This is a genomic window from Pseudomonas frederiksbergensis (genome assembly GCF_003732665.1).
GTDB classification, from domain to species: domain Bacteria; phylum Pseudomonadota; class Gammaproteobacteria; order Pseudomonadales; family Pseudomonadaceae; genus Aquipseudomonas; species Aquipseudomonas frederiksbergensis_G.
In genome coordinates, this window is record NZ_MOBP01000016.1 from 1 (window position 1) to 115343 (window position 115343).

The following is a 115343-nucleotide window of genomic DNA, read 5'->3' on the forward strand; positions in this document are numbered from 1 at the left end:
CTCCGGTTTAAAACGTAAAGGATGTCCCCGGTTTCTACCCGAGCAAGCCCGCTCCCACAGGGGATCTTTGTGAACACAACATTCATGTTCACTGGAGATCAACTGTGGGAGCGGGCTTGCTCGCGAAAGCGTCAGCCGCAACACCGCAGGACCTGAGCTAAACCCCAACCCTTGCCTGCAAACTCAAATGCGCCCGCTCCCCCGGCGCCAGGCTCAGGCTGTCGGTGCCGCCACTCGCCGCTTCCACGCAGACAAACTCCAACACCTCATTCCAGCTCACCCCCAGCAATGGCCGTGAACCCGGATGCCACACTACCGTGTCCGCATGGTCGCCGGTGTCGATGCACAATTCCCGCTGCCAGGCGTGGTCCTTTAGCTGCAATTCGCCGTCGTGCTGGAACACCCGCTGACAACCGCCATCGACCCGCAACTCGCCTTCCTGCTGACACACTTGGCGACTCAACTGATCGTAACCCTGCGCCCCGTCGAGCCCAGACAGCGCTATCTCACTGACATCGCCAATACGCCAGTAGGCATGCAACGCCTGGCTCAGTTGGCATGGCAGGGTGTCTTGATGCTCGGTGCTCAGGCGCAGGTCCATGCGCTCACCCAGATGTGCGTGCAGGTCAACGGTCCAGTCGCACAGTTGCAATTGCCAGTGCAAGCGCACGCCATCGTTTTCAGCGCTGCTGTCCAGCAACTTCCAGTCCAGCAATCGTGCCCAACCATGGGATGGCCAGGCGTTTTCGCTCGGGTGACGGCCAAACCACGGCCAGCACACCGGCACGCCGCCACGAATGGCGCCCACGTGCGGCCACTTCGCCGCGCACCACAACCAGGGCTTCTGCCCCGTCGGTTGAAAGTGCAACAACTGCGCGCCCTGGCGACTGAACACCGCCTGGCACAGCGGATGATCGATCACCAGCACGTCGCGCATCTGATAGCGCTCCCACGCAAACACCGGTCGTTCGCGCAAGGATTTGAAGAAGCGTTGTAGCGGATGCTCATGCATGTGCCGCAGTCCTGAAAATCATCTTGCCCGGGGTGCGCCGCCCCCAAAAAAAAGCGGATAGCCTTGGCCATCCGCAAATATGCGCACATAGAGAGGAGCTTATCGCAACAGCGTTAGAACACCGACTGAATTTTCAGACCGGCCACCAGCGCGTTGTCGACTTCATCCACACCGCCCGGGTGAGTGATGTATTGCAGGTTAGGACGCACGGTCAGCCAGTTGGTAACGTGGAAGCCGTAGTTGATTTCGTAGTTGTACTCGGTGCTGCGCAGCGGTGCGAACAGCGGATCCTGATAGTCGCTGACGCCATTGGAAGCGTTGACCAGCTCGGCGTTTTTCTTCACGTCGTCGTTGACATGGATACGGGCGGCGCCGATGCCAACGTCATCTTTCGGACGTGCGTCGAACGGGCCTTTGTACACGAACATCAGCGACTGGTAGTTGTCGACGATGTTGGTGTCCTTGTCGTGGAACGTGGCGTTGGCGGCGATGTTCAGACCACGGGACGCGTCACCGTTGTGGCTGGTGAGTTGTTGCTGCGCGACGAACCAGTAGCCGGACTTGCTGCTGTGGCTGCGATAGGCGTTACCGCTGGTGGCGGCATCATCACCGTTGACGTCTTCACGGACATCATCTGCCTTGGCCGTGCTTTTGTAGTAACCGACACGGTATTCGCCCGGCAGGTTGTTCGGGTTAGGCAACCAGACCAGTTCCACCGGGATAACGGTGCCCGCTGTACCGCTGCCGCTGAGTTTGAAGCCGTTGCCGTGCTCCAGTTGCGACGGGTTCTGGTTGTACGCACCGATCTGAGCGTAGAACTCAGGCGAGATGTTGTACTTCACGCGCAGTGCAGCCTGGCTGACGGGCCAGTTGTACCAGATGTTGGTTGCCCAGTTACCCACTTGGGAACCGCAGAACGCCAGGTTCTGGAACTCGCAAGGGAAGGTGTTGAAGTCTTCGCCTTCGCCGAAGTAACCGGCCTTGACGTCCAGTTTGCCGTCGAGGAACTGGTGTTTGATCCACAACTGAGTCAGACGGACCATGTGGCCACGACCGTAGACTTCTTGCGAAGAACTCAAGGTGCCGGCACGCGGGTCGCCAACACGGTCGTTGGAAATGTTTTCACCGTTACGGTTGGTGAACTGGACCTTGGCCTGGGTGTTGTCCCAGCCCAGCAGTTTTTGCAGGTCCAACGCGACGCCCAGGCCAAACTGGTCGGAGTAACGCGCTGTCTTGTCGTTGTTGTAGCCGCCGTGAAGGTTACCGCCCACTTCACCGACGTAGTCCATCTTGATGTCGATACCCTGCTCGATCAGCTTGGTCCGCTCACCACCCCAATCCCCGGTCATCCACTGGGAATCAGCGCTGAACGCGTCAGCCGCATGAACGCTACCGACCAGGGTCATCGCCGCCGCAACAGCTGATAATTGGCAGATAAGCTGAGCGTTGTTCTTCTTCTTCATCCCTACATCCTCGTTTTATTGTTATTAACTGTTTTTATCTAACGCGGTTTACATCGATTGCGATGAGCGACAGGCCGCTCACTGCGTATCCCCCCTGTAGGAGCCAGGCTTGCCGGCGAAGGCGTCCTTGAAATCGCCTTCGCCGGCAAGCCTGGCTCCTACAGTTTTTGATCTTTATCGGCCTTTGAATTGCGCGATGTTGCCAACCGATGCTTCGGTCTTCGCCACGCCCGCAACCCCCAAACGCTCCCCGGTCTTGGCATCGAACAACAGCACTTTCGACGGATCGAATTGCAGGGTCAGGGTCTCGCCCACGCCCGGTGCAATGTCCGGCGCCAAACGGCAGCAGACCTTGGTTTCGTTCAGGTTGACGAACACCAGGGTGTCCGGCCCGGTAGGCTCGGTGACCTGGACTTCAGCGCGGATGGTCGGCAAACCATTCGGCTCGCCGTTCGCCAGTACGATCTGTTCCGGGCGCAGGCCGAGGATCACTTCGCGATCTTCCAGACCTGCGTCCTGCATGCCCATCGGCAACTCGCACCGGGCCTGGCCGCTGTCGAGCAATGCGATCAGGCGACCGTCCTTGCGCTGCAAGCGCAACGGGATGAAGTTCATCGGCGGCGAACCGATGAAGCTCGCCACGAACAGGTTGGCCGGGTTGGTGTAGATGTCTTTCGGCGTGCCGAACTGCTGGATGATCCCGTCCTTCATCACCGCCACTTTGTCGCCCAGGGTCATGGCTTCGATCTGGTCGTGGGTCACGTAGACCGTGGTGGTTTTAAGGCGCTGGTGCATCAGTTTCATTTCGGTGCGCATCTCGACCCGCAGTTTGGCGTCGAGGTTGGACAGCGGTTCGTCGAACAGATAAATCTTCGGCCGCCGCGCCAGGGCACGACCCATGGCCACGCGCTGTTGCTGGCCACCGGAGAGCTGGCCGGGCTTGCGGTTGAGCAGGTGTTCGATCTGCAGCAGCTTGGCTACCCGCGCCACTTCCGTTTCGATATCGGCGGCGGGCATTTTGCGGATCTTCAAGCCGAAGGCGATGTTCTCGCGCACGCTCATGGTCGGGTACAGCGCGTAGGACTGGAACACCATGGCGATGTCGCGGTCTTTCGGGCTCATGCCGCTGACGTCCTGGTCACCGATCATTATCGCGCCGCCGGAGATGGTTTCCAGGCCGGCGATGCAGTTCATGAGGGTCGACTTGCCGCAACCCGAAGGTCCGACCAGGATCAGGAACTCACCGGCCTTGATCGACAGATCGATGTTCTTGAGGGTGTCCGGCAGGCCGGGGCCATAGGTCTTGTTTACATTGCGAAGTTCGAGCGTAGCCATGATTACCCCTTGACTGCGCCGGCCGTCAGCCCGCGCACGAAATACTTGCCTGCGACCACATAGACCAGCAGGGTCGGCAGCCCGGCGATCATCGCCGCCGCCATATCAACGTTATATTCCTTAGCCCCGGTACTGGTGTTGACCAGGTTGTTCAGCGCCACCGTGATCGGTTGCGAATCACCGCTGGAGAACACCACGCCGAACAGGAAGTCGTTCCAGATCTGGGTGAACTGCCAGATCAGGCAGACCATGATGATCGGGGTGGACATCGGCAGGATGATCAGCCGGAAGATGGTGAAGAAACCTGCGCCATCGAGCCGCGCCGCTTTCACCAGCGCATCCGGCACGCTGACGTAGTAGTTACGGAAAAACAGCGTGGTGAACGCCAGGCCGTAGACCACGTGCACGAACACCAAACCGGTGGTGGTGCTGGCCAGGCCCATTTTGCCGAGGGTGAACGAGGCCGGCAGCAGCACGGTCTGGAACGGCAGGAAGCAACCGAACAGCAGCAGGCCGAAGAACAACTGCGAACCACGGAAGCGCCACATCGACAGCACATAGCCGTTCAACGCACCGATAGCCGTGGAAATCAAAACCGCCGGGACGGTGATCTTGATCGAGTTCCAGAAGTACCCGTCAACCGTGCCCCAGGCCTTGACCCAGCCAATGCCGCTGACCACGGTCGGCCAGCTCAGCAGGTTGCCGGAGTTGATGTCTTCCGGGGTCTTGAAACTGGTCAACAGCATGACCACCAGCGGTATCAGGTACAGGAACACCGCGAGGATCAGCACGGCGTAGATCGCGATGCGACTCAGGCTGATGGAAGGTTTGGCAGCGAAACTAGTCATGACGCTTGGTCCTCAGCTCGGAGTACAGGTAAGGCACGATGATTGCGAGAATCGCACCGAGCATCAGAATCGCACTGGCCGAGCCCATGCCCATCTGGCCGCGACTGAAGGTGAAGGAATACATGAACATCGCCGGCAGGTCGGAGGAATAACCCGGGCCACCAGCCGTCATGGCCGCGACCAGGTCGAAGCTCTTGATCGCGATGTGCGCGAGGATCATCACGGCGCTGAAGAACACCGGACGCAGGCTCGGCAACACCACTTTGAGGTAGATGCGCGGCATGCTCGCGCCGTCGATCTGGGCGGCACGGATGATCGATTGATCAACGCCACGCAAACCGGCGAGGAACATCGCCATGATAAAGCCCGAGGCTTGCCAGACGGCAGCGATCACCAGGCAGTACACCACGCGATCCGGGTCAATCAGCCAGTCCAGGCGGAAGCCTTCCCAGCCCCAGTCACGCAACAATTTGTCCAGGCCCATGCCCGGGTTGAGCAGCCATTTCCAGGCCGTACCGGTCACGATCATCGAGAGCGCCATCGGGTACAGGTAAATGGTGCGGATGAAACCTTCGCGACGAATGCGCTGGTCGAGGAACACCGCCAGCAGCACACCGATCACCAGGGTGATGCCGATGAACATGCCGCCGAATACCGCCAGGTTCTTGCTCGCTACCCACCAGCGGTCGTTGTCGAACAGCCGCTGGTATTGCGCCAGGCCGGCCCATTTGTAGGTGGGCAGGAAGGTCGACGTGGTGAACGACAGAACGAACGTCCAGAGGATATAGCCATAGAAGCCCACCAGAACGATGAACATGCTCGGCGCCAGCACCAGTTTAGGGAGCCAGCGTTGCAATGCATCGAACGGCGAGGCCTTGCTGAACACAGCAACAGAACTCATGGGAAGATCCAGTACGTAGAAAAAGGATTACAAGCGCATTCCCTGTGTGGGAGCGGGCTTGCTCGCGAAAGCGGAGTGTCAGGCAACTCTGTATGAACTGACACGACGCCTTCGCGAGCAAGCCCGCTCCCACAAGGGGGAGCTGCGGCTCTAACGGTTATTTGGCCGACTTGACCGCCGCGCCGAGTTTCTTGGCAGCATCGGCTGGATCAGCCTTCGGATCGTTGATGTAGTTGGTCACCACATCAAAGAACGCGCCCTGTACCGCCAGCGTGGTCGCCATGTTGTGCGCCATGCTCGGTTGCAGGCCGCCGGACTTGGCGTCCGCCAGGAAATCCTTGGCCGCGGTCTGGGCGCAGGAGTCGAAACCGTTTTCTGCCATTTTGTTCAGCATGTCGATGCGAACCGGGATCGAGCCTTTGTTGATGCTGAAGACTTTCTGGAAGTTCTCACCCAGAACGACCTTGGCAATGTCCTGCTGGGCAGCGGACGTGCCTTTGTCTTTCTGCTTGAACACCGCCAGGGAGTCGATGTTGTAAGTGAAGGCCTTGTCGGTGCCCGGGAAGGCTACGCACTCGTAGTCCTTGCCGGCGACTTTCTTGGCCGCGGTCCATTCGCTCTTGGCCCAGTCACCCATGATCTGCATGCCGGCCTTGCCGTTGATGACCTTGGCCGCTTCCAGGTTCCAGTCCTGGCCTTTGCCGTCAACGTCCATGTAGGTCGCGACTTTCTTCAGTTCGGTCAGCGACTTGACCATTTCAGGACCGGTCAGCGCAGCGTTGTCCAGGTCGACCAGGGCTTTCTTGTAGCCGTCGGCGCCCATGACCGAAAGGACCACCGCTTCGAACACGGTGCTGTCCTGCCAAGGCTGGCCGCCGTGGGCAAGGGCAATGAAGCCCGCTTTCTTGAGCTTGTCGCCAGCGGCGTAGAATTCTTCGAGGGTGGTCGGGGCTTTTTCGATCCCGGCTTTCTTGAACACTTCCGGGTTGATCCACAGCCAGTTCACACGGTGAATGTTCACCGGTACGGCCACGTAATCACCGTCGTACTTCACGGTATCGGAGACTTTCTTGTCGAGCAGGCTGTCCCACTTCTCCGACTTGGCAGTCTCTTTCAAGACGTCGGTGTCGAGCAGACCGGTGGACGCCCATTCCTGGATGTCCGGACCTTTGATCTGCGCTACACCAGGCGGGTTACCGGCAACGGCGCGGCTTTTCAGTACGGTCATGGCGGTCGCACCGCCACCACCGGCGACTGCGCCGTCCTTCCAGGTGAAACCGTCTTTTTCAACTTGGGCTTTGAGGACATCGACAGCGGCTTTTTCGCCACCGGAGGTCCACCAGTGAACGACTTCTACCGAACCTTTGGCATCGGCGGCAAGTGCACTGAGGGGGAATGCAGAGATTGGAAGCAATGAGGCAAGAGAAATGACAGTAGCGAGGCGAGAAATCGCATTCATCTAGAATTACCTTTCTTGTTGTTATGCATGCAAGTCTGGTGCTTGCGCTGCATGGGATTTTAAACAGGAGTTATCCCCTCGCAGGTAACGAAGGGACGCTTGAATGTCACCACATGGTTACACAGGAGCGCTCTGGGACAACTGCCCCAAGGCAGTGGCCATGCTCGGCGCCAATGGCAGGCGCGGGATCAGCAGCGCTTGCCAGGCGTGATACAGATCCGGTTTACCGCCCCAGATATCGGCGCTCGGGCGGTTTTGCGGATTGAGTTCATGGTGCCAACTGCCATCGCAACGGTCGATGAAATGACTGTCACAGAATTCCCAGAACAGTCGATACCAGGTTTCGTATTGCTCATCGCCGGTTCGTTTGAGCAACGCACTGGCGGCGGCGCTGGCTTCGCAATGGGTCCAGTGCAGGCGGTGGCGAACCACGGCGCGGTTGTCCCAATCCAGGGTGTAGACAATCCCCGGCAAACCATCGATAGCCCAGCCATGACGACAATTGTGATCGAACAGTTTTTGCGCATCCGTCGCCAGCCAACCGGGCGTGAGCATCCCGGCCTGGACCCGTGCGGCTTCGAGGTGCAACAGCAGCCGCGCCCATTCGAAACCGTGACCCGGCGTCGTGCCGTAAGGGCGGAAACCGTCGGCCGGGTTGTCGTGGTTGTACTCGCGCAGCGGCTGCCAATCGCGGTCGAAATGCTCGACCACCAGGTAATCGTTGGCGGCGGCGTGACCGTGGATGACGCGCTCGACGATGCGTTGGGCCCGGACGAGCCAGCGGTGGTCATCGGTGACATCCGCCAGCGCGAGGAAGGCTTCGGTGGCGTGCATGTTGCTGTTGGCGCCGCGATAGGCTTCTTCCTCACTCCAGTCGCGATTGAAGGATTCGCGCATGGCGCCCTCCTCCTCGCTCCAGAAATGCGTGTCGATGATGTGGATCGCATCGTCGAGCAACGCTTGGGCGCCGGGGCGTTGCGCGACCACCGCAGAACTGGCAGCGAGGGCGACGAAGGCATGCAGATAGGCGGCTTTACCGGTGTTGTCGTCGCGATGATGGGCCGTGGCGAACCAGCCGCCGTGTTCAGCATCCTTCAACGGGCCGCTGAGGGCCTGGACCCCGTGATCCACCAGCTCGGCAAACCCTGGCAGGCCCTGGATATGGGCCATGGCGAAGCTATGGGTCATGCGCGCGGTGTTCATGGTTTCGGCGCGGGCGTTTGCCGGGAGCTGGCCTCTTTCATCGAGATTGCCGAAGCCTTCGGGCAGCTTCGAAGCCTTGGCGAACGCCAGCAGGCGCAAGCCTTCGGCGGCGAGCCATTGCTGGTGGGCATGCGCGTTCAGCCAACTGCTGAAGGCCGGTTGAAAGGTGTCCATGGAGTACCTTTTTTGTTGTTATGACTGGAGGGCAGTCTAAACAACGGTCGAGGCGGGGCAGGTAACGAAGGGGGCGGGTTTTGTCACTGGGTTGTGACATTGACCTTGAAGGATGTGTTGAACAGTCTGACGCTTTCGCGAGCAAGCCCGCTCCCACAGGTGACCGTATTCCAATGTGGGAGCGGGCTTGCTCGCGAAGAACGATAACGCGGTCTTTAATCGAGCGACCGAGGAAGCTGCAACGTCACCCGCAACCCACCCTCACGCAAATTCTGCAAACTCACCTCGCCGCCATGGCTATGGGCAATGTTGCGCGCAATCCCCAACCCCAACCCATAACCCTGCTGCTGCCCGGCCAGGCGAAAGTGCGGTTCGAACACCTGCTCCATCCGCTGCTCCGGCACCCCCGGCCCCTCATCGTCCACATGCAGGATGAACGCGCTCTGGTCATCGTCGATGTGCAAATGGGCGTTCTGCCCGTACTTCAAGGCGTTGTCGATCAGGTTGCCGATGCAGCGCTTGAGCGCCAGGGGTTTGCCTGGATACGCGGCAAATGCCCGGCCCTGCTGAGTCACGCGGCCATTGCCGTTGGGCGCCAGGTACGGTTCCACCAGACAATCGAGTACGTGATTGAGGTCCACCGGCTCGATGTTTTCGTGGATATCGGTGTCTTTTACGCATTGCAGCGCGCCTTTGACCAGCAGCTCCAGCTCATCCAGGTCGCGGCCGAACTTGGCTTGTAGCGTTTCGTCTTCGAGCAATTCGACCCGCAGCCGCAGCCGGGTGATCGGCGTGCGCAGGTCGTGGGAAATGGCGCTGAACAACTGGCTGCGCTCAGTCAGGTAACGGCTGATCCGTTCGCGCATCGCGTTGAAGGCGCGACCCACCTCGACCACTTCACTGCCGCCGCCCTCGGGCACCGGCTCGACTTCAGCGCCGAGGGACATGTCCCGTGCCGCCCGGGCCAAACGCTTGAGCGGACGACTTTGCCAGTGCACCAGCAGGCCGATAAACAACAGCAAAAAGCCGCTGGTGAGCACGATAAACCACACTTGCTGCGCCGGCAGGCCCTGCTCTTCAAGACTGGTGTAGGGCTCGGGCAGCAGCGAGGCGATGTACAGCCATTCACCCGGCGCCATCTGGATTTGCGTGACCAGCACCGGCGGGTTCACCGGTTCCAGGGTCAACGCGTAATGCGCCCAGGAGCGCGGCAATTCATCGAGCTTCAACCCGCTGTTGAAGATCCGCAGGTCTTCGGGGCTGACAAAGGTCACCGAGATGTCGGTGTCGTGGCCCAGGGACTCGCGCAACACTTCGTCCACAGCCTTGAGCACCGCCGCTTTGCGCGGGGTGATCGGCAGCACTTCCATCCCCAGGGGTTTGTCGTTGAGGGTCACCACGAACCGGGTGCCGCCCATGCTGCGCAACTGATCGAGCACCAACGGCCGGAATGCGACGGGCAACGAGCGGAAATAACTGACACTGGCGGTCATCGAATGGGCCAGGCTGCGGGCGCTGGTGACCAGGCCTTCGAGCTGGGTAGCGCGCAGTTGTGAAACCCAGATCACGCTCGACAGCGCCTGGGCGAACAACACTACCAACAGGGTCAGCAGCAACATCCGCCCAAGCAACGAACGGGGCACCGGCACCTTGGCAGCGAGGCGACGCAACCACTCAGTGGCCATTGCTGGCAACCACATTGGCAGCCAGTTGGTAGCCACTGCCCCGCACGGTACGGATCAGTCGCGGCGGCTTTTCGGTGTCCCGCAGGCGCTGACGCAAACGGCTGACGGCCATGTCGACGATGCGATCCAGCGGCATCAAGTCGCGGCCACGGGTGGCGTTGCCGATGGTGTCGCGGTCGAGGATTTCCTGGGGGTGATCGAGGAACAGTTTCAGCAAGGCGAAGTCGGCGCCGGAGAGAATCACTTCTTCGCCATCGATGTGGAACAGCCGATGGCTGACCATGTCCAGGCGCCAGTCGTCGAAGGCCAGCACTTCACTGCCGGAACGTTCCTGACCGAATTGGGCACGGCGCAGCAAGGCCTTGATCCGCGCTTGCAGTTCGCGGGGGCTGAAGGGTTTGCCGAGGTAATCGTCGGCACCGAGTTCCAGACCAATCACCCGGTCGGCCTCGTCGGAGCTGGCGGTGAGCATGATGATCGGCACCTGGGCCTGGCGCGGGTGTTGGCGAATCCAGCGGCAGAGGCTGAAACCGTCTTCGTCCGGCAGCATCACATCGAGGATCACCAGATCGCTCGGCGCGTCGTTCATGGCCTGGCGAAAGCCTGCGCCGTCCGGCGTCGTGCGCACCTGAAAACCTGCACGGGTCAGGTAGGTGTCCAGCAACTCGCGTATCTCTTGATCGTCATCGACCAACAAAATCGACTTGTTGACTGAGCTCACAGGGGCGGCATCCTTGTTGTTTGAATTGGGCGGATTATGCCTGATCGTTCGATCGTTCCCACGCTCTGCGTGGGAATGCCTCAAGGGACGCTCCGCGTCCAGTGACGCGGAGCGTCACGGGCTGCATTACCACGCAGAGCGTGGGAACGATCATTATCGTGCGTAGATCGTTGGTGTCTGTGCGGGCCTCTTCGCGGGCAAGCCTCGCTCCTACAGGATGGGTGTTGATCGAAAGAACACCGACAACCTGTAGGAGCGAGGCTTGCCCGCGAAGGGCGCGACACGGTCTCAAGCCTGGTCGAGCGCCACACCCGCGCCCACCAACCCCGAATACGGCGCTGTCACCAACCACACCGGGATGCCTTTGAAGTAATCGCTCATGCAACCCTTGTCGGCGAAGCAGCGGGCGAAACCGCTTTCAACAAAGAAATCGGCAAACCGTGGAATCACCCCGCCGACGATGTACACACCGCCGCGCCCACCAGTGGTCAGCACGTTGTTGCCGGCCACGCGGCCGAGCCAGCAACTGAACTGCTCCAGCACTTCCAGGGCAATCGGGTCCCCCGCCAGACCGGCAGCGGTAATCGCTTCCGGGGTGTCGAGCACCGGCTCGTGGCCATCCACTGCGCAGATGGCCCGGTAAACCCGAGGCAAGCCGCCGCCGCTCAACGCCGTCTCGGCGCTGACATGCCCGATTTCATTGAAGATGTGCTGCCACAGCTGGGTTTCCCGTGGGCTGCTCAGCGGCAAATCGACGTGACCACCCTCCCCCGGCAACGCCGCATAACGGCCTTCTGCGAGATGGAGCAGTGTACCGACGCCCAATCCGGTGCCAGGCCCGATCACCACTGCCGGCCGCAACGGTTCCGGCGTTCCTTCGCAGACCACGCGGAATTCGTCCGGCTGCAAACGGGTCATGCCCAGGGCCATGGCCGAGAAGTCGTTGACCAGCATTAACTGATCCACCTGCAAGGTCTGGCAAAACGCCTTGCGACTCAGGCGCCAGTGATTGTTGGTGAACTTGAATTCGTCGCCGCCCACGGGACCGGCCACCGACAGGCACACCGAACCGATGTCCCCCGGTTTCAAGCCCAGGCCACTGAGGTAGACGCCAATGGCCTCCTCCGGGCTGGCATGATCCGCTGTCGCCAGCACCTGGATCGACTCCAGTTGCTGGTTTTTCCACAACGCGAAACGTGCGTTGGTCCCACCGATGTCACCGACCAAAGCCAGTTTCAATTAAGCGTCTCCAGGGCAGAAGTGAAGGCGCTGGCGCCCTGCTCTGCGGAGCTGAAGGCCATGCGCATGAAACCAAACAGTTCGCGCCCGCTGCCGATGTTGTTGCCCAACAAACCTTTGGCCGGGGTGCGCGCTGCGAATTCTTCGGCGTCCACCTTAAGCTCCAGGGTGCCTTTGACGCCATCGACGCGGATGATATCGCCCTCTTGCACCCGCGCCAAAGCGCCGCCCACAAATGCTTCGGGGCTGACATGAATAGCCGCCGGGATTTTCCCCGAGGCGCCGGACATCCGACCATCAGTGACCAGCGCGACTTTGAAGCCGCGATCCTGCAGCACGCCAAGGAACGGCGTCATCTTGTGCAGTTCCGGCATGCCGTTGGAACGCGGGCCCTGGAAGCGCATCACCGCGACAAAATCCTTCTCCAGCAAACCGGCCTTGAACGCGTCGGCCAAATCCTGCTGATCCTGGAACACCATCGCTGGCGCTTCGACAATCTGATTTTCCAGAGCGACGGCGGAGACTTTCATCACCCCGCGACCGAGGTTGCCTTCCATCACCCGCAAGCCGCCCTCTTGCGAGAACGCACGGGCCACCGGACGCAGGATGGTTTCGTCGAGGCTCTCGATCGGGCCTTCGCGCCAGACCAGTTCGCCGTTATCGAGGAACGGTTCCACGGTGTAACGGCTCAGGCCATGGCCGAGCACGGTGTTGACGTTTTCGTGGAGCAACCCGGCTTCCAGCAGTTCGCGGATCAGGAACGACATGCCGCCGGCAGCCTGGAAGTGGTTGATGTCGGCTTTGCCGTTCGGGTAGACGTGGCTCAGGGTCGGCACCACCTCGGAGAGGTCGGCCATGTCCTGCCAGGTCAGTTGAATGCCCGCGGCCATGGCGATGGCCGGCATGTGCAAGGTGTGGTTGGTCGAGCCGCCGGTGGCGTGCAGGGCCACGATGGAGTTGACCAGCGAGCGCTCGTCAACGATTTCGCCGATCGGCATGAAGTCACCGTTCTGCTTGGTCAGGCGCGTGACCTGATGCGCGGCCTCGCGGGTCAGGGCCTCGCGCAACGGGGTGTTCGGGTTGACGAAAGACGCGCCCGGCAAGTGCAGGCCCATGACTTCCATCAGCAACTGGTTGGTGTTGGCGGTGCCGTAGAAGGTGCAGGTGCCGGGGCTGTGGTAGGAATTCATTTCCGATTCCAGCAGCTCTTCGCGGCTGGCCTTGCCTTCGGCATAGCGCTGACGCACATCGGCTTTCTGCTTGTTGGAAATGCCCGAGACCATCGGCCCGCCCGGCACGAAGATCGTCGGCAGATGACCGAAACGCAACGCGCCCATCATCAGGCCCGGGACGATCTTGTCGCAGATGCCGAGCATCAGCGCGCCGTCGAACATGTTGTGGGACAGCGCCACGGCGGTGGACATCGCGATCACTTCACGGCTCGGCAGGCTCAGTTCCATGCCGGGCTCGCCCTGGGTCACGCCATCGCACATCGCCGGGGTGCCGCCGGCGAACTGGCCGACCGAGCCGATCTCGCGCAGGGCTTTTTTGATTTGTTCAGGAAAGACTTCGTACGGCTGATGCGCCGAGAGCATGTCGTTATATGAAGAAACAATTGCGATGTTCGCGGAATTCATCATCCGCAGGCTGTTCTTGTCGTCGGTGCCGCAACCGGCCACGCCGTGGGCGAAGTTGGCGCATTGCAGCTTGCCGCGCATCGGACCGTCAGTGGCGGCGCCGCGAATCAGCGCAAGGTAAGCCTCACGAGTAGCTCGGCTACGGGCGATAAGCCGTTCGGTGACCTCAAGGACGCGGGGATGCATGTGTAGAACTCCAGGCTAACGGATGTGGCGACCTGATTGTCTATGCTGATCAAGGGCCGTTGTCGATGGGGTGACGGGCGGCTTTCTTGATCGATCGGACCAGTTGATTCAGGTCACTCGTTGTAGATTGAACAAAATATTGCCATTAAAAAGGCTTGTTTTCTATTTTTATGCGAATAATCTTGTAATTCCAACAACAAATCGACGGCGGCCCAGTTAAATGACTCTTCGAATCGCAATCAATGGTTTTGGCCGTATTGGCCGTAATGTCCTGCGCGCACTGTATACCCAAGGCTACCGCCAGGATTTGCAGATCGTCGCGATCAATGACCTGGGTGACAGCTCGATCAACGCTCATCTGCTCAAGTACGACACCGTTCACGGCACATTCGACGCTGATGTCCAGCACGATAATGAAAGCCTGACCGTCAACGGCGACCGCATTTCCGTCAGCGCCATCCGCAACCCGGCCGAACTGCCATGGGCTGCGGAAAAAATCGACGTGGTATTCGAATGCACCGGTCTGTTCACCGACCGTGCCAAAGCCGCCGCACATATTACGGCTGGCGCGCGCAAAGTGATTATCTCGGCCCCGGCCAAAGGCGCCGACGCCACCGTGGTTTATGGGGTCAACCACGACATTCTGCGCCAATCGCACCAGATTATTTCCAACGCCTCGTGCACCACCAACTGCCTGGCCCCAGTGGCCCAGGTGCTGCACCGCGAGCTGGGGATCGAAAGCGGTCTGATGACCACGATCCATGCCTACACCAACGACCAGAACCTGACCGACGTCTACCACACCGACCCGTACCGCGCCCGTTCGGCCACCCAGAACATGATCCCGAGCAAGACCGGCGCCGCCGAAGCGGTCGGCCTGGTGCTGCCGGAACTGGCGGGCAAACTGACCGGCATGGCCGTGCGTGTGCCGGTGATCAACGTATCGCTGGTGGACCTGACCGTGCAGCTCAAGCGCGAAGCGTCGGCCGATGAAGTGAACGCGCTGCTGAAAGAAGCCGCGCAACACTCGAAGATTCTTGGCTACAACACCCTGCCGCTGGTCTCCAGCGACTTCAACCACAACCCGCTGTCGTCGATCTTCGACGCCAACCACACCAAGTCCAGCGGCAAGCTGCTCAAGGTCCTGGCCTGGTACGACAACGAATGGGGCTTCTCCAACCGCATGCTCGATAACTGCCTGGCGCTGTGCAACGCCGAATAAACGCAATTCATTGTGGGAGCGGGCTTGCTCGCGAAGAAGGTGTGCCAGTCGCCGATGATGTTGACTGATACACCGCTTTCGCGAGCAAGCCCGCTCCCACAGGTTTTGGCGTGCATTACAGATCGTGCACAAATCAACACTTGACCACTCAGGCGGATGATAAGCATTATCATTCGCTCGAAATGGATCAGGTCCTCCCGTGAGTCAATCGCGCTTCAATCACGTCTTCATCGCCCAGCGGGTTTCCCTGCTGCGCACGCTGGAGCGGATGGTCAACAATCACAGCACCGCCGAAGACCTGCTGCAGGAAACCTACCTGCGCGTGACCCGGGCGCTCAGTGAGCGGGCCATTGATCACCTCGAACCCTTCGTCTTCCAGACCGCCCGCAACCTGGCGCTGGACCATTTACGTGCGCGACGTATCCAGTCGCGCACGATGCTCGATGACGTCCCGCTGGACGTGGTGGAAAGCGTCGCCGCCCCCGCCAGCAGTGCCGAAGACGCCGCCCATGCCGAACAATTGCTGGAGCGTTTGAACGTGAGCCTCAGTGAACTCAGCCATCGCCAGCAACAAATCTTCATCCTCAGTCGCCTGCACGGCCACAGCTACCTGGAAATCGCCGAACAACTCGGAGTGTCGTTGAGCACCGTGCAGAAGGAACTGAAGCTGATCATGGCTATCTGCATCGGTGTTGCAGAAAAACACGACGGCAGTGGTAGGCTTTAAGCATCGATCTGCAAGCTAAACACCGAACTGGCTTGAGCTTGCCGCTTGTAGCTTGAAACTTGAATCTGTTTCCGAGGAAACACCGTGACGGACACCCACCGCTCCTCAGCGCCCACCCCGGCGCGAGACCCCGCCAGCGCGATGGACCAGGCTTTGGACTGGTTGATCGTCATGGGCAGTCCGAGCGAAGAACAAACCCGGCAGTTTCACGACTGGCTCGCAGCCGATCCGTTGCATGCCGAAGCGTTCGCCAAGGCCCAGGCGATCTGGGACGGGCCGCTGGTGACGCAATGCGCACAAAGCCTCGCCGCCCAACCACCGAAAATCAGCGTGCTGTCGCGCCTGCGTCCGCACTGGAAACCCCTGGCCACGGCGGCGGTGTTGATCGTCGGTCTGTTCAGCTTCAGCAATCTGCCGATGCGCCTGCAGGCCGATCACCTGACCGTGGTCGGTGAACGCCAGCGTCTGCAATTGGAGGACGGCTCGAAAGTCCTGCTCAATACCAACTCGGCCTTCTCCAGCACCATCAACGATCAGCAGCGCGTGGCCCGCTTGTATCAGGGCGAGGCGTTTTTCGAGGTGCCGGCCAACCGTGGCCAGGCCCTGGAAATCGATGCCGGGCCGGTCAAGGCCAGCGTGCGCGATACCGCGTTTGCCGTGCGTTACCTCGACGGCGTGGCGCAGGTTCGGGTGCAGCGTGGCGATGTGGATTTGCGCGCCACCCGTGACGATGCGCGGGTGCGTCTCACGGCCGGGGAAAGCATCCGCATCGGCCCCAACGGTTTCGACCGCCCGGCCAAGCTCGATGCCGCCACCGACCTGGCCTGGGTCCAGGGCCGGCTGGTGTTCGAGAACTGCCCGCTGAGCCAGGTGCTGGCGGAGCTGCGGCGCTACTACCCGGGCTGGATTATCAACAACAACGAACAGTTGGCCGACGTCGCCGTCACTGGCAATTACCGGCTCGACCAGCCTCTGGACGTGGTCCGCTCCCTCGCTCACATCACCTCGGCGCGCCTTCAAGAATTCCCCGCCTTGGTGATCTTGAACTAAATGAGAATTATTTTTACTCGATAGCTGAAGCTCGTTCGTCTCGTTATAGCCAATGCAATTGATTCGCATCTGAAGATGCCAATCTGCACCTATAAAGATTCGTGCGACACGGAGCGCTATCGATGTCCTCTCGCCATACCCGCCAGTCCTCTTCACCTTCCCGCGTGTTGTCGCTGCTGACCGCCGCCATCCTGATGGCCGGTGCTGCGCCGCTGATGGCGGCCACTGCCGCTGAACAGCCGAGCCGCAACATGGGCGATTATTCGTTCGCCATTCCACAGCAGTCGCTGGTGTCGGCACTGAATGCCTTTACCGCCGTGACCGGTTGGCAGGTCGGCTTGCCCGCCGAACTGGCCCAAGGCGTCGCTTCGCCGGGTGTGCGCGGTTCGTTACCGCCGGAGAAAGCCCTCGATCGCCTGTTGGTGGGGACCAACCTCGGCTATCGCAAACTGGGCAATAACAACATCGTGCTGGAGAAACGCAGCAGCAGCGGCGCGCTCAATCTACAACAAGTGACGATCAGCGCCACCCGCCAGGAACAGAGCATCGACAGCGTGCCGGCCACCGTCACGGTCCAGACCCGCGAAGAGCTGGACCGCAACAACGTCAACAACATCAAGGATCTGGTGCGCTACGAACCGGGTGTTTCGGTGGGCGGCGCCGGCAAGCGTGCCGGGCTGACCGGCTACAACATTCGCGGCATCGACGGCGACCGCGTGCTGACTCAAGTCGACGGTGTGCAAGTGCCCGACAGTTTCTTCAACGGCCCCTACGCCCAGACCAACCGCAACTACGTCGACCCGGAAATCGTCAAACGCGTCGAGATTCTCCGTGGCCCGGCGTCGGTGCTCTACGGCAGCAACGCCATCGGCGGCGCCGTCAGCTACTACACCCTCGACCCGGACGACATCATCAAGCCCGGCAAGGACGTTGGCGCCCGTTTGAAAACCGGCTACAGCTCGGCGGATGACAGTTGGCTGACCTCCGGCACCGTCGCCGGCCGCACCGGCGAGTTCGACGGCTTGCTGCACCTGAGCCAGCGCAATGGCCATGAAACCGACTCCTACGGCGAAACCGGCGGCACCGGTCTGAACCGCACCGAGGCCAACCCCGAGGACGTGCGCACCACCAACGTGCTGGCCAAACTGGGCTGGAACTACGCCGACGATGCACGTCTGGGCCTGACCTACGAGAAATACAAGGACGACCGCGACACCAACCAACTGAGCGCTGTCGGTGGCCCATTCAACGCCGGACGCGGTTTTGGTTTCTACAAATCCCGCACCGGCAACGACACGGTCAGTCGCGAACGTTTCGGCATTGAGCACAGTTTCGGCCTGGATTCCGCGCTGGCGGACAACATCAAGTGGTCGCTGAACTACCAGATCGCCAAGACCGACCAGAGCACCGAAGAAATCTACGCGCCGTCGCGCACCGTGCTGCGTGAACGCAACACCAATTACAAGGATCGCCAATGGGTGTTCGATGCCCAGGCTGACAAGTCCTTCGCCATTGCTGACACCGATCACACTGTCACCTACGGCACCACCATCAAACAGGACAAGGTCACCGGCCTGCGCACCGGCAGCGGCACCTGCCTGACCGTGGCCGGCGCCTGCCGGGTGATCGGTGCGCCTAGCGCCGCCGACACGTTGAAACCTGCGAGTGACTTCCCGGACCCGACCATCAACAGCTACAGCCTGTTCGCTCAGGATCAGATCAGCTGGGGCAACTGGACCTTCCTGCCCGGCGCTCGCTACGACTACACCCAGCTCAAACCGCACATCACCGACGAGTTCCTGGCCACCGCCGACCAGAGCGGCAACGGCGTGGTGAGCGACAAGACCAAGACCTGGCATCGCTTGTCGCCGAAATTCGGCACCACCTATAGCTTCAACGACAACTACACCTGGTACGGCCAGTACGCCGAAGGTTTCCGCACGCCGACCGCCAAGGCGTTGTACGGTCGCTTCGAAAACCTGGCCGGTGGTTACCAGGTCGCGCCGAATCCGGACCTCGACCCGGAAAAGAGCAAGAGTTATGAAACCGGCCTGCGTGGCCAGTTCGAGGCGGGCAGCTTCGATGTGGCGGTGTTCTACAACAAATACCGCGACTTCATCGACGAGAATGCGATCACTCCCGGTTACACCGAGACCACGTTCCAGAGCAACAACATCAAGCACGCCACCATCAAAGGTGTGGAGCTCAAAGGTCGCCTGAACCTCGACACCTTCGGCGCGCCGACCGGCCTCTACACCCAAGGCTCGGCGTCGTACCTGTATGGCCGCAACGATGACAGCGGCCAGCCGCTGAACAGCATCAACCCGCTGACCGGCGTGTTTGGCCTCGGTTACGACCAGGACAATTACGGCGCCCTGTTGAGCTGGACCCTGGTCAAGCGCAAGGACCGCGTCGACAGCACCAGCTTCAAGACCCCGGACGGCACCAGCACCCAGTTCAAGACTCCGGGTTATGGCGTGCTCGACCTGGCCGGTTTCTACAAGGTCACGGACGATGTGACCGTCAACGCCGGCCTCTACAACCTGACCGACAAGAAGTACTGGCAGTGGGATGACGTGCGCGGCTACGACAGCGTCGGCGAAGCCTCGGTCACGCAACCGGCCAACCTCGATCGCCTGACCCAGCCGGGTCGCAACTTCGCGATCAACCTGGTCTGGGACATCTGACCCTGAACACCTCATTGCGCGGCTTTATTAACGTCGCGCAGTGAGGTTTTTTTACGCTCGGGCGTCTTCTTGTTCGTCTCGTTACCAAGCGCCTAAATTTTCTCAAGGACTACTCATGACCTCCCCGGACACTGCTCAACGCCCCGCCCTGCGTTCGCAACGTTTGAACCAGATCACCAACGAGCCGCACACCAAGCTCGATGCCCTGGTCAAAGCCCACGCACCGTTCGAAACCCAGGCCAACTTCGCCCGTTTCGTGGTGGCGCAGTATTTGTTCCAGTCGGAACTGGTGTCGCTGTACAACGATGCCGAACTCACGGCCATCGTCCCGGACCTGCCGGCGCGCTGCCGGGCTGAAGCGGCCAAGGCTGACTTAGCGGATCTGGACACCGAGGTTCCAGCACCGGTGGCTGGCGCGGTAAAGAATCCAACCAAAGCGGCGGCCCTGGGTTGGTTGTTCGTCTCCGAAGGCTCGAAACTCGGCGCTGCGTTTTTGATCAAGCGCGCCGTAGGATTGGGTTTGAGCGAAACCTTCGGCGCCCGTCACCTCGGTGAACCGGACGGTGGTCGTGCGGAAGGCTGGAAAAGCTTCGTCAAGACCCTCGACTCGCTGGAGTTCAGCGCCGAGGAAGAAGCGCAAATCGAGCAAGCGGCGGTCGATGCGTTCAACCGCTTCACCGTGCTACTGGAACAGGCCTACACCCCGGAACTCGCCTGACAACGCAACCCCCTGTAGGAGCGAGGCTTGCCCGCGAAGGCGGTGTGTCAGTCGACATCAATAGCGCCTGATACACCGCTTTCGCGGGCAAGCCTCGCTCCTACAGGGTATAAACGTCGACCTTATGACCCGCAAACAACCCGTCTCCTCCAAACTCGCCCGCGTCCTGTTCGCCCTGCTGGCCTACTTCAGCCTGGGCATCGGCCTGATTGCGATTGTCGTGCCGGGCCTGCCGACCACCGAGTTCATCCTCCTCGCCGCGTGGGCCGCGACCAAGAGTTCGCCGCGCCTGAGTGCCTGGCTGGAAAACCACCGCTTGTTCGGACCGATCCTGTGCAACTGGCGCAACGGCAAAATCATCGCCCGTCGGGCCAAGGTCAGCGCCACGGTCAGCATGTTGCTGTGCGCCGGGTTGATGCTGGCGATGCTTGAACATGGCTGGCCGATTTACCTGGCGATTGCGGGGATGAGTTTGGGTAATTTGTGGATCTGGTCGCGGCCGGAATCCTTGCCACAACCTTCCTGATTACCGAGTCGTCTGCATTCGCGAGCAGGCTCGCTCCCACAGGGGAATGCATTCCAAATGTGGGAGCGAGCCTGCTCGCGAAAGGGCCAGCCCAAACACCACAAAATCCAGCGCAAACGTTTACGCCGACCACTCATCGGCTTTTCCTCATGCAACTCACCCCCACGCCGATGGTTCAGGAATGGCGCTGAATGGACTTGGCAAGCGGGAGTACTCCCGTCTCTTGGCCAACACCTCATCCATTTGCGAGTTCGCCCTATGTTCGACTCTCTGTCCATCCGCCTGAAAATCGTCCTGCTGTCTGGCCTGTGCCTGCTTGGCGTTGTCGCCTTGATCGTCGGCATGAACATCTACCAGACCAATCAGAACGACGAACTGGTCAACGCCTCCAGCAGCAAAATGCTCACCGCCAGTGTGCAGAACCTGCTTCAGGCCAAAGCCGCCGAGCAAGCCGTGCGGGTGCAGAAGACCTTCGGTGAAAGCCTGTTGGTGGTGACGGCCCTGGCCGACCAGATCAAGGACATGCGCACCATGGCCGCCAAGCGTTCCCTGGACGCTGGCGCCCTGCGCGAAGAGTTGAACCAGAGCCTGAAAACCGCTTTCGAGCGCAACAGCAAAGTGCTGGGGATCTGGCTGGCGTTCGAGCCCAACGGCCTCGATGGCAAGGACAGTGAGTTCGCCAATGACGCAGCGCGCCAGTCCAACGAATCCGGGCGTTTCGCCAGTTACTGGAGCCGTGCGGGCGGGGTCGGGCTGAACACGATCATGGTCGAAGACGACATGACCAAAACCACCCTGAGCCTCAGCGGCACACCCTACAACAGTTGGTACACCTGCCCTCGGGACAACAAGCGCACCTGCCTGCTCGACCCGTACTCCGACACCGTCGGCGGCAAGGAGGTGCTGATGACCACCATTTCCGTGCCATTGCTGGTGGACGGCAAAGCCATCGGCGTGGTCGGCGTGGACATCGCCCTCGACTCGCTGCAAGCGGCAGCGGTGGATTCCCAGCGTGACCTGTTCAACGGCGCCGGGCATATGCTGATCGTCTCCGGCAGCGGTGTGCTCGCCGGTTACAGCGTTGACGCGAGCAAGGTTGGTAAAAGCATCGGCGACACCTTGGGCGCTGATGGCAAGGAAGCGCTGCAACTGGTGGGCAACGGCACACCGAAGATTCTCGAACAAGGTGACCTGATCCGTGCCGTGTACCCGGTCAGCCCGATCCCTGATTCCAAGGCGTGGGGCGTGGTGATCGACCTGCCCAAATCCGTGCTGCTGGCCGATTCGGTGAAGCTGCAAGCGGTGCTGGATGACGCGCAACAAAGCGGCACCATCAAGGCGTTGCTGGTGGCGATTGCGGCGGGCCTCGTCGGTCTGCTGCTGATCTGGCTCACCGCGTCTGGCGTGACCCGGCCGATCAACAGCGTGGCTGAAATGCTCAAGGCGATTGCCAGCGGCGACGGCGACCTGACCCAACGTTTGCAGTACAGCAAGAAAGACGAACTCGGCGAACTGGTGAGCTGGTTCAACCGTTTCCTCGACAAGCTGCAACCGACCATCGCCCAGATCAAACAAAGCATCACCGACGCCCGTGGCACCGCCGACCAGTCTTCGGAAATCGCCCGCCAGACCAGCGAAGGCATGCAGGTGCAGTTCCGCGAAATCGATCAGGTCGCCACCGCGTCCAACGAAATGAGCGCCACCGCCCACGATGTGGCCAACAGCGCGTCGAACGCAGCGAACGCGGCCAAGGGCGCCGACCAATCGGCTCGTGATGGCATGCAGATCATCGAGCGCAGCACCCGGGACATCAACTTGCTGGCCGATGAAGTCAGCAAGGCTGTGACCGAAGTCGAAGCCCTGGCGGTGAACAGCGAGCAGATCGGCTCGGTGCTGGAAGTGATCCGCAGCATCGCCGAACAGACCAACCTGCTGGCCCTCAACGCCGCGATTGAAGCGGCCCGCGCCGGGGAAAGCGGCCGTGGTTTTGCGGTGGTCGCCGATGAAGTGCGCAACCTGGCCAAACGCACCCAGGATTCGGTGGAAGAAATCCGCCTCGTCATCGAACGCATCCAGACCGCCACCCGTGGCGTGGTCGCCACCATGCATTCGAGCCAAACCCAGGCCCACAGCAACGCCGGGCAGATCCAGCAAGCCGTCCAGGCCCTGGGCAAGATCAGCGATGCAGTGACGGTGATCAGCGACATGAACCTGCAAATCGCCAGCGCCGCCGAACAGCAAAGCGCCGTGGCCGAAGAGGTCAACCGCAACGTCTCGGCGATCCGCACCGTCACCGAAACCCTGACCGGGCAAGCGACCGAGTCGGCGCAGATCAGCAGCCAACTCAATGCTTTGGCCACCCATCAGATGAAATTGATGGATCAGTTCCGGGTTTAAAGTCCCACCGCAAATCCCCCCTGTGGGAGCGGGCTTGCTCGCGAAGAGGCCGTGTCAGTCGACGTTAATGTTGAATGACACACCGCATTCGCGAGCAAGCCCGCTCCCACAGGGGAATGATCATCGCAGGTTGTTTTGATCTATGATCGATCCCTCGTTCCGGAGGGCCTTCGATGACTGATTTACTCACGTCCATTCAAGCCGCACTCGGCTTGCCGCACACCCCGATCCCTTTCACGTCGAGCGGCGCCTTGCCCTCGGCGTTCGCCGTCACCGACCTGGCCTGCGCCAGCATTGCCGCCGCCGGCCAGGCGGTCAGCGAATTACTGCAACAGCACACCGGTCGTTTGCCCAGCCTTGAAGTCGACCGCCGCCTCGCCTCGTTCTGGTTCGCCACGTCGATCCGCCCCATAGGCTGGAACGTACCGCCGCTGTGGGACCCGGTGGCCGGGGACTATGCGACGAAGGACGGCTGGATCCGCCTGCACACCAACGCCCCGCATCACCGCGCCGCCGCTGAAAGCGTGCTCGGCGCCTGCGCCGACCGCGCCGCCATGGCGAGCCAAGTGGCGAAATGGGCCAAGACCGATCTGGAGCACGCCGTGGTCGAGGCCGGTGGCTGCGCCGCCGAAATGCGCACCTGGGCGCAATGGCAAACTCATCCCCAAGGCATTGCGGTGAACGCCGAGCCGTTGATTCAGTTCAGCGCCAACAGCATCGCCAAACCATGGCAAGGCTCGGTGGCGCGGCCGCTGGCCGGAATCAAGGTGCTGGATTTGACCCGGGTGCTCGCCGGCCCCGTCGCCAGCCGTTTCCTCGCCGGCCTCGGCGCCGATGTCTTGCGCATCGACCCACCGACCTGGAACGAGCCCGGCGTGGTGCCGGAAGTCACCCTCGGCAAACGTTGCGCACGCCTGGATCTGCACGACAAGGCTGATCGCACCGTGTTCGAAAGCCTGCTCAAGGACGCCGACATTCTGCTCCACGGCTACCGCGCCGATGCTTTGGAGCGCTTGGGTTACGGCGTGTCCGAACGCCAGGAGTTGGCGCCCGGTTTGGTCGATGTCTGCCTCAACGCCTACGGCTGGAGCGGCCCGTGGCAGAACCGCCGGGGTTTCGACAGCCTGGTGCAGATGAGCAGCGGGATTGCCGAGGCGGGACAGCAATGGAAGAAAGCGGACAAGCCGACGCCATTGCCGGTGCAGGCGCTGGATCACGCCACCGGGTATTTGATGGCGGCTGCGGCGATCAAGTTGCTGGGACAGGGTGGATCGGCGCGGCTGTCGTTGGCGCGGACGGCGAAGTTGTTGATCGAGCAAGGCGCCGGGACGAATGAGCCGTTGCGGGCCGAGGATGAGAATGATCAGGGGCTGTTGGTGGAGCAGACGCCTTGGGGGCCGGCGCATCGGTTGCATGTCCCCCTGAAAATCACCGGGACACCGCTGCAATGGACACTGCCGGCTGCGGAATTGGGTTCCCATCGGGCGCAGTGGTGGTGATCTTTGGACCGATCGTTCCCACGCTCTGCGTGGGAATGCAGCCCGGGACGCTCCGTGTCCCATTGGAACGCGGAGCGTCCCTTGAGGCATTCCCACGCGGAGCGTGGGAACGATCAACCCGGTCACCTGTGGGAGCGGGCTTGCTCGCGAAGGGGCCGGGTCAGTCACCAAAAAACCCTCAGTCAGCCCGACTCAAAGAAGCCCACAAAACCTGCGCCGCATACCCCCGAAACGGTCGCCACCCCTCCGCCCGCTGCAACAACCCCCGCGCCGTCACCGCCCCGCCTTCCAGCGCCGCCAGCGCATTGATCAACCCCACATCGCCGCTTGGAAACCCATCCATATCCCGCAACTGCCTTAACGCAATGTACTGCGCCGTCCAGTCGCCAATCCCGTGCAACGCCAACAACCGCGCCACGCCGCCCTCGCGCCCTGGCTCAAATAACAATGGATCATCGAGCAACGCCTGGGCCACGCCCGACAACGTCCGGCCACGGCTTTTCGGCATGCCCAATGTCGCCAGGTCCGCCGCCGCCAACACCGCCGCTTCAGGAAACACATGGGTCAGCCCCGGCACTGTCGAATCCAATGGATCGCCATACTGCGCAACTAATTTGCCAGCCAGTTTGATCGCCGCCACCACGGTAATCTGCTGCCCCAACACCGCACGGATCGCCAATTCCAGGCCATCCCACGACCCTGGCACGCGCAAGCCCGGACGCTCGGCAATCAGCCGCGCCATCAACGGATCAGCCGCCAAATATCGATGGATCACCGGCAAATCTGCGTCGAGATCGAACATCCGCCGCAACCGCGCCACGATCTCGGGCACGGCGCTCGGGTCCGGAAACTCCAGCGTCACTTCCAGCGCATCACCACCGGCCGGAACAATCGAAAACGTGCCGTGCACACCGTTCAAGCCGATGCTGCGCGAATACACGCCATCGACCACCGTCTCCATCCCGATAATCGCCCGCGCCGACAAGAAACCCAGCATCGCCACCCAGTCATAAGGGGGTCGATACGCCAGCAGCAACCTCATCGCAACAACCCTCCAACGGTTAGCGCAAAACCTGTGGGAGCGAGCTTGCTCGCGATAGCGGCGTAACAATCGGCATTCATGGTGAACGTGATATCGCTATCGCGAGCAAGCTCGCTCCCACAAGAGCCTGTTATTTATAGCCGATCAATCTATGCCCGTTATATATGGAAGTTCTGATCAATCATTCTGTACTGCAAACAATCGGCAAAACTTGCGAAAACCCAAAAGCGAACTAACTTAAAAACCTCACCGCATTCAGCATTATTTCCTCACAACCCCGCCAACGCCTCTGGAATGGGGATTTCCAGCGATACATCTATGCGCGCTAATAGTTCATAAGTCTTTCATTAACAATGGAATGTGCCCATGCACTGATCTATGTCAGTTGATTGAACAGTTAACAGATTTAGTCTGCTGTCTCTCTTCTCCTGCACTGGAGTCATGCAATGTCTGCAACCCCCGGAAAACTAAGACTCGGCGCACTGGTAGCGCTGGTTGTCGGCTCAATGATTGGTGGCGGGATCTTCTCTTTGCCGCAAAACATGGCCGCCAGTGCGGACGTCGGCGCGGTGTTGATCGGTTGGGCGATTACGGCGGTGGGCATGCTGACCCTCGCCTTCGTCTTTCAAACCCTGGCCAATCGCAAACCGGACCTGGACGGCGGGGTCTACGCCTACGCCAAGGCCGGTTTCGGCGACTACATGGGTTTCTCGTCGGCCTGGGGTTACTGGATCAGTGCGTGGCTGGGCAACGTCGGTTACTTCGTGTTGCTGTTCAGCACCCTCGGTTACTTCTTCCCGATTTTTGGCGAAGGCAACACCGTCGCCGCAGTGATCGGTGCTTCGGTACTGCTCTGGGCTGTGCACTTCCTGGTGTTGCGCGGGATCAAGGAAGCGGCGTTCATCAACCTGGTGACCACCGTCGCCAAGGTCGTGCCGCTGCTGCTGTTTGTGATGATCGCGGTGTTCGCCTTCAAACTGGACATCTTCACCGCTGACATCTGGGGCAGCCAAAACACCACCCTGGGCAGCGTGATGAACCAGGTGCGCAACATGATGCTGGTCACCGTGTGGGTGTTTATCGGCATCGAAGGCGCGAGCATCTTCTCGGCCCGCGCCGAGAAACGCAGCGACGTCGGTAAAGCCACCGTGATCGGCTTCATCACCGTGCTGTTGTTCCTGGTGCTGGTGAACGTGTTGTCGCTGGGGATCATGACCCAACCGGAACTGGCCAAGTTGCAGAACCCGTCGATGGCGGCGGTGCTGGAACATGTGGTCGGCCATTGGGGCGCGGTACTGATCAGCGTCGGCCTGATCATCTCGTTGCTCGGCGCGTTGCTGTCGTGGGTGCTGCTGTGTGCGGAGATCATGTTCGCCGCCGCCAAGGACCACACCATGCCGGCGTTCCTGCGCAAGGAAAACGCCAACCACGTGCCGGTCAATGCCCTGTGGCTGACCAACGCCATGGTCCAGGTGTTTCTGATCATCACGCTGTTTTCCGCCAGCACTTACCTGTCACTGATCTACCTCGCCACTTCGATGATTCTGGTGCCGTACCTGTGGTCGGCGGCCTATGCGTTGCTGCTGGCGGTGCGCGGCGAAACCTATGAGAACGCCCTGGCCGAGCGCAAAAAAGACTTGATCATCGGTGGTGTCGCCGTGATTTACGCGGTCTGGCTGCTGTATGCCGGCGGCATCAAATACCTGCTGCTGTCCGCCCTGCTCTATGCCCCCGGCGCGATCCTGTTCGCCAAGGCCAAGCTCGAAGTGGGCAAACCGGTTTTCACCAATGTCGAGAAGCTGATTTTCGCCGCCGTCGCCGTCGGCGCCCTGATCGCGGCCTACGGGCTGTATGCCGGCTTCCTGACTCTGTAACCGTTTCAATCTGGAGGATCACTGTAATGACCACGGAAAAAGTGAAGCTCGGCGTGCATTCCGAAGCCGGCAAACTGCGCAAAGTCTTGGTTTGCTCCCCCGGCCTGGCCCACCAACGGCTGACCCCGAACAACTGCGACGAACTGCTGTTCGACGACGTGCTGTGGGTCGCCCAGGCCAAGCGTGACCATTTCGATTTCGTCACCAAGATGCGCGAACGCAATATCGACGTGCTGGAAATGCACAACCTGCTGACTGACATCGTCGCGATTCCCGAAGCCCTGGACTGGATTCTCGAACGCAAGATCACCGCCAATTCGGTGGGCCTGGGCCTGATCAATGAAGTGGGTTCATGGCTGCGCAGCCTGGAGCCGCGCAAGATCGCCGAATTCCTGATTGGCGGTGTATCGGCGGATGACCTGCCGAACAGCTTCGGCGGCAAGACCATCGAGATGTTCCGCGACTTCCTCGGCCACTCCAGCTTCATTCTGCCGCCGCTGCCCAACACCCAGTTCACCCGCGACACCACGTGCTGGATCTTCGGTGGCGTGACCCTGAACCCGATGTACTGGCCGGCGCGCCGTCAGGAAACCCTGCTGGCCAGCGCCATCTACAAATTCCACCCGGAATTCACCAACGCCGACTTCCAGGTCTGGTACGGCGACCCGGATCAGGAGCACGGCAACGCCACGCTCGAAGGCGGCGACGTGATGCCAATCGGCAACGGCGTGGTGCTGATCGGCATGGGCGAGCGCTCGTCCCGCCAGGCCATCGGCCAACTGGCGCTCAACCTGTTCAAGCACAACGCCGTTGAGCGGGTGATCGTGGCCGGCCTGCCGAAGTCCCGGGCAGCGATGCACCTGGACACGGTGTTCAGCTTCTGCGACCGCGACCTGGTGACGATTTTTCCGGAAGTGGTCAACCAGATCGTCGCCTTCACCCTGCGCCCCGACGACAGCAAACCGGGTGGCATCGACGTGCGCCGCGAAGAAACCAATTTCCTCGACACCGTGGCCGCCGCACTCAATCTCAAAACGCTGCGCGTGGTGGAAACCGGCGGCAACAGCTTCGCCGCCGAACGCGAGCAATGGGACGACGGCAACAACGTGGTGGCCCTGGAACCGGGGGTGGTGATCGGTTACGACCGCAACACCTACACCAACACCCTGCTGCGCAAGGCTGGCGTGGAAGTCATCACCATCAGCGCCGGTGAACTGGGCCGGGGCCGTGGCGGCGGCCATTGCATGACCTGCCCGATCATTCGCGACCCTATCGACTATTAATTTCGTAGCCCTGCTTCGCGCTTATAAGGCGCGAGGCCGGGGGATAACCGAAACCCAAGGAGATCCAAATCATGGCTTTTAACATGCGCAACCGCAGCTTGCTGAGCTTGATGCACCACACCACTCGCGAGCTCAACTACCTGATCGACCTGTCCCGCGACCTCAAACGCGCCAAGTACACCGGCACCGAGCGTGCGCACCTGAAAGGCAAGAACATCGCGCTGATCTTCGAAAAAACCTCGACCCGCACCCGTTGCGCCTTCGAAGTTGCGGCCCACGACCAGGGCGCCCACGTCACCTACATCGATCCGGTGTCGTCGCAGATCGGCCATAAAGAAAGCATGAAAGACACCGCCCGCGTGCTGGGCCGGATGTTCGACGCCATCGAGTACCGTGGTTTCGAACAGGAAATCGTCGAAGAGCTGGCCAAGTTCGCCGGCGTACCGGTGTTCAACGGCCTGACTGCTGAATTCCACCCGACGCAAATGATCGCCGACACCCTGACCATGCGCGAGCACAGCGACAAGCCACTGCATGAGATCAGCTACGCCTACCTGGGCGATGCGCGCTACAACATGGGCAATTCGCTGCTGATGATCGGCGCCAAACTCGGCATGGACGTGCGCATCGGCGCGCCGAAAGCGCTGTGGCCGCATCAGGACTTTATTGACCAGTGCCAAGCCTTCGCCATCGAGAGTGGTGCGCGCATCACCATCACCGAAGACCCGAAAGAAGCGGTCAAAGGCGTGGACTTCATCCACACCGACATCTGGGTGTCGATGGGTGAGCCGGTGGAAGCGTGGGACGAGCGCATCGAGCAACTGCTGCCGTACCAGGTCAACACCGCGATGATGAAAGCTTCGGGCAACCCGCGGGTGAAGTTCATGCACTGCCTGCCCGCGTTCCATAACAGCGAAACCAAAGTCGGCAAAGACATCGCCGCACGCTATCCGCACCTGGCCAATGGCGTCGAAGTGACCGAAGAAGTCTTCGAATCCCCGGCCAACATCGCCTTCGAACAAGCGGAAAACCGCATGCACACGATCAAGGCGATATTGGTCTCGGCGTTGGCGGATATCTAAGTACCAAACCGGCTCCCCCTGACGAAACACGGTCAATGTGGGAGCGGGCTTGCTCGCGAAAGCGGTGTGTCAGGCAACATTGATGGCGACTGACACAGCGCATTCGCGAGCAAGCCCGCTCCCACAGTGGACCGAGTTGTTTGCCAGCTCTTTGTAGAAGGACTGCACCATGCGTATCGTCGTCGCCCTGGGCGGTAACGCCCTGCTCCGCCGTGGTGAACCCATGACCGCGGACAATCAACGCGCCAACATCCGCGTTGCCACCGAACAGATCGCCAAAATCTACCCAGGCAACCAACTGGTCATCGCCCACGGCAATGGCCCGCAAGTCGGCCTGCTGTCTCTGCAAGCGGCGGCCTACACCTCGGTGTCGCCTTACCCGCTGGACGTGCTCGGTGCCGAGACCGAAGGCATGATCGGCTACATCATCGAACAGGAACTGGGCAACCTGCTGGACTTCGAAGTGCCGTTCGCCACGCTGCTGACGCAAGTCGAAGTCGATGCCAAAGACCCGGCATTCCAGAACCCGAGCAAACCCATCGGCCCGGTCTACTCCAAAGCAGAAGCGGAAAAACTCGCCGCCGAAAAAGGCTGGGCGATTGCCCCGGATGGCGACAAGTATCGGCGCGTGGTCGCCAGCCCACGGCCGAAACGCATCTTCGAAATCCGCCCGATCAAGTGGCTGCTGGACAAGGGCAGCATCGTGATTTGTGCGGGCGGTGGCGGCATTCCGACCATGTACGGTGCCAGCGGCCAGCTCGAAGGCGTGGAAGCGGTGATCGACAAGGACCTGTGCTCGGCGCTGCTGGCCGAACAGCTTGAATGCGATTTGCTGGTGATCGCCACCGACGTCAGCGCCGCGTTTATCGACTTCGGCAAACCCACCCAGAAAGCCATCGCCCAGGCCCACCCCGACGACATGGAAAAACTCGGCTTCGCCGCCGGCTCCATGGGGCCGAAGGTCCAGGCAGCCTGCGAGTTCGCCCGCCATACTGGCAAAGTCGCGGTCATCGGTTCACTCTCGGACATCGAAGCGATCGTCCAGGGCAAGGCCGGCACCCGCATCAGCACGGCGACACCTGGCATTACTTACCTTTAAAAAGAAACTCGGCGGCAGGCCCGGGGTCTGCCGTTCTCCAATGCCTTCGAAGGAGAGATGAATATGGCCACGTTCGAACCGGGTCACCTGCACATCGAACGCCACGCGTTGAACGACGATGATGTCAGTTACAACCTGTGCATTGACTATGAAGTCACCCAGGATCCGGAAAAAGGCATGCAGTTCACCGTGCACGGCAACATCCTGGGCAAGGACATGAAAGAGTCATTTTTCCTGCCCAAGGATCAGGCCTATAACTTCGCCAGCAACGTGACGAAAATCGCCGAGCAATACGGGGTTCCCAAGACCCATAGCGGCATTGGCTCGGTGCACAAGCATTACGACGCGATGTTCGAAGATGTGCGGGTGCAGCTGGATATGAAGTCCGGTGATCCGGTAAAACCCGAACACCTGGAATAAATTTCCTGCTGTAGCGCAACCCTGGGGGAGCGGGCTTGCTCGCGAAAGCGGTGGATCAGTCACCATCAATGTTGCCTGACACACAGCTTTCGCGAGCAAGTCCGCTCCCACAAGGGATCATCACCAGGCCGAAGTCCTGCGCAGGATTTGATCGTTCCCACGCTCTGCGTGGGAATGCCGCAACGGACGCTCCGCGTTCGGCTCTGAAGGGACGCGGAGCGTCCCGGGCAGCATTCCCACGCAGAGCGTGGGAACGATCATCCGTCCAGCATTTCACCTAACCCCTCCTCCAAGGCATACTTGCCACCCTCCGCACTCCAGAATCAAAAACCGCCCCATGCGTATCCACGTCAGCTTTATCGACCGCGTCGGCATTACCCAGGAAGTCCTGGCCTTGCTCGGTGGGCGCAATCTCAATCTGGATGCGGTGGAAATGGTTCCGCCCAACGTCTACATCGACGCCCCGACCCTGAGCCCGGAAGTGCTCGACGAGTTGCGCGATGCGTTGCTCAGCGTACGCGGCGTGCAGGCGATGACGGTGGTCGACATCCTGCCCGGCCAGCGCCGGCACTTGCAGCTCGACGCCTTGCTCGCGGCCATGACCGACCCGGTACTGGCCTTGGACAGCGCCGGCAAAGTGCTGTTGGCCAACCCGGCGCTGATTGCTCTGTACGGTCGTGAACCTGCCGGTGAAAGCATCGCCGAGTTGTTTGCCGACCCGGCGCTGCTTGAGACCTTGCTGGAAAACGGCTTCCGCCTGCCGCTGCGGGAAATCACCGTCAACGGCCAGACCTTGCTGCTGGACGCCACGCCGATCACCGACGCCGGCGCTCTGCTGACTTTGTATCAACCGAGCCGCATCGGCGAACGTCTGTCGGCCCTGCACCACGACCATGCCGAAGGTTTCGACGCGCTGCTTGGCGAATCTCCGGCCATCCGCACGCTCAAGGCTCGCGCTCAACGTGTGGCCGCCCTCGATGCGCCGCTGTTGATCCAGGGCGAAACCGGCACCGGCAAAGAACTGGTGGCCCGAGCCTGTCACGCCATCAGTGCGCGGCACAGTGCTCCGTTCCTGGCGTTGAACTGCGCGGCATTGCCGGAGAACCTCGCCGAAAGCGAACTGTTCGGCTACGCCCCTGGCGCCTTCACCGGCGCGCAACGGGGCGGTAAACCGGGGCTGATGGAACTGGCCAACCAGGGCACGGTGTTTCTCGATGAGATTGGCGAGATGTCGCCGTACTTGCAGGCGAAGTTGCTGCGGTTCTTGAACGACGGCAGTTTCCGTCGGGTCGGTGGTGATCGCGAAGTGAAGGTCAATGTGCGCATCCTCAGCGCCACCCACCGCGACCTGGAAAAAATGGTCAGCGAAGGCACCTTCCGCGAAGACCTGTTCTATCGCCTCAACGTGCTCAACGTCGAAGTCCCGCCGCTACGCGAACGGGGCCAGGACATTCTGCTGCTGGCCCGCTACTTCATGCAGCAAGCCTGCGCACAAATCCAGCGCCCCGTGTGTCGCCTCGCGCCGGGCACTTATCCCGCGCTGCTGGGTAACCGCTGGCCGGGGAATGTGCGGCAATTGCAAAACGTGATCTTCCGCGCCGCCGCGATTTGCGAAAGCAGTCTGGTGGATATTGGGGACCTCGACATCGCCGGCACCTCGGTAGCGCGGCAGAGTGACAGTGAAGTGGATAGCCTCGAACAGGCAATGGAAGAGTTCGAGAAAACCCTGCTGGAGAAGCTGTACGTCAGCTATCCGTCCACCCGGCAGCTGGCCAGCAGACTGCAAACCTCCCACACCGCGATTGCCCATCGATTGCGCAAGTACGGCATTCCCAATAAGCCGTAAGCCCTACTCGGTTGATCGTTCCCACGCGAGCGTGGGAACGATCACCCCCCCGTAGGAGCTGCCGAAGGCTGCGATCTTTTGACTTTAGCCTTGTAGCGCCTGGGACAAGATCGCAGCCTTCGGCAGCTCCTACGGGGCGTATTCCAATTCAAGAGCTTGTAACCTGTTTAAAAGCGACCTGCATCTGTACTGAAAGCGCTACAGCGGAATGATATCGATACACCCTCCTTGGATCACCGCTGTGCAAGGCTTTGATCCCATTACGCTTTTTTCTTCGCTTCGCGCTGTAGCGATTTCGCTACAGTCATTCAAAACCCTCGCCATCAAAAAACACTCAAGGCATTGATTTGTAACGACTTAATAACCTTGGCCGCGATCTTGCTTAGTAACCGCTCATAAAGAAGGGCTTTAGCCCAAGCATTCAATCGCGTCCACCAGACGAGTCTGGCCCCCTTAGGAGTTTCCATGAGCGAGTTGCGTTTTACTGAAGATCACGAATGGCTGCGCACTGAAGCTGACGGTAGCGTCACAGTCGGCATCACCGCTTTCGCGCAGAACGCCTTGGGCGACGTGGTTTTCGTACAACTGCCTGAGCTGCAGTCCTACGACAAAGGCGCTGAAGCCGCCACCGTGGAATCGGTCAAAGCCGCCAGCGGCGTGTACATGCCCCTCGACGGTGAAGTGCTGGAAGTGAACCCGGCGCTCGACAGCAGCCCTGAGCTGGTCAACGAAGATCCACTGGGCGAAGGTTGGTTCTTTCGCTTCCAGCCAAAAGATGCCTCGGCCGTTGCCAAACTGCTGGATCAGGACGCCTACGACCGTCTGATCAAAGCCAACGCCGACGCCTGAGGAAACCGACATGACTCAAGTAAATCTCAGCACCGCCAATGAATTCATCGCCCGCCACATCGGCCCGCGTTCCGGCGATGAGCAAGCCATGCTCAACAGCCTCGGTTTCGACTCCCTGGAAGCCCTGAGCGCCAGCGTCATTCCCGAAAGCATCAAAGGCACCAGCGTCCTCGGCATGGACGATGGCCTGAGCGAAGCCGACGCCCTGGCGTTGATCAAAGGCATCGCCGCCAAGAACCAACTGTTCAAGACTTACATCGGCCAGGGCTACTACGGCACCCACACGCCGTCGCCGATCCTGCGCAACCTGCTGGAAAACCCGGCCTGGTACACCGCTTACACCCCGTACCAGCCAGAAATTTCCCAGGGCCGTCTCGAAGCGCTGCTGAACTTCCAGACCCTGATCAGCGACCTCACCGGCCTGCCGATCGCCAACGCTTCCCTGCTCGACGAAGCCACCGCCGCCGCCGAAGCGATGACCTTCTGCAAACGCCTGAGCAAGAACAAAGGCAGCCACGCCTTCTTCGCTTCCGTGCATTGCCACCCGCAGACCCTCGACGTGCTGCGCACCCGTGCCGAGCCGTTGGGCATCGACGTCGTAGTTGGCGACGAGCTGGAACTGACCGACGTAACGCCGTTCTTCGGCGCCCTGCTGCAATACCCGGCCAGCAACGGTGATGTGTTCGACTATCGCGAACTGACCGAACGCTTCCACGCCGCCAACGCCCTGGTCGCCGTCGCGGCTGACCTGCTGGCCCTGACCGTGCTGACCCCGCCGGGCGAATTCGGCGCCGACGTGGCCATCGGCAGCGCACAACGCTTTGGCGTGCCGCTGGGTTTTGGTGGCCCGCACGCGGCTTATTTCTCGACGAAAGATGCGTTCAAGCGTGACATGCCGGGCCGTCTGGTCGGTGTTTCCGTGGACCGTTTCGGCAAGCCGGCCCTGCGCCTGGCCATGCAGACCCGCGAGCAACATATCCGTCGCGAGAAGGCTACGTCGAACATCTGCACCGCCCAGGTGCTGTTGGCCAACATCGCCAGCATGTACGCCGTGTACCACGGCCCGAAAGGCTTGACCCAGATCGCCAATCGCATTCATCACCTGACCGCCATCCTGGCCAAAGGCTTGAATGCACTGGGCCTGAGCGTCGAGCAAGAAAACTTCTTCGACACCGTGACGATCAAGACCGGCGCCAACACCGCCAAGCTGCACGACAAGGCACGCGCCCAGCAAATCAACCTGCGTGTGGTCGATGCTGAACGCCTGGGCCTGTCCCTCGACGAAACCACCTCGCAAGCCGACGTCGAAACCCTGTGGAGCGTCTTGGCCGACGGCAAAGCGCTGCCAGATTTCGCCGCCCTCGCTGCCTCCGTGGTCAGTACTCTGCCGGCAGCCCTGGTTCGCCAATCGCCGATCCTCAGCCACCCGGTGTTCAACCGTTACCACTCGGAAACCGAGCTGATGCGCTACCTGCGCAAGCTCGCCGACAAGGACCTGGCCCTGGATCGCACCATGATCCCGCTGGGTTCGTGCACCATGAAACTCAACGCCGCCAGCGAAATGATCCCGGTGACCTGGGCTGAGTTCGGTGCCCTGCACCCGTTCGCCCCGGCCGAGCAAAGCGCCGGTTACCAGCAGTTGACCGATGAACTGGAAGAGATGCTCTGCGCCGCGACCGGTTACGATTCGATCTCCCTGCAACCGAACGCCGGTTCCCAAGGTGAGTACGCTGGTCTGCTGGCGATTCGTGCCTATCACCAGAGCCGTGGCGAAGATCGTCGCGACATCTGCCTGATCCCGTCCTCGGCTCACGGCACCAACCCGGCCACCGCCAACATGGCCGGTATGCGCGTGGTTGTGACCGCGTGCGATGCCCGTGGCAACGTTGACATCGAAGACCTGCGCGCCAAAGCCATCGAGCACCGCGAACACCTCGCGGCACTGATGATCACTTACCCGTCGACCCACGGCGTGTTCGAAGAAGGCATCCGCGAAATCTGCGGCATCATTCATGACCACGGCGGCCAGGTGTACATCGACGGCGCGAACATGAACGCAATGGTCGGCCTCTGCGCACCGGGCAAGTTCGGCGGCGACGTCTCGCACTTGAACCTGCACAAAACTTTCTGCATCCCCCACGGTGGTGGCGGCCCGGGCGTTGGTCCGATTGGCGTCAAGTCGCACCTGACCCCGTTCCTGCCGGGTCACGGCACCATGGAGCGTAAAGAAGGCGCGGTCTGCGCGGCACCGTTCGGCAGCGCGAGCATTTTGCCGATCACCTGGATGTACATTCGGATGATGGGCGGCGCGGGTCTCAAGCGTGCTTCGCAACTGGCGATCCTGAATGCCAACTACATTTCCCGTCGCCTCGAAGAGCATTACCCAGTGCTCTACACCGGCAGCAACGGCCTGGTGGCGCACGAATGCATCCTCGATTTGCGTCCGCTGAAAGACAGCAGCGGCATCAGCGTCGATGACGTGGCCAAGCGCCTGATCGACTTCGGCTTCCATGCGCCGACCATGTCGTTCCCGGTGGCCGGCACGCTGATGATCGAGCCGACCGAAAGCGAATCCAAGGAAGAACTGGACCGCTTCTGCGATGCCATGATCCGCATCCGCGAAGAAATCCGCGCGGTGGAAAACGGCACGCTGGACAAGGAAGACAACCCGCTGAAAAACGCCCCGCACACCGCGGCGGAAATCGTCGGCGAGTGGACGCATCCGTACAGCCGTGAGCAAGCGGTTTACCCGGTCGCGTCGTTGATCGAAGGCAAATACTGGCCGCCGGTCGGTCGCGTCGACAACGTGTTTGGTGATCGCAACCTGGTTTGCGCCTGCCCGTCGATCGAAAGCTACGCTTGACCTATAGGGGGGCGGGTTTATTCGCCCCTCACAAGGACGCCACACCTCCTGTAGGAGCGAGGCTTGCCCGCGAAGCTTTTAGCGGCCGTGATGGCCTCTTCGCGGGCAAGCCTCGCTCCTACAGGTTCGCGTTGCTCCTCATAACAAGAAACCGGAGAACAACTCATGTCGTTAAGCGTGTTCGACCTGTTCAAGATTGGCATCGGCCCCTCCAGCTCCCACACCGTCGGCCCGATGCGTGCCGCTGCGCGTTTTGCCGAAGGCTTGCGCCGTGAAGGGCTGCTGGCCGCCACCGCCTGCGTCAAAGTCGAGCTCTACGGCTCGCTCGGCGCCACGGGTAAAGGCCACGGCAGCGACAAAGCCGTGCTGCTCGGCCTGGAAGGCGAACACCCGGACACCGTGAACACCGAAACCGTCGCTGCCCGTCTGCAAGAAATTCGTGGCAACGGTCGTTTGAACCTGCTCGGCGAACACAGCATTGCGTTCAACGAGAAAGAACACCTGGCGATGATCCGCAAACCATTGCCCTATCACCCCAATGGCATGATCTTTCGTGCCTTTGACGCCGCAGGCCTGCAAGTGCGCAGCCGAGAGTACTACTCGGTTGGCGGCGGTTTCGTTGTCGATGAAGACGCCGCTGGCGCCGACCGCATCGTCGAAGACGCCACGCCGCTGACCTTCCCGTTCAAAAGCGCCAAGGACCTGCTTGCTCACTGCGCCACCTACGGTTTGTCGATCAGCCAGGTGATGCTGACCAACGAAAGCGCCTGGCGCCCGGAAGCGGAAACCCGCGCCGGTCTGCTGAATATCTGGCAAGTGATGCAGGACTGCGTCGCCGCCGGTTGCCGCAACGAAGGCATCCTGCCCGGTGGCTTGAAGGTCAAGCGCCGTGCCGCGGCGCTGCATCGGCAACTGTGCAAGAACCCGGAATCGGCCCTGCGCGATCCGCTGTCGGTGCTGGACTGGGTCAACCTCTACGCGTTGGCGGTCAACGAAGAAAACGCCAATGGCGGACGCGTCGTCACGGCGCCCACTAACGGTGCGGCGGGAATCGTCCCGGCGGTGTTGCATTACTACATGCGCTTCATCCCCGGCGCCAACGAAGACGGCGTCGTGCGTTTTCTGCTGACTGCAGCGGCCATCGGCATTCTCTATAAAGAAAACGCCTCGATTTCCGGCGCCGAAGTCGGCTGTCAGGGTGAAGTCGGCGTGGCCTGTTCGATGGCGGCCGGTGCCTTGTGCGAAGTTCTCGGCGGCAGCGTTTCGCAGGTGGAAAACGCCGCGGAGATCGGCATGGAACACAACCTCGGCCTGACCTGCGACCCGATTGGCGGCCTCGTTCAAGTGCCATGCATCGAGCGCAACGCCATGGGCTCGGTGAAAGCCATCAATGCGGTACGCATGGCCCTGCGTGGCGACGGTCAACATTTCGTCTCCCTCGACAAGGTCATTCGCACCATGCGCCAGACCGGCGCTGACATGAAAAGCAAATACAAGGAAACCGCCCGTGGCGGTTTGGCGGTCAACATTATCGAGTGCTGATGCCCGCGCATTGGCATCTGCACACTTTTTCAGGAGCTGAATATGTCCACCGAACAATTGCTGAAAACCCCGCTGCACGCGCTGCACATCGAACTCGGCGCGCGCATGGTGCCGTTCGCCGGCTACGACATGCCGGTGCAATACCCGCTGGGCGTGATGAAAGAACACCAGCACACCCGTGACCAGGCCGGGCTGTTCGATGTCTCGCACATGGGCCAGATCCGCCTGACCGGCGCCAATGCCGCCAAGGCCCTGGAAACCCTGGTGCCGGTGGACATCATCGATTTGCCGGTGGGCATGCAGCGCTACGCAATGTTCACCAACGAAACCGGCGGCATTCTCGACGACCTGATGGTTGCCAACCTGGGTAACGACGAACTGTTCCTGGTGGTCAACGCCGCGTGCAAGGATCAGGACCTGGCGCACCTGCGCAAGCATATTGGCGATCAGTGCACCATCGAGCCGTTGTTCGAAGAGCGTGCGTTGCTGGCCCTGCAAGGTCCGGCCGCCGTGACCGTACTCGCACGCTTGGCCCCTGAAGTGGCGAAGATGACCTTCATGCAGTTCGCCCGGGTGAAGCTGCTGGGCGTGGACTGCTTTGTCAGCCGTTCGGGCTACACCGGCGAAGATGGTTTCGAAATCTCCGTGCCGGCCGCCAGTGCCGAAGCCCTGGCCCGTGCGCTGCTGGCCGAACCGGAAGTCGCCGCCATCGGCCTTGGCGCCCGTGACTCGCTGCGCCTGGAAGCCGGCCTGTGCCTCTACGGCCACGACATGAACACCGAGACCACCCCAATTGAAGCGAGCTTGTTGTGGGCCATTTCCAAGCCTCGTCGTGCCGATGGTGCGCGGGCCGGCGGCTTCCCCGGCGCGCAAAACGTATTCGCCCAGCAACAGGGCGGTGTCAGCCGCAAGCGCGTTGGCCTGCTGCCGCAAGAACGCACCCCGGTGCGTGAAGGCGCGGAGATCGTCAACGAAGCGGGTGAGATCATCGGCAGCGTATGCAGCGGCGGCTTCGGTCCGACCCTCGGCGGTCCCCTGGCCATGGGTTACCTCGACAGCGCGTACATCGCATTGGAAACGCCAGTTTGGGCAATTGTTCGTGGGAAAAAGGTGCCTTTGCTTGTAAGCAAAATGCCATTTGTTCCACAACGCTACTATCGCGGTTGATTGACTGTTTCTATAAGTAACGCGGTTGCGTTAACAGTGCACTAATCTGTAACGCAACCGCCATAAAACAGTGCATTCGTTCGATATTGAACTTGGCTTATAACGATCGAAAACAATTGAACACCACATTCGTATAAGCCCGCACTAGTGGACTGACTAACAGCCTCCAACCTGAGCAAAACCGGGCCCCTCACAGGGGCTTGTTTTTTATCGGCTAGTTGGCGTAGAGTTTGTTCACTGTGTTTGCATGGGTCGCTTGGAATCGTGACCTGGGCAGTAGCCTACAAGTTAGCTACATCCCGTTCGACGTCTTCTTACTCTCCTGCAACCAGCCCCAGTACTCTTTCATGAGGAAGAGACTGTCATTAATTTTTGCGTCAAAGGAAATAAGAAATGTCCCAACGTCAGAGCGGTACTGTTAAGTGGTTTAACGACGAGAAAGGTTTTGGTTTTATCACTCCTGAAAGCGGTCCGGATCTGTTCGTGCATTTCCGCGCCATCCAGGGCAACGGCTTCAAGAGCCTGAAAGAAGGCCAGAAAGTGACTTTCGTCGCTGTGCAAGGCCAGAAAGGCATGCAGGCTGACGAAGTACAAGCAGAAGCCTAACCTTCTGTAACGAAAAAGCCCCTGATGCTGACATCAGGGGCTTTTTTGTGCGCGTAAATCCGTAAAATGGCTTCTTTTTCCGCCAGAGGCTGCCATGTCGAAACACCTGCTCAACCCCAAGGGCGACTTTCCCGCCGCCACCCTGGGTCGTCGCCTGGCAGCAATGTTCTATGACTTCCTGTTGTGCACCGCCCTGCTGATCGTCACCAGCGGCATCTACAAGATGATCCAGATGGCGATCATCGGCGAAGACAAGATGCGCACCCTGACCGAAGCCGGGGCACTGGACGGCGATCCACTCCTGTCGACGGTGCTGTTGTTCGTGTTGTTCGGGTTTTTCGCCAAGTTCTGGACCTGGTCTGGACAGACCCTGGGCATGCAGGTGTGGGGCATCCGGGTACAGAATGCCGATGGTTCTTCCATCAGTCTTTGGCAGGCGCTGTTGCGGTTTGTCGTGTCGATCGGGTCTTGGTTATGCGTGGGCCTGGGCTTTCTCTGGCCGCTGTTTGATAAACAGAAGCGCAGCTGGCATGACATGTATTCCAATACGCAGTTGGTGCGAATCCCGAAGAAAACCAAGTAATCCTGTAGCGCAAAAAACAATGTGGGAGCGGGCTTGCTCGCGAAAGCGGTGTATCAGTCGACATTGATAGTGACTGACCCACCGCTTTCGCGAGCAAGCCCGCTCCCACACTAGGAGGATGTGTGGCTTAAGCGTTGCCAGCCAACTTCATCCGTGCAGCCTGGGTAAAGTCCAGCATTCGCTTCAACGGCCGGATCGCCTGGGGAATCAACGCCGGATCGACAAAGATCTCGTTCGTCCCTTCCTTCAAGCTCTTGAGCGTGCGCTCAAGGGTATTCATCGCCATCCACGGGCAGTGCGCGCAACTGCGGCACGCGGCACCGTTACCGGCCGTTGGGGCTTCGATGAAGACCTTGTCCGGGCACAGCTGCTGCATCTTGTAGAAGATGCCGCGGTCGGTGGCGACAATCAGCGTCTTGTTCGGCAGGCTTTGCGCGGCGGCGATCAACTGACTGGTGGATCCGACGGCGTCCGCCAGTTCGATCACCGAGGTCGGCGACTCCGGGTGCACCAGAATGGCCGCGTCCGGGTACAGCGCCTTCATGTCTTCGAGCTGCTTGGACTTGAACTCTTCGTGAACGATGCAGGCACCGTCCCACAGCAGCATGTCCGCGCCGGTCTTGCGCTGGATGTAGGTGCCCAGGTGCTTGTCCGGCCCCCAGATAATCGTTTCGCCGTTATCCATCAGGCTTTCGACGATCTCCAGCGCGCAGCTTGAAGTCACCACCCAGTCGGCCCGGGCCTTCACCGCTGCCGAGGTGTTGGCGTATACCACCACCGTACGTTCCGGATGTTGGTCGCAGAACGCCGAGAACTCGTCCACCGGGCAGCCCAGGTCCAGCGAGCACGTCGCTTCCAGGGTTGGCATCAGCACGCGTTTCTCGGGATTGAGAATCTTTGCAGTCTCGCCCATGAACTTCACCCCGGCGACCACCACGGTCTTGGCCGGATGGGCATTGCCGAAGCGCGCCATTTCCAGGGAGTCGGAGACGCAGCCACCGGTTTCTTCGGCCAGGGCCTGAATCACCGGATCGCAATAGAAGTGGGCCACCAGCACCGCGTCCTGAGCCTTGAGCTCGGCTGCGATGGCAGAACGGTAATAGGCCTCTTCCTCGGCGGTCAGCGGCTTGGGCTGCTTGGCGTCGAGGTGAGCTTGAACCAGTAGGCGTTCGGAAATTTGCGTCATGATCGCAAGACCTGCGGGCGCTTTCGCGCGAAAGTCGAGTATACACCCGGCTCCGGACCGCTAATGGGTCCCGCCGGGAGAGTGAGTATTCATCAGGCACAGCGTTGGAGCCGGGCAAGGCTACAGAATATCCCTCGGATGCAAAAGATGATTCTGACCTGCGTCACGCGGTGTAGCCCCGTGTTGAGTCAAGCTCAAATCGCAGGCAAAAAAAAATCCGGAAATCCTCACTTGCGTGGGCCTTCCAGACTTTTAAAACTGCTACAAAAATGGTGGGTCGTGTGGGATTCGAACCTACGACCAATTGGTTAAAAGCCAACTGCTCTACCAACTGAGCTAACGACCCGCTGTGTGGTGGCGCGTATAATACTGATTTTTAAGGACTATTCAACACCTAATTTGAAATAAATCAAAAATAAGGTGTTGGGTCGCTGATTCCGGCTGCCGCGAAGCCTTCTGCACGCAGGCGGCAGCTGTCGCATTTGCCGCAGGCATAGCCTTTATCGTCGGCCTGATAGCAGGAAACCGTCAGCCCGTAATCGACGCCCAGCTTCACGCCTGCCTGGACGATCTGCGCCTTGCTCAAGTTCTGCAGCGGCGCCTGGATGCGGAAACCATTGCCTTCGACGCCGGCCTTGGTCGCCAGATTGGCCATGCGCTCGAAGGACTCGATGAACTCCGGACGGCAATCCGGGTAACCGGAGTAATCCACGGCGTTCACACCGATAAAGATGTCACGGGCACCGAGCACTTCAGCCCAGCCAAGTGCCAGGGACAGAAACACCGTGTTGCGCGCCGGCACGTACGTTACCGGAATACCTTCGCCCGCCTCTTCCGGAATATCGATGCTGCTGTCGGTCAGTGCCGAGCCGCCCATACCGTCCAGGTTCAGACCGATCACCTTGTGCTCGATTACACCCAAGTCGCGGGCGACACGGGCAGCGGCGTGCAATTCGGCATGGGAGCGCTGACCGTAATCGAAGCTCATGGTGTAGCAGGCGTAGCCTTCAGCACGGGCCATGGCCACGACGGTCGCCGAGTCGAGGCCGCCGGACAGCAGGATCACCGCACGTTTTTCGGTGGTGTTCAGTTGTTCAGTCATATCAGCGCCCCGGCTCGTCGTTCCAAAGATATTTATGCAGCTGCAATTGCAGACGTACTGGCAAGTTGTCCGCCACCACCCAGTCCGCCAGGTCCCGAGCATTCAGGTCATGGTGACTTGGCGAGAACAGCACTTCGCCGGCCCGTCGATCAAGACCGTACTGGATCAGCTTGGACACGGCCCAGTCGTAGTCTTCCCGCGAGCAGATGACAAACTTCACCTGGTCGTTGGGAGTCAGCAGTTCGATGTTCTCATAGCGGTTGCGGTGCGCTTCTTTCGAACCTGGGGTTTTCAGGTCGACGACGCGACTGACCCGGGAATCTACCGCCGAGATGTCGAGTGCACCACTGGTTTCCAGTGACACTTCGTAACCGGCATCACACAACCGCTTGAGCAATGGGATGGCGTTGGGTTGCGCCAACGGCTCGCCGCCGGTGACACACACGTAACGCGGACGGAAACCGGCCACTTGCTCGAGGATGTCGTCGAGGGGGCGAATGGTGCCGCCGGTGAACGCATAAACGCTGTCGCAGTATTGGCAACGCAATGGGCAACCGGTCAGGCGCACAAAAACAGTGGGCAGCCCGGCAGTCCGCGTTTCACCCTGCAACGAGTAGAAAACTTCGGTGATTCTCAATGTGTCTTGCATAGTCGCCACGGGCGTAACAGCTAAACAGGCTGTCCGCCTCCGTCAGGCTCTTCAAGGAACCCCGCCAACGCGCGAATCCCAAAAAGCGTGTTTCAGAAAAAGGGCGTGAATTCTAACGAAAAAACCCGCGACAAGCGCGGGTTTCTTCAATTCGGGTCAAGCACGCTTACATACGTTGCAGATCGCGTTGGGCCAGCTGAGCGGCGGAAGTGCCCGGATATTGGGACACCACCTGCTGCAGAATGCCTTTGACCTTGTCGGTATGACCGAGTCGGCGCTCTACATCAGCCAGCTTGTACAGCGAGTCAGGCACTTTGGCGTGCTTGGGGTACAGCTGCGAAACCTTGGCAAACGCCTGACCTGCACCTTGCAGATCGCCTTTGGCCAAGTTGACTTCGCCCAACCAGTACTGGGCATTGCCCGCGTATTGGCTGTTCGGGTATTTGCGCAGGAAAGCGGCGAAAGCCTGGCTGGCCTTGTCGAAATCCTTGGCTTTGATCAGGTCGAAGGCTGCATCGTAATACAGTTTTTCCTTCGCCGGATCACCCGGTTCACTGCTGGCGGCCGGGGCTTGAGCGGCGACCGCTCCCGCACCTGCGCCTGCAGCGGCTGCTGCACCGGGGGCATTCAACGTGCCACCGGTGGAAGAATTATCAGGACTTGCGGCTGGTGCAACGCCGGTTCCTATGCGCCGATCAAGATCCTGGTATCGCTCCAGGTTTTCTTGCTTCATGCGCGCTACATCATTTTGCAGGACTTCGATCACACCCTGTTGGCGTGAGATCTGCTCTTGCATCGATTGCAGTTGGTTGAACAGCTCGCCCTGTGCCGAGACAGGGGCCGAAACCCCTCCCCCGGCATAGGCGCCGTTCGTACCGTAACCCGCAGGCGGATAACTGCTCCCGCTATTGTTATAACCGGAGTTGTCATCGACCACAGGAACCGCAGCCCACACCGCAAGCGGCGCGAGACTGAGAGCCAAAACAGTTACAGCACGACGGCACGTTCGCATGACGAATTACTTACGCAGTTCGACGCGACGGTTTTGAGCCCAGGACTGCTCGTCGTTGCCGGTAGCAACTGGACGCTCTTCGCCGTAGGAAACCAGTTCCAGCTGAGCTGGGGAAACACCTTGCAGTACCAGGTAGCGCTGAACGGCTTTCGCACGACGCTCGCCCAGTGCCATGTTGTACTCACGAGTACCACGTTCGTCGGTGTTGCCTTCCAGAACAACGCGAGCGCCGTTTGCTTTCAGGTCTTTAGCGTGAACATCCAGAGCGCGCATGGCTTCTGGCTTCAGGTCCGAGCTGTCGTATTCGAAGTAGAAAGTGGTGATTGCGCGCAGAGCAGCTTCTTCGCTCAGGGAGCCGTCAACTGCACCAGTGTTAGCGCCGTAACCAGCGTTTGGATCAACAGCGCCTTCACCGGCATTGTCGCCGCCTTTGGACGAGCAACCTACAGCTACAGCCATGGCCAGAGCCAGCGCAGCAAATTTACCAAACTTCAGCATTTCCATCGTGAAACTCCTAATGAACCCCAGTGTGTTAAGTAAAACGTGTAGCGCCGCGTCAGTTCAGGTAAGGGGACCAGGAAGGTTCTCTGACTTCGCCTTGTGCGGTAGGAAGCGGGAGCCTTACGCGTCCATTAATGGACACGAGCATCAAGACTCCCCGGCCCTGCTGGCGGGTGGCGTAGATTACCATGGTGCCGTTGGGCGCAACAGTAGGCGACTCGTCCAGAGTGCTATCAGTGAGGATTTTTACGCTTCCGCGCTGCAAATCCTGGGCCGCCACCTTGAAATTAGTGAAGCCATCCTGGCGGTGAATCATCACCAGGGTCTTTTCATCGGCCGAAAGTTTCGGGTTTGCGTTGTAGTTACCGATGAAAGTCACACGTTCCGCACCGCCACCACCGACGCTGGTCTTGTAGATTTGTGGCTTGCCGCCACGGTCGGAGGTGAAGTAGATGGTCGAACCATCTTTACCCCAGAACGGTTCGGTGTTGATGCCGGGACCGTTGGTGACGCGGGAGATCTGACGCGAACCCAGGTTCATCACGTAGATGTCCGGGTTGCCGTCTTTCGACAGCACGAACGCCAGGCGATTGCCATCCGGCGACCAGGCTGGCGCGCCATTCAGGCCTTCGAAGTTGGTGATCTGCTCACGACGACCGGTGTCGATGTTCTGCATGAAGATGCGCGGACGCTTCTGCTCGAACGACACATAAGCGATGCGTTTGCCATCCGGTGCGAAACGCGGCGACAGGATTGGCTCGCGCGATTGCAGCAGGGTCACGGCGCGGGCACCGTCGTAGTCCGAACGTTGCAGCGTGTAGCGCGTGTTCTTCTCGGAGAAGCGTTCGGCGGTCACGTACAACAGGCGTGTCGAGAACGCACCTTTAATACCGGTGAGTTTTTCGAACGACTGGTCAGCGATGTAGTGCGCCATGTCGCGCAGTTGATCGACGCTGCCCGACACGCTGCCGGTCAGCACTTGCTGCTCGGTAGCGACGTTGAACAGTGCGTACTGAACCTGCAGGCGACCGCCCGCCGGAACAATGCTGCCGACCATGATGTATTGGGCGCTGATCGCCTTCCAGTCACGGAAAATGATTTCGCTGGCCTGGCTCGGCTGGCTGATCATTTGCTGCTTTGGAATCGGCGAGTAGTAGCCCGAGTTGCGCAAATCGTTACCAATGATTTCGGCCATATCGTCCGGCAGGACGGTGCCGCCCTGGAAGCCGAACGGCACTACCGCAATCGGGGTAGCCCGATCACTGCCGCTGGTGACCAGAATGTTTTTTTCATCTGCTACCGCCATCCCTGCCAGGCAGCAGATAACGACAAGCATTCCTCGAAGAAGGTTTCTCACAAGGCTAGATCCTCAGGTGTGAATGTCATCTTGAATGAACGATACGGAGCGAAATCGCTCGGCTTCATTCCCTGCATTTCTGTCAAACGTCCAATATTCTTGACCGCAGCCACGGCAGACGAGTCAAACGGACCATCGCCACTGGACTTGGAAACGCTGACCGAAGTCACCGTACCGTCCGGCAACATGCCGATTTGCAACACGACTGTCATGCCTTTGCGTGCCGAAGGTGGACGAGCCCAGCCTTCCGCTGCACGAGCACGAATCAAATCATCGAAACTGCCGGCGACTTCATCGCCCTGCTCATCGGCCAACGCCTGCTGACGCTGCGGCGTGTCGGAAAGCAAATCGGCCAAGGCCTGAGCCTTTTTGTCTTCGGTCGATTTACGTGCCGCATCCTGCGATTTCTTCTTCGCAGCATCGGCAGCAGCTTTCTTCTTCGCTTCGTCGGCGACTTTCTTCTTCGCCTCTTCAGCTTCAGCTTTCTTCTTGGCGTCGTCCGCGGCTTTCTTCTTCGCGTCTTCGACGATCTTTTTCTTCGCTTCTTCAGCGGCCGCTTTCTTGGCCTCTTCTTCAGCAGCTTTCTTGGCTTCTTCTTCAGATTTCTTCTTGGCTATATCAGCCAATTGTTTCTCTTCGGCCTTTTTGGCTTCGGCGGTCTTCTTCGCTTCGTCGGCTTTCTTGGCTTCATCAGCCTTTTTCGCTTCCTCAGACTTCTTGGACTCGTCGGCCTTCTTGGCTTCCTCGGCTTTTTGAGCCGCTTCTTCTTTCTTTTGTTCCGCAGCCTTTACCGCTTCCTGCTCGACCTTTTTCTGTTCCATCTGTTCGACTTCGGTCTGGCGCGCAGCAGACTTCACCGCTTCACCCGCAATCTTCTGATTGGTCTGGGTGGTCGCCCGACTTTTCGATTTCAGCTGGTACAAGGTCGCCTGGACAATCGGCTTGGCCGGCGGCAACTCAGGCGTCATGGCGAAACTGACGAACAGCATGCCGAAAACCAGCACGTGCAAGCCAATCGCCCAGACACTAGGCCAGAAGTAGCTTTCCGAGGCTGTTGGCTCTCGTTGTTGCTGCATCAGGGCGCCTCGGTAATCAAGCCAACATTACCGACTCCGGCCTTCTGCAACCCGCCCATGGCGCCCATGACCGAACCGTAGTCGACGGTCTTGTCGCCACGGATGAAGACTTGGGTGTGCTTGCCGTTTTCGTTACCGGCGCTGATGATTTTAGTCACGGCGCTGGTCATCTGCGGCAAGGTCATGGCCTTGTCCTGCTGCTTGTCGGTGTCGACTTCGCTGCCAAGGTTCCAGTAGTAGGTCTTGTCAGACTTGATCGAAATGGTCAGGACCTGGGTGTTGTTGTCCTGCGGCAAGGCTTCGCTGGAAACCTTGGGCAGATCAACTTTCACGCCCTGATTGAGCATCGGCGCGGTCACCATGAAGATGACCAGCAGTACCAGCATCACGTCGATGTATGGCACCACGTTCATCTCGGCGACCGGCTTGCGCTTTTTGCGAGCTCGAGCGATTAAAGCCATTGGAAATTACCTGCTTATTCTTCGCTGGTGTGCACTTTGCGGTGCAGGATCGCCTGGAATTCGTCGGCGAAGGTGTAGTAACGGCTCAGCAGGGTTTCGCTGCGGGCAGCAAAACGGTTGTAAGCGATAACGGCCGGGATGGCTGCGAACAGGCCGATGGCAGTAGCCACCAGTGCTTCGGCGATGCCCGGGGCCACGGTGGCCAGGGTCGCTTGCTGGGCAGTGGCCAGGCCGCGGAAGGAGTTCATGATGCCCCAGACCGTACCGAACAGGCCGATGTACGGGCTGACGGAACCGACGGTGGCGAGGAACGGCAAGCTCTGCTCGAGCTTTTCTTCTTCACGGGAAATGGCGACGCGCATGGCACGGGCCACGCCTTCCATGACCGCTTCCGGGTCAACGCCTGGCTGCTGGCGCAGACGGGAGAATTCCTTGAAGCCGGCACGGAAGATCTGCTCGACGCCCGAATCCGGGTCAGGGTTGCTGCCGGCCTGACGGTAGAGTTTGGACAGATCGATACCTGACCAGAAGCGCTCTTCAAAGCTCTCCAGGGCACGTCGACCGGCGCGCAGCAAGTTGCTGCGCTGAAAGATCATGATCCATGAGGTCACCGATGCGGCTACCAGAATCAGCATTACCAACTGCACCACGACGCTGGCATTGCTGACCAGGCTCCACATGGAGGAATGGTCGACGACGTTAGCTTCCACGCTTTATCTCCTGCTTTGAGTGTGTACCCGCGCCGCTCACGTCGGCAAAGGCCGCACGTAGAGTTTCGGGAATGGCCCGGGGTTTCAAACTGTCAGTGCGCACACAGGCCACCAAAAACTGCCCTTCACAGAGCAGCGCATTATCCGTAGCCCGCCTGACCTGCTGTTTAAAGCGCAGGCTGGCACGGTTCAATTCGATTACTTCAGCGCTTACCAGCAGCTCGTCGTCCAGTCGCGCCGGCGCGTGGTAACGCGCTTCGCTGGAATGCACGACGAACAACAGGTCCTCCCCTGCCAGCTGGGATTGGGCAAAGCCCAGTTCCCGGAGCCGCTCGGTTCGAGCCCGTTCCATAAACTTGAGGTAATTAACGTAATACACGATGCCGCCCGCATCGGTGTCCTCGTAATAAACGCGACAACGATGTGCGAACGGCTCAAGCCCGTTTTGCGCGCGCATACTCTAGTGCTTACTCCTCAGGTTGCCAATCCAGCCAGGCAACTGTTTTTCATTGTTCTGCGGCTTTCTAGTGAAAGATTCGTCATGTGAGCCACTAGGACCACACAAACCCCCAATCGATCAGCCCGCAAACGTTAATTAATCGTCCACTGCATCGAGAAATTCGTCTACCACGGGCATCTCGCCCAATCGTGACGGAATGTTTAAACCAAAATGCAGGTACGCATGCCGGGTGACCACCCGCCCCCGCGGTGTTCGCATGATGTAGCCCTGCTGGATCAGGTACGGTTCCAGCACGTCTTCAATGGTGTGACGCTCTTCGCTGATGGCCGCTGCCAGGCTGTCTACGCCCACCGGGCCACCGTCGAATTTCTCGATCATGGTCAACAGCAGACGCCGATCCTGGTGATCGAAGCCACGTTCGTCGACATCCAGCAGATTCAAGGCCAGGTCGGCGATCGGTTTGGTGATGTGGCCCTTGGCGCGCACTTCGGCGAAATCCCGCACCCGGCGCAACAAGCGGTTGGCAATCCGCGGTGTCCCCCGGGCGCGACGGGCGATTTCGAAGGCGCCCTCCGGGTCCAGCGGCAAACCGAGAATGCTCGCCGAACGACTGACAATCGTCGCCAGGTCGGCGGTGCTGTAGAACTCCAGGCGCTGAACAATCCCGAAACGGTCGCGCAACGGGTTGGTCAGCATGCCGGCACGGGTAGTGGCACCGACCAGGGTGAACGGCGGCAGATCGAGCTTGATCGAACGTGCGGCCGGGCCTTCGCCGATCATGATGTCGAGCTGGAAATCTTCCATGGCCGGGTACAGCACTTCTTCGACGATCGGCGACAACCGATGGATTTCGTCGATGAACAGCACGTCATGGGGCTCGAGGTTGGTCAGCAGCGCCGCCAGATCACCCGGACGTTCAAGGACCGGGCCGGAGGTGCTTTTGATCGACACGCCCATTTCCTGGGCGATGATATTGGCGAGCGTGGTTTTACCCAGGCCCGGCGGACCGAAGATCAACGTGTGATCGAGGGATTCGCTGCGACCACGGGCCGCCTGGATGAACAACTCCATTTGCTCGCGAACGGTCGGCTGGCCAATGTACTCGGCCAAACTGAGGGGACGAATCGCCCGGTCCTGGACTTCCTCGCGGTCGCGGGGCCCAGGCGTGGCGGCAATCAGACGATCAGCTTCAATCACTTAAATCATTCCCTTCAGGGCACGGCGAATCAGGTCTTCACTGCTCAAGCCTTTCTCCTTGATCGAGGTAATCGCCTTGCTGGCTTCCTGCGGCTTGTAGCCCAGGGAGACCAGCGCGCTGATCGCATCACTCTCGGCGGTAACCGCCGGGGCCGGCGCATCTGGCCCACCCGGCTGATTGGGCACCAGGGCAAACATCGCCGGCACGGTTTCCCAGGCCTTGAAGCGGTCCTTGAGTTCCACCAGCAGGCGTTCGGCAGTCTTCTTGCCCACGCCCGGCACCTTGGTCAGCGCCGAGGTGTCCTGGGACTGCACGCAACGCACCAACTCATCGACTTCCAGGCTCGACATCAAGGCCAGGGCCAATTTCGGCCCTACACCATTGAGACGGATCAACTCGCGAAAAAAGTCTCGCTCACGCTTGCTGTAGAAGCCATAGAGTAACTGCGCGTCTTCGCGTACGACTAAATGGGTGTGCAAGGTCAGCGGTTCACCGACCGACGGCAAGCGATACAGCGTGGTCATGGGCACTTCCAGCTCATACCCCAGGCCGTTTACATCCAGAATCAGGTGCGGCGGCTGTTTCTCAGCCAGGGTGCCGCGCAAGCGTCCAATCACGTTTCGAATCCTTGAGCGTTGGCCAGCCCGAGGCCAGCGACTGACAGGACAAGGGTTTTGCGCCGACAACCCAGGCGCAAAACCCTCATCCCGTAAAAATGATTGCTGATGCTATCAGAGACGCAGGCGCCCGCCACGACTGCGTGCGGTTCCCAAGCCATGCGGTAACAGGCTGGAACGGGTGTGCGCATGACAAATGGCGATGGCCAGGGCGTCCGAGGCATCGATTTGTGGCTTGCTGGTCAGTTTCAGCATGTGCATGACCATCATCTGCACCTGCTCTTTATTCGCCGCGCCGGTGCCGGTGACGGCTTGTTTGACCTGGGTCGCGGTGTACTCGGCGATTTCCAGGCTTTCTTCGGCGCCGGCGACAATGGCCGCGCCGCGAGCCTGACCCAGTTTCAGCGCAGAGTCGGCGTTGCGCGCCATGAACACCTTTTCGATGCCCATGGTCGTCGGGCCATAGGTCTGGATGACCTCCCGCACGCCGCGATAGACGATTTGCAGACGCTCATGCAACTCGCCGGAGCCGGTGCGGATGCAACCCGACGCCACGTACACGCAGCCGCGCCCGGTATCGCGTACCACGCCATAACCGGTGATGCGCGAACCGGGGTCGATACCAAGGATTAAAGTCATAACGCCTGCGGTCAAGGATGAGCAGTGTATTCAATGAAGCGAATAACCAATGTGGGAGCGGGCTAGCTCGCGAATACGGTTTTACATTCAGCAACTATGTTGCCTGAAAGTCCGCGTTCGCGAGCAAGCCCGCTCCCACAAGGGATCTTAGTCGCCCTTAGCCGAGCTGTGCAGCAACCGATTCCGGAATGTCCGCGTTGGAGTAGACGTTCTGCACGTCATCCAGGTCTTCGAGCATGTCGATCAGCTTGAGCACCTTCTCGGCGCCCTCCAGATCCAGTTCGGCACTGGTGGTCGGCAGCATCACGATTTCCGCGTCATCACCCTTGAAACCAGCCGCTTCCAGCGCGTTACGCACGGAGTAGAACCCGGCGAACGAAGTGAACACGTCAATCGAACCGTCTTCGTGAGTAACCACGTCATCGGCATCGGCCTCCATGGCTGCTTCCATCAGCGCGTCTTCATCGACGCCCGGCGCGAAGGAAATCTGCCCCTTGCGTTCGAACAGGTAGGCCACCGAACCGTCGGTGCCAAGGTTGCCGCCGCATTTGCTGAACGCATGACGAACAGCGGCTGCGGTGCGGTTGCGGTTGTCGGTCATGCACTCGACCATCACCGCCACGCCACCCGGGCCATAGCCCTCGTAGCTGAGTTCGACCATGTCGTCGGTGTCGGCGGCGCCAGCACCGCGAGCCACCGCGCGATCAATGATGTCGCGGCTCATGTTCGCGCCGAGCGCCTTGTCCAGCGCCAGGCGCAGACGCGGGTTGGAACCTGGATCGCCACCGCCCTGACGGGCCGCAACGGTCAGTTCACGAATCCACTTGGTGAAAATCTTGCCCTTCTTGGCATCCTGACGTTCTTTGCGGTGCTTGATGTTCGCCCACTTGGAATGACCCGCCATATCTCGCTCCGAATTCTCTTTGAAACATTGCCCGCTGCGCCTGTTCGCGCCAGCCAGCAAGAAAAAATCTCGACCTATGAAAAAGGCGCATCCCATAAGGATGCGCCTTCAGGGTCAGCCTTACTCAGCCTTTGGCGTTTCGCGCAGACGAATGTGCAATTCGCGCAATGCCTTGGCATCTACAGCACCCGGAGCCTGAGTCATGACATCAGCCGCGCTCTGGGTTTTCGGGAAAGCGATCACTTCACGGATCGACTGGGCGCCAGTCATCAGCATCACCAGACGGTCCAGACCGAAGGCCAGACCACCGTGGGGCGGCGCGCCGTATTTCAGGGCGTCGAGCAGGAAGCCGAATTTCTCTTCCTGTTCCGCTTCATTGATACCCAGCAGGCGGAATACGGTCTGCTGCATTTCCTTGCGGTGGATACGGATCGAACCGCCACCCAGCTCGGTGCCGTTCAGAACCATGTCGTAGGCACGGGACAGCGCGGTCGCCGGGTTGGCTTCCAGTTCTTCCGGTGTGCACTTCGGCGCGGTGAACGGGTGGTGCAAGGCAGTGAAGCTGCCGTCGTCGTTCTCTTCGAACATCGGGAAGTCGACGACCCACATTGGCGCCCACTTGCAGGTCAGCAGGTCCAGGTCGTTGCCGACCTTGATCCGCAGCGCGCCCAGGGCTTCGCTGACGATCTTGGCTTTGTCGGCACCGAAGAACACGATGTCGCCGTCAACCGCGCCAACGCGATCGAGGATCACATTGAGGTTGGCTTCAGGGATGTTCTTGACGATAGGCGACTGCAGGCCTTCGACGCCTTTGGCGCGCTCGTTGACCTTGATGTACGCCAGGCCCTTGGCACCGTAGATGCCGACGAACTTGGTGTAGTCGTCGATCTGCTTGCGCGGCATGCTCGCGGCGCCTGGAACGCGCAGGGCGGCAATGCGGCATTTAGGATCGTTGGCCGGGCCGCTGAACACTTTGAAGTCGACGTCTTTGAGTTGGTCTTCGACGTCAACCAGTTCCAGCGGGTTACGCAGGTCCGGCTTGTCGGAACCGTAACGGCGCATGGCTTCTTCGAAGGTCATGTGCGGGAAGTCGCCGAATTCCAGGTCCAGCACTTCCTTGAACAGGTTGCGGATCATCTGCTCGGTGATGGCCATGATCTCTTTTTCATCGAGGAAGCTGGTCTCGATGTCGATCTGGGTGAATTCCGGCTGGCGGTCAGCGCGCAGGTCTTCGTCACGGAAGCACTTGGCGATCTGGTAGTAGCGGTCGAAGCCGGCAACCATCAGCAGTTGCTTGAACAGTTGTGGCGATTGCGGCAAGGCGAAGAAGGAACCGGCGTGGGTACGGCTCGGCACCAGGTAATCGCGAGCGCCTTCTGGCGTGGCACGGGTCAGGATCGGCGTCTCGACGTCGAGGAAGCCGTTCTCGTCCAGGAAGCGACGGATGCTGGTGGTCATGCGTGAACGCAGGCGCAGCTTCTCGAGCATTTCCGGGCGACGCAGGTCGAGGAAGCGATAACGCAGGCGGGTTTCTTCGCCAACGTCGGAGAACTCGTTGAGCGGGAACGGCGGGGTTTCCGATTCGTTCAGCACTTCCAGCTCGTAGCCCAGCACTTCGATCATGCCCGACGCCATGTTGGCGTTGGTGGCACCGGCCGGACGCAGGCGTACCTTGCCGGTGATCTTCACGACGTATTCGCTGCGCACGCGATCGGCGGCGGCGAAGCTCTCGGCGCGATCCGGATCGAACACCACCTGGGCCAGACCATCACGATCACGGATATCGAGGAAAATCACCCCACCGTGGTCACGGCGACGGTGAACCCATCCGCAAAGGGTAATTTCCTGGCCTTCCAGGGCTTCGTTCAGTTGGCCGCAATAATGGCTGCGCATCATGGTAGTGGTTTCACTTCTCGTAATCGAAATTCGGTTGGAGGCCTTGCAGATGCTGCAAGAGCTCGCGCGTGTGGTTCAACTCAGGTTCCAGACCTTAGTCAGCTTTGTCGCCGCCGGCCAGATTCTTCTTGGAACCGGTCTTGAAGTCGGTTTCGTACCAACCGGTGCCGCTGAGGCGGAAACCCGGCATGGACAGCATCTTCTTGAGCTCTGGCGCCTGGCACGCAGGGCAGTCGACCAGCGGTGCTGCGCTGATCTTTTGAATGGCTTCCAACTGATGACCACAGGAAGCACATTGATAGTCGTACATCGGCATGGGGGTTGTCTCGGCGATCAGATTGCTACCGCTTACGCTGGGTTTTGCGGCAAAGAGCGGGATTATATCCATTAAATGCAGCCTGTGCAGCCGTAAGACTGCACAGACTGACATACCACCCGTTCCAGCCCGGAACAGGTGAGCCAAGCACTACTTCAAGCTGTGCACGACGCAGACGACGCGCACCAGCCCGGTGAAATTCTTCACCCCACCGTGACGCAGATGCACCTCGCGATCCACGTGGGACAACAATGCACTGACCGAACAGCCATTGAGCGTCGCCATTTCACCGAGGATTTCCCAATACACCTGCTCAAGCCGCAGGCAGGTGGCAAAACCGTTCAAGCGCACCGACCGGGATGAAGGCCTGGCCAGCTCCATATCGAATTCGCTGACGAACGGATCAATCTTTATCGCCGGTGGCGCACCGAGCCTCCATTCGCGCCCGTTTTCTCCATAAACCATACCGCTGACACTCCTTTGCCATCCGTGGTTTTCATAAGAGCAATCTCCTGTCTCTTTATAAAAACGCAGGGGCAAAGTTATAGCCAGATGACTTTTTGACCATCAACGTAGGATAAGCCAACAGCGTGGCGAGGATCATGGACACGATCCTACACGCGACGATTTCCTACATGAGCCGGCGTATTTTCTTCAGGCGCAAAGGCATTTATCCGAGAGAAAAAAGCGCTGCGCGAACGACGCCTCCCCCGACGGCCCCGCGCAGCTTTTGCGGTTACTGGTCCAGCAACGAGCGCAGCATCCACGCGGTTTTTTCATGAACCTGCATGCGCTGAGTCAGAAGATCCGCCGTGGGCTCGTCACTGACCTTGTCCAGCAGCGGGAAGATGCCGCGGGCGGTGCGGGTGACGGCTTCCTGGCCTTCGACCAGTTGCTTGATCATGTCTTCGGCACTGGGTACGCCCTCTTCTTCCTTTATAGAGGACAGGCGCGCATATACCGAATAGGCACCGGGTGCCGGAAAGCCCAGGGCACGAATGCGCTCGGCAATCGAATCCACCGCCAGGGCCAACTCGTTGTATTGCTCCTCGAACATCAGGTGCAGGGTGCGGAACATCGGCCCCGTGACGTTCCAGTGGAAGTTGTGGGTTTTCAGATAAAGCACGTAGGTGTCCGACAGCAGCCGCGACAGTCCGTCGACGATGGACTTGCGGTCCTCTTCACTGATACCGATATCGATTGCCATGTTTACCCCCTAAAGATGATGAAATTCATCCAACAAGTGCAGGACCACTGTAGCAAGGCTCTCCCCGCCCTGCTCCCCTGGATGGCCAACGCACCTGCGACAAATCGCCCCCCAGGCCACCGCCGGCCCGGCTGATTTGAGTAGCCGCAGGCTTTGCTGTTAAATAGGCAGCGTGTCGCTATGCCCCTATTTTCCGGGGCGCGGCGCATAGGCTGGTAGCGGGTACGTGTCCACCGCCTCTTATTGTTCTGAAGCGGACCGTGCTCAATCAGCTCTTCCTTGTGATCCGTCTTAACGTGAGTCAATCAAAATGTTGAAAATCGTCCACCTGCTAATGGGCGCAGCAGCCTTGCTGCTGTCCTTCATCCCTAGCCTGCGATCCGAAGCCGTACCTTACCTGCAACAACCCGATGCACTTTACCTGGCCTTTTTCGGCCTGCTCAACCTGACCCTCGCTCCGGTTATCCCTTACTGGAACAAAGGTCCTCGTCACCAACTGCAAAACCTGGTCAGCGCCCTGCTGGTCCTGGCTGTTGTGCTGCAAACCCTGACACTGATCGCGCCGATGCCGGTCATTGCCGGTCAACCTGCGGTGCTGTTCAGCCTCGTCGTTACCCTGGTTGCCGTGTGCCTGCACCTGGCCATCAGCTTCTACAAATCGTCACCGGCCGCCGCTTCGCCAAGCTATGACATGAGCAACCGCGATACCGGCACCGTCAAGTGGTTCAACACCTCCAAAGGCTTCGGCTTTATCTCCCGGGATTCCGGCGATGATATTTTCGTGCACTTCCGGGCCATTCGTGGCGAAGGTCACCGCGTCCTGGTCGAAGGCCAGCGCGTGGAGTTCTCCGTGATGAATCGCGACAAAGGCCTGCAGGCCGAAGATGTGATTGCCGCATTGCCCCGTCGCTGATTTCGAGCGATAAAAAAACCGCGAGCAGCCTGGCTGTTCGCGGTTTTTTTTGCCCGGGGTTTAGCCGCATCACTCAGTAATGCGGCGGTGGAGCCTCTTCTTCCGAGGACTCGAACTGACCGGCCATCTCCTCCTGGCGCCGCAGCAACGCAGCCATTTGCAGTTGCAGGCGTTCGACCACCCGCTGTTGCGTCACCAGGATATCGTTCAATGACTGAATGGTGTCGTCCTGGAACGCCAGTTGGCTTTCCAGATCGTTGACGCGCTCTTCCAGGCTCATGGTTCAGCCCTCCAGGAACGTGAATTGATCGGTCAAGACCAGGCGCAGCCGTTCGCGAATCACCGCAACCTGCTCGGCGCTGTAGGGCTTGGCCGGGTGTTTGCCCCAGACCGGGGCTGGCCAGGCAGCATCGTCGCGCTTGCGCACAATCACATGCATATGCAACTGGCTGACGACGTTACCCAACGCAGCGACGTTCAACTTATCGGCATCGAACGAATCCTTGAGCATCTCCGCCAGGGCGGTGGTTTCCTGCCAAAGCTGCTGTTGATCGGCGACACTTAACTGAAACAACTCGCTGATATCGTCGCGGCGCGGCACTAGGATGAACCAGGGGTAGTTGGAATCATTGGACAAGAGCAACCGGCAGAGAGGGAAATCGCCGATCGGTAGCGTGTCTTGTTGAAGTCGTGGATCTAAAGCGAACACTGTGCGCACTCCCGCCTGTTCATCATTTTTCAGCTTAGCGCCCCTCACCGGAGGCGGTGCGCCAAGCGACAGGACGGCAGCATACCCGCGAATGCCCCAGGCTTCACGGTGAACCGCATTCGCAAGCGCCAGGCAAATTCAGTTGAACGGTACACCCGCCCCGACATGGGACGTTTTTCGCCGGAGCGCACCATTACAGAACCGACCAGCACAGAAAAAACGCTGGAGTGACCCACTGACAACCCTGCGTTCCCGAGTGGCGCAGCCATGCACTGTATGAATTCAGCACAGTGATTAAAATTTTTTGCACCAAAACCGCACAGTGCGTCTACGCTGAGTCCGACAGGGTTGCACCAATTACTCACTTTTGGGGTGAACCGGTAACGTTTTTTGTGGTCGTGCGATGAGAGCGACGTAGCAACACCATGGCAACCCCGGCGTCAAGCGCAAACAAAATGCGCTTGAAAGCCCCGGTTTTATGAGGTTTTTACAGCATCGAACGGGCCTTCAGAAAAAAACGGCCGCAGAATTCTTTTTTGAGCACGCTTGTTGCATTCACACCCATATCGCCGGTAAGTGCCCCACGGGAAGTGGGAGCCTTCAGGCAAATAAAAACAGCGGCAGGGTTGCCCGATGGAGATTCAAACGTTTCACCAGGGACTCTTTTTACCGATGCTAAATCCCAGAAAAACAGCGCTAAAGTTGTCAATCCGGTTGCATTGGGGCAGTGAATTTGCGACATCTACCAAGCCATTTGCGACAGGGTCGTAAAGAAGCTGAAAGGTTAGATGCGCAAGTATCGCCAACATTGTCGGCGTGATATAAGTTTGCGCCGACTCAAAAAGAAAGAGCCGCCCAGATAATAAAACAGGTGGGACGGCAGTACTCTTCTAAAACCAAAGGAGCAAATCACGATGCGCGTGATGAAGTGGAGCATGATCGCACTGGCAGTTGCAGCAGCCGCCAGTACTCAAATGGCTACGGCCGCACCTTTTGTAAGTGACCAGGCTGAAGCCAAGGGTTTTGTTGACGACGCCAAGTTGAATTTGCTGGTTCGCAACTACTACTTCAACCGTGACAACAAGAATGGCAACCGCGACGTCAAAGACTGGACTCAGGGTATTTGGGGCAACTTCAGCTCCGGTTACACCCAAGGTACTGTTGGCGTTGGTGTTGATGCATTCGGTTACCTGGCTATCAAGCTGGATGGCGGCGATGGCACCTCCGGCTCGGGTAACATGAGCCGTAGCGACACCGTTAACGCTAACGGTGGCCGCGACGTCAACGACAGCCAGGGTAAAGCCGGCGCAGCGATTAAATTCCGCGTCTCCAAAACCGAGTTGAAAGTCGGCGACATGCAGCCAAGCACTGCTCCAGTGTTCGCTGTCGGCGGTTCCCGTATCCTCCCGCAAACTGCCAGCGGTTTCCAACTGCAGAGCAGCGAAGTCAAAGACCTTGACCTCGAAGCCGGTCACTTCTACTCGGGCACCAGCCAAGACAAAAACGCCCGTGACGGCGGCCTGTTTGCAACCTACGCAGGCGTTGAAGCCAACACCATCGACTACTTCGGTGGCAAATACGGCATCACCGAGAACCTGAGCGCATCGTTGTACGGCGCCAAGCTGGAAGACATCTGGAACCAGTACTACGCGAACGTGAACCTCACCACTCCAATCAGTGGTGACACTTCGTTGAACACTGACTTCAACATCTATCGCACCACCGACACCGGTGACGCGAAAGCTGGCGACATCAGCAACACCGCGTTCTCGCTGGCCACTGCGCTCTCGTTCCTGAAAGCACACACCATCACCCTGGCCTTCCAAAAGGTTAATGGCGATACCCCGTTCGACTACATCGGTATCGGCAAGAACAACCGTGGCGGCGACTCGATCTTCCTCGCCAACTCCATCCAGTACTCTGACTTCAACGCCCCTGGCGAGAAGTCTGCCCAGATCCGTTACGATCTGAAAATGGCTGAGTACGGCGTTCCTGGTCTGAGCTTCATGACCCGTTATGTAACTGGTTGGGACATCGACGGCACCCATACTCCGGCTGGCAGCGCATACGCTGGCCTGTACGGCGAAGATGGCAAACACCACGAAACCAACTTCGAAGCCAAGTACGTTGTTCAGAACGGCCCGGCTAAAGATCTTTCGTTCCGTATTCGTCAAGCGTGGCACGTTGCTAACGGCGACGAAGGTGAAGGCGACGTTAAAGAGTTCCGTCTGATCGTTGACTACCCACTGTCGATCTTGTAATCGCAGTTGGTTAGTTAGTAAGCATAAAAAGGCCCATCTTCGGATGGGCCTTTTTTATTGACTGCTGTTTTGCTTAATTGATTAGCTTGCTACTCAATAATGCCTGACCGTTAAGTCAGACATTAGCAACACACTCATCTCAACTCGCCGACGCTTCCTGAACCACACGAATAACCCGCTGTGGAAAAGGAATATCGATACCGGCAGTCTTCAAGCGATCACGGGATTGTTCATTGAACATGAACATCACATCCCAATAATCGGCCGTCTTGACCCACACGCGCAGGGAAACAGTGATCGAACTGTCGCCCAACGTCGAAATAACGGCTTGCGGTGCAGGTTCTGCCAGGATGCGCTCATCCTTGGCCAGTTCCAGCAATACTTCACGGGCCTTCTGCAAGTCCGCTTCGTAATCCACGCCAACATCAAACACCACTTTGCGGGTTGGCTGACGGTTAGTGTTGGTGATGATGCCGTTCGACAGGTTGCCGTTCGGAACAATGATGGTCTTGTTGTCGCCAGTGCGAAGTACGGTGTGGAAAATCTGGATGCTGTCGACCGTACCCGCCACGCCTTGGGCTTCGATCCAGTCGCCAATGCGGAATGGACGGAACAACAGAATCAGCACGCCGCCGGCGAAGTTCGCCAAGCTGCCCTGCAATGCCAGGCCGATGGCCAGGCCGGCCGCACCGATGGCGGCGACGAACGAGGTGGTTTCCACACCAATCATCGAAGCCACGCTGACAATCAGCAGCACCTTGAGAATGATGTTGGCCAGGCTGCTGATAAAACCTTGCAGCGCCAGGTCGGCATTGCGCAGTGCCAGCAGGCCGCCGAGCTTCTGTGTGACCTTGTTGATCAGCCACCAGCCGATGCCCAGAGTAATCACCGCCAGCAGCACACGACTGCCGTATTCCATGATCATCGGGATCCAGGCTTGAGACGCCTTGACCAGATTGTCTACTTCAGCATTCAAATCCATCTACTTTCTCCTCGGTTAAGCACAATCCAGTGTGGGAGCGGGCTTGCTCGCGAAAGCGGTGTGTCATTCGACATCGATGTCGACTGATACGCCCACTTCGCGAGCAAGCCCGCTCCCACAGGGGTTTCCCGCATTGAAGGATCAGTCGCGGAAGTTGTTGAACTGCAGCGGCATGTCAAACGTCTTGGCGCGCAGGGCCGCGATGGCTTCCTGCAAATCGTCGCGCTTCTTGCCGGTGATGCGCACTTGCTCGCCCTGGATGGAGGCCTGGACCTTGAGCTTGGCGTCCTTGACGTGAGCAACGATTTTCTTCGCCAGCTCTTTGTCGATGCCTTCCTTGAGCACGGCTTCCTGCTTCATCAGCTTGCCCGACGCGTAAGCATCTTTGACTTCAAGGCATTGCACGTCGATCTTGCGCTTGACCAGGGACAGCTTGAGGATCTCGATCATCGCTTCGAGCTGGAAATCGGCTTCAGCGGTCAGGTTGACAGTCAGGTCCTTTTCCTTGAACTCGAAGGTGCCCTTGCCTTTCAGGTCATAACGACGATCGAGTTCCTTGACGGCGTTCTCGACCGCGTTGGTGACTTCGTGTTTGTCCAGTTCGGATACCACGTCGAACGACGGCATGTAGTTTCTCCAATAAAAAGGCGCGCTCGATCACGATGGAGCGCGCTTGGCTTGCGGTTAAAATCGGGCTCATTATAACGGGTCTTTTCCAACCGATACTGCGAGCCTCACATGCCTGCCTCAAACCGAGCAAAAAGCTGATGTCCACCACCTGGCATGTCTTGGGCGCCGGTAGTCTCGGCACATTGTGGGCCACGCGCCTGGCGCGGGCCGGTGTTCCCGTCCGGTTGATCCTGCGCGATGAACAGCGTTTGCAGGCCTATCAGACGAGCGACGGATTGACGCTGGTGGAGCACGGCGTCGCCAAAACCTATGCCGTGCCCGGCGAAACGCCCGACAGCAGCGAGACGATCAACCGTCTGCTGGTGGCGTGCAAAGCCTACGACGCCGAAAAAGCCGTGGCGCAATTGGCACCGCGCCTGGCCCAGGGTGCCGAGCTGATTCTGTTGCAGAACGGCCTCGGCAGTCAGGATGCGGTCGCCGCGCAGGTGCCCCAGGCCCGCTGCATCAGCGCGTCGAGCACCGAAGGTGCGTTCCGCGATGGCGACTGGCGCGTGGTGTTCGCCGGCCACGGCTACACCTGGCTGGGGGACGCCGGGCATCCAGTGGCACCAATCTGGCTGGACGACTTGAGCGCCGCCGGAATTCCCCACGAGTGGAGCATCGACATCCAGACCCGGCTGTGGCGCAAACTTGCGCTCAACTGTGCGATCAATCCGCTGACCGTGCTGCACGATTGTCGCAACGGCGGTTTGCAGCAGCATCACTGCGAGGTGGCTACCCTCTGCGCCGAACTGACCGAGCTGCTGGAGCGTTGTGGGCAACCGGCCGCCGCTGAGCACCTGCAACAGGAAGTCGAACGGGTGATCCAGGCCACCGCCGCCAATTACTCGTCGATGTACCAGGACGTCGCCAATCAGCGCCGCACCGAAATCAGCTATCTATTGGGTTATGTCTGCAAAGTGGCGGCGCGGCACCGCTTGAACCTGCCACACCTCAATCAGCTCGAAGCGCGGTTGGTTGCCCATCTGCACAGCCTTGGATTGCCCAGCGACTGAGCAGCGGCTACGCTGGCCACTTGTTCCTATTGTGCGATGAACCTGATGCCACTGCGCCAGCGCCTCGAAAACCTTCCCGTCGGCCAGAAACTGCTGGCCGCCCTGCTGGTGCTGTTGATTACCGTCCTGCTGGTCGCCAACCTGACCTTCATCAGCGCCGCGTACTACATTTCCCAGGAAAGCATGGCGCCCCAGGCCCTGCAGACTATCGGCCGACTGGTGTCAAACCCGAGCCTGGTGGCCGAAGCCTTGAAGTCGCCGCAAAGCGCCGAACGCCTGCTCAATGAACTCAACAGCTATTCACCGTTGCGCGCAGCGGCACTGTATGACGGTGACGGCGAACGCCTGGCGCAGTTGCAGCACGGCGACAAGCTCAAGCTGCCGGAGCGCTACCGGCATATCGAAGCCTGGCAAGCCACGGAGTTTCGCAGCAACCAAATCATTACCCTGCCCCGCCCCGGGACTAATCCCGGTCATCTGTTGCTGGTGGCCAGCAGCGAATTGCCGGTGGCGTTCTACACCGGGACCCTGACGGCCAGTCTGGGCATCCTGATCTTCAGCGTGTTGCTGTGGCTGGTGATCGCCCGGCAGATCAAACGCCTGATCACCCGGCCGATCCATGAACTTGAAGAACTGTCCCGGCAAGTGACCCGGGAAGAGAACTACGCCCTGCGCGCCTCTCGCGGCAACCACGATGAAATCGGTAGCCTCGCCGAGGCGTTCAACACCATGCTGTCGCGTATCGAAGCCCGGGAGCAACAACTCAAGCGCGCCCGGGACGATTCCCAGGCTGCCTACGATCAGGCCCAGGGCCTGGCGGAAGAAACCCGCCACACCAACCGCAAGCTGGAGCTGGAAGTCCAGGTGCGGAGCAAGATCGAGAAGAAGCTCACCGGGTTCCAGAACTACCTCAACAGCATCATCGATTCCATGCCCTCGGCGTTGATCGCCCTCGATGAACAACTCTACGTGACCCAATGGAATCAGGAGGCCAGCGCCCTGTCCGGCACGCGCCTGGATGAAGCGCTGAACCAACCGATCTTCCTCGCCTTCGAACCACTCAAGCCGTTTTTGCCACAGCTCAAGCAAACCGTCGAGCAGCACACCGTGGCCAAGATCGAGCGGGTGACCTGGTTCAAGGACGACGAAGCCAAGCACTACGCCCTGACCTTCTATCCGTTGATGGGCGGTGCCGGGCGTGGCGTGGTGATCCGCATCGATGACATCACCCAGCGCCTGTCCCTGGAAGAAATGATGGTGCAGTCGGAAAAAATGCTCTCGGTCGGTGGACTCGCCGCCGGCATGGCCCACGAAATCAACAACCCGTTGGGGGCGATCCTGCACAACGTGCAGAACATCCGCCGGCGCCTGTCCCCGGACCTGCCGAAAAATCTGGAGCAGGCCGAACACGTCGGGATTGAGCTGGAAACGGTCAATCGCTACCTGCAAGCCCGGGAAGTGCCGCAGTTGCTCGATGGCATCCAGCAGGCCGGGGCGCGGGCGGCGAAGATCGTGACGCACATGCTCAGCTTCAGCCGCCGAAGCACCCGGCAAATGGCCCCGTGCGACTTGCCGGCGCTGATCGATCAAGCAGTGGAAATCGCCGGCAATGACTTCGACCTGGCCATCGGCTTCGACTTTAAGGGCCAGGCAATTATTCGTCAGTTCGACCCGGCGCTCGGCCCGGTGCCCGGCACCGCCAACGAACTGGAGCAAGTGCTGCTCAACCTGCTGAAAAACGCAGCCCAGGCCATTCACCAACGGGAAGACGACCGCGAACCGGGACGAATTATCCTGCGCACCAAGCTCAATCCACCGTGGGCAGAAATCCAGGTCGAGGACAACGGCATCGGCATGAGCGAGAACGTGCGCAAGCGCACCTTCGAGCCGTTCTTCACCACCAAGGAAATCGGCCAAGGCACGGGCCTGGGGCTGTCGGTGTCGTATTTCATCATCACCAATAACCACAAGGGCCAGATGGAAGTGCAGTCGACCCTCGGCCAAGGCACTTGCTTCACCCTGCGCCTGCCGTTGGCGGGCACCCCGCTCGTCTCCCAAGAACTCAATCAGCTACCGAGGTAACCATGGGCTTTCGCTTGTCGAAGATTTACACCCGCACCGGCGACAAAGGCGAAACCGGCCTGGGTGATGGCCGCCGTGTGCCCAAGGACCACCCGCGCATCGAGGCCATTGGCGAGGTTGATACGCTGAACAGTCAGGTCGGTGTGTTGCTCGCCGGACTGGCCGCCGAAAGCGCGACTTTTCCGGGTTTGCAGGAAGTGATCGAGGTGCTGGCACCCTGTCAGCATCGACTGTTCGACCTCGGCGGTGAACTGGCGATGCCGGTGTATCAGGCCTTGAATGAAGCGGAGATCGAAAGGCTGGAAGCGGCCATCGATGTGTGGAATGAAGAGTTGGGGCCGCTGGAGAATTTCATACTGCCGGGCGGTTCGGCATTGATCGCCCAGGCCCATGTGTGCAGAAGCCTGGCGCGCACGGCGGAGCGGCGTTGTCAGCATTTGAATGCCGTTGAGCCGTTGGCCGGGGTGGGCCTGGCGTATATCAATCGGCTGTCGGATTTGTTGTTTGTGGTGGCGCGGTTGATTGCCAAGCGCCAGGGGATTGCCGAGATTTTGTGGCAACCGGCGGCCAAACCACAGAGTTAAGCGGCGCCTTTGAGGACGCCTTCGCGGGCAAGCCTCGCTCCTACAGGGGGGGTATGCGTATTCCTGTAGGAGCGAGGCTTGCCCGCGAAGAGGCCATTAGCTACACCAAAGAATCAGGCCAAAACGCCCGAATCCCCGCCACACCCTGCGCCCCGGCGGCCCAAGCCTTTTCCAGCTCCGCCGGGCCAATGCCCCCGAGCAAGAACACCGGTTTGCTGAAGCCTTCGATCAGGGTCGCCGCCTGCTCCCAACCCAACGGCCGGGCATCGGGATGCGTCTGGGTCAGCTCCACCGGCGACAGGGTGACGAAATCCACGCCCATCTGCTCGGCCAACGCCAGTTCTTCCGCGTTATGGCAGGACGCCGCCAACCAGCGCGACGCCGGCAGCGGTCGGCCCTTCTCCGCGTATTTGCGTAATTGCGCAGCCGTAATGTGCCAACCGGCGGACGGGAAGTCGCCCAGCCACTCAAACGGCCCCTTGATCATCAACTGCGCCTTGCCGGCACACAGCCCCGCCGCATCCACCGCCAGGTCGCGGTATTTCGGGTCGTAGCCGTTGGGGGCGCGCAGTACGATCAACTTGATGCCACCGGCAATGGCTTTCTGAATGCCGCGCAACAACGCCGGGGTTTCCAGGTCTTCGGGAGTCACCAGGTATTGCGATGGCAGGCGCGCCGCCGCGACGATCGGCTGGTTGGCCGCCGGGAACTCGTAGTTCAGCAAGTCACGGGGCGCGACCCATTCCAGCGGCTGGCCTTCGGCGCCGTGGGGCTCGCCGGTAAACGCCGAGACGTCCCAGACATCCAGCAACACTTGCTTGTCCGGGTAGTCGTGGCGAACCTTGATCAGCGGCCGCGCCGCCCCGACGACAATCCCCAGTTCTTCCTGAAGTTCGCGAGCCAGTGCCGTTTCGACGGACTCGTCTGCCTCGACCTTGCCCCCGGGAAACTCCCACAAACCGCCCTGATGCTGAGTATCGGCACGGCGGGCGATCAGGATCTTGCCAGCGCTGTCACGGATAACAGCGGCGGCGACATGAACTCGTTTCACAGCGCTACCTCCTCCAGACCCGCCTTCTGCCAGGCCTTGAAGGCTGGCCATTGGTAAATCGTTTCGACGTAAGCCTCATCCACTGCCGGCAACTTCACCCGGTAGGTGCGCAAGCGCACGGCAATCGGGGCGAAGAAAGCATCGGCCAGCGTGGCGCCGCCAAACAGGAACGGACCGCTGTCGGTTGCGACGGCGCGACATTCAGCCCACAACGCCAGCATCCGCTCGATTTCGGCTTGAACGTCAGCCGGGGTCGAAGCCAGCGCTTCGTCGCGGCTCAGGTCGAAGGACATGTTGCCGCGCATCGCGAAAAAACCGCTGTGCATCTGCGCACAGGCCGAGCGGGCCTGGGCGCGGGCGGCGGTGTCTTTGGGCCAGAGGCCGGCATCGGGAAACTGCTCGGCCAGGTATTCGGCGATTGCCAGGGAATCGGCGATGACACCGTGCTCGGTTTTCAGCAGCGGGACTTTACCGGTGGGCGAATGCTTGAGCAGGCGGTCGCGAGTGTCGGGCTGGCCGAGTTTGATCAGTTCTTCGGTATAGGGAGCGCCGGTCAGGTCGAGGGCCAGGGCACCGCGCAGGGACCAGGAGGAAAGCAGTTTGTCGCCGATGATCAGGTGGAGGCTCATGTTCGGGACCTTTTGGTGAAGGGGTACAGGCCAGAATCTCTAGCGTTTGGTCGGGCCCCTTCGCGAGCAAGCCCGCTCCCACAGGAGATTTGTGAGCGCCACAGATCAACTGTGGGAGCGGGCTTGCTCGCGAAGGGAACGACTCGGTCTTAAGTCCGGTACTCAGCGTTGATCTTCACGTACTCGTGGGACAAATCGGTGGTCCAGATGGTTTCGCTGCAATCGCCGCGACCCAGTTCGATACGGATAGTGATTTCTTCCTGCTGCATCACCGCCGAGCCTTGGGCTTCGGTGTAGGTCTCGGCACGGGCGCCACGGCTGGCGATGCACACGTCCCCCAGGAACACGTCGATCTTGCTCACGTCCAGGTTCGGCACGCCGGCACGGCCGACGGCAGCGAGGATGCGGCCCCAGTTCGGGTCGGAGGCGAACAGCGCAGTCTTGATCAGCGGCGAGTGGGCCACGGTGTAGCCGACGTCCAGGCATTCCTGATGATTGCCGCCGCCGTTGACTTCAACGGTGACGAACTTGGTCGCGCCTTCGCCGTCACGGACGATGGCCTGGGCCACGTCCATGCACACTTCGAATACAGCCTGTTTCAGCTTGGCGAACAATTCGCCGCTGGCGGAAGTGATTTCCGGCAGCGCAGCCTGACCGGTAGCAATCAGCATGCAGCAATCGTTGGTCGAGGTGTCGCCGTCGATGGTGATGCGGTTGAACGACTTGTTGGCACCGTCCAGCAGCAGGTTTTGCAGCACGTCACGGGCAACTTTGGCGTCGGTGGCGATGTAGCCGAGCATGGTTGCCATGTTCGGGCGGATCATGCCCGCGCCTTTGCTGATGCCGGTGACGGTGATGGTCACGCCGTCATGCTGGAACTGACGGCTGGCGCCTTTTGGCAAGGTGTCGGTGGTCATGATGCCCGTGGCGGCGGCTTCCCAGTTATTCACCGAAAGGTCGTCGAGGGCGGCTTGCAACGCGCCTTCGATCTTCTCGACCGGCAGCGGCTCGCCGATCACACCGGTGGAGTACGGCAGCACCAGGCTGGCGTCGACCCCGGTCAGTTCGGCCAGTTTGGCGCAGGTGCGCTCGGCGGCGGCCAGGCCAGGTTGGCCGGTGCCGGCGTTGGCATTGCCGGTGTTGGTCAGCAGGTAACGCACCGGGCCTTGCACGCGCTGCTTGGCCAGGATCACCGGAGCTGCGCAAAACGCGTTCAGGGTGAACACACCCGCGACCGTGGAACCTTCAGCGCAGCGCATGACCACGACATCCTTGCGCCCAGGGCGCTTGATGCCGGCCGAGGCGATACCGAGTTCAAAACCGGCAACCGGGTGCAACGTTGGCAAAGGACCAAGACCAACAGCCATGAATGCGCTCCTTTCTAAATGATGTCAGCACCGTTTCAGGAAGAACGGTGGGTTTAAATGGCAAAACGCCGCGACGGCTGATGCCGGTCGCGGCGCGGGTATTTCAGCGATTGAAACGGGTTTTACTGGATCTGCCCGTGGCAATGCTTGAATTTCTTGCCCGAACCGCAGTAGCACAGTTCGTTACGGCCCAGCTTCTGTTCGTTGCGTACCGGCGCGGTGGCAAGGGCGACATCGACCTCTTCACCCAGCAGTTCCGGCTGTTCAAGACCCGGTGCTTCGTCGTGCTGGAATTGCATGCGCGCGGCCAGTGCCTCGGCTTCCTGGCGCAGGCGCTGCTCTTCCGCTTCCGGATCTTCGCGGCGAACCTGAACGTGGGACAGCACGCGGATCGAGTCGCGCTTGATCGAATCCAGCAGCTCGGAGAACAGCGTGTACGACTCGCGCTTGTACTCTTGCTTCGGGTTCTTCTGCGCATAACCACGCAAGTGGATGCCGTGACGCAGGTGATCCATGGTCGACAGGTGGTCTTTCCACAGGTCATCCAGAACGCGCAGGACGATTTGTTTCTCGAAGCTGCGCAGCGCGTCGACGCCCGCCTGGTCTTCTTTCTCGTTGTACGCGGCGATCAGCTCGTTCATCAGCTTCTCGCGCAGGGTTTCTTCGTACAGGTGATCGTCTTCGTCGAGCCATTGCTGGATCGGCAGCGCCACACCGAAGTCGCTCTGCAATGCCGCTTCCAGACCGGCCACGTCCCACTGCTCTGGCAGCGATTGTGGTGGAATGTGCGCGCTGACGGTGGCGTTGAGCACGTCCTGACGGAAGTCGGCGATGGTTTCACCGATGTTGTCGGCGGCCAGCAACGTGTTACGCATGTGATAGATCACTTTACGCTGTTCGTTGTTGACGTCATCGAACTCGAGCAATTGCTTGCGAATGTCGAAGTTGCGCCCTTCAACCTTGCGCTGGGCCTTCTCGATGGCGTTGGTCACCATGCGGTGCTCGATCGCTTCACCGGACTGCATGCCCAGGGCCTTCATGAAGTTCTTCACCCGGTCAGAGGCGAAGATGCGCATCAGGCTGTCTTCCAGCGACAGGTAGAAACGGCTGGAACCGGCGTCACCCTGACGACCGGCACGACCACGCAACTGGTTGTCGATACGACGCGATTCGTGACGCTCGGAGGCAATTACCTGCAGGCCGCCGGACTCCAGCACTTGCTGGTGGCGCTTCTGCCAGTCGGCCTTGATCTGGGCGATCTGCTCGGGGCTCGGGTTTTCCAGCGCCGCGACTTCCACTTCCCAGTTACCGCCCAACAGGATGTCAGTACCACGACCAGCCATGTTGGTGGCGATGGTCAGTGCGCCTGGGCGACCGGCCTGGGCGATGATCTCTGCTTCTTTTTCGTGGAACTTGGCGTTCAGGACCTTGTGTTCGATGCCTTCCTTAACCAACAGGCTGGACATGTGTTCCGACGTTTCAATGGTCGCAGTACCCACCAGCACCGGACGGCCCTGGGTCATGCATTCCTTGATGTCGGCGACGATGGCCGCGTATTTCTCGTCCGCGGTGAGGAACACCAGGTCGTTGTAGTCTTTACGCGCCAGCGGTTTGTTCGGCGGGATAACCATCACCGACAGACCGTAGATCTGGTGGAATTCGAACGCTTCGGTGTCCGCAGTACCGGTCATGCCGGACAGCTTGTTGTAGAGACGGAAGTAGTTCTGGAACGTGGTCGAGGCCAGGGTCTGGCTTTCGGCCTGGATGTTCAGGTTTTCCTTGGCTTCGATGGCCTGGTGCAGGCCTTCGGACAAACGACGGCCGGGCATGGTACGACCGGTGTGTTCGTCGACCAGTACAACCTGACCGTCCTGCACGATGTATTCGACGTTGCGATGGAACAGCTTGTGCGCACGCAGACCGGCGTAAACGTGGGTCAACAGGCCCAGGTTATGCGCCGAGTACAGGCTCTCGCCTTCAGCCAGCAGGCCGATGCGAGTGAGCATTTCTTCGACGTACTGGTGACCGGCTTCGTTGAGTTCGACCTGGCGGGTCTTCTCATCGACGGTGTAGTGGCCAGCCTTGGTGACTTCGCCTTCGACTTCTTCGATGTGCAGTTCCAGTTGCGGGATCAGTTTATTGATCTCGACATACATTTTGGAGCTGTCTTCGGCCTGACCGGAAATGATCAGTGGCGTACGGGCTTCGTCGATGAGGATGGAGTCGACTTCGTCGATCACGGCGAAATTGAGTTCGCGCTGGAATTTTTCTTCCATGCTGAACGCCATGTTGTCGCGCAGGTAGTCGAAACCGAATTCGTTGTTGGTGCCGTAGGTAATGTCGGCGGCGTAAGCCAGGCGTTTCTCTTCCGGCGGCTGGAACGGCGTAACCACGCCGACCGTCAGGCCGAGGAATTCGTAGAGCGGGCGCATCCAGTTGGCGTCGCGACGGGCCAGGTAGTCGTTCACGGTAACAACGTGCACGCCTTTACCGGACAGCGCGTTCAGGTAAACGCCCAGTGTGGCCACCAGGGTCTTGCCTTCACCGGTACGCATTTCCGCGATCATGCCTTCATGCAAGGTCATGCCGCCGATCAACTGGACATCGAAGTGACGCATACCCATGACACGCTTACCGGCTTCGCGGGCGACCGCAAAGGCTTCAGGCAGGAGCTTGTCGAGGGTTTCCCCTTTGGCGATGCGGGCCTTGAACTCATCTGTCTTGGCACGCAATTGATCGTCCGAAAGGGCCACCATTTGCTCTTCGAAGGCATTGACGAGTTGCACCGTCTTGAGCATGCGTTTGACTTCACGCTCATTCTTGCTTCCAAAAAGTTTCTTTAACAAAGGCGCAAACATATCGGCAGGATCTTCCACACTAAAGGGATGGAGGGCGGCCCCGTGAGTCGCCCGTGCAGCCCTCATGGCCGCATGCGAACGAGCATTCTACCCGGAAACGATGGTGAGGAAAGTGGCGTTATTCCACGATGCATGCACTGCGCTGTTACGGGGCTCACTTAAAATAAGGGCTTTTTGCTGAACTTCAAGCCATTCACGGTAGAAGTTACTTGTTGATTTAATGGGTAAAGCGCTCGCAAAGCAATGGGTCAGGCGCATCGAGTGCTTTCTGCTAACATGGCCGCTCTGTTACTTCAGGTGTCTGATCATGGCATTTCGCCCTCTCACGGCCAGAGCACCCGCCGTTCTGCTTCGCGAAGCCAAACCGCTGAAAGCCATTTTCGGCCATGCTCAACGCCTGGGTCATTTGCAACGCCTGGTGGAAAGCCAATTGCAACCCGCCGCCCGGGAACACTGCCACGTGGCCTCGTGGCGCGAAGGCAGTTTATTGCTAATTGTCACCGACGGTCACTGGGCGACACGCCTGCGTTATCAGCAAAAACGCCTGCAACGGCAGCTGCAATTGTTTGACGAGTTCGCCAGCCTGACCCGAATCCTGTTCAAGGTGCAACCACCGACCGTCCAGCAGGGCGCGGCGGGGCATACCATCAGTTTGTCCGTGGATGCGGGTGCTACGATTCAGGCGACGGCGGATGGGATCACTGATCCGAATTTGCGGGCAGCGCTGGAACGACTGGCGGCGCACGCCAAACCAAAAGACTGATGAAAATCCTGTAGGAGCGAGGCTTGCCCGCGAAGCTTTTGGCGCCCTCAAGGGCCTCTTCGCGGGCAAGCCTCGCTCCTACATTGATTGTGGCCAGCCAGGAATTCAGCGGCGTTTGCTTCCTCCCAATAGAGAGCCCATCAACCCACGCACCAACTGTCGGCCCAACTGGTTCGCCGCCTGTCGCATCGCCGATTTCAGCGCCTGCCCCGCCGCCGTACCCAGAAATTCCCCGGCCTTGTCGGTAAAACTCGGCTCCTCAGCAGCCGGCTTACCCGGTTCAGCCTCCGGCGCCAGGCCCTTGCGCCCCATCAACACTTCATACGCGGACTCACGATCAATCGGCTTGTCGTAACGCCCCTTGAACGGCGACCCGGCGATCAGCATCGTGCGCTCGGTTTCGGTCAACGGCCCGATCCGCGACTGCGGCGGTGCGACCAGCACTCGCTGGACCATCTCTGGCGTGCCCTTGTCCTGCAAGGTGCCGACCAGCGCCTCGCCGATCCCCAGTTCCGTCAACACCGACAAGGCGTCGAACGCCGGGTTCGGCCGGAAGCCCTCGGCCACGGCGCGCAACGATTTCTGTTCCTTGGCGGTGAACGCCCGCAAGCCGTGCTGGACCCGCAAGCCGAGCTGGGCCAACACGTCGTCCGGCAAGTCCCCCGGCGACTGTGTGACGAAATACACGCCCACGCCTTTGGACCGAATCAGGCGCACCACTTGCTCCAGGCGCTCCTGCAACGCCTTGGGGGTGTCGGCGAACAACAAGTGCGCTTCGTCGAAAAACAGCGCCAGCAGCGGTTTGTCCGCATCGCCGCGTTCCGGCAGTTGTTCGAACAGTTCCGCCAGCAGCCACAGCAGGAAGGTCGCGTAGACCTTGGGCGCTTCGTGCACCAGACGGCTGGCATCGAGCAAGTGAATGCGCCCGCGGCCATCGGCGGTCGGTTGGAGGATGTCTTCGAGTTGCAGCGCCGGCTCGCCGAACAAGGCTTCGGCGCCCTGCTGTTCCAGGGTCGCCAGGCGTCGTAGCAGCGCCTGGCTGGAACCGGTGGTCATCAACGCCGCGTCTTCACCGAGCAATTGCGGGTTGTCCCTCAGGTGATTGAGCAGCGCCTTCAAGTCCTTCAGATCCAGCAGCAACAGGCCTTCGCGGTCGGCGACCTTGAACGCGGCGTACAGCGCCGACTGTTGGCTGTCGGTCAGTTCCAGCAGCGCGCCGATCAGCAGCGGGCCCATTTCGCTCAACGTGGTGCGCAAGGGATGACCGGACTCACCGTGAATGTCCCACAACGTCACTGGATACGCCTGGGGCTTGTAGTTCAGCCATGGCATGCCGGCGATACGTTCGGCGACTTTGCCCTGAGGGTTGCCGGCGGCACCGAGACCGCACAGATCACCCTTGATGTCGGCGGCGAACACCGCCACGCCAGCGTCGCTGAAGGCTTCGGCCAGGCGCTGCAAAGTGACGGTCTTGCCGGTGCCGGTCGCGCCCGCGACCAGTCCGTGACGGTTGGCCAGGCGCATGGCCTGGGCGATCGGCTGCCCCGCGAGGTCGGCGCCGATAACGAGTTGCGATGAGTCAGGCATTTTGTCACCCCGGTTAATCTTTGATTCTGCACGGCCGATAAATAGAAGCGAGAGACCAGACTGAAGAACGCGTCGGTAATCCCCTAAGGAGAGACGGAATATCAGCATGTTTTCAACACTGCCCATTTTGCGCGCCTTTATAAAGCACGCCCCTGGACATTAAGACCTTAGCGGACACCCCAAGCCATGAACAAAAATCTGCGCTTTAGCCATAAGATCCTGCTTGCCGCCGCCCTCATCGTCATCGCTGCCTTTGCCTCGTTCACGCTGTACAACGACTATTTGCAGCGCAATGCGATTCGCCGCGATCTGGACAACTATTTGCAAGAAATGGGCAGCGTCACCGCCAAAAACATTCAAACCTGGCTGGCCGGCCGCAGCCTGTTGATCGAAAACCTGTCACAAACCGTTGCCCTGAACACAGAGGCGAGCAACGTCGGCACCCTGCTCGAACAAAAGTCCGTGAGCTCGACCTTCATGGGGGCTTTCCTGGGTAACAAGGACGGCTCGTTCATTATCCGCCCGAACAGCAAAATGCCTGACGGCTACGATCCTCGTGTTCGCCCGTGGTACAAGGCTGCGCAAAGCGCCAGCGGCTCGGCCCTGACTGACCCCTACATCGATTTGGCCTCGGGTCAATTGGTGATTTCCATCGTCAACCGGGTCATCAAGGACGGTCAGGAAGTGGGTGTGGTCGGTGGCGATTTGAGCTTGCAGGTGATCGCCGACAGCCTCAACGAACTGGACTTCGACGGCATGGGTTATGCCTTCCTGGTCAGCGCCGACGGCAAGATCCTCGCCCACCCGGATAAAGCGCTGGTGATGAAAACGCTCAAGGATGTCTACCCGCAAGACACCCCGCCAATCAGCAGTCAGTTGAGCGAAATCGAGGTTGACGGCAAAACCCGCATCGTCACCTTCACGCCGATCAAGGGCCTGTCCTCGGTCAACTGGTACGTAGGGCTCTCCGTGGACAAGGGCAAAGCCTTCTCCATGCTCAGTGAGTTTCGCACCTCGGCCATCATCGCCACCCTCATCGCCGTGGCCATCATCATCGCCCTGCTTGGCATGTTGATCCGCATCCTGATCCAGCCGCTGCACGTCATGACCCGCGCCATGGAAGACATCGCCGACGGTGAAGGCGACCTGACCAAGCGCCTGACCATCCAGAACCAGGACGAATTCGGCATCCTCGGCACCGCGTTCAACCGTTTCGTGGAGCGGATTCATACCTCGATCCGCGAAGTCTCCTCGGCCACCGGCCAGGTCAACGAAGTCGCGCTGCGGGTGGTCGCGGCTTCGAACTCGTCGATGTTCAACTCCGACCAGCAAGCCTCGCGCACCAATAGCGTGGCTGCGGCGATCAATCAGCTCGGCGCCGCCGCCCAGGAAATCGCCCGTAACGCTGCACAAGCGTCGAACCAAGCCAGCGACGCCCGCAGCCTCGCCGAAGACGGCCAGCAAGTGGTGGATCGCAGCATCAAGGCGATGAATCAGCTCTCCAGCATGCTCAGTGCGTCGAGCACCAACATTGAGTCGTTGAACAGCAAAACCGTGAACATCGGGCAGATTCTCGAAGTGATCACCAGCATTTCCCAGCAAACCAACCTGCTGGCGCTTAATGCCGCGATTGAAGCGGCCCGTGCCGGTGAAGCCGGTCGCGGCTTTGCCGTGGTAGCCGACGAAGTGCGCAACCTGGCGCACCGCACCCAGGAATCGGCGCAACAGGTGCAGACCATGATCGAGGAGCTGCAAGTCGGCGCCCGGGAATCCGTCAGCACCATGAGCGAAAGCCAGCGCCACAGCCAGGACAGCGTGGAAATCGCCAACTTGGCCGGCGAACGGCTGAACAGCGTGACCCTGCGCATCGGCGAGATCGATGGGATGAACCAGTCGGTGGCTACCGCGACCGAGGAGCAGACGGCGGTGGTGGAGTCGATCAATGTCGACATTACCGAGATCAATACGCTGAACCAGGAAGGCGTCGAAAACCTGCAATCGACCTTGCGTGCGTGTTCGGACCTTGAACAGCAAGCGGCGCGGTTGAAGCAGTTGGTGGGCAGTTTCCGTATCTGAGGCATCCTTTAGGGCCTCTTCGCGGGCAAGCCTCGCTCCTACAAGGATTACGCAATCCCCTGTAGGAGCGAGGCTTGCCCGCGAAGGCGGCCTATCAACCACCACATCCCCCGCCCGCAAAACCCCAACCGAACATCTATCCTTCATAAAGGTCAACCTAGGGAGAGCCAAGACCGGAGGGATGTTCATCGTGCATATCGCGGACATAACCATGTTCTACGCCCCTGCCAGCGGTGGCGTGCGCACGTATCTGGATGCCAAGCACCGTCGCTTGAGTGTGAAACCGGGTATTCGTCACAGTCTGCTGATTCCGGGTTCTCACCTGAGCGAACAGGACGGTGTGTACAAGGTTCCCGCTCCCGCCCTGCCCTTCGGCAAGGGTTATCGTTTTCCCCTCCGTCTCGCGCCTTGGCGCAATGTCCTACAGGATTTGCAGCCCGATCTGATCGAAGTCGGCGACCCGTACCTCACGGCCTGGGCGGCGCTGGACGCCCGGCGGCAATTGGACGTGCCGGTGATCGGTTTTTATCACTCGGACCTGCCGCTGTTGGTGAGCAACCGCATGGGCAACTGGGTGACCACCAATGTCGAGGCCTACGTCAGCAAGCTCTACGGCAATTTCGACCGCGTGCTGGCACCGAGTCAGGTCATGGCCGACAAACTGACCGGCCTCGGTGTCCGCAACGTATTCGTGCAACCCTTGGGCGTCGACCTGCAAACCTTCAACCCCGGCGCCCGCGACCACGACCTGCGGGCCGAACTGGGGATTGCTGAAGACACCCGGCTGCTGATCTTCGCCGGTCGCGGTTCCAAAGAGAAAAACCTGCCGGTACTGCTCAACTGCATGCAACGCCTGGGGCCGCGCTATCACTTGCTGCTGGTGGGTTCGTCAATGCCGGCCCAGGTGCCGGATAACGTCACGGTGGTGGATGAGTTCTGCCCGGCCACCCAGGTTGCGCGGTTGCTGGCCAGTGCCGATGCGCTGCTGCATGCCGGCGATCAGGAAACCTTCGGCTTGGTGATCCTCGAAGCCATGGCCAGTGGCATTCCGGTGGTGGCGGTGGCGGCCGGGGCCTTCAAGGAAATCATCACCGATCAATGCGGCCTGCTCTGCGCCCCCAACAATCCGCTGGCCATGGCCAACGCGGTGCGCGAATTGTTCAGTCGGGGCAACATCAGCCTGGGCCAGCAGGCCCGGCAGCATGTGGAACGGCATTACGCCTGGGATGCGGTGGTCAACAGCTTGCTCGGCCACTATCACGCCGTGCTCGGCGAGCCCTGGCCGCTGACCGCCAATGGCTGAGTTCACGCACCCTCCCGCGCTGTTGCTGGTGCTGCACGACGTCGCACCGCAGACCTGGGCCGATTACCAACCCTTTGTCGAAGCTGTCGATGCCTTGGGCCGGGTGCCGATGACCTGGCTGGTGGTGCCCGACTTCCACAAACACAATGATCTGCAAGCACACCCGGGCTTTCGACGGATGTTGAGCGGTCGCGTCGAGCGCGGCGATGAATTGGCGCTGCACGGTTATTTTCATTGCGATGACAGCCCACCGGCCACCACGCCCAAAGACTGGTTCATGCGGCGCATTTATACCCACGAAGGCGAGTTCTACAGCCTGTCCCAAGCCGCCGCCCTCGCCCGCCTGCGCGCCGGCATCGAAGTCTTTCACCGCTACCATTGGCCGTTGCAGGGGTTTGTCGCCCCGGCCTGGCTGATGAGCGAAGGCACGCGCCAGGCATTGCGCGAGTTGCCATTGAGTTACACCAGCAGCCCGCAACATCTGTATCGTCTGCCGGACTTCACCGCGATCGATGCCCCCGGCCTGGTCTGGAGTGCGCGCAGTGCCTGGCGTCGCGGGCTGTCGAAATGGGTCAGCGATCAGCGCGAACAACGCTGGCGCCAGGCTCCGGTGATTCGCCTGGGCCTGCACCCGGTGGACATGCGCCATGGATTTTCCCGCAATTACTGGCTACAAACCCTTAAACGCTTACTCGACGAGGGCCGTGTGCCAATGACCAAAGCCAACTGGCTAATGCTGCACCCAGACCGTCTCGGCCGCGTCGCATGAGTCGCGGGATTCTGCTGTTCCTCGCCCTGCTCGCGGCGGTGCTGATTCCACTGGTGCTGGGCGGCAACGAAACCTGGTCGCGCCTGCAAAGCTTTCCCCTGAGCGGGTTGCTGGTCATGTTCGGCATGATTCTGCTGTGCTGGGTGGTCAACACGATGCGCTTGCGCCTGTTGCTGGGGGATCAGCGGGACAAGGTCAGCCGCGTCAAAAGCCTTGGCGTGGTGATGGCCGCCGAGTTCGCCTACTGCGCCACCCCCGGTGGCAGTGGCGGGCCGCTGACGATCATGGCCCTGCTCGCCCGCAACGGCGTGCGCCCGGCCCGGGGCAGCGCAGTGTTTGCCATGGACCAATTGAGCGATTTGCTGTTTTTCCTCTGCGCCCTGTGCGGGATTCTGATTTACGCGCTGTTCCAGCACCTCAGCCAGCGCATGGAGTGGCTGCTGATTGTCAGCGCCGTCTCGATGTTTGGTGGGTTGGTCAGTTGCGTGATTGTGGCCCGCTATCATCGGCTGCTGATTCGCCTCATGGGCCGCCTGCTGGCGCGGCTGAACGTCAAAGCCACCACCCGCCTGCGCTGGGCACGCAAACTCCTGCACTTTCTGGCGGCATTCACTGACACGCTGAAGCTGCCCGTTCAGACGCTGATAAAGGTGTTCGCCTTGACCTGCCTGCATTGGGCGATTCGCTATAGCGTGCTGTATTTGGCGTTGCGCGGGCTGGGCGCGGATTTGCAGTGGGCCTGGACCTTTCTGATCCAGATGCTCTCGCTGAGTGCGGGGCAGTTCAGTTTGCTGCCTGGGGGTGCCGGGGCGGCGGAATTGACGTCGGCGGCGCTGCTGGCGCCGATGGTGGGGAAATCTACCGCGGCGGCGGCGATCCTGATCTGGCGGGCGGTGACCTATTACTTTTATCTGGTGGTCGGTGGGCCGGTGTTCTTGCTGATGCTCGGGCGGCCGTTGCTCAAGAAGCTGATGAAGTTCAAGCAGGCTTAAGTGTGTCGTCGGACTCTTCTTGCAACTGCTCCCACAACTCGGCGGCACCGGGGAATTCAGTCCCGTCTTCAGGGCCCATGTCCTCCGGGTCATAACGACTCAAACAACCTTCGCCCAGGGTGGCAGGCGCCTTGGAAGTGGCTTTGTCCAATGGATCGGCCATGGTCAATTCCTCTCGCTACACAGATCGTTCCCACGCTCTGCGTGGGAATGCCGCCCGGGACGCTCCGCGTCCGTTTTTAAGCATGACGTAGAGCGTCACAGGATGCATTCCCACGCAGAGCGTGGGAACGATCATTGCGTAGTTTAGAACACGACAGTTTTATTGCCGTGCACCAACACCCGGTCTTCCAGGTGATAACGCAGGCCACGGGCCAGGACCATCTTCTCGACATCGCGGCCGAAACGCACCATGTCTTCAATGCTGTCGCTGTGGCTGACGCGCACGACGTCTTGCTCGATGATCGGACCGGCGTCCAGTTCTTCGGTGACATAGTGGCAAGTGGCGCCGATCAACTTCACGCCACGCAGGGAAGCCTGGTGGTACGGCTTGGCCCCGACGAACGACGGCAGGAAGCTGTGGTGGATGTTGATGACTTTGTGGGCATATTCGCTGCACAACTCTGGCGGCAAAATCTGCATGTAACGGGCAAGTACTACCACTTCGGCATCGTGCTGTTTGACCAGGCGCGAGACTTCGGCAAACGCGGGCTCTTTGTCCTGCGGATTGACAGGTACGTGGTAATAAGGAATGCCGTGCCACTCAACCATGCTGCGCAAGTCGTCATGGTTGGAAATCACGCAGGAAATTTCGCAGTCCAGTTCATCGCTGTGCCAGCGGTGCAGCAAGTCGGCCAGACAATGGGATTCACGACTGGCCATCAACACCACGCGTTTCTTCTGTGCGGTGTCGGTAATACGCCAGTTCATCGAGAACTCTTCAGCAATCGGAGCGAACGCTTCGCGAAAGGCTTCGAGACCGAAAGGCAGCGAATCGGCACGAATTTCGTGACGCATGAAGAACCAACCGCTCAGATTATCCGAGTGATGGCTCGCTTCAGTGATCCAGCCGTTATGTGACGCCAGAAAGTTACTGACTTTAGCAACGATGCCGACGCGGTCCGGGCAAGCAATCACCAGCCGAAAAGTGCGCATGTGGGTCAAACTCCAGAACTTCGTAAAGGCCGCCATTCTAGCGATTGCGCAGCAAAACTGCAGTATTGATCACGCCCTGCCCTGCACGCCGCTCAGTGCCGCAGGTGGGTGACAGCATCAGCGCCCCGCGCGATGGTGCTCTTGCAGCCCATCTTCAAGAGCGCAATTGTGAATATCTGTGTTGATTCGTCTGACACTATTTAACAACACATCCAATTTGTGACGGATTCATCGCAACTAAATTAAATAAACTCCGGTTAAATGTTTACTTGATGAAACACCCTGACTATTATTGCCGCACTGTCCCCTGCCATCCCGCGTCCTACATAAGGTAGTCCTCATGTCCTTGATCAACGAATACCGCGCCACCGAAGAAGCTATCAAAGAGCTGCAAGCCCGTTTGAAGAATCTGTCCCAAGACGACAAACTGCAAACCGAGCTGGAATTCGAAGGCAAACTGCGCACCCTGATGGGTGAGTACTCCAAATCCCTGCGTGACATCATCGCGCTGTTGGATCCAGAGTCCAAAACCAAGGCACCACGCGGCGGCGCAGTAAAAACTACTGGCACCAAGCGTGCTCGCAAAGTTAAACAATACAAAAACCCGCACAACGGCGAAGTCATCGAAACCAAAGGTGGCAACCACAAAACTCTGAAAGAGTGGAAAGCCAAGTGGGGCGGTGATGTGGTTGAAGGCTGGGCTACCCTGCTGGGCTAAGCCGCACGCCTGTCGCAGACCGGTTCTGTGACACAAAAGAACGCCAGCGTATGCTGGCGTTTTTTTATGCCCGGCATTCAGGCTTCACTATTCGATTTCAAAGACTCAAACGTTTGCGTAATCCCTGGACATAATTTGCCCATTCATTCAGTACCTCTTGCTGAAACGTTGTAGCGCTATTGGCCAATTGTGCCGAGGCCTGCGCAAAAGATTCCAGGGTATTGGGTGCCCCCCACTCCGGCGCACTCAAACGTTGCTGACAAAACAGCCGCCAGCGTTCTTGCTCTTCGAAATTCAACGTGTCAGGGAAGTTGCGTGCGCGATATCGAAACAATAATTCAGGTAAACGTTCATCATCGAACGGCCATTGTTGTTGCGCTAATTGCACAGGGTCTGCGGCCCGGACTTGCTCACATAGACGCCGATCCCGATCCCCGATAAATCCATCGTATAACTGTTGCTCCGGGTCCTGGCTCGCGGCGAAATCTTCGCTGGCATAAATCGCCATGACTTTATCTCGCCAAACTTGTTGTGCGTCACTTAGCCGCAGTGCCCGCTGCTGATATAGCGCCATATCCAGCCCCAGGCGCTGCTGATCTTCAGCACGCAGTACCGACAACGGCGCCACCACCGGGCACTTATTGATATGAATGAGTTTGAGCGGCACCGGCAACTCGCCTTCGGCCAGCTCATCGCGACGGGTATACAGGCGCTGACGCAGCGTCTCGGCATCCAGATCCAGCAGGCCCTGGGGGTCCAGGTGCAAATCGCAGACAATCAGCGCGTTCTTGTTGCGCGGGTGCCAGGCCAGGGGCAGCACAACGCCGACATAACTTCGCGCCGCCGAGAAACGCCCGGAGATATGCACCATCGGTTGCAACAACCGAACCTGATCCATCACCTTTTGTTTACTGCGCAACTGAAACAGCCAGTCATACAGCTTCGGCTGTTTCTCACGGATCAAACGGGCCAGGGCGATAGTGGCGCGCACGTCCGACAACGCTTCGTGGGCATTACCGTGATCGATGTTATTGGCCACGGTCAGGCGATCCAGCTTCAGCGTCACCCGCCCTTCGTCATCCGTGGGCCAGTTCAGGCCGTCGGGGCGCAAGGCGTAGGCGGCGCGCACCACATCGATCAGGTCCCAGCGACTGTTGCCGCCCTGCCACTCCCGTGCATAGGGGTCGAAAAAATTTCGATACAGGCTGTAACGGGTCATCTCGTCGTCGAAACGCAAGGTGTTGTAACCGGCGCCACAGGTGCCGGGGGCCGCGAGTTGGGCATGCACCCGGGTCATGAAATCGGCTTCGCTCAAGCCTTGCTCGGCCAGGCGACTGGGGGTGATGCCGGTAATCGCGCACGCCGCCGGGTGCGGCAGGATGTCGTCGCTGGGCTGGCAGTACAGATTGACCGGCTCGTCTATTTCATTGAGCGCAAAGTCGGTGCGAATCCCCGCCACTTGCAACGGGCGATCGCAACGGGGATTGATGCCAGTGGTTTCATAGTCGTACCAGAAGATGGAGGTCACGGGCTATTCCTGAACTGAAGACCGGCGAAGTCTAGGCGCAGACCACTCGCTGCGGCCAGTCATCTTGTCATTCAATCATTTCCGGGTTTGCATCGTGCAATACATAGTTATGTCGTTTTCCCCCGAGAGGCTGCTAGCATCGGATGAAGATTGAATCCCGACCCGGCCCCATCATTCAGGTTGCCCATGCTCGAGACCACAGCACTGCCAAGGATTGCGCCGCTGTCCCCGCCACTGGATACGCGGTATCAGGTTGAAACGCCGGAGGGCATCGACTTGCCGCTGCGCCCGGCCGGGTTGATGGTCCGTGTGCTGGCGTTCAGCATCGACCTTGGCCTGCGCGGGTTGATTCTCGGCCTGCTGTTTATCGTCCTGGCGTTTCTCGGCAAGCTCGGCGCCGGGTTGGGTTCGATCCTGCTGTTCGCCGTCAGTTGGTGGTACATGGTGCTGTTCGAAGTGCTCAACCAGGGTCGCTCGCCGGGCAAGCATTGGATGGGCCTGCGGGTGGTGCAGGACGATGGCACGCCGGTTGGCTGGTCGGCGTCGCTGCTGCGTAACCTGCTGCGTTTTGTCGACCTGTTGCCGTTCGGCTATTTCCTCGGCGCCATCAGTTGCCTGCAACACCCCTCGTTCAAACGCCTTGGTGACCTCGCCGCCGGTACGCTGGTGATCTACAGCGAACGGCCGCTTACCCGCCCCGAAATACCCGACGCCCAGCCGCGCCGGACAGCCTTTGCCCTGACCCTCGCCGAGCAGCGCGCCATCCTCGGTTTTGCCGAACGCCAGGGTGAACTCTCCCCGGCCCGGGTCAATGAACTGGCGTCCATCCTCGCCCAACCGTTGCACGTCCCGCCGCCCCGGGCCGTGGCCGAACTCAACGGTATCGCCCGCGGCTTGTTGGGTCCTACATGAAGCAAAGCCTTTTCGAAAGTCGCCACAAGGCCGAATGGGAGCACTTCGCCCTGGTCCTGGATCGACTGGAACGGGGCAAGGACGCCTCACGCATCGCCAGTTTCCCCAAGGATTATCGTCGGCTCTGCCATCACCTGGCCCTGGCCCGGGAGCGCGGCTACAGCAGTTTCCTCGTGGATTCGTTACAACATCAGGTGTTGCGCGGGCACCAACAGTTTTATCGCCATCGCAGTCGGCTGGGGGCCAACGCGCTGGGTTTTATCCTTGCCGACTTCCCGCGACTGGTGCGCCAGCAGTGGCCCTTCGTCCTCATCGCCGGGCTGATGTTCTTTGGCAGCCTGATCGGCATGGGCGTGCTGGTGGTCCTGTTCCCGGACCTGATCTACAACCTGATCCCGGCCGAGCAGGTCAGCGAGATGCAAAGCATGTACGACCCGGTCGCCGGGCATCTCGGGCGTTCGGCGCAACGGGCGGCCAGCGAAGACTGGGTGATGTTCGGTTACTACATCATGCACAACATCGGCATCGCCTTTCAGACCTTCGCCAGCGGTTTGCTGTTTGGCCTGGGCAGCGCGTTTTTCCTGTTCTTCAACGGTTTGACCATCGGTGCGGTGGCCGGGCACCTGACCCACATTGGCTACGGGCAAACCTTCTGGTCCTTCGTGATCGGCCACGGCGCGTTCGAATTGAACGCCATCGTCCTGTCCGGCGCGGCGGGCCTGCAATTGGGCTGGGCGCTGATTGCACCGGGGCGCCTGCCGCGAGGCGAAGCGTTGCGGGTGGCGGCGCGCAAAAGCGTGTTGCTGATTTGCGGGGTGATGCTGTTTCTGCTGATTGCGGCGTTTATCGAAGCCTATTGGTCGTCCATGACCTCAATCACACCGATGACCAAATACCTGGTCGGCGCCGCGTTGTGGTTAATAGTGGCGGCGTATCTGCTGTTGGCCGGACGGACTCGCCATGCGCCTGAGTGACGCCACGGTAGTGATTCGCCCGCGCAATACCTGGGAAGCCATGGACCTGGGGGTGCTGCTGAGTCAACGCCATCGACGCCTGTTGATGACCAGTTGGGCCATTGTCACCTTGCCGATCTTCGTTCTGCTCAGCCTGTTGCTGTGGGATTCACCGTCCCTGGCCGTGTTCATTTTCTGGTGGTTGAAACCGGCGTTCGAACGATTGCCGCTGTACATCCTGTCGAAAACCCTGTTCGGTGAAACCCCCACCCTCAAACAAGCCCTGCGTGAATGGCCGCGCCTGCTCAAGCCGCAACTGCTCGCCAGTTTGACCTGGCGCCGACTGAGCCTGAGCCGCAGCTTCGCGATGCCGGTGGTGCAACTCGAAGGCCTCGACGGCATGGCTCGGCAACAGCGCTTGCGCGTGCTGTTGCAACGCAATGCCGGCGCCGCGCAGTGGCTGACGGTCATCGGTGTGCATCTGGAAACGGCGCTGTGGATCGGCTTGATGGTGCTGTTCTACCTGCTCTTGCCGCAACAGATCGAACTCGACTGGGACTGGCAAACCCTGATCGCCGCGGCCACCCACGACTGGCGCTGGCTGGAGCATCTGACCAACGCCTTTTACGCACTGATCCTGGTGGTGTGGGAACCGATCTACGTCGCCTGCGGCTTCAGTCTTTATCTGAACCGCCGCACCGTGCTGGAGGCCTGGGACATCGAACTGGTGTTCCGGCGCATGCGCCAGCGCCTGGGCAGCGCGGCGGCAGTCCTGCTACTGGCAGTGATGGTGTTGATGCCGAGCGCGCCACCCGTATGGGCCGCCGAGCCGGTGATTTCACCGGACACCCCGCGCCTGCTCGATCAGCCCCTGACCAGTCAGGCCTCCCGGGACAGCATCAAGGCGATCCTCGACCAGCCGCCGTTCAAGAACAAGGAAACCGTCACCCGTTACCGTTTTGGCGAGGACAAACCCGACGCCAAGACCAAGGACGATGGCACCACCCCCGAATGGTTGAAGGCGCTGCTCAGGCTGTTGGAAGGTCAACACTTCGGCGCATTGGCGACGCTGATTGAAGTGTTGCTGTGGGGCGCGGTCATCGCCGCTATCGGGTTGTTGATCTGGCGCTACCGCGATTGGTTGCAGGCGTTTGTCAGCCGCCGACCCGCCCTGCGTGGCAAGGTTGATCGCCCGTTGCCCAAGCAACTGTTCGGGCTGGACGTGCATCGCGAAACCCTGCCCGCCGATGTCGCAACCGCTGCCGAAACCCTCTGGCAAACCAACCCTCGCGACGCCCTCGGCCTGCTGTATCGCGCCCTGCTCAGCCGCTTGCTGCATGACTTCAACCTGCCGCTCAAAGACGCCGACACCGAAGGCCAGGTCCTGGCGCGGGTCGACCAATTGCAGCAACCGGCGCTGCTGGCCTTCAGCCAAACCCTGACCCGCCACTGGCAGAACATGGCCTACGGGCATCGCTTGCCACCGGCGCAGTCGCAACAGGAACTCTGCGATGGCTGGCGAGCATTATTTAATGCGGGAGCGCCCCGTTGAGCCGGCGCGGATGGCAGGCACTCGGCGTGGTGGTGGCCGTGCTGTTCGGCGCGTTGTGTTTCTACCTGTACCTCAAGGCCACGCCGTATCAGGAGGTGGTGGATCACGGCCCCTCCCCCGAAGCCCGGGCCAATCCGTATCTCGCGGCCGAGCAGTTCCTGCGCCAACACAATGTGCCCGTAACCCACGCCAACAGCCTCGACGTGCTGCCCGGCATCGACCCGCGCCAACACAGCCTGCTGCTGTTCGGTGACCGCTCGAACATGACCCCGCGCCAGATTGATCAAGTACTGAACTGGACCCGTGCCGGTGGCCGGCTGGTGTTCGTCGCCGAATCCCTGTGGGATGAAAAGACCGGCCAGAGCAACGACCTGTTGCTCGACCGGGTGCAGTTGCATCAATCCCTGAGCAAAGACCTCAAGGACCCACCGCCCGACCCGACCGACGATCCGTACCCGAAACTGACCAAGCTCTACCTGGAAGACGAGGACGCCCCGGCCTACGTCAGCTTCGACACGGATTTTCACCTCGAAGACCCGAAAAACCTCGCCCAGGCCTGGGCCAACAGCGGCAAGGCCACGCACATGATGCAACTCAACCACGGCCTCGGAACGATCACCGTAGTCACCGACGCCGACCTGTGGAAAGCCCCGGCCATTGAGCAATACGACAATGCCTGGCTGCTCTGGTATTTGAACGCCGACACCAGCGTAACCCTGTTGTACGACACCGATCACGATTCGCTGCTGACCTTGCTCCTGCGCAACTTCCCCCAGGCCCTGGTGGCCCTCGCGGCGTTGATCGGCCTTGCTTGCTGGCACTTCGGCGTGCGCCACGGTCCGCTGCTGGAACCGGTGCCCAGGGCGCGCCGACAACTTCAGGAACACCTGCGCGCCAGCGCCGATTTCATCCTGCGCCGCCACGGTCAGGACAGTCTGTTGCAGGCCTTGCAGCAGGACGTCTTGCGCCGGGCCCGCCGCCGTCATCCCGGTTTCGAACAACTGGCGGTTGCCGAACAATGGCTGGTGCTTGCGCGCCTGACCCGGCAACCCACCCGCGCCATCAGTCAGGCCCTGAGCCCGCGCCCGAAACAGCGGCTGTCCAGCGCTGAATTCAGCCGTCAGGTCGCCCACCTGCAAACCTTGAGGAATGCCCTATGAGTGACATCGAGCCCGGCACACCCAACCACGCCGCCCAACAACGCCAGCGCGCCAGTCAATTGGCCCAGGCCGTGCGCGGCGAATTGCAGAAAGCCGTGATCGGCCAGAACAACGTGATCGACGACGTGCTCACCGCGCTGATCGCCGGCGGCCACGTGCTGCTCGAAGGCGTGCCGGGATTGGGCAAGACCTTGCTGGTGCGCGCCCTCGCCCGTTGCTTTGGTGGCGAATTTGCGCGCATCCAGTTCACCCCGGACCTGATGCCCAGCGACGTCACCGGGCATGCGGTGTATGACCTGCAAACCGAGCAATTCAAACTGCGCAAAGGGCCGTTGTTCACCAACCTGTTACTGGCCGACGAAATCAACCGCGCCCCGGCCAAGACTCAGGCCGCGCTGCTTGAAGCCATGCAGGAACGCCAGGTCACTCTCGAAGGCCGGGCGCTGCCGATTGCCCAGCCGTTCATGGTCCTCGCCACGCAAAACCCCATCGAGCAGGAAGGCACGTATCCATTGCCGGAAGCGGAGCTGGATCGCTTCATGCTCAAGGTGCGCATGGACTACCCCGACGCCGAGCAAGAGCTGGACATGGTGCGCCAGGTCAGCCGTTCGACCCGGGCCGACATGCTCGATGTACAGCCGCTGCGCACCGTGCTGCAAGCCAAGGATGTGATGGCCCTGCAACGGATTGCCAGCGACTTGCCACTGGATGAACAGGTGCTCGACTACGCCATTCGCCTGGCTCGCGCCACCCGCACTTGGCCCGGTCTGACCCTCGGCGCCGGGCCTCGGGCTTCGATTGCGCTGGTCCGTTGCGCCCGCGCCCGGGCGTTGCTGCGCGGTGGCGAATTCGTGATTCCGGATGACATCAAGGGCTGTGCCCTGGCGGTGTTGCGCCATCGGGTGCGGATTGCCCCGGAACTGGATATCGAAGGACTGAACGTCGATCAGGTGCTGCAACAACTGCTCGATCAAATCCCGGCGCCGAGGATGTGATGCGCATGATCCTTGTGGCGAGGGAGCTTGCTCCCGCTGGGCTGCGCAGCAGCCCCATAACCGGCGGACGCGGTTTATCTGAAATAACCCGTTGGCTCAATTTGGGGCCGCTTCGCAGCCCAGCGGGAGCAAACTCCCTCGCCACAGGGAGTGCACGCCGATGAAACCCTCGCGTCTGCTGCTGATCTGGCTCTCGGTGCTGCTGGCCCTGAACATCGTTTTGGGTGCACTGCGGGCGCTTGAAGTCGCAACGCCGCAAAATCTGTCGGCCATCAGTTGGGGCCTGTTGCTCGCCCTTCTGGCCCTGGCCCTGCTCGATATCGTGCGCCTCAAACGCCTGCCCTCGCCGCGCCTGAAACGGCAGATGCCCGGCAGCCTGGCACTGGGACGTTGGGGTGAGGTGCAACTGGCGATCGAGCATGACTTTGGCCAACCCTTGAACGTGCAGATGTTCGATCATGCGCCCGAAGGCCTGGTCTTCGAACACTTGCCACAATCGGTCGAGTTGCAGCCCGGTCAACATAGCCAGATCACCTATCGCCTGCGCCCGCTGCAACGTGGCCACTTCAAGTTCGAGCACTGCGAAATCAACCTGCCCAGCCCGTTTGGCCTGTGGTCCGACAAACGCGTACTGAGTGTGAACGACAGCACCCGCGTCTACCCCGACTTCGCCCGCCTCTATGGCGGCGAGTTGCTGGCGGTGGACAACTGGCTCAGCCAGCTCGGCGTACGTCAGCGCCAACGTCGGGGCCAGGGGCTGGAGTTTCATCAATTGCGCGAGTACCGCGAAGGCGACAGCCTGCGCCAGATCGACTGGAAAGCCACGGCCCGCCAGCGCACGCCGATCACCCGGGAATACCAGGACGAACGCGATCAACAGATTATGTTCATGCTCGACTGCGGCCGGCGGATGCGCAGCCAGGATGGCGAACTCAGCCACTTCGACCACGCCCTCAATGCCTGCCTGTTGCTCAGCTATGTCGCGTTGCGCCAGGGCGACTCGGTGGGGTTGTGCACCTTTGCCGGCGAGGCACCGCTCTACCTCGCCCCGGTCAAAGGTGCGGGCCAGCTCAAGGCCGTGCTCAACGCCGTCTACACGCTCAACACCACCCAACGTCCCGCCGATTACCAGGCTGCCGTCAGCCAATTACTGGCCCGGCAGAAACGCCGTTCGCTGGTGGTGCTGGTGACCAACCTGCGGGACGAGGACGATGAAGAGTTGCTCAACGCCGTGCAACGCCTGAGTCAGCAACACCGAGTGCTGGTCGCCAGCCTGCGCGAAGAAGTCCTCGATCAATTGCGCCACACCCCGGTGCAAACCCTGCCCGACGCGTTGCTGTATTGCGGCACGCTGGATTACCTCAATGCCCGGGCCGAACTCCATGAACGACTGAACGCCCATGGTGTGCCGCTGCTCGAAGCGCTGCCCCAGGAACTCGGCAACGGGTTGGTCACCCGTTACCTGAGCTGGAAGAAGGCCGGGGCCTTTTGAAGCCCATTGCTCTATACCACCGGCACAACCACCCCATCCCGTTTCGCAGGCTCACCCGGGTTTCGGACTTCCACATCGAGCGAATACACCTCCTCCCTCATCGTCGGACGCCAGTGCCTCACCACTTGCCCATTTGCGTCCGTCAGCATAGGCCCAAAGGTGCCTCCATTCTCAGATATAAACACCTCTCGTCCCGCCAACGGCTGGCCACTGTCCGTGGCCACGATCACAACCCTTATCGTCGTGAAGGCATTGGTCTGAGCCGGATTGGGCTCCGCATAAACCCGTTGAATGCTCGCATGCACCGGCCATACATCCACCCCGACCACCGCCATTTCCCAGCCAGCCAAACCACCCTTCACAGTCGCCTGCAACGCGCCCTCGCCGACCCCACCCAACACGAACTCAAGAATCGCCACGCCATCTGCGCCGGTCAGTGTCGGTGCGAGTTTGACACTCGAGTATTCCCACATCACCTCGACACCCACCAGTGGCTCGCCGGTAATAGCGGACACCACCGTGGCCATGGCCGAGACCACTTGCCCCGGCGTACCGGCCGGTTCGGCGCAGACCAGTGATTGAATCTGGCGTGGTTCGCTGGTGCTGTACGCCAGGGTGACCGACTGTGAGTAACGCTCATCCCCCACCGTCGCCGTCAGCTGCGCCGGGCCCGGTTGCGTCGGGATAAAACTGATCTTCGCCACACCATAAAAATCCGTCACCGACGTCACAACACCCAGGTCCGGGCTGCGCCAGGTCACGGTCAGACCGGCCATCGGCTTACCGTTGATGACCGACACCACCGCGACCTGTTCCACCAGTGTCTGCCCCCACTCCAGGGTCTGGGCCACACGACTGCCCCCCTGAAACTTGACCACCTGAATCCCTGAGCCGAGGGACATGGCGTTGGCCGGTGACAACCGGGCGAGCCGGCTGGCGGCCAGGCGCAGGGCGAACGCACCGTCCTTCAGATCGCCGACCCAAAATTTGTATTCCAGGCCCAATTCGAAAAACCAGCGCGCAGTCCCAAGCGCGTTCGGCGGTACAAAATGAATGTCCAACGCCGCCGGACCGGTGCCGGTCAGCCCCAGCGTCAGGTCGTGATCGAGCAAAGGGCTGTTGGCGGGGGCCATGATTTTGATCAGGTGATTGCCTTTGCGACGCGGGAAATAGGTTTTCTTGCCCCAGGGTTCTGGCGGCTGATCATCAAAGCTGACGGTCACTCCTTCCCAAGGATCGTTCGCCAGCGCGCTAACCCTCATCGGGCGCTTGTCCTCGTAGCCGTCGAAAGGGCTGATGAGCACCGCCTCCACCGTATGCTGCTGTTCGACCGTGGGCGCAAAGGCGAAACCGGACCAGCCTTCGGCGTCAGTCTTCACCTCTGCCGATTGCTCACCCACCAGCCAATTCACAGCGACCTGCTCCACCGCACGGCCGGTGAAATAGGAAAACACCTGGACCCACGTCCAGGCTGGCTCCTGCCCCACCACCGGGTCCACCGCCGTCTCGCGCCACGCCTCAATCCGGACTTTGTTGTGCGCCAGGCTCATCGCGTTGGCGGAGGTGTTCAGACCCAACTGCGGCAGCTCAAGTCCCAGGGCAAAGTTGCCCGGCACCGCACTATCACTGAAGTCCAGAGACCAGCGTGCGCCGCCGTCGCCGATCACCTGCGACTGCGCCAAGGGCGGATCGATGCTCGCGTGCAATTGCTCGGGCGTCGATCCGGTCCATGACAACGTCGTCGAAAGCCCCACCAGCGGACTCAGTGCATGGGGCAGAAAACTGAAACGGTGCACCGCTCCCAGGCACGGATAAAGCCTCTGATCACCGAGTACCGCCGAGACCTGATCCAGGCTCAGGCTCGCCTCTTCTGCCAGATCCGGGGCGATCAAACGCCCGAACAGTTCCCGATCCGATGTCAGGCCCTCGCCGCTCAGTGTCAGTTCAAACAGGCTGCTGGTACTGCTCCCGAGCACAGACGTCAACCTCCACTCAAGCCCCGCTTCGGTCAGGTTTCTGGGGGTTCCGATATCACTCGCCACCAGCCCGATGGCCGGCGGCGTGCCGCGCCAGTTCAGCGTCACGGCTTTATTGATCAACTTGCTACCGGGCAGTGGCACGACTTTCAAGGTGTGCGTGCGGCCACGCCAACAGAGCACGCCCAGCACCACGCGATCGACTTCGACGTTATCCAGCAGAATCCTGACTTCATTTTTCCAGGGACTGGTGGCCAGGGCTTTGACAGTGAAATCATGTTCAGCCACCACCGCCTCTTCATGGGCCCGAATACGGGCGGTGACCACCAGATCCCCGGCGCTTTTCGGCGTGTACAGCAAACTCGCCCAACCGCCGGCCCCGGTGGTGACGGTCGGCAGCGGGCCTTCGGGGGTAATCCAGTCCACCAGCGCATTGACCACGGGATCGCCGTCGTCAACGCCTCGCACATGCACCACCTGAATCCGCAGCAGCACGCTTTCGTGTTCATCCACCACCGGAAACTTGTTGGCCTCGCGCACATCGCCGATACGCACCAGATTGCGTGCCAACGACATCTTTTTTTTCGGTGACGGCAACAACAGCGTCGAGCAGACCAGGGACAGTTCGAACTGACCGTCGAGGCGATCCTCGCTGGTCAATGTCCAGACCAGGTCGCGGCCCTCGACCGGCACCGGCAATTCCAGTACCGGGCTGACGGCGACCCCCAATTGTTCGGCGGAATCGCCACTCCAGCGCAGTTGCATCTCGCTCCCCGCCAACCCATGGTCGGCCGGCAATCGCACGTGAAGGCGATACGCGGAACCACGATTGGGGTAGCCGATCCTGTCCTCCCAGCGCGTCTCGCTGCCCTCGACCACGGCCATCAGCGTTTTCCACGGGTCGGTCGCCAGTACGCGGACCGGCAGGGTGGTTGAAACCACGCCGCTGGCGTAATAGAGACTCTCCACCGTCGCTTCGATGGCAAATTCTCCCGCCACTGTCGGTACGTAATCGAAGTAGGCCCAGCCGTTCTCGTTCGTCAGGCCCGAGCCTATGATGCCCTGCCCGGCCTCCCGCCAGGTCACCGGGCGGCCGTTCAGTGTCTGTCCGTTGTAGTACGACGCGACCTCCACACCCAGGCGCACGCTCTGCCCGTATTCCAGCACTGGGTAATAGGCGGCCTGCAATTCATTAGGGAACACCAGGCGATGGTGACCCAGCGATACCGGGATCGGGTAAGGCTCGGCGGTGTACTGGTTGACCACTTGCATCGTGAACAGATGCGGGCCTTCACCGAGTTCATCGAGCAACGGGGTTTGAAGCATCCAGCACGATTCCAATGGCTGATCGACCTCCCAGTCCGGGTCCGCGAGAACAGCGTCCAGCGGGTTGTTTTCAATCGTCAAGGCCGCTTGGGTGCCCTGCCAGGGGTGACCTGGCATGGGCACACACACCAGACGATGCGACGACAGGTTGGGCGCCCCCAGACACAGCGGCAACACCCCCGTGGGTGGCAACGACTGCTCATCCAGCATCAGCGATTGCAGCACCAACGGTGGCAGATGCAGGTCCAGCCGGATGCGGGTGATGCACACCGAAACATTGCCCGTGCCACCGGTCGGGCTGTACACCCTCAGGCTAATCGAGTCCCCGTCCTGCAGCGGCAGGTTCAGCGGGACTTCGTACTTGATCGGAGAATAATTCAGCGGTTGTCCGTCCCGCAGCCGCGCCCGATCTTCTTCCTCGTGACGTGCCTGGCCGAGCCGCAAAGGAATTTCCTGACTGTTCCCGGGCGAGCCAACCATTTCCACGACCAGCCGCCCCGTTCCGCTAAACCGCACTTCACAGAGAAAACTGAGCACATACCGGGCATCGGCCCCCAGTGCCTTGGGCACAACGATCACCTGGCTGACCGAAGCGTCGTTACTGATCCGCAGATAACCGGTCAACTCACCCTCATACATCTCATAGACCAGGGTCACCGATTTGGTACCGTTCGGGTGCTTGGTCCAGCCGTCGGTGCCCTCGGTGAAGTCACCATTGAGCACCAGGTTCTGATTGGCCTGAATTACGGGATCACGCATGGCTGCCTGCTCCTTTGTTCGCACCTTTCGGTTGAGGCGTTTCTGCTATGTTCACCAGGTTTTCCACGGCGAGCCTGAAGCTCGGCTCGCCGCCCTTGGCGGTGTAGCGGATGCGCACAATGACATCGGTCAAGGAACCCAGCATCGCGATTTGCGACTCGCGTTTGGGCCAGGGGAAATTCAACTGCCAGCGCGACACGGCCCCGGTGTTCTCGAACGGGTTAAGCAAGCCTTCATCGGGTTTGATCGCCGTCATGCCGTTGTCGGCAATGCCCGCCGACAGCGCGATCTGTTGCCCGCTGCGCAAGTTGAACTGCACATCCGCCGGCGCCACCTTGCCATCAGGGTCGAGCATGTAGTCGACCGAATGCGCCGACGCTTTGGTGGCGGTCGTGCTGCCAATCTGCAGCAAGGTTGCGCGCACATCTTCGTAAGGGCCGACCAGCACCGGCAGATCGACCTCCACCGAATTGATCAACCGGCAGTAGTCGCCGGGGTGTTCGCGGTCGAACAGCAACTGCGTGAGCTTGAATTCCAACACACCGGTTTCTTGCAACTTGAGCAACGCCGCGCCCCAGTTGGCATGTCCCGATTGCGGGTCGCTGGCGTCGTCGAACAGCCGCCGCAGGGAAACGGTCTTGACTCGTTCCAGCCGTCGCTCATGGCTTTGCAAGTGGCTGCGCTCCATGCGCAACAGGTATTCGCGCAAGTGTTCGCCGGCCGTCAGCCCATAACGGTTGTCGAGCCAAACCTGAGGCAGGGGCGGTATTGAATCGTACTCGCCGGTTTCCGCGCTCAGGGAGGCCTGGGCACTCAGGCACAGGCTGACCACCGCGTCGTAAGCCTGGTAGTGCAAGGCCTTGAGCTGGCCCAGCAGCCAGCCGAACAACTCGGCATTGGTCGCGCGTTTTTTCAGGAAGTTGTACACCGTCAGCGCCTGGGCATTGCCGCGCAGGGTCTGATCAAGGCTGGCCCTGGCCGCATCGACCGCGAGCTGTTGCGCGAGAATTTGCTCATCGATGGCCTGCGTCTCCGCCCGGGCCTGGTCGCGTTGCAGCCCCCATTCGCGACGGCGCAGGCGATAGGTTTCGGTGACCGCTTTCTTGTCGGCATCCAGTTGCGCCGCAGTCGAGGCGACTTCCAGGCCATAGCCCACGGCGTAGGCCATGGACCCGGGACGACCGCCGCCATTGGCCATGCCATAAATAGTCGGAAAGGTGTCGATGACCGCCCCTGTCATCTGAAAGGCCGTCGATGTCATGTGCAGGACCTTGGCCATTTGCAGCGTATCCATCACCTCGTATTCCGCCGCGCTGATGTTGTCGTCATACCAGCGGGAATAGGTATCGGCGCGCTGCTGAGCCGTGACGCGGCTTTGCCGCAACGCCGCCACATTCGCCTCCAGTTGGGCGATGCTCTGCTCCTGGACCTTGCGCGCGTAATCCCCCAGTTCCACCAGATGGCTCTGTTGCATTTCCTCCTGTTCGGCCCGATCCCGTTGCTCAAGCAGACGCAACACTTGGCTGCCGTAGTCTTGCAAGGCCTGCACCGCACGCAACGCGACCTCGAACGCCACCCGCCATTGAAAGGCGCCCACCACCAGACGCCCGCCCATCGGCCGTGGTCCGCCGACGCCACCGGCGGCCAGGTCGCGCAACAACTGGTCGGGATCGGTTGGCGGGCTGAACAGCGGGATATTCAGCGGCTTGCCATCGAGCGTCAGGTTGTTGCGCAGGTTATTCAGGCGCCGGCCTGGCAAATCGAAAACGCTGAGCAATTGCTCGTTGATCGGCAGTTTGAACGGCGCGTTGGCCAACAGCCCGAGCAGGGGTGCCGCCGGCGCGGACGGCGGAATATCGGCCAGGGAAACATCGAGGGTTTGCTCGAACGCCTCCAGCGCCGGGCGCGTGCTGCTGAGGATTAGTAATTGGTTAACCGTTTTTGTTTCCCAGTCAGTCACTGCCCGCGCCACCGGTGGCTTGCCCATCAGGAATTCGGCCTGCACATAGCACAGCTTGGCCGCCACCAGGCTGTCGCGGGTAAGTTGGCGGTAATACCAGTCGCCCCAGGCGATCAGGTTGTTCACGTAGTCGATGAACACCAGAATGCGCAAGTGCCGCGGCGCCGAGTAGCCGATGGCATCCGGATCGACCGGCAATTGGCTTTCACACCCCAGGTTGCCGTCGCTGAACAGCGGACGGCAGCGCCAGTAAGCCGGTTTGTCAGAGGGTTGCTCCGGGTTGGACGGCGGGTCTGCCGGGGCGCGCGGGTCGAACAGGTAATGCAGCCAATTCTGTGCTTCCTGATACCGATCCTCGGCCCGGAGGCGCGTCGCCACCAGATGCGGCAGGTGAAACGACAGTTCCCAGAAATACAAACCGTTGGCACCGTTGTAGGGGCCGTTCGTTTCGTCGAGGTCGGCGGAATCGGGCGGCGGTTCCGCGAGGAACTGCGTTTCCCAGTCCAGGACCGCATCCACCGAAATATGCGCGCGCTGCACCAGTTCCGGGCCGAACAATGAATTGAGGCGGGCGTGGGCCAGGGTGCCGGTCTGGTTGAAGGCAATGAATTGCGCGGCGTTGGCTCTGTTCTTTTTCAGGGCGGCGGCTACGAACCGGGGAAGGCCGGGCATCGCCAGGGTAAATCTCGTGGTGCCATGATTCGTGGGGGAGCCCAGTGTGAACTGCACATTGCCGGTAAAACCACCAGCCGGCCGCTTGACCGTCATCCACGCCGTCACCCAGCCGCCGCCCGTCGAAGCCCCGGGCAGGGTGATCTTAGTCGGATCTCCAACAATCCCATTGAGCAACTCGAGCGTGAACGTGGCACTCGCCGGTGTATGCGGAGTGGGCTTACACACCCCTCTGACAATCAATTGATCCTCTTGGCTGCCACTGATAAACAACACCTGCAAACCGTAATAGCTTGTCAATGAGCCAGGAGCGGTGACATCGGCAGTGACCTTCGGCTGGTTCTGCCCGAACAGCGGATGCTGCACGGTCAAGGTATCGGGGAACCGGTAGAGCGCCAGATAGTTCAGCCAGGTGCCGTCGTCTTCCGGCACTGGGCGCAGCAGCACGTCACGCACCACGAACTTGTCAAAATTGCTCTCTTTGCACTTCAGCATGACGCCCAACGCGCCTTTGGGCTGACGCTCATCCACCGCAATCGTCGCGATCAACCGGCAGTCGACCGACAGATCTTGCGAAGGCTCACTGCTGTGCAGATTCAACGGCGCCGACCACTGCCCGTTCTGGGTCATGAACGCCAGATTGATCTCCAGCTTGTACGGCAAGCGCACGACTGGCTGGCCATCTTGCATCTCGACAACCCTGTCGCGCCACTGCGCCCACACTACGCACAAGCGCCCGTTCCAAAACACCGGGCGAACATCCAGCACCTTGTCGCCGGTGCCGATATCCACTGGTTGCCATTCCCCCCACGCCACCGGGTTGATGGCTTTGCAGTCAGCCACCAATTCGATCTCGGCCTTGCGCCAGAAGTACTGGAACGGCGGCACGCGCTGGCGGCCAATGAAGTAATAGTCGGCATGCTTGGGGGTGGCGCCGTCCATGTAACTGCTGAGCACATCCAGGTTGCAGGTCTGCTCAAAGGCTTGCAGGTAATTCTGCATCGCCCGTTGCACCGAATCGCTGTTGAGGCGCGTCTGGTTCAGATCGTTTTCCAGGATCTTGAACAGGCCTGTCTTGCGTTGGCGCACGAAGGGGTTGATGTAGTTTTCCGGGTAGATCCCGATTTGTGTCACCGCCGCCCAGTCCGGGTAGTTGTTGTACAGCTCCCAGAGCTTGAGATCCTGCGGGTCGAACGCCGTCGCGTCATACCCCGGCTCAAGCTTGCGGTAGGCCGCATGAATGAACTGCTGGGCACAACTGGTCGCCTCCGCCACCCAGGAGCTTTGCACGGGATAACTGTCCAGCGGGTCCAGGCGCAGCAGTTCGAACAGATCCCCCGGCGTGCGCAGGAAGTTGTATTTGTCAGTGCCAGTATCACCCTTGCCGACTTGCCCGATGCAGTACTCGACCAGTGCCGACCGACGCTTTTCCAGCAGACCGCCGATATTGTTCTGTGCCATGTTCCTTGCTCCTGTGCCCGTCGGGCGCAAACCGCCTTCCAGCCGTCGTCATTCAGTGACGGGGGCGGCAAAAGTGATGGATTCGAAAGCGACGACGGTATCTGCCCCCTCAATGTACGCCTTGACGATGAAACGCCCGCCGCCGGCGCTGGAGACAATGGCCCGTACCAGGCCCTCCTGATTGCTGCGTCCCTGCGCCGGCCGGATGGTTGCGGAGCCCGTCGTGCCGGGGAACGGCTCCACGGACCAGCGCACCAACTGGTCTATGCCGAGGTTGTCGTAACGGTCCGTCAGCGTGCCGTAGAACTCGACATCCCGGCCTGCGGGCACCGCTTCCTCTGGCACCCAAGACATGGACTCCCCCTCCATCGTCATTGAAAACGCGTCGGCAATGACGTAAACGGTCGGCGCATGCATCGGCGCCATCAGGTCCAGCCAGAACAGTGGCGTATGCGCCCCCAGGACCTTGCCGAAATACTCCACGATGACCTGGCCATGTTCGTCGGTCGTCCTCTTCTCGATCGTGCCGAGGCTGGCCTGCCAGTACACATTGACGTGCCGGATGACGCTGCCGTCCGGGTTCTCGAGCGTCACGGTAAAGGTGATTTTGTCGTCCGACTTGTTGGCGACCACATCGGTCTTGTCCACGGTGCAGGTCAGCTTGACGATCGGCTCAGGCACCTCGTCGTAGAAGGCCGCCAACGCAGCATCGGATTCAGTGAGGCTCAGCAAGGCACTTTCAGCGGCGACCTGGTACTTGGGTATATCGACTGCCTCCGGCAGCTTACCCACGCGAAAAATCGTCAAGGCGTCCATGCCGGTGTGCCGGGACAGCACCCGGATGCGCATCAACAGGTCCAATTGAGTCAGGTTTTTCACCAGGTGCGTGGCGGGGTCGATATGCGCGATGCACGCCCGCACTTCCTCGACGCTCCAGTCGAAGAACGCGGCCAGACGGATGGCCGCCAGTTTCTGCGCCAGCCCAAGCGCTTCGTCGGTGATCGGATCCGGCAGCGCGTTGACCTCGCGCAGGTAATCCAGCAGTTCCCCGTCCGGTTTTTCACTGAGTTCAAAGGCCCGGGTCAGCGCCGTCAGGTAATACAGGGTGCGCACCGAAAATGCCTGCCGGTCGTTCTGTTGCAGCCACGCCCTGTAGCCATATTGCAGATAGTCCTGCAGCAGCGTGGCACTCAGGTCGAGGTGCAACACCACGTTGGCGCGCCGCCGGACATCGGCCAGCAAGGTCAGCGAGGGATTCGTCCCGTCCCGCAGCGTGCCCGGCAACTCGCGCCCGGCCTGCTCCAGCACCTGACGCAGCAACTGGTAAACCGTGCTGTTGGCCCACACCAACACATGGGCTACCCGCTCGGCATCCAGGCCGGTGTACACCGCCAGGGTTTCCTTGACCACCGAGGCCTGAGCGTCCCGGGCTTGCAACAGCACCGTGAGCATGCGTTCGACAAAGACTTGGATCTGTGCGGCATCTTCTGTCTCATCGAGGCCTAGACCATCGCGAACGGCCTTAGTCAATTCCTCGCGGGCGAACGCCAGGTACTGGGCTTCGGTGCCGGCACCACTCATCACCAATCCCGAGTAATCGACCAGGACCGTCAGCAGGTTCAGCCAGTCCGAGCCTACCAGCGGCGGCACGCCGGCCATCAACAAGGCACCGTGGGTGAACAGCGCGGCAGGCAACAGGTTGCCCGCCTGCTCGAACAACTGACGCTCTTTATCGGTCGCCACCGCCAGCGCCGCCGGCGGCGACACCTGCTGCAGCATCCACAGCACCGGCAGCTCGCGATCCCGGCACCAGCTCACACACGCATGCAGCGCGTAAATGAGGTTCAGCGCATCGGGATTGGTATCGCTGCTGCCGGTCGACTTGATCCTCGGGTTGCCTGCCAGGCCATCGACCCAGTCCTCGCCGCCCAGCAACGTCAGCATCAGTACGCCCTCGACCGGCGTGATGCCCAACAGGCGTGGCAACTTCACCAACCGGTAGAACGCAGAAATGATCGCCGGGGTGCGCAACAAGTTGCCGTCGGTGCAGTTGTGCGCCCGGGCAATCACCAGGGCCAGGTATTCGTAGGTCTTAAGATCGATGCCCAGGCCACTGCACAAGCGGTTGATCGTCAAATCCACGCCCCCCGATGCCGGGATGATCGGAAATGGCAAGTTATCCAGCACCAGTGGTGCGCGGTAGTCACCCTGGTTGTTGAACACCTGGTCGAACTGCGACAGTGCCGTGCCGCGACCGTAGATCCCCAGCGTATCGATAAACGCCGCGAAGTCCGGTGCCGTGCACCCGTAGCGCTCACGCAATGACTGGAACAGGCCCAGGGCATGGACCGTGTCAGGGGTTATCGGCCACGGGTTCGTGGTGCTGCCGCGGTTTTCGGCTTTCATCGCGGCCACCAGCAGCGCATCCACCTGTTCGCTGGGCAGCTCCAGCCATTGATCCAGGCGCACCTTGCGGTTCATCCGGTCAAAATGGGCAAGGTCGTCACGCGGATCAGCGCTCAAGCGGTGGAACACTCCCCCCGCCGGGCTGTAGTCGATCTTGATCGCCGGGTATATCCCGCCATTGATGTAGACCGAGCCTGAACGTTCGCTTTCGCCCTGCGCAGGCACAGCAGGTTCCGGATACACCGTGACGTTGGGCGAACGGGTCGGGGCGAAATCACGCACTGACAGCAGCGCCTCGACACCTCGGGCATCGAGTTTGGTGCGCTCACCGAAAAACGCCACCTGATTGAGATTCTGCCAGGACAAATCCTGAGCACCGAAGTTACGCAGGTAAAAGTCCTCTGGCCCCTCAACCGCCGCCTCGGTCAACAGCTTTCGCTGATACGGCCCTAACCGCGAAGCATGGGCCAAGGCCCGTTCCGCATCGCCGTCCCAGGCTTGGGGCTGAAGGAAATACGGCGAGGACAGATCCACCATATGGACAAAATTACCCACCGACATACCGTGGTGACGGGTGACCGTATCCAGCGTGACCCAATGCTGGTAATACGGCAGCCCATTGGGGTAACGGGCCTCGATCATGGCCTCCTCCAGATCGAGCGCCGTATTTTCGCCTGTTATGAAGGCCTCCAGCACCGAGACGATGATGTCCACCGCCGACACCGATTGGTGCACCGCGTTGAAATCCACGGACAACGGCCCCAAGTCTCTGCGACGATTATGCAAGAGCAGTTGACCGGTCGTGCCCAGCGGTTCGATCCGGTCGCGGACCCAGCGCAACAGCTCCACCAGGTAGGCCACGGGCGAGGTCACCGATTCCAGGGCCTCGGGCGGGCACAATTGGTCAAAGTTGGGGGAGAACAACGCCTCATAACTTGGCCCCGGCACCAGCGACAACAACCCGCTCGGCGGCTTGCCGTCCTGCTCCCCGCTGCCGGTCAGGCTGTGCTCGATAAACTGGCGGCGCACATACGCGGCCAGGCTGTTGGCCCGGCGCAAGAACTGCTGCGCCTGCTCATGACTCAGCCCGTAATCGCGCACCAGTCCCTGCACGCCGCGCTCCACCAGGGGAAAGATCGAGCCGTCCCCCTGAATGTACGTCGACAGTTCGGCATGGGTAGCCCGTTGTTCCTCGTCGAAGACCTGCTCGAACATCTGTTGGATGGCACGATTACCGGAGTCCGCCATGGCCAAAGCTCCTCGTTGAATATGAGCGCCCGAACGCGTGTCCGGACATTGATCCTGTGACCAATCTGCACCTGAGGCGCTGCAACGGTCTACTGTCAGAACTGACAGTAGACGGCACCGTTTATCGGTTGATGGCCTCAGCGCGACGCACGATCGAGGACTTCAAAGCGAGCGCTCTCACTCCAGTCAGAGATCGTCGAGGCATCAGCCCCATCGACAATGGTCTGCTTAAAGCGGCACCAGTTACCGCCCGCCGGCAGCGTCCGGACCGACAGCCCCTGCCAGCCCTGCGCAGTAACGGTCAGGTTCGGCGCCCAGGGAAACTCGGGGTTGAACCAGCTCACGAGCTGGCCGGTGCCCGATCGGCCCTGCCCGCTGAAGGTCACCGGGTGACGGACCGAGCTGCCGGCCCGGGGCGAATCGATGGTCGGTACATAACGCCCCAGCACCACAGGCTGTTGGGCGGAACGGTCCGACTCAAACCCGTCCAACGAGGCCCCGGCCACGAGCACATAAGCACCACCGGGTTGAGTGAATGTCACGGGCACCGACCAGGTGCGATCCATCAGCACCAATGCGCTGCCCAGTAAAGTGGCGCCCAGATAAACGCTGACCGTTTCCCCCGGCTCAGCGAAACCGGACACCACGGTCGTACCGCCGACCTGCCCATCCTTGACCGGTGTTTCGATTAAGGGCGCATTGGGCACCACGTAGCACATCAACGGCGGGCTGGCGTTGGAAACCACCTGCGCGATGGTTTGCCGGGCCTGCAATTTCGTCCCCCCCACGGGCAATGTCACCAGACCTTTCCAAATACCATTGGTGTCGACCGGGTAGCCTTGCAGCAGAAAATCAGCGCGGCCCTCCAGCCAGACATCGACCTGCGCACCCGGCATGCCCGTGCCGGAAATCCACGATGTGCGCGGCAATTCTCCGCCCGCCGTTGGGGTTGTGAACCGCGGCGGCATCAGCACCACGTTCACCACGACCGGTTCGCTACGCTCGGATGGCCGCCCGTCGAGGGTCTGCTGCGCGTCCAGAATGAGCCGGCCGAAGGCCAGGCCCTTGAGCTCGATGGACCATAAGCCGTCGCTGGTCAGCGGTTGCGACGGCCCCGTATTGTTGCCGCCGATACGAAGCTGCATCGACGCGCCGGCCACGCCGTCCCGACCTCGGACAGTCAGATTGCGCTCCACCTCTAACTCGTTCGTGGGTTCGAAGATGACGGGTTTGAGCAGCGTCCTGCGAACTTCGAACGGTCGCGTTGTGGCGTCCGACGTTTGATACGCGGCGGTCTGGGTGACCGTCACGGTATGGGTCACATTGGGGGCAAACGGGGTGGAGCGGCGATAGGTCCAATTGCCGTCAGGCACAGTGAATTCGTGAACCATGGTCGGCGCATCACTGAAGACCAGTTTCAACAGCGCCCCAGGCCAGCAGGTGCCTTTGACGGTGGGTGAGCGTTGACTGTCATCGCCCCCGGTAATCTCGGTGATGACCGGCGCCAGAGGGGCAATGGTCACCTCCAGCTCCACCCAGTTTGAGGGGGGTTGCCCACTCATTTCCTGTCGCAGTTGAACCTTGCGCTTGAAGGTCGGGCCCCACGCCTCAGACGCCGTACTGGACCAGCCCCCGCCGCTCACCGGCGCATCCGGCGCGACCTTGTTACCGCCAAGGGCGTTCAACAGCACCACCGTGGCACCGTTGTAGCCAATGCCGGAAAACACCGGCCTGTAATCGCCGGTATGACTGGCCGTGGGCAGCGGCAGCGGCACGGTGTAGCTGAAGGTGAAGTCCGGGGAGACAATCGAGCCACCGGTGTTATCGGGTACTTTTTGCGTGGCCTTGAAGGTGTATTGGCCCGGCGGCCAATTGGCGGCGTCCACGCTCCAGGTGCCAGTACTGCCGACCGTGGCCGGCTGCACCGTCGACGAGCCTGGCCCGCTGAGTTTGGTCACCTCGACGGTGGCGCCTTCATAGCCCGCACCCGAGAACCTCAGGCCGGCATTGGCCAGTGGTGTGACCGAAACCGCATTCAGTCTGGGTGGGCGAACCTTTAAGATGACCGGGGCACCGCGCTCGGAAATAACCCCGTCCACGCTTTGCCGCGCCACCAGCGTCACCGCTCCCGGCAGGACAGTGACGGAGCCGTTCCAGCCTGGAGGGGTGAACACCCCCGTTCGCCCGACCCTGGTCCCGTTGAAGTCATTGAAAATTTCTACCTCGGCACCCTGGAAGCCATTGCCACCGGAGAGAGTGAAGGTGGTGTCAACGAGGCCGGAAGGTGCATTGATGGTGGGCGTGCCGAGGATCTTGCAGGTCAGGGGCGCCGAGTAGATAACAGCCGCAGGCGAGGGAGTCGGTCGCGAGAACTTCGCCTCGACGGTAACAGTACCGCTGGACGACGTTGGGATGATGGGGCACTCCCAGCGTCCATTACTGCCAATGACGACAGCACTGCCCAGCACCTCGTTACGATTATCGGCATTGACCACCGTCACCGTCCATCCCGGGCCGCCGCTGCCCTTGAAGACGCTCTGCCTGCCCGTAGGGATCAAAGTATCCGGCAGCGGAGACTCAATCTGCGCAATGCTGACGTTCCAGAAGAGTCCGGGATCGTGCCAATCAGACGGAAAACCCTGTAGCGTCTGCCTGCAGGCCACTCTGAAACGGCCGCCAGGCAACGGTCTGTCAAGTTGTACGCGCCAATCGCCCCAAGAATTGACCAAGCCTTGGCCGTATATCGTGTTGCCATCACCGCTTTTGCAAATGATCACCAACGCACCGGGCGCCCCGTTCATCCCAATCACCTCAGTGAAGGTGAAAACATCAAGGTTAGCCCCGTTGACCGGCACCAGAACAACAGGTGCGGACACCACCGATACGTAAAACTCTGGAGAACGCAGGTGGCTATCCTGACTGCTGCGCCATTGCAGAACCTCAAGGTGGTGATGGCCGGCTTTGAGGGTGTTTTTCAATGGCAAACGGAAGCGCCCGTCGCTGCCCATTTGCATTTCATCGCTAAGGGCGTCCTCTTGTCCCGGGGAGACCACTCGCACATTGCGCCCCGGCTGGCCGCTCCCCTCGACCGTCACATTTCCATCACGGACGAAGATGTCCTTGGGATAAGTCACGGAGGGCCGGGTGTCGGCCAGCGGTTCGCCGGCTTCGGGCTCGCCTGTTTCGGGAAGGTCGGTTTCATCAGTCATGGCAGGGAGCCCTCGGCGTCGGCAGCAATGGTTCAGGCTTTTGTACGCCCTGCCCTTGCCGTCTGCCTACCTGTAATAACTGACAGTTCAGACGAACGGCCCTACGGACTTTTCCTACATTTTTTGAGGACTACGACGGCTTGCGCCTTTGCCTACAAGTCCCTCAGAATCGGCCGGCTTGTGCACTTTTGGCCTGCCCCGTAATTTGATCCGTGTCGCTGATAGGCAGCGGCCGGGTTTAGTCGCTCGGGAGGTTTACGAAGATGGCACAAGTTCCACCAGACGGTCGGGATGTCCCTATCCCCCTTCCTGAACGTTATGGTGGCTGTGCGCAGGGCGCCCTCGGGCGCGCCGGTTTTCGTGAACCTCCCGGTCGACTAACCTGTGTACAGCCGCCACCCCTTCGTTTAGTCGCGACTCGGTGGCAGCTCCATCCAGAGGTCACGATTATGTTCAAAGCAACACCCAATCCCCCGAGAACGGACTCGTTTTCGGCCACCCTCGATGCCAAGAAACTCCGCGAGGCCGCCGACCGCGCCCTCGACCACTACCTCAAACCCAACTCCCATTACCTGAACGCGCCCAAGGCCAAGGATCGAGCCATGCACACAATGTTCACCGTCGCCCCCCAAGCCAAGGCCCACGCCGTCAACATCCAGGCGTTCGAAACCTTTTCCTCGGTCAATATCCTGCTGCTCGACCTGGCCGAAAGCCTGGACGACAAGCCACGGCACCTGGCCATGGCGATTTATCAGTTGAGTGAGATGGGGTTGTTGCTGGTAGAAAAGTCGCTGGAGAATGAGCCGGCGATTAGCGAGGTTTAGTCTTCAGTGATGGGTTGTTTGTACTGACGCCTTCGCGAGCAGGCTCGCTCCCACAGGGGATTTGTGAACGCCACAGATCCAATGTGGGAGCGGGCTTGCTCGCGAAGACGATATCAAAGACACCACCCACCTCAGGCCGAAGCAGGCATCGGCTGAAAGCTGAAATACTGCCTCAACGCGCTCACCAATTGCCCGTACTCCGGGGGGGCCCATTGCAGGCTGAACCCGGCGTCATAGTGGTGAGGCGTGGCGTCTTCATGGCACCACAAACAACTGGCCCGTACATCCACAACCTGCGTGCACCCGTCGCCGACGGGGATTTTCAAACGCAGGTCGAAATCAGCACCAATCATCATCGGCAACTGACTGATCAACATCAGCCCATCCTCGGACACATTGCCCAGGAAGCCGATAGGCTTGTCGGTGACGCTGTTGAACACTTTCAGAAAATACGGCAGTTGATGCCGCTCGATCCGGCGGTCGGTAAACATGCTGAATTCGCTACGCAAGGCTCTTAAGCAGAGCCGCACTAATGCTTCGGAACGGGCCTTCTGCTGTTTATATGCAGGATGGGCACGCTCTCCCCGCTTCTGGTGTGACAGGCCATCAAGATCGCTGCCACTTTTACCGCTGTCAGTCGCAGGTGTTGCGTCGGCTCAGCGGCAAGGCGCTGAAGCCGATGTATTCGACTATAGCTGAACCTGTACAACCGGCCAGCCTTTGTATGAGATCTATCATCAGAAGCGGGTCGGCCGTACCACTGCCGCAGCGCTGCGGGTCGGATAGTGGCCCAGGGACTCCAGGGTTTCGAGACGTGCACGGGCGCGGTAGGCGTATTCGCTCTGTGGGTACGCGGCGATGATGTACTGATAAGTCTGGGCCGCGTCGATAAACAGCTTCTGCCGTTCTAGGCACTGGCCGCGCATCATCGACACTTCCGGACGCACATACGGCCGGGCACGGCTGGCGCGGTCGACCTTGGACAATTCGAGCATCACCTGCTCGCAATTGCCCCGGTCATAGGCGCTGTAAGCGTTATTCAAATGATGGTTCATCGACCAACGGGTGCAGCCCGTGACGCTGAGGGCAATGACGGCTATGAGCGCAAATCGCATGAGGGTTCTCCTGTCTTGAGCTCTGTATCGACCCGTTGGCGGAAATCTTCAGGAATGTTCGTTTAAAGATAAAAGCGAATAAGTAGTGCATCCGAACAATGACTACATCCAAAGACCATAGTAGCCTCACTCAGCGCTTGAACTCAGGAGTCTATGCATGTCCGTCCGTCGCACCAAAATCGTCGCTACCCTTGGCCCGGCCAGTAACTCGCCGGAAGTTCTCGAACAGCTGATTCTGGCTGGCCTGGACGTCGCCCGCCTGAACTTCTCCCACGGCACCCCCGACGAGCACAAGGCTCGCGCGAAGCTGGTGCGTGACCTCGCCGCCAAGCACGGCCGCTTCGTCGCCCTGCTGGGTGACCTGCAAGGCCCGAAAATCCGTATCGCCAAATTCGCCGGCAAGAAGATCGAGCTCAAGATCGGTGATCAATTCACCTTCTCCACCAGCCATCCTCTGACCGAAGGCAACCAGCAAGTGGTCGGCATCGACTACCCGGACCTGGTCAAAGACTGCGGCGTGGGCGACGAGTTGCTGCTCGACGACGGCCGCGTGGTGATGCGCGTCGATACCGCCACCGCCACCGAACTGAACTGCACCGTGCTGATCGGCGGTCCGCTGTCGGACCACAAAGGCATCAACCGTCGCGGCGGTGGCCTGACCGCTCCGGCCCTGACTGAAAAAGACAAGGCCGACATCAAGCTCGCCGCCGAAATGGAAGTCGACTACCTCGCCGTGTCCTTCCCGCGTGACGCTGCCGACATGGAATACGCCCGTCAACTGCGCGACGAGGCCGGCGGTACAGCCTGGCTGGTGGCGAAGATCGAACGCGCCGAAGCCGTGGCCGACGACGACACCCTCGATGCGCTGATCATGGCGTCCGACGCCGTGATGGTGGCCCGTGGTGACCTGGGCGTGGAAATCGGCGACGCCGAGCTGGTGGGCATCCAGAAGAAAATCATTCTGCACGCACGCCGCCACAACAAGGCTGTGATCGTTGCGACCCAGATGATGGAGTCGATGATCCAGAACCCGATGCCGACCCGTGCCGAAGTGTCCGACGTGGCCAACGCCGTGCTCGACTACACCGACGCCGTGATGCTCTCGGCCGAAAGTGCCGCCGGTCTGTACCCGCTGGAAGCCGTGCAAGCGATGGCGCGTATCTGCGTCGGCGCCGAAAAGCACCCGACCAGCAAAACCTCCAGCCACCGCATCGGCAAGGTCTTCGAAAGCTGCGACCAGTCCATCGCCCTGGCGGCCATGTACACCGCCAACCACTTCCCGGGCGTGAAGGCGATCATCGCGTTGACCGAAAGTGGCTACACGCCGCTGATCATGTCGCGCATCCGTTCCTCGGTGCCGATCTACGCGTTTTCCCCGCACCGCGAAACCCAGGCCCGCGCCGCCATGTTCCGTGGCGTCTACACCGTACCGTTCGACCCGGCATCGCTGCCGCCTGAGCAAGTCAGCCAGGCCGCGATCGACGAGTTGCTCAAACGCGGCGTCGTGGAGAAAGGCGACTGGGTCATCCTGACCAAGGGCGACAGCTACCACACCATCGGCGGCACCAACGGGATGAAAATCCTGCACGTTGGCGACCCGATGGTCTGATTGACCGACCGCTGAAAAACAAAAGCCCCGCCATGTAAATGGCGGGGCTTTTTGCATTATCAAGCTAGTCAGATGGCCATGGGCCAACTGTCAACTATGACAGTTTACGCGGGACGGCTTTCTGGGCTGAATGGTTGCTGCACGCCCTGTGTGTAGGCATTCACTTCAGGAGATACGCCATGCCCACTCAAAATGAACGTCGTTCGTTGAATCAGCCCAGCACCCTGGATTTCAGTTTCGGCAGCGAAGGGAACGCTACCACGCTGCTACGAGGGAACAGGGTGATCGCCCTCGCTGTGGTGAAAACCGCCGGGGTCGATCAGGGCAAAATCCTTGGTGTGTGCAGTAACGGTTCGGGTCCATTCCTGCTTTTCCGGCTCACCCGAGACGGCCTGCTGGACACCACGTTTGGAGAAGCCGGGACGGGGTATGCCGAGGGCCGCTTCGGCGCAAGCACCGCCCTGTCGACCCCTCAAGGCCTGACCCTGTTGGATAACGGCGCCATCCTGGTGATCGGCCATGTTCGGGTTTCCTCGATCAGCGACGACTATCCCGCAGCCACCCTGTTCAATAGCAATGGCACCCCGAATCTGGTTTTTGGCCAGTTCACCTTCAGAGAACCCGCTCCCCAAGCCGGCCCCACCCCGCCCCCGAACGCTGCGCCAGCGACGGCATCCGGTGGCTTGGCGGACACGGGGAAAATCCTCTTCACGGTCAATAACAGTTCGCCTGGCCCTTATCGATATTGGGGTTTGCTGATTCAACTGACCTTGACCGGTGAGCTGGACCCCTCCCTTGACGGTCGAGGTTATATTTTCTTCAAGCACAACAACCAGAACACCTCGACTGTGGGGGTCGTCACCCAAGCCAGCGGCCGCATCATTCTGGCCGGCTCCACCACCGACCAAGGTTTTTTGGTGGGCTACACCGCTACCGGCCAGCGCGACACGTCATTCGGTGACCAGGCAGGGGTCAAAGCGTTCATCAGCGCCGACGGCCCTATCAGACTCAATGCCGTCCGGGTGCAAACCGACAATAAACCGGTCGCCGTCGGTACGATGTCCAACGGCTCCAAAGGCTGGGTTGCCCGAACACTCGACACGGGCACAGATGACAGTTCCTTTAACAACGGCAACCCCGTCATCACTGAAGTGCCCTTTGCACGACTGCATTGGACAGCGGCAGACATCGATGCAAACGGCTCGATTGTCGTGGCTGGGGAAGTCGATACACGGCTATGTATCGTCGGCCGCCTGACCGGGGACGGTCGCCCTGACACCACATTTTCTCCCTCGGGTATCAGCAACCACCGTGCCGAGCACACACCGAACATCACAACCAGCGTGGCCGTGCAGACGCCGATGCAGATTCTTGTGGCTGGGCAAAAAAACAGCGTGCCATCTGTTAGCCGTTATCACAGCTAGCGCTCAATCAACACTGAGTTTGATTAATTGCCACCTTCCATTCGGGGTACGCCGAGTACCAGCCCCAGGAGCACAGCGATGAAGACTCGTACACTCGATAACGCCGGAACGCTTGATCAAGAATTCGGGACCAACGGGATCGTTTCAATCAGCATCCCTGGCTACCCTTCGTCCTACATCACAAGTGTGGGCATCGGTCCTGACAAGAAAACCTACTTCGCAGGCACCGGTGAAGGAGGTGTCGGGCCCCGCTCCGTTTATTTTCTTGGCCGATTGAATGACGATGGCAAGGTCGACACTACGTTCGGTACAGCAGGCCTGACCATCGGGCTGCCTCCCGGCGCCAGTCTGATGAGTGTTCACTCATCCGCGTTCCAGGCAGACGGCAGCCTCGTGCTGTTTGGCAATGCTACCGGTATGGAATATCTAAACGCGCCGTTTTTGGCCCGCTATAACGCCGATGGAAAACTGGATACACGCTTCGGCACCGATGGCCATTGCTTACTAATTATTGATCTGTCACCACCTGCGCAAGTGACTTCAACCGCCGCAGCGCCACTTGGCACCGACCATGACCGATGGTCATCATCGGCCAGCGACAACGCCGCAGGGGCTCAAGGCGTGGTCATATTGCCAGACGGAAAAATACTGGCCTTCAAGCATCACTCATTTAATCTTCGGCAAGGTCATGGCCTTATTATTCGGCTCACACAGGATGGAGCGCTGGATACCACGTTCAACCAAATCGGTTACATCGCCGTTATCCACCCTGACTATCTACTTCACAGCACCGTATTGAGAAATCTCATGGTACAGGCCGATGGCAAGTATCTGGGGTGTGGGAATGTGAACGGCGGCACGCATCCTCCTGCAATGATGTTCGTGCGCTACGACTCTACGGGCTTACCAGACCTGTCCTTCGGCGGCGAAAGCGGTTTCGTCACCATTTACGGCGCTCAACAGTCCGCGATCGAAAGGATGCTCCAGCAACCCAACCAGCGGATTTTGGGGATCGGCAATACCTACGTGCCCCCCGTCAAAGGCCTGATGAGCAGCATCGAACACGATGGCAGCCCTAACATTCAGTTCAACAGAGGCGAAGTCTTCTACACCGAACTCGAGCCCAACGCCGTGACCCGCTGGGAAGGTGCAGCCCTGCAGAAAAACGGAAGAATCGTCGTGGCGGGAGGCGTAGGTCAGCCTAATGGTGAGGTCGATATTGTTGTGGCCCGATTTATTGATGCCAGGTTTGATTCAGACTTCAATGACGGCCAGGGCTGGGTGCGCACACATCTGGCAAGTGGTACGCACTTCGCCACGGGATTGACGTTGCAGGAGGATGGAAAAATTGTGGTGTGTGCCAGAACCCCTGCTCAAGGCGTGATATTGCGCTACCACGCCTGACGTTTTGGCTGGAGGAATGACACGTTGAAAAATAAAGCCCTGCCCTGTGAATGGCGGGGCTTTTTGCTTTCTGGTCCGGGGGATGTGGTGTCTGGGCTGACGCCTTCGCGGGCAAGCCTCGCTCCTACGGGGTTTTGTGCACATTTTGTGTCAGACACAAAACCCTGTAGGAGCGAGGCTTGCCCGCGAAGAGGCCCGCCCAATCACCACAAGACATCACTGAGAGGCTTTCCAACCCTCAGATGACTTCCAGAGGGAGCTTTACCACTCGTCGGAACTGTTATTTCTAACAGCTATTTCGCGCTGTTTTTTCAAGCGAGCATGCCCTTTCTCACCCGGCTAAGGAGAACACTCATGAGCGCCCCCATTCACTTTCCCAGCACACTTGGCAAGCTTGATCCGACCTTCGGCGATAGCGGACAACTCTCACTCCCATGGCCTGAGGGAGGGGCCTTTTATCAAGAAAACATGGCAGTCGACGCCCAGGGTAATTTGTTGATTTGTGGTCAAGCGACACAAAGGGGAGGTGAACTGCTGTACGCCTGTTTACGCCTGAAACCAGACGGTGAACTCGACAAAAGCTTTGGGGTGAACGGGTTCGCCATGGGCGTTTACGACTACGACAAGAACCCGCACAGCGAATCCGGCGCTCAAAACATCATCGTGTTACCCGACGGCAAAATTCTACTGGGTGGCATCAACTATCGAGCGGACCCTCTGAGCGACCACGGCATGGCTCGTTTAAATGCCGATGGCTCCCTGGACCACAGCTTCGGCATCAATGGCACAGTCCAGATAGACCGCCCCTATCTCTCAAACGCACAAGCAACCGTCCGGCATCTCCCACGCCATAGAGAAACTCGGAACTTACCCGACTGGTTCGGGGGCAGGAACATGTGCGTCCTGGATGACGGCAGAATCGTGATGCTTATGGAGTTCACCCTGTCGTTGCCCGTCGTCTACGGGCTGGTGTGTGTCAGGCCCAATGGCAAACTCGATAGCGGGTTTGGTGATGCCGGGTATGCACAGATCGCCAATGATCCGCTTCTATGGGTGAGATACCACAGCGTCATTGCAGCAGAAGACGGCAAAATTGCGGTGTGCGGCTATGGCGATAATGACAACGGCTACCGGACGAGCGCAATACTGCTTAAATTCACTGGCAAAGGTGTGCCGGACCAGGGCTTTGCCGATAAAGGCGTCCTGTTATTCCCGAAAAATAATCCAACTGCCTTCAACCAGTTTTATGGCATTGCCGTGCAACCCAACAAGCGCTTGTTGGTGTGTGGCACGATTGGCAGCAATGACAGTTCCAGAAAAAATGAAGCCCTGCTGATGAGTTTTGAACCTGACGGCTCACCGAATATTCAGTTCAACAGAGGTCAACCGTTGGCCGCCATCATCGACGGCGCCGACTCGGTCTGGTCAGCCGCGATGGTTGTCCAGCCCGAAGCCAAGATTATGCTCATAGGGTTTTCGACGGATCAGCAATTCACCTTCACTCGTGTCTTGAGCGACGGGATACCTGACAAAAAATTCGCTAAGGGTCACGCGGCCACACACTATCCCGTCGTTCATTACAGATGGTACTCAGCTCCTGCGCAGTTTCATGGCAATCGGATCTATTTCATGTACCAGGCCCAACTGTATTGTGGATTGATTGACTGAATCACCGTTGACTGACGCCTGAAAAACAAAAGCCCCGCCATGTGAATGACGGGGCTTTTTGCTTTTGATCCAGGACAAGTGCTGTTTGGGCTGACGCCTTCGCGGGCAGGCTCGCTCCTACAGGGATGTGGGAGCGGGCTTGCTCGCGAAGAGGCCCGCGCAATCACCACAAGACTCAACGCCGATTGATAAACCCCGACAACGCCGCCAGCGCTTCCGGCGAACGCAGCCGCTGAGTGAACAGCGCTCCCTCTTCTTCGATCACCTTACGAACCAATTCCCGGTCCGGTGCTTTCATCAATTGTTTGCTGATACGCACGGCCTCGGTGGGCAGCGTTTCAAACTTCAACGCCATCTCCCGCGCCTTGGCCAACGCCGCTTCGCCGCTGCCCAACGCCTCGGTGGCAATGCCCCACGCCGCCGCTTGCTCACCACTGAAACCTTCGCCCAGCAGCAACAATTCCGCCGCTTTGGCGTGGCCGAGCAAACGCGGGAGGATCAGGCTGGAGCCGAATTCCGGGCATAACCCGAGGTTGACGAACGGCATGCGCAATCGTGCATCGCGGCTGATGTAGACCAGATCGCAATGCAGCAACAACGTGGTGCCAATCCCCACCGCTGCCCCGGCCACGGCGGCGATCACCGGTTTGCGGCAGTCGAGCAGGCTGAGCATGAAGTGGAAAACAGGGCTGTCGAGGCTGCTCGGTGGTTGCTGGAGGAAGTCGGCGATGTCGTTGCCGGCGGTGAAGCAGTCGGCGGACCCGGTGATCAACACGGCATTGATTTCAGGATCTTGGTCGGCATCGCTCAGGGCCTTGGCCAGTTGCGCGTACATGGCGCGGGTCAGGGCGTTTTTCTTGTCGGGGCGGTTGAGGCGCAGGGTCAGCAGACCGCGTTCGCGTTCAATCTGGATGGCATCGGTCATGGCGGGTCTCGCGTCGTTATACGATCAGCGCTCAACCACGGGGCAGGAATACGTCGGCCAGCAGTTGATTACGCGGCAGTCCCGCCAGGTACAAGCGCCGGGCAAAGGCGTCGACGCTGTCGGGGCCACCGCAGAGTAAGGCCAGGGTTTGCCGGGAGACAAGCCGCAGTTGCGCCAACGCCTGGGGCAACTCGGCCGGGGTCCAGAGTTCGACCGTGAGGTTTTCGCGGCCGGCGGCCATGGCTTGCAGGGGTTTGGCCAGGTAGTGCTCGTCGGCGTCATGGGCCAGGTGAATGACGCGGATGGCGCCCTGGTGATCCTGGCGCAACGCCTCGCGCAACACACCGAACAATGGCCCCAAACCGGTGCCGGCGGCCAACAGCCACAGCGGTCGGGTATGCCAGTCCGCGTCGTAATGCAGGGCGCCGCCGCGCAGTTCGCCGAGGCGCAGGGTGTCACCGATCTGCAATTGGCGCGCTGTGTCGCTGAATTCCCCGGGCTGGCGGCAATCGAGGTGGAATTCCAGAAAACGATCTTCTTCCGGCAGGCTGGCCAGGGAATACGGCCGCGCCACGTTGCCGGCCCACAACACCAAGTGCTGACCGGCGCTGTAGCGCAATGGGCGTTGTGTGATCAGGCGCAAGCGCAAGACATGGGCGCTGAGCCAATCGACGGCGGCGACTTCGGCCGGGCGACCGTCCTGTAGCGGGTCGAAGGTGTGCACCTGCAAGTCCTCGACCACCGCACACTGACAGGCCAGGCGCCAGCCTTGCTGACGCTGTTCGGCGCTCAAGGCATCGGGACGGCTGTCGCTGGGCAACCCTTGCACGCATTGAACGAGGCACGCATGGCAACTGCCGGCGCGGCAGCTGTAAGGCACCGACACGCCGTTTTGATTCAGGGCATCGAGCAGGTTGCTGCCCGCCGCCACCGACCAATGGCGTTCGCCAACGCGCAACTCAGGCATCGACGTTCTCCCACGCCGCCGCGCACCGATTGCGGCCGTCACGCTTGGCGCGGTACAGCGCCTGGTCGGCCCGTTGCAAGGCGTCGTCGAGGTCGTCGCCCAGTTCCAGCAAGGTCATGCCGGCGCTCAGGCTGAGGTTGCTCACGCTCAGGCCGAACAGCTCGACATCCGTGAAGGCGATGCGCAGGCGCTCACAGCACGAGGTCAGGCGTTCGGCATCGCAATCGGGCAGCAACACCACGAATTCTTCGCCACCGTATCGGGCCAGCACATCACCGTCGCGCAGGCACGCCGTGGCTACCCCGGCGAAGGCTTGCAGCACCTGATCGCCGGCGGCGTGGCCGTGTACGTCGTTGATGCGTTTGAAGTGGTCGAGGTCGATCAGCGCCAGACCGTGGACCACGCCAGCGTCCATGGCGTTGAGCTCGCGGGAGGCCAGGCGCAGGAAGTGGCGGCGATTGAACAGCCCGGTGAGTTCGTCGGTGGCCACCAGGTCTTCGAGCTGGCGCATCATCCCGCGCAGAGTGTCTTGATGCGCCTGCAAGGCGAAGCGGCGTTGGCGCATGAGTTGGCGCGAGGCCTGGACGTAACGGGCGTAGAGCACCAGCCACACCAGCACGATAAACAGCACGCACACTTGCAACAGCGCCAGGGCCGGGTCGGCCAACTGGAAGTGGTAGCCCTCCCACAGCGTGATCGCGCTGAAGCTGAAGAACACCAGCAGCGCACACCGCACAAAGGCCCGGCGCGAGAGGTGGAACAGGCCGAACAGCAAAATCAGGATATAGAACACCAGGAACGCGCCACGGGCTTCGTCCAGGTGAAAGATCAGCCAGGTTTGCCAGCCCAGGCCCAGCAATACCTGGACTTCGGTCAGGCTCGGGTCGGCGAAGCGCAGGTTGCAGCCGCTGTAGAACACCGCGAACAGCGCCGCTTGAGTGATGACCACCAACGCACTGCCAATCGCCACGCTGGCCAGGGGCGCCGCGTAGTGACCGGTGAAAAACGCCAGCCACAGCAGCAGCAATGCCAGGGCATAGGTGCCGGCCGCGAGGGCAAAACGTTTAAGCAACAGGCG

The 115343-nt window shown here is 60.3% G+C and carries 93 protein-coding genes, 1 tRNA gene and 3 pseudogenes (1 of these 97 running past the window's edge); 44 read left to right on the top strand and 53 right to left on the bottom strand.

Going from position 1 to position 115343, the window contains the following annotated elements:
• Nucleotides 1–157 precede the first annotated feature (157 nt).
• The 11 genes from BK665_RS25025 to edd all read right to left on the bottom strand — a co-directional run bounded on the left by BK665_RS25025 (nt 158) and on the right by edd (nt 13863).
• Complete coding sequence (locus tag BK665_RS25025; RefSeq protein WP_123409249.1) at nt 158–1012, bottom strand: D-hexose-6-phosphate mutarotase; 855 nt, start codon at nt 1010–1012, stop codon at nt 158–160.
• 113 nt (nt 1013–1125) lie between these two features.
• Nucleotides 1126–2475 carry a carbohydrate porin gene (locus BK665_RS25030; protein WP_123409250.1) on the bottom strand — a complete coding sequence of 450 codons (1350 nt, stop codon included), beginning with the start codon at nt 2473–2475 and terminating at the stop codon, nt 1126–1128.
• Between the two features lie 174 nt (nt 2476–2649).
• Complete coding sequence (locus BK665_RS25035) at nt 2650–3810, bottom strand: ABC transporter ATP-binding protein (RefSeq protein ID WP_123409251.1); 1161 nt, start codon at nt 3808–3810, stop codon at nt 2650–2652.
• A 2-nt stretch (nt 3811–3812) separates the two neighbouring features.
• Nucleotides 3813–4658, bottom strand: a complete 846-nt coding sequence (locus BK665_RS25040; protein ID WP_123409252.1) for a carbohydrate ABC transporter permease — start codon at nt 4656–4658, stop codon at nt 3813–3815.
• Nucleotides 4651–5559 (bottom strand): carbohydrate ABC transporter permease, encoded by a 909-nt coding sequence (locus BK665_RS25045; protein WP_054044927.1) that lies wholly within the window; start codon nt 5557–5559, stop codon nt 4651–4653. Before BK665_RS25045 ends, BK665_RS25040 begins: the two co-directional genes overlap by 8 nt.
• Nucleotides 5560–5716: 157 nt before the next feature.
• Nucleotides 5717–7018 carry an ABC transporter substrate-binding protein gene (locus tag BK665_RS25050; protein ID WP_123409253.1) on the bottom strand — a complete coding sequence of 434 codons (1302 nt, stop codon included), beginning with the start codon at nt 7016–7018 and terminating at the stop codon, nt 5717–5719.
• 117 nt (nt 7019–7135) lie between these two features.
• Nucleotides 7136–8395 carry a D-mannose isomerase gene (locus tag BK665_RS25055; RefSeq protein WP_123409254.1) on the bottom strand — a complete coding sequence of 420 codons (1260 nt, stop codon included), beginning with the start codon at nt 8393–8395 and terminating at the stop codon, nt 7136–7138.
• 215 nt (nt 8396–8610) lie between these two features.
• Nucleotides 8611–10080, bottom strand: coding sequence for an ATP-binding protein (locus tag BK665_RS25060; protein WP_123409255.1), 1470 nt, complete (start codon nt 10078–10080; stop codon nt 8611–8613).
• Nucleotides 10070–10801 carry a response regulator gene (locus BK665_RS25065; RefSeq protein WP_123409256.1) on the bottom strand — a complete coding sequence of 244 codons (732 nt, stop codon included), beginning with the start codon at nt 10799–10801 and terminating at the stop codon, nt 10070–10072. Before BK665_RS25065 ends, BK665_RS25060 begins: the two co-directional genes overlap by 11 nt.
• Nucleotides 10802–11089: 288 nt before the next feature.
• The gene (locus BK665_RS25070) at nt 11090–12040 is read right to left on the bottom strand and encodes a glucokinase (protein WP_123409257.1); all 951 of its coding nucleotides are present in this window, start codon (nt 12038–12040) and stop codon (nt 11090–11092) included.
• A complete protein-coding gene (gene edd, locus BK665_RS25075) occupies nt 12037–13863 on the bottom strand; it encodes a phosphogluconate dehydratase (RefSeq protein ID WP_123409258.1) in 1827 nt (608 codons plus the stop codon). Before edd ends, BK665_RS25070 begins: the two co-directional genes overlap by 4 nt.
• Nucleotides 13864–14083: 220 nt before the next feature.
• Between edd and gap the strand changes: the two genes are divergently transcribed.
• The 9 genes and pseudogenes from gap (at nt 14084) to BK665_RS25125 (ending at nt 24689) form a co-directional block, all read left to right on the top strand.
• Complete coding sequence (gene gap, locus BK665_RS25080) at nt 14084–15085, top strand: type I glyceraldehyde-3-phosphate dehydrogenase (protein ID WP_054044940.1); 1002 nt, start codon at nt 14084–14086, stop codon at nt 15083–15085.
• A gap of 199 nt (nt 15086–15284) precedes the next feature.
• Nucleotides 15285–15812: an RNA polymerase sigma factor gene (locus tag BK665_RS25085; RefSeq protein WP_123409259.1), complete on the top strand. Its 528-nt coding sequence runs from the start codon at nt 15285–15287 to the stop codon at nt 15810–15812.
• Nucleotides 15813–15896: 84 nt separating this feature from the next.
• Nucleotides 15897–16862: a FecR family protein gene (locus BK665_RS25090; protein ID WP_123409260.1), complete on the top strand. Its 966-nt coding sequence runs from the start codon at nt 15897–15899 to the stop codon at nt 16860–16862.
• A gap of 122 nt (nt 16863–16984) precedes the next feature.
• Nucleotides 16985–19549 carry a TonB-dependent receptor gene (locus BK665_RS25095; RefSeq protein WP_123409261.1) on the top strand — a complete coding sequence of 855 codons (2565 nt, stop codon included), beginning with the start codon at nt 16985–16987 and terminating at the stop codon, nt 19547–19549.
• 115 nt (nt 19550–19664) lie between these two features.
• Nucleotides 19665–20267 (top strand): biliverdin-producing heme oxygenase, encoded by a 603-nt coding sequence (locus tag BK665_RS25100; RefSeq protein ID WP_123409262.1) that lies wholly within the window; start codon nt 19665–19667, stop codon nt 20265–20267.
• Nucleotides 20268–20391: 124 nt separating this feature from the next.
• Nucleotides 20392–20793 carry a YbaN family protein gene (locus BK665_RS25105; protein ID WP_123409263.1) on the top strand — a complete coding sequence of 134 codons (402 nt, stop codon included), beginning with the start codon at nt 20392–20394 and terminating at the stop codon, nt 20791–20793.
• Between the two features lie 531 nt (nt 20794–21324).
• Nucleotides 21325–22332 (top strand): annotated as a pseudogene (locus tag BK665_RS35400) (methyl-accepting chemotaxis protein); the annotation flags it as partial.
• Nucleotides 22333–22665: 333 nt separating this feature from the next.
• Nucleotides 22666–23190 (top strand): annotated as a pseudogene (locus tag BK665_RS35405) (methyl-accepting chemotaxis protein); the annotation flags it as partial.
• Between the two features lie 173 nt (nt 23191–23363).
• On the top strand, nt 23364–24689 hold the full coding sequence (locus BK665_RS25125; protein ID WP_123409266.1) for a CoA transferase: 1326 nt from the start codon (nt 23364–23366) through the stop codon (nt 24687–24689).
• 178 nt (nt 24690–24867) lie between these two features.
• Here BK665_RS25125 and BK665_RS25130 read toward each other — a convergent pair whose 3' ends face one another.
• Nucleotides 24868–25731 carry a DNA-3-methyladenine glycosylase family protein gene (locus BK665_RS25130; protein WP_123409267.1) on the bottom strand — a complete coding sequence of 288 codons (864 nt, stop codon included), beginning with the start codon at nt 25729–25731 and terminating at the stop codon, nt 24868–24870.
• A gap of 446 nt (nt 25732–26177) precedes the next feature.
• On the opposite strand from BK665_RS25130, the gene arcD reads away from it, so the two are divergent.
• The 12 genes from arcD (at nt 26178) to BK665_RS25200 (ending at nt 40945) form a co-directional block, all read left to right on the top strand.
• A complete protein-coding gene (arcD, locus tag BK665_RS25135) occupies nt 26178–27605 on the top strand; it encodes an arginine-ornithine antiporter (protein WP_123409268.1) in 1428 nt (475 codons plus the stop codon).
• Between the two features lie 26 nt (nt 27606–27631).
• Nucleotides 27632–28888 carry an arginine deiminase gene (gene arcA / locus BK665_RS25140; protein WP_123409269.1) on the top strand — a complete coding sequence of 419 codons (1257 nt, stop codon included), beginning with the start codon at nt 27632–27634 and terminating at the stop codon, nt 28886–28888.
• A 71-nt stretch (nt 28889–28959) separates the two neighbouring features.
• Nucleotides 28960–29970 (top strand): ornithine carbamoyltransferase, encoded by a 1011-nt coding sequence (locus BK665_RS25145; protein ID WP_123409270.1) that lies wholly within the window; start codon nt 28960–28962, stop codon nt 29968–29970.
• A gap of 169 nt (nt 29971–30139) precedes the next feature.
• Nucleotides 30140–31069, top strand: coding sequence for a carbamate kinase (arcC, locus tag BK665_RS25150; protein WP_123409271.1), 930 nt, complete (start codon nt 30140–30142; stop codon nt 31067–31069).
• Between the two features lie 63 nt (nt 31070–31132).
• Nucleotides 31133–31489, top strand: coding sequence for a DUF5064 family protein (locus tag BK665_RS25155; protein WP_123409272.1), 357 nt, complete (start codon nt 31133–31135; stop codon nt 31487–31489).
• Between the two features lie 337 nt (nt 31490–31826).
• A complete protein-coding gene (gene gcsR / locus BK665_RS25170; RefSeq protein ID WP_123409274.1) occupies nt 31827–33335 on the top strand; it encodes a transcriptional regulator GcsR in 1509 nt (502 codons plus the stop codon).
• A gap of 465 nt (nt 33336–33800) precedes the next feature.
• Nucleotides 33801–34184, top strand: coding sequence for a glycine cleavage system protein GcvH (gene gcvH / locus BK665_RS25175; protein WP_123409275.1), 384 nt, complete (start codon nt 33801–33803; stop codon nt 34182–34184).
• A gap of 10 nt (nt 34185–34194) precedes the next feature.
• A complete protein-coding gene (gene gcvP, locus BK665_RS25180) occupies nt 34195–37047 on the top strand; it encodes an aminomethyl-transferring glycine dehydrogenase (protein ID WP_123409276.1) in 2853 nt (950 codons plus the stop codon).
• Nucleotides 37048–37212: 165 nt separating this feature from the next.
• Nucleotides 37213–38589 carry an L-serine ammonia-lyase gene (locus tag BK665_RS25185; RefSeq protein WP_123409277.1) on the top strand — a complete coding sequence of 459 codons (1377 nt, stop codon included), beginning with the start codon at nt 37213–37215 and terminating at the stop codon, nt 38587–38589.
• Nucleotides 38590–38631: 42 nt separating this feature from the next.
• The gene (gcvT, locus tag BK665_RS25190; protein WP_123409278.1) at nt 38632–39756 is read left to right on the top strand and encodes a glycine cleavage system aminomethyltransferase GcvT; all 1125 of its coding nucleotides are present in this window, start codon (nt 38632–38634) and stop codon (nt 39754–39756) included.
• 393 nt (nt 39757–40149) lie between these two features.
• Nucleotides 40150–40362, top strand: coding sequence for a cold-shock protein (locus BK665_RS25195; protein ID WP_003175786.1), 213 nt, complete (start codon nt 40150–40152; stop codon nt 40360–40362).
• Between the two features lie 94 nt (nt 40363–40456).
• Nucleotides 40457–40945 carry an RDD family protein gene (locus tag BK665_RS25200; RefSeq protein WP_123409279.1) on the top strand — a complete coding sequence of 163 codons (489 nt, stop codon included), beginning with the start codon at nt 40457–40459 and terminating at the stop codon, nt 40943–40945.
• Nucleotides 40946–41072: 127 nt separating this feature from the next.
• On the opposite strand, the gene nadA is transcribed toward BK665_RS25200, so the two are convergent.
• From nadA to BK665_RS25295, 19 genes are all read right to left on the bottom strand, one after another.
• Nucleotides 41073–42131, bottom strand: coding sequence for a quinolinate synthase NadA (nadA, locus tag BK665_RS25205; RefSeq protein ID WP_016773509.1), 1059 nt, complete (start codon nt 42129–42131; stop codon nt 41073–41075).
• A 270-nt stretch (nt 42132–42401) separates the two neighbouring features.
• Nucleotides 42402–42477 (bottom strand) — tRNA-Lys (locus tag BK665_RS25210).
• Between the two features lie 63 nt (nt 42478–42540).
• Nucleotides 42541–43233 (bottom strand): 7-cyano-7-deazaguanine synthase QueC, encoded by a 693-nt coding sequence (gene queC, locus BK665_RS25215; protein WP_123409280.1) that lies wholly within the window; start codon nt 43231–43233, stop codon nt 42541–42543.
• 1 nt (nt 43234) lies between these two features.
• Complete coding sequence (queE, locus tag BK665_RS25220) at nt 43235–43882, bottom strand: 7-carboxy-7-deazaguanine synthase QueE (RefSeq protein ID WP_123409281.1); 648 nt, start codon at nt 43880–43882, stop codon at nt 43235–43237.
• A 166-nt stretch (nt 43883–44048) separates the two neighbouring features.
• The gene (gene ybgF / locus BK665_RS25225) at nt 44049–44894 is read right to left on the bottom strand and encodes a tol-pal system protein YbgF (protein ID WP_123409282.1); all 846 of its coding nucleotides are present in this window, start codon (nt 44892–44894) and stop codon (nt 44049–44051) included.
• A gap of 6 nt (nt 44895–44900) precedes the next feature.
• Nucleotides 44901–45398, bottom strand: coding sequence for a peptidoglycan-associated lipoprotein Pal (gene pal, locus BK665_RS25230; RefSeq protein WP_003178634.1), 498 nt, complete (start codon nt 45396–45398; stop codon nt 44901–44903).
• A 52-nt stretch (nt 45399–45450) separates the two neighbouring features.
• The gene (tolB, locus tag BK665_RS25235) at nt 45451–46701 is read right to left on the bottom strand and encodes a Tol-Pal system beta propeller repeat protein TolB (protein WP_054044985.1); all 1251 of its coding nucleotides are present in this window, start codon (nt 46699–46701) and stop codon (nt 45451–45453) included.
• Nucleotides 46702–46748: 47 nt separating this feature from the next.
• A complete protein-coding gene (gene tolA, locus BK665_RS25240) occupies nt 46749–47828 on the bottom strand; it encodes a cell envelope integrity protein TolA (RefSeq protein WP_054044986.1) in 1080 nt (359 codons plus the stop codon).
• Nucleotides 47828–48280 carry a protein TolR gene (tolR, locus tag BK665_RS25245; RefSeq protein WP_161807657.1) on the bottom strand — a complete coding sequence of 151 codons (453 nt, stop codon included), beginning with the start codon at nt 48278–48280 and terminating at the stop codon, nt 47828–47830. The genes tolA and tolR overlap by 1 nt, the downstream gene beginning before the upstream one ends.
• A 23-nt stretch (nt 48281–48303) precedes the next feature.
• Nucleotides 48304–48999, bottom strand: coding sequence for a protein TolQ (gene tolQ / locus BK665_RS25250; RefSeq protein ID WP_054044990.1), 696 nt, complete (start codon nt 48997–48999; stop codon nt 48304–48306).
• Entirely contained in the window at nt 48989–49456 is a 468-nt protein-coding gene (ybgC, locus tag BK665_RS25255) for a tol-pal system-associated acyl-CoA thioesterase (RefSeq protein ID WP_123409283.1), read from the bottom strand. Before ybgC ends, tolQ begins: the two co-directional genes overlap by 11 nt.
• 138 nt (nt 49457–49594) lie before the next feature.
• Nucleotides 49595–50656: a Holliday junction branch migration DNA helicase RuvB gene (gene ruvB / locus BK665_RS25260; protein WP_054044994.1), complete on the bottom strand. Its 1062-nt coding sequence runs from the start codon at nt 50654–50656 to the stop codon at nt 49595–49597.
• Nucleotides 50657–51274: a Holliday junction branch migration protein RuvA gene (gene ruvA, locus BK665_RS25265; protein ID WP_123409284.1), complete on the bottom strand. Its 618-nt coding sequence runs from the start codon at nt 51272–51274 to the stop codon at nt 50657–50659.
• A gap of 114 nt (nt 51275–51388) precedes the next feature.
• Nucleotides 51389–51913, bottom strand: a complete 525-nt coding sequence (ruvC, locus tag BK665_RS25270) for a crossover junction endodeoxyribonuclease RuvC (protein ID WP_054044997.1) — start codon at nt 51911–51913, stop codon at nt 51389–51391.
• A 157-nt stretch (nt 51914–52070) separates the two neighbouring features.
• Nucleotides 52071–52817: a YebC/PmpR family DNA-binding transcriptional regulator gene (locus BK665_RS25275; protein WP_056741401.1), complete on the bottom strand. Its 747-nt coding sequence runs from the start codon at nt 52815–52817 to the stop codon at nt 52071–52073.
• 120 nt (nt 52818–52937) lie between these two features.
• Nucleotides 52938–54713 carry an aspartate--tRNA ligase gene (gene aspS / locus BK665_RS25280; protein WP_123409285.1) on the bottom strand — a complete coding sequence of 592 codons (1776 nt, stop codon included), beginning with the start codon at nt 54711–54713 and terminating at the stop codon, nt 52938–52940.
• Between the two features lie 94 nt (nt 54714–54807).
• Entirely contained in the window at nt 54808–55029 is a 222-nt protein-coding gene (locus BK665_RS25285; protein WP_010457489.1) for an FmdB family zinc ribbon protein, read from the bottom strand.
• A 150-nt stretch (nt 55030–55179) separates the two neighbouring features.
• On the bottom strand, nt 55180–55494 hold the full coding sequence (locus BK665_RS25290) for a ribbon-helix-helix domain-containing protein (protein WP_123409286.1): 315 nt from the start codon (nt 55492–55494) through the stop codon (nt 55180–55182).
• A gap of 271 nt (nt 55495–55765) precedes the next feature.
• Nucleotides 55766–56236, bottom strand: a complete 471-nt coding sequence (locus BK665_RS25295; protein ID WP_123409287.1) for a Dps family protein — start codon at nt 56234–56236, stop codon at nt 55766–55768.
• A 310-nt stretch (nt 56237–56546) separates the two neighbouring features.
• On the opposite strand from BK665_RS25295, the gene BK665_RS35230 reads away from it, so the two are divergent.
• Nucleotides 56547–57149: a cold-shock protein gene (locus BK665_RS35230; RefSeq protein WP_123409288.1), complete on the top strand. Its 603-nt coding sequence runs from the start codon at nt 56547–56549 to the stop codon at nt 57147–57149.
• 73 nt (nt 57150–57222) lie between these two features.
• On the opposite strand, the gene BK665_RS25305 is transcribed toward BK665_RS35230, so the two are convergent.
• The 3 genes from BK665_RS25305 to BK665_RS34530 form a co-directional block, all read right to left on the bottom strand.
• Nucleotides 57223–57429, bottom strand: a complete 207-nt coding sequence (locus BK665_RS25305) for a SlyX family protein (protein WP_054045009.1) — start codon at nt 57427–57429, stop codon at nt 57223–57225.
• 3 nt (nt 57430–57432) lie between these two features.
• Complete coding sequence (locus tag BK665_RS25310; RefSeq protein WP_123409289.1) at nt 57433–57858, bottom strand: HIT family protein; 426 nt, start codon at nt 57856–57858, stop codon at nt 57433–57435.
• Between the two features lie 487 nt (nt 57859–58345).
• Nucleotides 58346–58600: a hypothetical protein gene (locus BK665_RS34530; protein ID WP_185076637.1), complete on the bottom strand. Its 255-nt coding sequence runs from the start codon at nt 58598–58600 to the stop codon at nt 58346–58348.
• 172 nt (nt 58601–58772) lie between these two features.
• Between BK665_RS34530 and BK665_RS25315 the strand changes: the two genes are divergently transcribed.
• Nucleotides 58773–60119: an OprD family porin gene (locus tag BK665_RS25315; RefSeq protein WP_123409290.1), complete on the top strand. Its 1347-nt coding sequence runs from the start codon at nt 58773–58775 to the stop codon at nt 60117–60119.
• A gap of 139 nt (nt 60120–60258) precedes the next feature.
• On the opposite strand, the gene BK665_RS25320 is transcribed toward BK665_RS25315, so the two are convergent.
• Together BK665_RS25320 and BK665_RS25325 are read right to left on the bottom strand one after the other, a co-directional pair.
• Nucleotides 60259–61101 carry a mechanosensitive ion channel family protein gene (locus BK665_RS25320; RefSeq protein WP_123409291.1) on the bottom strand — a complete coding sequence of 281 codons (843 nt, stop codon included), beginning with the start codon at nt 61099–61101 and terminating at the stop codon, nt 60259–60261.
• A gap of 141 nt (nt 61102–61242) precedes the next feature.
• Entirely contained in the window at nt 61243–61728 is a 486-nt protein-coding gene (locus BK665_RS25325) for a YajQ family cyclic di-GMP-binding protein (RefSeq protein WP_054045015.1), read from the bottom strand.
• Between the two features lie 140 nt (nt 61729–61868).
• Between BK665_RS25325 and BK665_RS25330 the strand changes: the two genes are divergently transcribed.
• The 3 genes from BK665_RS25330 to BK665_RS25340 are packed head-to-tail and all read left to right on the top strand — an operon-like array spanning nt 61869 to nt 65452.
• On the top strand, nt 61869–62786 hold the full coding sequence (locus tag BK665_RS25330) for a putative 2-dehydropantoate 2-reductase (protein WP_123409292.1): 918 nt from the start codon (nt 61869–61871) through the stop codon (nt 62784–62786).
• Between the two features lie 45 nt (nt 62787–62831).
• Nucleotides 62832–64868, top strand: a complete 2037-nt coding sequence (locus BK665_RS25335; protein ID WP_123409368.1) for a sensor histidine kinase — start codon at nt 62832–62834, stop codon at nt 64866–64868.
• 2 nt (nt 64869–64870) lie between these two features.
• Nucleotides 64871–65452 carry a cob(I)yrinic acid a,c-diamide adenosyltransferase gene (locus BK665_RS25340; RefSeq protein ID WP_123409293.1) on the top strand — a complete coding sequence of 194 codons (582 nt, stop codon included), beginning with the start codon at nt 64871–64873 and terminating at the stop codon, nt 65450–65452.
• Nucleotides 65453–65552: 100 nt separating this feature from the next.
• Here BK665_RS25340 and BK665_RS25345 read toward each other — a convergent pair whose 3' ends face one another.
• The 4 genes from BK665_RS25345 to secA all read right to left on the bottom strand — a co-directional run bounded on the left by BK665_RS25345 (nt 65553) and on the right by secA (nt 71357).
• On the bottom strand, nt 65553–66503 hold the full coding sequence (locus BK665_RS25345; protein ID WP_123409294.1) for a Nudix family hydrolase: 951 nt from the start codon (nt 66501–66503) through the stop codon (nt 65553–65555).
• Nucleotides 66500–67132 (bottom strand): glutathione S-transferase family protein, encoded by a 633-nt coding sequence (locus BK665_RS25350; RefSeq protein WP_123409295.1) that lies wholly within the window; start codon nt 67130–67132, stop codon nt 66500–66502. The genes BK665_RS25345 and BK665_RS25350 overlap by 4 nt, the downstream gene beginning before the upstream one ends.
• 149 nt (nt 67133–67281) lie before the next feature.
• Nucleotides 67282–68499: a bifunctional glutamate N-acetyltransferase/amino-acid acetyltransferase ArgJ gene (gene argJ, locus BK665_RS25355; RefSeq protein ID WP_123409296.1), complete on the bottom strand. Its 1218-nt coding sequence runs from the start codon at nt 68497–68499 to the stop codon at nt 67282–67284.
• A 122-nt stretch (nt 68500–68621) separates the two neighbouring features.
• Nucleotides 68622–71357, bottom strand: a complete 2736-nt coding sequence (secA, locus tag BK665_RS25360) for a preprotein translocase subunit SecA (protein WP_123409297.1) — start codon at nt 71355–71357, stop codon at nt 68622–68624.
• A gap of 307 nt (nt 71358–71664) precedes the next feature.
• Between secA and BK665_RS25365 the strand changes: the two genes are divergently transcribed.
• A complete protein-coding gene (locus BK665_RS25365; RefSeq protein WP_123409298.1) occupies nt 71665–72120 on the top strand; it encodes a DUF721 domain-containing protein in 456 nt (151 codons plus the stop codon).
• Nucleotides 72121–72225: 105 nt separating this feature from the next.
• Here the strand turns inward: BK665_RS25365 and BK665_RS25370 are convergent, their stop codons facing one another.
• Nucleotides 72226–73707, bottom strand: a complete 1482-nt coding sequence (locus BK665_RS25370; RefSeq protein ID WP_123409299.1) for a helicase HerA-like domain-containing protein — start codon at nt 73705–73707, stop codon at nt 72226–72228.
• Between the two features lie 186 nt (nt 73708–73893).
• Here BK665_RS25370 and BK665_RS35410 point away from each other — a divergent pair.
• The 5 genes and pseudogenes from BK665_RS35410 to gpgF form a co-directional block, all read left to right on the top strand.
• Nucleotides 73894–74925, top strand: a pseudogene (locus BK665_RS35410) (HAMP domain-containing protein); the annotation flags it as partial.
• A gap of 93 nt (nt 74926–75018) precedes the next feature.
• Nucleotides 75019–75783 (top strand): methyl-accepting chemotaxis protein, encoded by a 765-nt coding sequence (locus BK665_RS35415; RefSeq protein ID WP_375538741.1) that lies wholly within the window; start codon nt 75019–75021, stop codon nt 75781–75783.
• Between the two features lie 181 nt (nt 75784–75964).
• Nucleotides 75965–77086 carry an N-acetylglucosaminyl phosphatidylglycerol synthase gene (gpgS, locus tag BK665_RS25380; protein WP_123409301.1) on the top strand — a complete coding sequence of 374 codons (1122 nt, stop codon included), beginning with the start codon at nt 75965–75967 and terminating at the stop codon, nt 77084–77086.
• A complete protein-coding gene (gene gpgD / locus BK665_RS25385) occupies nt 77079–77855 on the top strand; it encodes an N-acetylglucosaminyl phosphatidylglycerol deacetylase (RefSeq protein WP_123409302.1) in 777 nt (258 codons plus the stop codon). Before gpgS ends, gpgD begins: the two co-directional genes overlap by 8 nt.
• Nucleotides 77852–78847 (top strand): glucosaminyl phosphatidylglycerol flippase, encoded by a 996-nt coding sequence (gpgF, locus tag BK665_RS25390; RefSeq protein WP_123409303.1) that lies wholly within the window; start codon nt 77852–77854, stop codon nt 78845–78847. Before gpgD ends, gpgF begins: the two co-directional genes overlap by 4 nt.
• Here gpgF and BK665_RS34535 read toward each other — a convergent pair.
• Nucleotides 78834–79010 (bottom strand): hypothetical protein, encoded by a 177-nt coding sequence (locus BK665_RS34535; RefSeq protein WP_185076638.1) that lies wholly within the window; start codon nt 79008–79010, stop codon nt 78834–78836. The two genes, gpgF and BK665_RS34535, sit on opposite strands and share 14 nt — an antisense overlap.
• Before the next feature lie 143 nt (nt 79011–79153).
• A complete protein-coding gene (gene purU / locus BK665_RS25395; RefSeq protein ID WP_054045042.1) occupies nt 79154–80002 on the bottom strand; it encodes a formyltetrahydrofolate deformylase in 849 nt (282 codons plus the stop codon).
• A 340-nt stretch (nt 80003–80342) separates the two neighbouring features.
• Between purU and mvaT the strand changes: the two genes are divergently transcribed.
• Entirely contained in the window at nt 80343–80720 is a 378-nt protein-coding gene (gene mvaT / locus BK665_RS25400) for a histone-like nucleoid-structuring protein MvaT (RefSeq protein ID WP_007933316.1), read from the top strand.
• Between the two features lie 97 nt (nt 80721–80817).
• Here mvaT and sbcB read toward each other — a convergent pair whose 3' ends face one another.
• Nucleotides 80818–82248 (bottom strand): exodeoxyribonuclease I, encoded by a 1431-nt coding sequence (sbcB, locus tag BK665_RS25405; protein WP_123409304.1) that lies wholly within the window; start codon nt 82246–82248, stop codon nt 80818–80820.
• Nucleotides 82249–82434: 186 nt separating this feature from the next.
• On the opposite strand from sbcB, the gene BK665_RS25410 reads away from it, so the two are divergent.
• From BK665_RS25410 to BK665_RS25440, 6 genes are all read left to right on the top strand, one after another.
• Nucleotides 82435–83160 (top strand): RDD family protein, encoded by a 726-nt coding sequence (locus BK665_RS25410; protein ID WP_123409305.1) that lies wholly within the window; start codon nt 82435–82437, stop codon nt 83158–83160.
• A complete protein-coding gene (locus BK665_RS25415) occupies nt 83157–84134 on the top strand; it encodes a stage II sporulation protein M (protein WP_123409369.1) in 978 nt (325 codons plus the stop codon). Before BK665_RS25410 ends, BK665_RS25415 begins: the two co-directional genes overlap by 4 nt.
• The gene (locus BK665_RS25420; RefSeq protein WP_123409306.1) at nt 84121–85665 is read left to right on the top strand and encodes a DUF4129 domain-containing protein; all 1545 of its coding nucleotides are present in this window, start codon (nt 84121–84123) and stop codon (nt 85663–85665) included. The genes BK665_RS25415 and BK665_RS25420 overlap by 14 nt, the downstream gene beginning before the upstream one ends.
• Nucleotides 85662–86825 carry a DUF4350 domain-containing protein gene (locus BK665_RS25425; protein ID WP_123409307.1) on the top strand — a complete coding sequence of 388 codons (1164 nt, stop codon included), beginning with the start codon at nt 85662–85664 and terminating at the stop codon, nt 86823–86825. The genes BK665_RS25420 and BK665_RS25425 overlap by 4 nt, the downstream gene beginning before the upstream one ends.
• Nucleotides 86822–87820, top strand: coding sequence for an AAA family ATPase (locus tag BK665_RS25430; RefSeq protein ID WP_123409308.1), 999 nt, complete (start codon nt 86822–86824; stop codon nt 87818–87820). The genes BK665_RS25425 and BK665_RS25430 overlap by 4 nt, the downstream gene beginning before the upstream one ends.
• A 160-nt stretch (nt 87821–87980) precedes the next feature.
• Complete coding sequence (locus tag BK665_RS25440; protein WP_123409309.1) at nt 87981–89312, top strand: DUF58 domain-containing protein; 1332 nt, start codon at nt 87981–87983, stop codon at nt 89310–89312.
• An 11-nt stretch (nt 89313–89323) separates the two neighbouring features.
• On the opposite strand, the gene BK665_RS25445 is transcribed toward BK665_RS25440, so the two are convergent.
• The 4 genes from BK665_RS25445 to BK665_RS25460 all read right to left on the bottom strand — a co-directional run bounded on the left by BK665_RS25445 (nt 89324) and on the right by BK665_RS25460 (nt 104329).
• The gene (locus tag BK665_RS25445; protein WP_123409310.1) at nt 89324–93373 is read right to left on the bottom strand and encodes an Ig-like domain-containing protein; all 4050 of its coding nucleotides are present in this window, start codon (nt 93371–93373) and stop codon (nt 89324–89326) included.
• Nucleotides 93366–97466 carry a Tc toxin subunit A-related protein gene (locus tag BK665_RS25450; RefSeq protein WP_123409311.1) on the bottom strand — a complete coding sequence of 1367 codons (4101 nt, stop codon included), beginning with the start codon at nt 97464–97466 and terminating at the stop codon, nt 93366–93368. The genes BK665_RS25445 and BK665_RS25450 overlap by 8 nt, the downstream gene beginning before the upstream one ends.
• A gap of 48 nt (nt 97467–97514) precedes the next feature.
• Nucleotides 97515–101120 (bottom strand): Tc toxin subunit A, encoded by a 3606-nt coding sequence (locus BK665_RS25455; RefSeq protein WP_123409312.1) that lies wholly within the window; start codon nt 101118–101120, stop codon nt 97515–97517.
• A gap of 137 nt (nt 101121–101257) precedes the next feature.
• On the bottom strand, nt 101258–104329 hold the full coding sequence (locus tag BK665_RS25460) for an Ig-like domain-containing protein (protein ID WP_259699657.1): 3072 nt from the start codon (nt 104327–104329) through the stop codon (nt 101258–101260).
• A gap of 449 nt (nt 104330–104778) precedes the next feature.
• On the opposite strand from BK665_RS25460, the gene BK665_RS25470 reads away from it, so the two are divergent.
• Nucleotides 104779–105153, top strand: coding sequence for a DUF6124 family protein (locus BK665_RS25470; protein WP_123409314.1), 375 nt, complete (start codon nt 104779–104781; stop codon nt 105151–105153).
• Nucleotides 105154–105284: 131 nt separating this feature from the next.
• Here the strand turns inward: BK665_RS25470 and BK665_RS25475 are convergent, their stop codons facing one another.
• Together BK665_RS25475 and BK665_RS25480 are read right to left on the bottom strand one after the other, a co-directional pair.
• Nucleotides 105285–105644 (bottom strand): PilZ domain-containing protein, encoded by a 360-nt coding sequence (locus tag BK665_RS25475; RefSeq protein ID WP_123409315.1) that lies wholly within the window; start codon nt 105642–105644, stop codon nt 105285–105287.
• Between the two features lie 246 nt (nt 105645–105890).
• The gene (locus BK665_RS25480) at nt 105891–106268 is read right to left on the bottom strand and encodes a tetratricopeptide repeat protein (protein ID WP_123409316.1); all 378 of its coding nucleotides are present in this window, start codon (nt 106266–106268) and stop codon (nt 105891–105893) included.
• 157 nt (nt 106269–106425) lie between these two features.
• Between BK665_RS25480 and pyk the strand changes: the two genes are divergently transcribed.
• From pyk to BK665_RS25500, 4 genes are all read left to right on the top strand, one after another.
• On the top strand, nt 106426–107877 hold the full coding sequence (gene pyk / locus BK665_RS25485) for a pyruvate kinase (protein ID WP_123409317.1): 1452 nt from the start codon (nt 106426–106428) through the stop codon (nt 107875–107877).
• Nucleotides 107878–108056: 179 nt separating this feature from the next.
• Nucleotides 108057–109301, top strand: a complete 1245-nt coding sequence (locus BK665_RS25490; protein WP_123409318.1) for an NHL repeat-containing protein — start codon at nt 108057–108059, stop codon at nt 109299–109301.
• Nucleotides 109302–109379: 78 nt separating this feature from the next.
• Nucleotides 109380–110705: an NHL repeat-containing protein gene (locus tag BK665_RS25495; protein WP_123409319.1), complete on the top strand. Its 1326-nt coding sequence runs from the start codon at nt 109380–109382 to the stop codon at nt 110703–110705.
• A 354-nt stretch (nt 110706–111059) separates the two neighbouring features.
• Nucleotides 111060–112373, top strand: coding sequence for an NHL repeat-containing protein (locus BK665_RS25500; protein ID WP_185076640.1), 1314 nt, complete (start codon nt 111060–111062; stop codon nt 112371–112373).
• A gap of 175 nt (nt 112374–112548) precedes the next feature.
• Here the strand turns inward: BK665_RS25500 and BK665_RS25505 are convergent, their stop codons facing one another.
• The 3 genes in view from BK665_RS25505 to BK665_RS25515 are tightly spaced (at most 31 nt apart) and all read right to left on the bottom strand, a layout consistent with a single transcriptional unit that may run on beyond the window.
• A complete protein-coding gene (locus BK665_RS25505) occupies nt 112549–113298 on the bottom strand; it encodes an enoyl-CoA hydratase-related protein (protein WP_123409321.1) in 750 nt (249 codons plus the stop codon).
• A gap of 31 nt (nt 113299–113329) precedes the next feature.
• Entirely contained in the window at nt 113330–114265 is a 936-nt protein-coding gene (locus BK665_RS25510; RefSeq protein WP_123409322.1) for an iron-sulfur-binding ferredoxin reductase, read from the bottom strand.
• A protein-coding gene (locus BK665_RS25515; protein ID WP_123409323.1) for a GGDEF domain-containing protein crosses the window boundary here: on the bottom strand, nt 114258–115343 show its 3' portion. It continues 21 nt past the right edge of the window; the window shows 1086 of its 1107 coding nt (coding positions 22–1107); its start codon lies beyond the right edge, outside the window — the gene reads right to left on this strand; the stop codon is at nt 114258–114260. The genes BK665_RS25510 and BK665_RS25515 overlap by 8 nt, the downstream gene beginning before the upstream one ends.

Bases quoted from the DNA above. Each gene is read 5' to 3' on its own strand.
- BK665_RS25060 (WP_123409255.1), bottom strand. From the start codon at position 10,080: ATGGCCACTGAGTGGTTGCGTCGCCTCGCTGCCAAGGTGCCGGTGCCC.
- gcvT (WP_123409278.1), top strand. From the start codon at position 38,632: ATGTCCACCGAACAATTGCTGAAAACCCCGCTGCACGCGCTGCACATC.
- BK665_RS25410 (WP_123409305.1), top strand. From the start codon at position 82,435: ATGCTCGAGACCACAGCACTGCCAAGGATTGCGCCGCTGTCCCCGCCA.
- BK665_RS25125 (WP_123409266.1), top strand. From the start codon at position 23,364: ATGACTGATTTACTCACGTCCATTCAAGCCGCACTCGGCTTGCCGCAC.
- BK665_RS25440 (WP_123409309.1), top strand. From the start codon at position 87,981: ATGAAACCCTCGCGTCTGCTGCTGATCTGGCTCTCGGTGCTGCTGGCC.
- gcvP (WP_123409276.1), top strand. From the start codon at position 34,195: ATGACTCAAGTAAATCTCAGCACCGCCAATGAATTCATCGCCCGCCAC.
- BK665_RS25055 (WP_123409254.1), bottom strand. From the start codon at position 8,395: ATGGACACCTTTCAACCGGCCTTCAGCAGTTGGCTGAACGCGCATGCC.
- BK665_RS34530 (WP_185076637.1), bottom strand. From the start codon at position 58,600: ATGTCGCAAATTCACTGCCCCAATGCAACCGGATTGACAACTTTAGCG.
- BK665_RS25105 (WP_123409263.1), top strand. From the start codon at position 20,392: ATGACCCGCAAACAACCCGTCTCCTCCAAACTCGCCCGCGTCCTGTTC.
- arcC (WP_123409271.1), top strand. From the start codon at position 30,140: ATGCGTATCGTCGTCGCCCTGGGCGGTAACGCCCTGCTCCGCCGTGGT.
- ybgC (WP_123409283.1), bottom strand. From the start codon at position 49,456: ATGCGCGCGCAAAACGGGCTTGAGCCGTTCGCACATCGTTGTCGCGTT.
- BK665_RS25330 (WP_123409292.1), top strand. From the start codon at position 61,869: ATGTCCACCACCTGGCATGTCTTGGGCGCCGGTAGTCTCGGCACATTG.
- BK665_RS25445 (WP_123409310.1), bottom strand. From the start codon at position 93,373: ATGCGTGATCCCGTAATTCAGGCCAATCAGAACCTGGTGCTCAATGGT.
- BK665_RS25145 (WP_123409270.1), top strand. From the start codon at position 28,960: ATGGCTTTTAACATGCGCAACCGCAGCTTGCTGAGCTTGATGCACCAC.
- BK665_RS25290 (WP_123409286.1), bottom strand. From the start codon at position 55,494: ATGGTTTATGGAGAAAACGGGCGCGAATGGAGGCTCGGTGCGCCACCG.
- BK665_RS25195 (WP_003175786.1), top strand. From the start codon at position 40,150: ATGTCCCAACGTCAGAGCGGTACTGTTAAGTGGTTTAACGACGAGAAA.
- BK665_RS25200 (WP_123409279.1), top strand. From the start codon at position 40,457: ATGTCGAAACACCTGCTCAACCCCAAGGGCGACTTTCCCGCCGCCACC.
- BK665_RS25365 (WP_123409298.1), top strand. From the start codon at position 71,665: ATGGCATTTCGCCCTCTCACGGCCAGAGCACCCGCCGTTCTGCTTCGC.
- BK665_RS25315 (WP_123409290.1), top strand. From the start codon at position 58,773: ATGCGCGTGATGAAGTGGAGCATGATCGCACTGGCAGTTGCAGCAGCC.
- ybgF (WP_123409282.1), bottom strand. From the start codon at position 44,894: ATGCGAACGTGCCGTCGTGCTGTAACTGTTTTGGCTCTCAGTCTCGCG.
- gcsR (WP_123409274.1), top strand. From the start codon at position 31,827: ATGCGTATCCACGTCAGCTTTATCGACCGCGTCGGCATTACCCAGGAA.
- tolA (WP_054044986.1), bottom strand. From the start codon at position 47,828: ATGCAGCAACAACGAGAGCCAACAGCCTCGGAAAGCTACTTCTGGCCT.
- arcD (WP_123409268.1), top strand. From the start codon at position 26,178: ATGTCTGCAACCCCCGGAAAACTAAGACTCGGCGCACTGGTAGCGCTG.
- tolB (WP_054044985.1), bottom strand. From the start codon at position 46,701: ATGGCGGTAGCAGATGAAAAAAACATTCTGGTCACCAGCGGCAGTGAT.
- BK665_RS25305 (WP_054045009.1), bottom strand. From the start codon at position 57,429: ATGAGCCTGGAAGAGCGCGTCAACGATCTGGAAAGCCAACTGGCGTTC.
- BK665_RS25035 (WP_123409251.1), bottom strand. From the start codon at position 3,810: ATGGCTACGCTCGAACTTCGCAATGTAAACAAGACCTATGGCCCCGGC.
- gcvH (WP_123409275.1), top strand. From the start codon at position 33,801: ATGAGCGAGTTGCGTTTTACTGAAGATCACGAATGGCTGCGCACTGAA.
- nadA (WP_016773509.1), bottom strand. From the start codon at position 42,131: ATGACGCAAATTTCCGAACGCCTACTGGTTCAAGCTCACCTCGACGCC.
- BK665_RS25100 (WP_123409262.1), top strand. From the start codon at position 19,665: ATGACCTCCCCGGACACTGCTCAACGCCCCGCCCTGCGTTCGCAACGT.
- BK665_RS25490 (WP_123409318.1), top strand. From the start codon at position 108,057: ATGCCCACTCAAAATGAACGTCGTTCGTTGAATCAGCCCAGCACCCTG.
- BK665_RS25095 (WP_123409261.1), top strand. From the start codon at position 16,985: ATGTCCTCTCGCCATACCCGCCAGTCCTCTTCACCTTCCCGCGTGTTG.
- BK665_RS25430 (WP_123409308.1), top strand. From the start codon at position 86,822: ATGAGTGACATCGAGCCCGGCACACCCAACCACGCCGCCCAACAACGC.
- BK665_RS25505 (WP_123409321.1), bottom strand. From the start codon at position 113,298: ATGACCGATGCCATCCAGATTGAACGCGAACGCGGTCTGCTGACCCTG.
- BK665_RS25325 (WP_054045015.1), bottom strand. From the start codon at position 61,728: ATGCCGTCGTTCGACGTGGTATCCGAACTGGACAAACACGAAGTCACC.
- BK665_RS25040 (WP_123409252.1), bottom strand. From the start codon at position 4,658: ATGACTAGTTTCGCTGCCAAACCTTCCATCAGCCTGAGTCGCATCGCG.
- queC (WP_123409280.1), bottom strand. From the start codon at position 43,233: ATGACTGAACAACTGAACACCACCGAAAAACGTGCGGTGATCCTGCTG.
- BK665_RS25045 (WP_054044927.1), bottom strand. From the start codon at position 5,559: ATGAGTTCTGTTGCTGTGTTCAGCAAGGCCTCGCCGTTCGATGCATTG.
- BK665_RS35415 (WP_375538741.1), top strand. From the start codon at position 75,019: ATGTTCAACTCCGACCAGCAAGCCTCGCGCACCAATAGCGTGGCTGCG.
- BK665_RS25275 (WP_056741401.1), bottom strand. From the start codon at position 52,817: ATGGCGGGTCATTCCAAGTGGGCGAACATCAAGCACCGCAAAGAACGT.
- edd (WP_123409258.1), bottom strand. From the start codon at position 13,863: ATGCATCCCCGCGTCCTTGAGGTCACCGAACGGCTTATCGCCCGTAGC.
- gpgF (WP_123409303.1), top strand. From the start codon at position 77,852: ATGAGTCGCGGGATTCTGCTGTTCCTCGCCCTGCTCGCGGCGGTGCTG.
- BK665_RS35230 (WP_123409288.1), top strand. From the start codon at position 56,547: ATGTTGAAAATCGTCCACCTGCTAATGGGCGCAGCAGCCTTGCTGCTG.
- BK665_RS25320 (WP_123409291.1), bottom strand. From the start codon at position 61,101: ATGGATTTGAATGCTGAAGTAGACAATCTGGTCAAGGCGTCTCAAGCC.
- BK665_RS25025 (WP_123409249.1), bottom strand. From the start codon at position 1,012: ATGCATGAGCATCCGCTACAACGCTTCTTCAAATCCTTGCGCGAACGA.
- BK665_RS25285 (WP_010457489.1), bottom strand. From the start codon at position 55,029: ATGCCGATGTACGACTATCAATGTGCTTCCTGTGGTCATCAGTTGGAA.
- BK665_RS25420 (WP_123409306.1), top strand. From the start codon at position 84,121: ATGCGCCTGAGTGACGCCACGGTAGTGATTCGCCCGCGCAATACCTGG.
- BK665_RS25460 (WP_259699657.1), bottom strand. From the start codon at position 104,329: ATGACTGATGAAACCGACCTTCCCGAAACAGGCGAGCCCGAAGCCGGC.
- BK665_RS25500 (WP_185076640.1), top strand. From the start codon at position 111,060: ATGAGCGCCCCCATTCACTTTCCCAGCACACTTGGCAAGCTTGATCCG.
- gap (WP_054044940.1), top strand. From the start codon at position 14,084: ATGACTCTTCGAATCGCAATCAATGGTTTTGGCCGTATTGGCCGTAAT.
- purU (WP_054045042.1), bottom strand. From the start codon at position 80,002: ATGCGCACTTTTCGGCTGGTGATTGCTTGCCCGGACCGCGTCGGCATC.
- pyk (WP_123409317.1), top strand. From the start codon at position 106,426: ATGTCCGTCCGTCGCACCAAAATCGTCGCTACCCTTGGCCCGGCCAGT.
- argJ (WP_123409296.1), bottom strand. From the start codon at position 68,499: ATGGCTGTTGGTCTTGGTCCTTTGCCAACGTTGCACCCGGTTGCCGGT.
- BK665_RS25130 (WP_123409267.1), bottom strand. From the start codon at position 25,731: ATGAGGTTGCTGCTGGCGTATCGACCCCCTTATGACTGGGTGGCGATG.
- BK665_RS25455 (WP_123409312.1), bottom strand. From the start codon at position 101,120: ATGGCGGACTCCGGTAATCGTGCCATCCAACAGATGTTCGAGCAGGTC.
- BK665_RS25495 (WP_123409319.1), top strand. From the start codon at position 109,380: ATGAAGACTCGTACACTCGATAACGCCGGAACGCTTGATCAAGAATTC.
- queE (WP_123409281.1), bottom strand. From the start codon at position 43,882: ATGCAAGACACATTGAGAATCACCGAAGTTTTCTACTCGTTGCAGGGT.
- mvaT (WP_007933316.1), top strand. From the start codon at position 80,343: ATGTCCTTGATCAACGAATACCGCGCCACCGAAGAAGCTATCAAAGAG.
- BK665_RS25510 (WP_123409322.1), bottom strand. From the start codon at position 114,265: ATGCCTGAGTTGCGCGTTGGCGAACGCCATTGGTCGGTGGCGGCGGGC.
- BK665_RS25050 (WP_123409253.1), bottom strand. From the start codon at position 7,018: ATGAATGCGATTTCTCGCCTCGCTACTGTCATTTCTCTTGCCTCATTG.
- pal (WP_003178634.1), bottom strand. From the start codon at position 45,398: ATGGAAATGCTGAAGTTTGGTAAATTTGCTGCGCTGGCTCTGGCCATG.
- BK665_RS25480 (WP_123409316.1), bottom strand. From the start codon at position 106,268: ATGCGATTTGCGCTCATAGCCGTCATTGCCCTCAGCGTCACGGGCTGC.
- BK665_RS25450 (WP_123409311.1), bottom strand. From the start codon at position 97,466: ATGGCACAGAACAATATCGGCGGTCTGCTGGAAAAGCGTCGGTCGGCA.
- BK665_RS34535 (WP_185076638.1), bottom strand. From the start codon at position 79,010: ATGGCCGATCCATTGGACAAAGCCACTTCCAAGGCGCCTGCCACCCTG.
- gpgD (WP_123409302.1), top strand. From the start codon at position 77,079: ATGGCTGAGTTCACGCACCCTCCCGCGCTGTTGCTGGTGCTGCACGAC.
- secA (WP_123409297.1), bottom strand. From the start codon at position 71,357: ATGTTTGCGCCTTTGTTAAAGAAACTTTTTGGAAGCAAGAATGAGCGT.
- aspS (WP_123409285.1), bottom strand. From the start codon at position 54,713: ATGATGCGCAGCCATTATTGCGGCCAACTGAACGAAGCCCTGGAAGGC.
- BK665_RS25030 (WP_123409250.1), bottom strand. From the start codon at position 2,475: ATGAAGAAGAAGAACAACGCTCAGCTTATCTGCCAATTATCAGCTGTT.
- ruvC (WP_054044997.1), bottom strand. From the start codon at position 51,913: ATGACTTTAATCCTTGGTATCGACCCCGGTTCGCGCATCACCGGTTAT.
- gpgS (WP_123409301.1), top strand. From the start codon at position 75,965: ATGTTCATCGTGCATATCGCGGACATAACCATGTTCTACGCCCCTGCC.
- BK665_RS25295 (WP_123409287.1), bottom strand. From the start codon at position 56,236: ATGGCAATCGATATCGGTATCAGTGAAGAGGACCGCAAGTCCATCGTC.
- BK665_RS25475 (WP_123409315.1), bottom strand. From the start codon at position 105,644: ATGTTTACCGACCGCCGGATCGAGCGGCATCAACTGCCGTATTTTCTG.
- BK665_RS25155 (WP_123409272.1), top strand. From the start codon at position 31,133: ATGGCCACGTTCGAACCGGGTCACCTGCACATCGAACGCCACGCGTTG.
- BK665_RS25350 (WP_123409295.1), bottom strand. From the start codon at position 67,132: ATGAGCCTCCACCTGATCATCGGCGACAAACTGCTTTCCTCCTGGTCC.
- BK665_RS25340 (WP_123409293.1), top strand. From the start codon at position 64,871: ATGGGCTTTCGCTTGTCGAAGATTTACACCCGCACCGGCGACAAAGGC.
- BK665_RS25370 (WP_123409299.1), bottom strand. From the start codon at position 73,707: ATGCCTGACTCATCGCAACTCGTTATCGGCGCCGACCTCGCGGGGCAG.
- BK665_RS25415 (WP_123409369.1), top strand. From the start codon at position 83,157: ATGAAGCAAAGCCTTTTCGAAAGTCGCCACAAGGCCGAATGGGAGCAC.
- BK665_RS25470 (WP_123409314.1), top strand. From the start codon at position 104,779: ATGTTCAAAGCAACACCCAATCCCCCGAGAACGGACTCGTTTTCGGCC.
- BK665_RS25185 (WP_123409277.1), top strand. From the start codon at position 37,213: ATGTCGTTAAGCGTGTTCGACCTGTTCAAGATTGGCATCGGCCCCTCC.
- BK665_RS25335 (WP_123409368.1), top strand. From the start codon at position 62,832: ATGCCACTGCGCCAGCGCCTCGAAAACCTTCCCGTCGGCCAGAAACTG.
- arcA (WP_123409269.1), top strand. From the start codon at position 27,632: ATGACCACGGAAAAAGTGAAGCTCGGCGTGCATTCCGAAGCCGGCAAA.